Origin of the sequence: Rhodohalobacter sp. 8-1, from assembly GCF_038150125.1 — a bacterium.
Classification (GTDB): Bacteria; Bacteroidota; Rhodothermia; order Balneolales; family Balneolaceae; genus SW132.
In genome coordinates this window covers 1-114,611 of the sequence record NZ_JBBVMF010000017.1, presented here as the reverse complement: position 1 = coordinate 114,611, position 114,611 = coordinate 1, and the positions used below count along the sequence as shown (strand labels likewise).

Below are 114,611 nucleotides of genomic sequence, written 5' to 3'. Positions count from 1 at the left end.
TAATGTAGCAACTACAACCCTCACTCACAACATCTATTTACACGTTTGCGGAAGTTGAGTTAGATATTTCTTGGCCAGACTCTAATTTTGTCTTGAAAGCCCATAAGTCCTTAATCAAAATAGGATCGTCAATATCTTTCACCCATTGAACAAGGTCTTCTTTTAAAGCTTTAGTATTCATAAAAAAGGTTTCAAATTTATCTATACCATTGAATACGCAAATAAAAGTCAAATATCATAACTCAAGATAATCACGTATAATTTTTAGAAATAATGGCCTGTTGGCATGTGAAATATCCCTTTCTTCTCTCAGTACTTAAAACTAACTTCTGCACAGGTTGTCTACCATACATAACTCAAAGATTATACAATGCCAGAAAACGGAACAATTTCGCATACCATCAAAGACCGCATTTCAACAATTGAGTTCTATCACCCGAAAGGAAATTCACTGCCCGGTTCGCTATTGAAAGAGCTGACCGCAAAAATTAAAGAAGCGTCTGACACTGAAAAATCAAACGCCATTGTCATAAAAAGTGGTGGTGACGGAGCATTTTGTGCCGGTGCATCCTTTGACGAACTGCTTGAAATATCGAGCCTTGAAGAAGGCAAAGAGTTTTTTATGGGGTTTGCCAACGTTCTCAACGCAATGCGTGAATCAAAAAAATTCATTTTGGCGCGGATTCACGGAAAAGTGGTGGGTGGCGGTGTGGGTATTGCAGCTTGTGCAGACTACGCTATGGCTCACAGTTCAGCATCAATAAAACTGAGTGAGCTTGCCGTTGGTATCGGACCGTTCGTTGTGGGGCCTGCCGTTGGCCGTAAGATCGGGGTGGGCGCGTTCACATCGCTTTCTCTTGATGCCCGTTCATGGTACGAGGCTTCATGGGCACTCCAGAATAACCTTTTCAGCAGAGTATTTAATTCCATAGCAGAGATGGACAAAGCCATCGATAAGCTTGCGTCCGAAATTGCATCAAGCAATCCTGAAGCGATGAAAGAACTGCGCGAAATTCAGTGGAATGGAACCGGACACTGGGGCCCTACTCTTGCTCAGCGGGCGGAAATCAGCGGCAGGCTTGTACTGTCTGATTTCACACGCAACTTTATCGAAGAGTTTAAAAAGAAATAAATACTCATTGAGATGGTGCCCGTCGTTAATTTTTCCGGGCGCCGCAACTTTCACGAATAACAAGCTGAGGATCTAAATTAATCTTATGTCGGCCTGAATCTTTATCCTCGATTTCATCGATTAACAGTTTTGCCGCCATTTTTCCTTTCTTTAAGATTGGCTGATGAATGGTTGTCAGCGGCGGATAGGTAAATTCGGCAAAACTCAGGTCATCAAAGCCTATAACGGCATAATCTTCAGGCACTTTTTTACCATGCTCCCGGGCTGCCAGCAGGGCTCCCATCGCAATTGTGTCACTTGCACAGAAAACGGCTGTGATGTCGATTTCCGATTCAATCCACTTTTTCATGGTTTGGTAGCCGGCCCTGAATTGATAATCTACGATCTCTACCCGGTCATCAGAAAGCTCAATGCCCGCTTCCAGGTGGGCTTCACGAAGTCCTTTCAGCCTGTCTTTCGATTCCTTCATGTCGAGGCTGGCCAGCATCACACCAATTTTCTCGTGGCCAAGCCCAAGGAGATGTTCTGCAGCAAGCCTGCCCCCCTTTACATTGTCCACATCAACTGAACTAACTTGTTTCTTTCGTGGAACGTGTCCTACAAGAACAATGGGAACATTCTTATCAAAAAGCTCGCGCCCAACCATATTCGTGACCTCCTGGGTGAGTAAAATATATCCATCCAGGCGTCTGTCGTTCAGGATAAAATTGTTGAGCTCTTCTTTGTTTCTGGGCGGCACGTAAGACAGAGACACAAAGTATCCGCGCTTCTTGCTCTCTTCAAAAATTCCGCGGTGCAATTGCATCCAGAATGCACTGCCAAGTGCTTCATCTTCACTTTGAGTTACAAGTACCCCAATTTCGTGAGTACTGTTGGTTGCCAGGCTGCGGGCCACAGAATTAGGCCTGTAGTTATATTTATTAACGACTTTCATCACCCGTTCACGCGCCACATCACTTACATTCGGATGATCATTTAAAACTCTCGAAACAACTGAGCGTGACACGTGCGCTAGCTTGGCTACTTTATCAATATTCAGTTTTTCCATACCACTAAACCCTTCTTTTTTCATGTACTCAATATCCGGAACGCCGGAACATCAAAAATAATCACCGACACTTAATTTATAGTTTTAGAAATACCAGACCAAAAATACAAGCTTAACAACGGCTGCAGGATCAAAATCGCATTATGCGTATTGCGCATTTGTAGCGGACAGGTCTTGTTCCCACATCATTGCCGCGGCCCCAAGAATTGCAGCGTTCTTTTTTGACATCTCTGAGAGTCGAAGAGAGACTGTACCTTTAAATATGTTAAGCAGATTTTTCTCAAAATGTTTTTTGGTAGGGTCAAGTATCAAGGAGCCCGAATTGGCAAGGCCGCCTGATAAAACAATCAGAGCCGGGTTCAAAAAGGCAACTGCGTCAGCCAGTTTTTCTCCTAGTATCTGACCCGTTTTATCAAAAGCATCCAGCGACAACTGATCTCCTTCAGCCGCCTCCCTGGTAATATCTTTCGCTGTAATTGATGAGTGGTCCAGATCCCTTAACACCGAGTCTGTTTCAGTAGAGTCTATTAAATCCAGTAGCGTTTTGAGTAAGCCGGGAGCAGAAGCGTATGTTTCCAGACAACCATTTCTGCCGCAGCCACAGGCGCGTCCATTAGTTACTGCTATCATGTGACCAAGTTCTCCTGCATGTCCATTCTGTCCGTTTACAAGCTTACCGTTGATCACAATTCCGCTCCCGAGCCCCGTGCCAAGCGTCAGTGATATAAAGTTGTTGACCCCTTTTGCAATTCCGTACTTCATTTCACCGAGGGCAGCCGCATTGGCGTCGTTAGTTACCGCAACAGGGAGGCCGCTGAGCTTGGTCATCATTTTAGCAACCGGGATGTAATCGGGCCAGTTCAGATTTGATGCATTCTCAATTTTGCCGCTCAGGTAATTTCCGGATGGAGCCCCGATTCCAATCCCCTTCATTTTTGAGCTTGCAGCAAACCTATTTTTCAGCCTCTCAATTTCATCATACAACCTGGCAAAAAACACATCGTACGGAACGCTCGAATCTGTTTCGATAAAATTTTCAGCAATAAGTTCTCCCTTTTCTGCAACCAGCCCAAACTTGGTGTAGGTTCCTCCAAGGTCCACTCCGATCATCAGGTTCATGTTTGTTTTGCAATCATTTAATAAAAATCTGGCGTTTGTTTTGTAAATGTTGTTTCAAAACGGTCTAAAATCATCATATAAATCCAAAAACCAAACTAATTGTGATTTTAACGGAAATTTTGGAACCGTTTCCATCGAAAGTTTACATGCTGAAATTCTTATACTTGTGTCTAGCTTAGAGTGCATTATGGCGTTCAAACCATCGATTATTATCACTTATCGGCAAAATAGAGCGTCTTACAAGCAATTGTACTCTTGTGTTCAATTTGGTTTGTTGATGCTTCATGAAATCTGAGACTGATTCATTCATGCAGCCACCATTTTCCAAACGACAGAATCTCAATTTCCGTAATTATTTAAACCTTCAATTATGAGTAATTTAACGAACCGGGTAAAATCAATTGACCGACGATTAACTTATTTCGAAAAAATTCCAACCGTCATTTACGAGGAAAGCTCTGAAGCGTCTATTGCAGTAGCAGACGAAATTGCTGATTTAATCCGCAAAAAAGATTCGGAAAATAAGCCTACTGTTCTTGGCCTGGCTACCGGGTCCACACCTGTTCGCGTGTATGATGAGCTTGTAAGGCTGCACAAAGAAGAGGGATTGTCATTTAAAAACGTCATCACCTTCAACCTTGATGAATATTACCCTATTGAACCGAATTCCCTGCAAAGCTACGTGCGGTTCATGAATGAGCACCTATTTGATCACATCGATATTCCTGATGAAAATGTGCACATCCCGGATGGTACCATCCCCGAAGATCAGGTTCATGACTATTGCGAAATGTATGAACAGAAAATAGCGGATGCGGGCGGGCTGGATATTCAAATTCTTGGAATCGGGCGTACCGGCCATATTGGCTTCAACGAGCCGGGATCACGCCCTGACTCCATTACGCGCCTTATCACTCTTGATAAAATTACCAGGAAAGATGCAGCCAGTGACTTTTTTGGTGAAGAATACGTTCCGCGGCGTGCTATCACAATGGGAGTTGGCACCATCCTCGAAGCCGATAAAATTATCCTGATGGCCTGGGGCGAAGGCAAAGCCCCGATTATTCAGGAGTCGGTTGAAGGGGACATCAACGAAAGCGTACCGGCAACCTACCTGCAAAAACACGATAATACAGTTATTGTACTTGATGAAGCCTCAGCGGAGAAACTTACCCGAATTAATACGCCGTGGCTGCTTACCTCGTGCGAATGGGACGATAAACTGATTAGAAAAGCTGTGGTATGGCTCTGCCAGAAGATGGACAAGCCGGTGCTGAAACTTACCGATGAAAATTATAACGAAAACGGCATGGGCGATCTGATCGCATCCAAAGGTCCGGCCTACAACATCAATATAAAAGTATTTAACGAACTGCAGCATACGATAACCGGGTGGCCGGGCGGCAAACCTAAGGAAGATGACAAGTACCGGCCGGAACGCGCAGAGCCATTTCCCAAGAAAGCTCTTATTTTCAGTCCGCATCCTGATGACGATGTCATTTCTATGGGAGGTACGCTGATCCGACTTGTGGACCATGGACACGACGTACATGTTGCCTATCAAACTTCAGGGAATATTGCTGTGTTTGATGATGATGTGATCCGTTTTGCGGACTTTGTCACCGATTATGCTGAGACATTTAAAATGAAAGACAAAAAAGCTCAGTCTCTTTTTAAAGAGATTACGCATTACCTGAAAACCAAAGAGCCCGGCCAGGTGGATTCACCAGAGATTAAGGAGATTAAAGGACTGATTCGCCGGGGTGAGGCAAAAGCTGCCGGGCGTTATTGCGGCGTGCCTGAAGAGAATCTTCATTTTCTCGATATGCCGTTTTATGAGACCGGCCGGGTGAAAAAGAAACCGTTGTCTGACGAAGACATTCAAATTACGGTCGACCTTCTTCGAAAAATCAAGCCACATCAAATATATGCAGCAGGCGACCTGTCTGACCCTCACGGAACGCACAGGGTTTGCCTGAAAGCAATCTTCTTGGCACTCGACAAGGTGAAGGAAGAAGAATGGGCAAAAGATTGCTACGTATGGCTTTATCGCGGTGCATGGCAGGAATGGGATGTCAACGAAATTGAGATGGCTGTTCCTCTCAGTCCGCTCGAACTTACCCGAAAACGCCGGGCGATCTTCAAGCATCAGTCACAGAAAGACCGTCCACTATTCCCGGGATCTGACACCCGAGAATTCTGGCAGCGCTCTGAAGACCGGAATAAAGCCACGGCTCAGACGTACGATGACCTGGGCCTTGCCGAATATGAAGCGATGGAAGGATTTGTACGGTACCATTTTCGGTAAAGGTTATTGGGTAATTTGGTTATTGGTGTAATAGTTATCGGCTGTATGAGTTTTTTTACAGCTGACACTGATAACCAATACCCAGTAACCAAATGAACGTAATCACTTACTTTGCCTATTGCCGAACTATTCGCTCAGTGCGAGATTACATTCTCATTTAGAAGACTGTTCAGGTACTCTCCTCATTTTTGATGTTTGATGCGGGAACTCCGCTCCACAGTTCCTATATTTAGAACAGAAAAATTATAGCCGTTAAATTTAAAAAAGACACTGAATATTATGTCTAACGCACACTTCAATATACAGGAGCCTGTCAACGAACCTTATCTGCAATACGCACCGGGATCTGCCGAGCGCAAAGCTCTGAAAGAAGTCCTCAAAGAGCAGAAGGCCGAGCAGATTGAGATTCCCGCCATCATCAATGGTAAAGAGGTAAAAACTGACCGTAAAGCCGATGTGGTGATGCCACACAATCACAGCCACAAACTTGGAACTGTTTATTACTGTGGCGAAAAAGAAGTTAAGCAAGCGATTGAGGGCGCACTTGAAGCCCGAAAAGAGTGGGCAGAAATGCCCTGGCAAGATCGCGTGGCCATCTTTTTGAAAGCCGCCGATATTATCACCGGGCCAAAACGTTTTGAAATGAATGCTGCCACAATGCTGGGCCAATCGAAAACCCCTCATCAGTCAGAGATCGAGGCTGTGGGTGAACTCGCCGATTTCTTCCGTTTCAACGCCTGGTATCTCAAGCGTCTCTATGAAGATCAGCCTCACTCCCCTGACGGAATGTGGAACCGCACAGAATACCGTCCGCTTGAAGGATTTGTGTTTGCTGTGACGCCATTCAATTTCACGGCGATTGCTGCAAATCTGCCGTCTGCTCCCGCGATGTGCGGAAATGTATCGCTTTGGAAACCATCACCTGAATCAATCTACTCCAGCTGGTACGTGATGCAGGTTCTGAAAGAAGCCGGTCTGCCTGATGGTGTGATACAGTTTCTGCCTGGCGAAGGCGCCGACGTGGGCGATCCTGCTATCGATAGCAAAGATCTTGCCGGACTTCACTTCACCGGATCGATGGGGACATTCAATCACCTCTGGAAAAAAATCGGTGAAAACGTTGAGAAGTATAAAACCTATCCGCGGATCGTGGGTGAAACGGGTGGTAAGGATTTCATCTTTGCACACAACACAGCCGATGTTGACCGCCTGGTGATTGCCGCCGTTCGCGGAGCATTTGAATACCAGGGTCAGAAGTGTTCAGCCGCTTCACGCATGTATATTCCAAAATCCATCTGGGGCGATTTCAAGGAAAAATTTGTGCCGGAAGTCAACAAGATCAAAGTGGGCGATATAGAAGATTTCTCTAATTTTATGGGTGCCGTCATCAGCCGCAAAGCGTTCGATAAAATCAGCGGCTATATCGACTATGCAAAAGAGTCAGATGACGCTGAAATCATCGCCGGCGGAACCTACGACGACAGTGAAGGATACTTCGTTCAGCCAACGGTGATCGTGACAAGTGATCCCAAGTTTAAATCAATGGAAGAAGAAATCTTCGGTCCGGTCTTAACTATTTACGTCTACAAAGACAAGGATTTCGAGAAGACGCTTGATCTCTGCGACAGCACCTCCCCCTATGCGCTGACCGGGGCAATCTGGGCGCGCGATCGTTATGCCCTGAACCAGATGGCCGATCGTCTGCGGCAGGCTGCCGGAAACTTCTATATCAACGACAAACCCACAGCGGCCGTTGTGAACCAGCAGCCATTTGGCGGAAGCCGTAAATCCGGCACCAACGACAAAGCCGGAAGTGTTGCAAATCTCCTCCGGTGGGTTTCGATGCGATCCATGAAAGAAACATTCGCCGCTCCGCTCGACTGGACCTATCCGTATTTGGGTGAGGAGAAGTGAAAAGTGAGAAGGCAGAAGGCAGAAGGCAGAATTGAAAAGTAATTAGACCTGGCAGAGTTTCCGAGTGCATTTTGCGGAATCCTGCCAGAGTCGGTTACAAGATCCAAGGTGCAGGGTGTAGGGTGTAGGGTGCAGGGTGCAGGGTGCAGGGTGCAGGGTGCAGGGTGTAGGGTGCAGGGTGTAGGGTGCAGGGTGTAGGGTGTAGGGTGTAGGGTGTAGGGTGTAGGGTGTAGAAAATGACACTGTCAGGAGCTTCGCACCCTGACAGGTCATTTTGGGTCTGGCAATCCGCGCCATTATTTATTCAACACATTCAAGCCATCCAATTTATTTTGGATGGCTTTTTTTATTAGCTTTAGATCTGATGTTCCTATAAATCAAATATGAATACCCATCCTACTCCGTACTCACAAAATAGCTTTCATTTTTGAGTACCCGCTCCAATTCTCCGACGACAGACTGAAGGAGCACGCTGTTATTGCGTTCAATCAGTTCATCCGTATGCTTACGATGGCCGATTTTCACAAATCGTTTCTCTGCCCGGGTTTGATTGCGGTATGAGGAGTAGATAAAACCATTTCGAACATCAATCAGATAGACATCTACAGTGCTCGTCACCTCAACGCTATTGCCGGGCACAAAAAACATTGGCAGAATCCCGGCATATGTCACGGCGAGTGCGTTCGCCCCGGTTCTGACTTCGTGAAACGGTTCGATATACAGTATCACATCACTATGGGATTGTGCAGCCAGTGCTCTCAAATCCATTGAACGAATAGTTCGTCTGTATCCATAAAGATTACGTCTTTCGGATGGACTACCTGCCGGTTTCACAAAGTCGATCAGGCCCGGCGTAATGTACGTCGTATTTCGAACGCCGGTCAGAGCATCCAGGTCACCGGCAATATGAGAAACGGTTTGCCCGGCATTATAAATTGATATTTTGATCGGTGGTTTGATTTGTGGCATTGTTTGAAACGCCTCGGCAATGGAGCTGTCCGAGTATTGATATTCAGGATCAGTCTTAACGTCCTGCTCAACCTGACTAACCGGAGCCATATAACTGGTTGAACCGCATTGCACAAAGATGACAGGAAGAATAACTAAAGCAGATAGTTGTAACCATTTTTTCATAATTGATGAGATTTATTAACGGATTATCTCTATCAATTATAAATCCTGTTCAATGTTCCCTGTTCCACCCGCCACGCGCACAGAAACGGGCAAAATTCACATGAATATGCTATTCATGTGAATACCAATTAAGTAACTGTTTTTATATATCTTATATGGTATAATTTCACAGGAAACCATTGGCATTCTCAGCCGTTAGATTATATGCAACTCATAATCAAACGGGTACAACATGAAAAAAATGATGAAATTCTTACTTTCTGCTATTGCATTCTTTCTTCTTCTAAACGGCTGCGGCGACCAGGGGCCTGTTGGGCCTCGCGGACCTGAAGGACCTGCAGGTCCGAGCATTCTCCCTACATCATTTGAGTTTGAGGTAGACCTCAATCAATCCAACGATTTTTCTTTTGTCCGGGAAATTCCATCCGGGATTGAAGTCTTGAATCAAGACGTGATGCTCGTGTATGTGTTTGAGGATTATATTGAAGAGGACAATCTGGACGTCTGGCGCAAACTGCCGCTCACCGAATTCAATGCTAACGGGACGCTGCTCTACGACTTCGATTTTACACGGGTTGATGTAAGAGTATTCCTGGAGGCCAACTACATGCTTGGTCCCGCTGATGAATTTCAGGGCCTGCTTATTCGTGCTGTACATATTCCGGCCGATTTTCTGAATACCGGAAACTTTAAAACACAAGCCCTCGATGCTGAAACGTTTGGGGAACTGCAGCAGATGCTGGGATCAGACATCAGGAAGCTGAATCAAAATTGATAGAAACTCTGAACTGAAATCCTGAGTGAATAAGAATCGAACAGCAGAATTATTTTCGGTATTTTAGTGATGAATTTTCAACAAAATATTACGATCTATGAAAATATCGATTCAGCGGCTTAATGATGCCGTTCACATGGAAGCCAAAAATGAAGACGGTGTCTCCCTGCAGATGGACGGAACCGGTGAAATCGGCGGCATTAACGGTGGCTTTCGTCCCATGCAAATGCTGCTCGCTGCGGCCGGCGGATGTTCAGCCATTGACGTGGTTGGCATCCTCAAAAAACAGAAGCAAAATCCCGACGACCTGCAGATTGAGGTGACCGGCGAACGTGTCACTGTGGAAGGCGAACAATATACCGAGTTCAAAACTATCCACCTTCATTTTATCCTGAAAGGCTCCCACCTGGATGAAAAGAAAGTGGCCCGTGCGATTGACCTGTCGCTGAATAAATATTGTTCCGTTTCCAAAACGCTTGAAAAAACGGCGGAGATTTCGAGTAGTTATGAGATTGTTGAGTAGTCGTGAGTCGTGAGATTCCCCTCTCGAGAGTGGACAGATTTACGAGTGTTTAGCGAGTGGATTAGGGGTGTGTTAACTAAGCGTTGATTGACTTCGATTCTAATTCACGCCTTGCATCCTCTCAAACACACCCCTCGCTCCTGCCAATCGGCTTCGCCTTTGTCAATCGCTTTCCCCTCTCGAGAGGGGAGTTTTCATCACCCCAAGTACATAACAAACATGCCCGATAAAAAAACCCATTTCGAAACAGACGCTATCCGGATTCAAACGCCCACAACCGGCGAACGGGAACACTCAACCCCGCTGTACATGACGTCAAGTTTTACATTTGAGTCAGCCGAGCATGCGCGGGCGATGTTTGCAAAAGAGATTGAGGGGAACGTCTACAGCCGGTATTCAAATCCAAATACAGATGAGTTTATCGCCAAGATGTGCCGCATGGAAGGTGCAGATATGGGCGTAGCCACATCATCCGGCATGGCAGGTGTGTTTGGGTGTTTGGCGGGAATTCTAAACCAGGGAGATCATGTGCTGGCATCACGGTCATTGTTTGGATCATCTCATCAGATTCTGAGTCAGATTCTTCCACGCTGGGGCATCAGCTTCACCTATGCTGATGTTGGGCAAACAGATTCATGGGAGGAACTCATCAAACCGAATACGAAAATGCTCTTCCTTGAAACCCCATCAAACCCGGGGCTGGATCTTATTGACCTGGAATGGGCCGGTAATCTGGCCAAAGCTCACAACCTGATTTTTGTGGTGGACAACTGTTTTGCCACGCCCTATCTGCAGCGGCCGATTGAGTTTGGGGCCGACCTTGTGCAGCATTCGGCCACAAAGTTTATCGACGGTCAGGGGCGCGCTATTGGTGGGGTGATTGTAGGCAGCGAAACATATATGGAGAAGATCCAGTTTTTTACCCGCCACACGGGTCCGGCCCTCTCTCCGTTTAACGCATGGCTTTTCAGCAAAAGTCTGGAGACGCTGCCGGTAAGAATGGATCGACACTGCGACAACGCCGAAACACTGGCCGGTTTTCTGGGCGTTCATAAGAATGTGAATTTTGTGAAATATCCGTTTCATAAAGATCATCCGCAGATTGAGCTGGCAATGAGACAGATGGAGGGTGGCGGCGGCGTGGTCTGCTTTGAGATCAAAGGCGGATATGAAAAAGCGACGTCATTTATCGACAACATCAAGATACTCTCTCGTTCAGCTAATCTTGGCGATACGCGAACCATCGTCACGCATCCGGCTTCTACGACTCATTCAAAGTTGACCGAAGAAGAGCGAGAGTTGGTGGGCATTACGCCGGGTTTGATCCGTATTGCGGTTGGACTTGAAAACAGTGCGGATATTGTTGGGGATGTGAAACAGGCGCTTGAGTAGTAATATCGAGATGTAAAACTTCAATTGTGAGCACTTATTTACTCAGTATATTCAGTGATCGTAATCACCATATATACGTATATTTGGTGAATATATTCACCAAACTTCCGATTACCAGCCATAAAAAAACCCAAACAACAGATTATTGAAATACTAGATCACGGTCACTCTATTAATGGTACCATCCTCAGATACAGTCAAGCTGTTACCGTTGCCGGCCTGATCAACATCACAAGAGTTACTCTGTGCGAATAACGGCCCGCCTGATAAAAACAGAACAATAAAAAACCCGACACTTTATAATGATGCCGGGCTTTACAGAATGCGTTTCTCTTAATTCTGTGTAATTGAAGCTGAGTTACCGTTCCCAATACTACTGATTGTTGCAGTGTGATTATCACCGCTCTGATCAACAAAAGCCGAGTTGTTGTCACCAGTTTGAGTGAGTTCAAGAGAGTTGCCATCACCAATCTGAAAGATTCCCATGTTTGTAAACCCGGCTGTTCCGGCTGTGTTACCATTACCAGTCTGTGCAATCGTCATCTCGCTGCCAACACCTCTTTGGTCTGCATTAATCTGGTTATTATCGCCAGTTTGAGTAAACGATGCATCACTGCTTCCAGCGGATTGTCGTATCCATGAGTAATTATCGGAGCCATTTTGTTTTGAGGTGGCACTATGATAACCGTTTTGTTTTATCAAGGAGTAGTTCCCTGTTCCAGTCTGCTCTTGGTAGCCGTCGCTGGATCCCCACGGACTATCAGCGATGGCTCTGTTACCTTCCCCATCCTGAATCTGTGTGTGATCAGCTCCACCTCTGCCGTATTGCTCGATCGTGGCTTGGTTATCAGAACCATTCTGTGTGACGCTGGCATACTGCCCGTCACTTGCCATGGTTTCGCTGCCTTGTTCGATTGATACATTATTACCAAAACCATCTGAATCGACCATTACTTCGTTGTTATCTCCGATCTGGCCCACATCAACTCTTGAGGAGTACGTGCCAAACTCAAACCGGTAATTTCTCTGATAAATATCCGCGCTGTTTCCCGCCCCCTCCTGGGATACATCAGCAAGCGTACTTGTGTTATCCTGTGTGAGGTTTACTTCATTTCCTGATCCTACCTGATCGATTTGGGCTTCATGCCACTGACCATACTGCTGGGTTACATCGGCATCATTTCCGCTGCCTTGTTGATCGATATCGATCAGCATTTTATCGTTGCCGAGGGTTTGCAGAGCGACAGCTGTATTGCTGCTACCGGCCTGATTGATAATGATTTCAGAATCATCTACCTCCTGTGTTGCCGTTGCCTCATTGCTTTGTGCGAATGCAGATACTACTGAAAAAAGCAGTGCGATTGATAGTGTTGTTAATTTCTTCATAACTGTAAATTTTCTAAATGAATTTGGATTTCATTAGTAAACCGGCACCTTTATTTGTGCCGGCCTCTTCTTGAATTAGTTAGTTACTTTGCGTGATTACAGCACTGTTGCCATTACCCGTAGCTGTAACAGTAGCTGTTTGAGCTGATCCCATTTGAGAAATGTCGTAGAAGTTTTCGTCACCCATGAGGGTAACAGTAGCCGTGTGATCCATTCCATCCTGGTAAATGTAGCTTGAGCCAGTGCCACCAAACTCGTTGTTTTTGTCGCCCGTTACACTAACTGTTGCAGAGTTTCCAACACCATACTGCTGTGCATTTACGCGGTTGATGCTTCCGATCAGATCAACATCGATTGAGTTCCCAGTTCCATCTTGTAGTATTCTGGCAATATTACTGATACCACCATCCTGAAGTATAGACATGGAGTTATTATCACCAAACTGATCTACATAAGCCTGGTTAAACTCTGACAGCTGCGTAATATCCATGGTGTTACCTGAACCTTCCTGGGTAGCAAGTTTGCTGGCTGCAGGTGTATTCCATTGATCAGTGAATCCCTGTACGCTGTTCTTGTTGGTTTGGAAAATAGTAGCGCTGCTTGATCCAATCTGGCTCAGGCTCACAAATGAACTTGAAGCGTCGATTTGATCAATATCAGCCGTTGCTCCATCTTCCTGTGTAAGTGATGTATAATTCAGATCGCCAACCTGATCAATAGTAGCAGTGTTGTCATCTCCTATTTGTGAGAGAGTTGCTTCGTTGCTTTGCGCGAAAGCTGAAAAAGCAGTGAATAGAAGTGTTGTAATAATTAATAGTACTTTTTTCATCGTCTTGTCCTGTATGATTTTATTTTATATTTAATACAGGAGAGAAAAGCGCTTTACTGCCAACGGTTATTTGTTAGCTCAGCATCATTGTGGTGGTCACCTCACGTCTGGGCGTGATTCCGCAGCGTTGCATTTGCGATTCCCGTCTCCGGTTGGATTGAAAAACTGTGTACATGTTTGTTCTGTTTTCAATCTGGAGCCAAGTAAATGAATCCCCGGATAAGGAAAAAATTAGTAAAGATTTATAGAATTAGGACCGCTGCCTTCTAATATTCCATAAGTCATTGATTTAAAACAATATATGCGATTAATTTTTTCTTAAAGTATGACTTGGACAGCACTTCATTATAAATATTTAAGGGATTTGTAATGACTCAAACTTGAAATTCAATCCTGTGCTGTACCTATAATCTTTTGTTTGAGATAATTTTTAAAGAAATCAAAATCTGGTCTACTGCTATTTTCAATCAGGGAAAATCTTTGGGCAAGCTGGCAAATGGGTTCGGCACTCAGAAGTCACATTTTCTCACCTCGAAGGTGCGGGACTGTCGCTCCGCTCTATCTTTTCACTTCTGCCTTCTCACTTTTGAACAAACAAACGCCTTTATCATAAAAGCGCTTTTCTGTATCATAAAATAGATTCGAAATCTGTTGATCAACTAATCAAACGGAAGAACTTGTGGCTGAACATCAAAAATCATCTGACAGAAAACGATCCTGGGCGGAACCCTATAAAATTAAAATGGTGGAGCCGGTTCGGATTACCACCCGGGAAGAAAGGGAGACAGCTCTTAGTGAGGCCGGGTATAATACCTTTTTACTAAAATCGAATGACGTTTATATCGATCTGCTCACCGACAGCGGTACATCAGCCATGAGCGACCGTCAGTGGGCCGGCATGATGATGGGCGATGAAGCATACGCAGGCAGCCGGAATTTCTATCATCTCGAAGATGCGGTTCGCAAGTATTACGGCTATAAACATCTCGTGCCAACACACCAGGGCCGTGCTGCCGAACATATGATCTCGCAAATTCTCATCTCACAGGGCGACATCATCCCGGGCAATATGTATTTCACAACTACAAAGCTTCACCAGGAACTTGCTGGCGGCACGTTTGTGGATATCATTATTGATGAAGCCCACGATCCGGCAGACCTCCACTCTTTCAAGGGCAATGTGGACCTGGATAAACTGGAAGATCTGATCACAGAACATGGTCCAGATAAGATTCCGTATGTCTCCATCGCCACGACGGTGAATATGGCGGGCGGTCAGCCGATATCGCTGAAAAATCTAAAAGAACTGAGAAAATTGTGCGACCACCATAACATCATGATTGTGCATGATATGACCCGGGTAGCCGAGAACGCCTACATGATTCAAAAAAATGAAAAAGAGTATTCAGATTGGTCTGTGAGTGATATTGTCGTCGAGATTTGTAACCAAACCGATGCCGCCACCATGAGCGCAAAGAAAGATGCGCTGGTTAATATCGGCGGATTCCTTGCGGTGAATGATGACGAGATTTTTGACAAGGCCCGAAACATGGTGGTGGTCTACGAAGGCCTGCACACGTATGGCGGAATGGCCGGGCGCGATATGGAAGCCCTGGCGATTGGCATCACCGAATCAGTGGATTATGACCACATCAGGGCGAGGGTGGGCCAGGTTCAGTATCTCGGGGAAAAGCTTATTGATGCAGGCATCCCGGTTGTTAAACCCATCGGAACGCATGGCGTTTTTCTGGATGCCAAAGCCTTTCTACCCCATTTGAACCAAGATCAGCTTCCTGCACAATCCCTTGCTGGAGCCATCTACCTCGATTCCGGCGTCCGGGCAATGGAGCGCGGTGTGGTATCAGCCGGACGAAATCCCGAGACAGGCGAACACAACTACCCTAAACTGGAGCTGGTTCGCCTGACCATCCCTCGGCGTGTCTACACGCAGGCGCATATGGATGTGGTTGCTGAATCCATTGAAGCGGTTTATGCGAACCGTGAACAGATCACAGGACTGAAATTTGTCTATGAACCGGAGTACCTGCGTTTTTTCCAATCGCGGTTTGAGCGGTTGTGAGTTTTTTACTGTTAGCATATCATACAGGATGAGATTTTTAACAGTACACTTAACCCATTCGATTTTAGACTTTTCTTTACATAAGTAAGGCAATTGCAAATCATAGAATAATGTAATACTTTATGTATTACATTTAATAAATCATTAAAACCATGAAATCTGTTCGACTGCCAAAAGAACTCGAAGAGCAGCTGGAGGCTCTCTCATCAAAAACGGATAAGTCTCACTCGGTCATAATCAGAGAGGCATTGGTAGAGTATATCGCGAAAGAAAAAAGCCACAGCAAGCCATTCGAAACCGGGAAAGAGTTATTTGGAAAACATGGCAGCGGTGATAGAGACCGTTCTATAACTTATAAATCCAAAATAAAAAAGAAAGTCCGTGATAAGCAGTCTGATTGATGCCGGCCCCATTATTGCACTATTCGATAACAGCGATCAATACCATGGAAAAGTATTTGATTTCATGAGAACCTTCGAAGGCAAACTCATTTCAACATGGCCGGTACTCACAGAGGTTTGTTACATGCTGGATTTCAACAAGGAAACACAACTCGATTTTCTTGACTGGGTGATAATGGGTGGCATTGACGTCCACAATATCGAGCAGTGGCAGCTCAGCAGCCTTCGGGATACACTGAAAACCTACGCAGATTTACCGGCTGATTTCGCAGATGCGACGCTTCTGGAAACTGCCGAATCTAAAGGCCTATCATCCATTATCACACTCGATAAAGACTTTTCGATTTACAAATTGAAGAACGGACACTACCTAACGAATTTGATTGGATAAAAGACTGAATTAGAAATCCATGCCGTTCACGATCCAATTCGGACACACCCCTCGCAGTCGCGTGCAAGAGATGAGCCCTCTCAGAGAGGGGATTTTCATTTCTCTAATTCATCACCAAATCTTTTACTCCCCCTTTGATCTCAAAATGATCCTATAGATAAAAAGGACCTATACAAACCACGGAGCAAAACCAGAATGATGGAGATCAGATGGGTCACTCCAACTCTATCACCATTGTCTCATACCCATCAATAGCCAGCGTTTCGCCGAGATCAACAGTTTCACCGCTGATCACGTCAACCCCACTTTGGGAGTCCTGAATCATTTCAGAAAACCGGGATAGATACAGCACATCCGATTCTTCATTTGCGTTGAGAATCACCATCACTCGTTTCTCATCGTTATGCCGAAAATAAACATACACATTGTTTTGAGGGATGAAGTGGGTTAGTTCCCCGCTATGAATCACCTCGTTTTCCTGGCGCCAGTTGGCAAGCGTTGATACAAACTCATAAGCGTCAGTCACAGGAAATCCGGTTTCTTCTGCGAGCTCTTCTCTGCCCTCCTCTGTGAATGCGTCAATGGGATCTTCCTCCCACCCGCCCGGGAAATCTTTGCGTTTCAGTCCATCCGGACCACCGCCGGTCATCAGGATTTCATCTCCGTAGTAAAGTTGCGGAATGCCGCGGGTGGTCATTATAAATGTTTGCGCAATTCTGAATTTCCCGTAGCTCTCCCCCATCACCGTAAATATACGATCAAGATCGTGATTACCCGGAAAGATGACGTTCAGATTTGCATCAGGAAATAGAAAATCCTGGCTCAATGTAAAGTACAGCCGTGAAATCCCGGTATCCCAGCCTGGTTGCTCGTTCAGCCCTGCTGTAATTGACCCGTACAGTGGAAAATCGGTTACGCTGGGCAGGTAGCTTTCATACCCGTCCGGACTCGGAAACCCTGTCTGCCAGTAGGCTGTGGAGGGTGTATTGGGCATCCATGCCTCACCTACCATGTTGAAATCAGGAAACTCTTCAAGTACTCGCTTCGACCAGTCGGCCATGTACTCTTTGTAAGGATAAGGGTGTGTATCCATCCGAATGCCATCAATCCCGGAATATTCAATCCACCAAAGTGTGTTTTGGATGAGGTAATTCGCCACCAGTTCATTCCGTTGATCCAAATCCGGCATATCGACTACAAACCATCCCTGAACCGTGGCATCAGCATCGTGCTCTGAAGCATATGGATCCATCACAGTTGATGTTCTGTAATTTGTAGTTCCCACCTCATCCAGATCATGCACCCAGTCATCAGTCGGCTGATCTTTCACAAACCAATGCTCAATACCCACGTGATTATGAATCATATCCATGATGACCTTCATACCCCGGTCGTGAGCAGCATCTATCAGCTCCAGGTATTTCTCGTTTGATCCAAACCTCCGATCGACGCGATACATATCAGTAGCCGCATAACCATGATAGGCGCCATATTCCGGCGGCATATCGTTCTCGATGATCGGCGTAAACCAGACAGCCGTCATACCAAGATTGTCCAGATAGTCGAGATTATCGATCACCCCTTGAATATCGCCGCCGTGACGGGCACCGGGATCATCACGATTGACGCCTTCGAGCATGCCCTCAATCTCGTCATTAGCGGGATTACCATTGGCAAACCGGTCAGGCATCAGCAGGTAGATCAGGTCGGAGGAATCAAAGCCCTGGTTCCGATTTGAATCATTGTGTCGTTCCCTGATTTCATAATCAATCGTTTGTGAATGGTTACCTCGCCGAAAAGTTATCTCAACGGTTCCCGGCTGCGTATCATCTTCGATGCGCAGTGTTACAAACTGGTAGTTGGGATTCTCCACCAGCGTGGTTTTTTCGATCGTCACACCAGGGTAATCCACCGAAGCCCTGGCCGACTGGATCTCATTGCCATAAACTAAAAGCTGGACTTCGGGCTCCTGGAATCCAACCCACCAGTTTCCGGGTTCAATGCGATCGATTTGGATGGGCTGCGACAGAAGTGACCCCGGGATCAGAATGAATAGAATAATAATAGTTGTAAGTGCGGAAAGGCTTTTTTTCACAGTCATAATATTGTATTTAGAATTGGGTCAGATGGAAGAACAATAACGGATTTCTGAATTTCAATACTCGAAGAAACTAATCAAAATGTAAGCGCTTACTTTTTAAAATAAAAACATTCTCTCTTTATAGCTGCCAAAAAACGATAATTGCAGAAAGTATTGTGAGTTTTACTATAGACCAACACTTCCGTTCCTCATCTTGAGACTGAAGCTCATCAACACCATGCCGAGAATCAGCTTCACCTCAGGAATGAATTACTCCTTCCACAACGTTGGCTTTACACTTTGTAAATCCATAACTTTGACACGTGATAAAAATCGATCTACATATCTCTTCCCACAATCATTGCCATCGGGGCATTCATGAGCATCTTGTGCACTAAATCCACACCAATTGCACTTTGCTGTTTCACTCAGTTTTTCACCTGCACCCCGCTACCTTACAACCTAAATTTTTTTACTCTCTGATTTTTCTATGAGAACACTTGATTCATCTACTTCACTGCGTATTGCCATCCAAAAAAGCGGTCGCTTGACCGATAAAACAATTTCTCTGCTTGAAGGCATTGGGCTTAAGTTCGACGACTACAAACGCAGCCTGCTCGTTAAATGCCGAAATTTTGACGTGGAGCTATTGTTGATCCGCGACGACGACATTCCCGAATATGTTCAGGATGGTGTTTGCGATCTCGGATTTGTAGGAGCCAACACTGTTGCTGAAGACCAGGCGAATGTGACCATTCTGCGAGGACTTGATTATGGTGTTTGCCGTCTCGCCCTGGCGGCACCTAAAAACGGCTCCATCAAAACAACAGAAGATTTTACCGGAAAGAAAATTGCCACAAGCTACCCTGTTCTCACTCGTAACTATTTTGAAACAAAAGGTATTAAGAACGTATCTATTGTAACGCTGTCAGGATCAGTGGAAATTGCACCGCGCCTGCAAATAGCTGACGCAATCTCTGACCTGGTATCAACCGGGGGAACGCTAAAAGCTAACGGCTTGGTGGAACTCGACAAGATTTTTGATTCCGAAACCCAGCTTGTTCAAACCAATAAGCCTCTCTCAGAAGGTAAACAGGCTCTGATTGACAAAATGCTTCAGCGAATTGAAGGACATAAAACAGCTGCTGAAAGTCGTTATATCATGATGAATGCGCCGGAAACAGCAGTCCCAAAAATTAAAGATATGTTGCCATCCATGAAAAGCCCAACGGTAATGCCACTGGCCGATAATGGAATGGTTGCCGTTCATACCGTGATTCCAATCGACACTTTTTGGGAAGTCATGGAAAAACTAAAAGCAGCCGGTGCCACCGACATTGTGATGCTGCCCATTGAATCGATGATCGTCTGATAGATATGAGATATGAGATATGAGAATTCAAGGACCTTGCAGAGTGCCTGTCTTTTCAGGCTCCCTGGAGCATTTGCTACGTAATTTAATTCGAAACTTGAGATATGAGTCTTGAGTCGTGAGATATGAGATTCTCACGACTCAAGACTCAGGACTCACGACTATATTACCCCATGAAAACATACAATTATAAAGATCTTACACCGAAGAAAATAAGCGTCCTGACGAGGCGGCCAAAAATGGATTTTGCGTCCGTATTCGGAACCGTCCAGCCGATTCTGGATGATGTGGAATCGAACGGCGATGCGGCCATTCAAAAATACACTCAGAAATTCGACGGTGTGACCCCCGATTCAGTCACGGTTGATCCGAATGCTCTGTCAGTAAACCTCAATCCTGTTGTTCAAAAGGCCATCGATACGGCGATGGAAAATATCTACCGATTCCATCGAGAGCAGTTTTCGATGGAGCTCGAAGTAGAAACTATGAGCGGTGTAGTGTGCAGCCGGGTGGCAAAGCCGATTGAGCGCGTGGGCCTTTATATTCCGGGCGGTACGGCACCCCTGCCTTCCACTACAATGATGCTGGGCGTTCCGGCAATGGTTGCAGGGTGTAAAACAATCGTCATCGCCACACCTCCGGACGTGAACGGCGATGTGCCTGAATCGATTCTCTATATTGCTCAGAAAATTGGTGCACAAACAATTGTAAAAGCCGGCGGTGCCCAGGCAATTGCGGGCATGGCATACGGAACGGAATCCATCCCAAAAGTAGATAAGATATTTGGTCCGGGTAACCAGTATGTAACGGCCGCAAAAATGATCCTGCAAAACAGTGAGGCGATGGTATCCATCGATATGCCGGCTGGCCCGTCAGAAGTCCTCATCATCGCTGATGAAACAGCTGACCCGGACTTTGTTGCCGCCGATCTTTTATCGCAAGCTGAACACGGGTCTGACAGCCAGGTGGTCCTGGTGGTGACTGAAAACGCGGATCTGGACGCCATCAACAAGGCAACCACAGAACAGCTCGACGAACTTCCCCGAAAATCGTACGCTGCAGGTGCTCTTAAAAACAGCTTTACAGTAGTGGTGGAATCCACGGAACAGGCGATGGATTTTTCAAATCGCTATGCACCGGAGCATCTAATTATTAATACAAAAGATGCAGAACAACTGTCTGATTCGGTGGATAATGCCGGCTCGGTTTTTATCGGACAGTGGACGCCCGAAAGCATGGGCGATTATGCCTCAGGCACCAATCACACGCTTCCGACGTACGGCTACGCACGGATGTATAGTGGCGTATCGCTTCACAGTTTCCAGAAATTTATAACCATGCAAACGATTAACGAGATCGGTTTGAGATCACTTGGCCCCACGGTTGAAACACTCGCAAATGTTGAAGGCTTGCATGCCCATAAGAATGCTGTGAGCCTGAGGCTGGCGAAGTTGAGGCGTGAGAAGTGAAATGAGATGATTGATGACAGATGATGGATAATAGAATCCCCTCTTGAGAGGGGAAAAGTGAAGCGGAAAAGGCGTAGCCGGATGACGCAATCGAGGGGTGTGTTTCACGACCTGATCAATGCATAGATCCAACACACCCCTGACGATTTCGCTGAACGCTGCATCGCCTGTCCCCTCCCAAGAGGGGATAAAAAAACCTAACACGATAACTACCAATCGTTAGAAAATACAGTATCCCAATGCCTACAACCAATATCCACTCCCTGGTCCGCGAAAATATCCGTAATCTAACCCCCTACCGCAGCGCGCGGGATGACTTTGACTCAGGTATTCTGCTTGATGCCAATGAAAATAGTTTTGGGTCCACGGTCAGGAATCAGCTGGATCTGCATCGATATCCTGATCCGACGCAGGATGAGCTTCGTGAGGTCATAGCCGGCTACCGCGGCGTGGATGTGGACAACCTGTTTCTCGGAGTAGGAAGTGATGAGCCGATTGACCTGCTGATGAGGATTTTTTGTGAGCCGGGTCAGGATTCGATTATCATCACCCCACCTACCTATGGTATGTACAAAGTGTCGGCAAATATTAATAATGTAGGTGTGAAAGAGGTACTTCTGAGCGAAAGATTTCAGCTGCAGCCTGATAAAATCAAAGAAGCAGCGGATGATACAACGAAGCTCCTGTTTCTCTGTTCACCGAACAACCCAACGGCTAACGATATGAAGCGGACCGACCTGCTGAAACTCTGCACGAGCTTTCCGGGGATTGTGGTTGTGGATGAAGCGTATATTGATTTTAGCAAGCAGGAATCGATGGCAGAAATGGTTCAGCAGTACCCCAACCTTGTGGTGTTGCAAACCTTCTCAAAAGCGTTTGGACTGGCCGGTATTCGCCTGGGTGTAGCAATCGCTAACCCGGAAATTATCAGCTTTATGATGCGGGTTAAAGCCCCATACAACATCAATAAGCTTACGGCCGATACGGCCCTAAAAGCCTTTGATAACCGGGAGCTGCTGAAGTTCAACATCAAAAAAATCCGTGAAGAACGGCAATACGTGGCCGAACAGCTTGAACACAGCGATGCCGTTGAAAAAGTGTATCCATCGAATGCGAACTTTCTGCTCTTTAAAATAAAGCGTGCGAAAGAGGTGTACGAAAACCTTGCAAAGCTTGGCGTTATTGTTCGTTATCGTGGAAACGAACCGCACTGCGAAAACTGTCTGCGGGTTACCATTGGCATGCCGGATGAGAATGTGAAATTTTTGCGGGCTTTGAAAGATGTGGTGGGGTGAAAAAGTGAGAAGGCAAAAGTGAAAAGCTGGAGCGGAGCGACAGTTCCGACCCTTCGGGATGAACGATTTATTCTCTTAAGCGGAGATCATTTTATATCAAAACTAAAAAGTTTATGAAAATTTACATCCACCCTACAGCACTCAACACAGGCAATGAAAACCTGTTGCCGGAGGGTTCCCTTTTTGGTATGAAATACCTCCAGGAAGCAGAGTATGATCTGAGTTTTGAAAAAGATTTGCTCACGGATCAGCAGCGTTCATTGATTGAGAATGAATCGATCAACAACAGTTCGTTTGATCAATCTGAGGCTGATGGCATCATAAAAAAAGATGAGTCTTATGTGTTTGAATCGTCCGGTGAAATCATTGAAACATCTGACAGCTGGACAAACCTGACACGCTCCATCCTGTTTCCCAGCCGGAAAGCGACGCTGAAGCGCGATACAAAGGAGACCAAAATATCGGTTTCCATCAACCTGGACGGCACAGGTGAAAGCAGCATCAGTACGGGCCTCAACTTTTTTGATCACATGCTGGATCAGATCGCACGTCATGGCCTGATCGACCTTAAGATCACTTGTAAAGGCGATCTGGAAGTAGATGAACATCACACTATCGAAGATACCGCGATTGCACTGGGTCAGGCGATACGTCAGGCAATTTCTGAAAACAAAGCCGGTATACAGCGCTATGGGTTTGTTTTACCGATGGATGAGGCACAGGCAACGGTGGCTATCGACCTTTCTGACCGACCATACCTGAAGTGGAATGTGGATCTGAATCGCGAATACGTAGGCGATTTTCCAACCGAGATGCTGGAGCACTTTTATTATACGCTGGCCATGAACGTAAAGGCAACCCTCCATGTTACAGCAACCGGAAAAAATGAGCATCATATCATCGAATCGATTTTTAAAGGCTTTGCAAAGGCTTTACGATTTGCAATTAGCCGTAATGAACGGATTCGGGGTATTTTACCAACCACTAAAGGAACCATCTGAGTAGTAGTGAAAAGGCAAAAGTGAGATGCGAAAACCCTATGCTGGAATGAATGCCTACACTTTTTTTTCGCTTTTGGGGACGATACTCATTTAGTTTTTAGAATAATTAATGAGTTAAAGTCTAAATTTTGAAAATAGCTTTTCACTTTTAGCTTTTTACTTCTCACTCTAATACTTACATATTCACTTACACAGGCAGTAATTAATGATAGGCATCATCAAATATCAGGCAGGAAATTTAGCGTCCGTTGCAAATGCATTAGAGCGGCTTGGGGCGGAGTACTTTATTTCCGACAACGAAGACGAGCTTGAAAAAGCCGATGGAATTATTTTTCCCGGTGTAGGCCATGCAGGCGCGGCCATGGATGATCTTCGGTCGCGCGATCTGGATATCTGGCTCAAGAACACGGATAAACCTGTTCTGGGGATCTGTCTGGGAATGCAGCTTCTCTATGAGTCTTCTGAAGAGGGTGACAGCAATATGCTGGGCCTGATTCCGGGCCGGCTAAAAAAGTTTGATTCTTCCCAGGCAAAAGTACCTCACATGGGCTGGAATCAATTTAGAGTTGAAAAGAAACATCCGCTAATTTCAGGGATCGACAACCAGAAATTTTTATATTACGTCCACGGTTATTACGCTCCGGCTAACGATTTCACCCTTGCCTCGTGTAACTATATCAACGATTTTGCAGCAGTTGTGGCGAAGGATAACTTTATGGGCGTACAGTTTCATCCGGAAAAATCGGGCCAGGTAGGATCACTGCTGCTTCAGAATTTTATTGAGATCGTGAAAAAAAATAAGAGCTAAAAGAAATAGTCCCATCTTTTTTTAGCACTTATTATCCCATACCGGTTACAAGAATATTCTTTTGTTAGCTGAAGGTTTTCAAATAATCACTGCATTCCCTCTCTTCAATATCATATATTTGTGTCATCGTAAATGATTTAAAATGACACACTCTAATTTTATGAGAATTATCCCCGCCATCGACCTTCTCGACGGACAGGCCGTTCGCCTGCAAAAAGGTGACTACGCCAAGAAAACCATTTACAACCACAACCCGTTCGAAGAGGCACGGAAGTTTAAAACCGCCAGGTTCGATCATATTCACGTGGTGGACCTGAATGGGGCGAAGAGCGGATCGTTTGAGAATCTGCCCATCATCAAAACAATCATTTCAGAGCTTGGCCTCTCCGTGCAAACCGGTGGCGGTGTGCGCTCACGAAAAGACATCGACCTTTTGCTTAATGCAGGCCTGTCGGGTGTGATCTGCTCTTCCATGGCCGTTAAAAAAACGGACGAGTGGATGAAAGCGATCGAAGATTATCCGGAGCAGATGATTCTCGGTCTCGATCTAAAAGATGGGAAAATGGCCTATGGCGGCTGGCTCAAAACAAGTGATGAACCCATCGAAGAATTCATCAACCCAATGATTGATGCAGGCCTGAAAACCGTCCTTAGTACGGACATCGCCCGCGATGGAATGCTGAGCGGCCCCAATGTGGAGATGTATGCCGATCTTCAAAAAAGATTTCCTCAGCTCAATTGGATTGCATCGGGCGGGGTGTCCAACCTACAGGACCTTGTGGAATTGCAGAATCACAACCTATACGGGGTGGTTGTCGGAAAAGCCTATTACGAAGGGAATATCAGGCTTGATGAGATGCGGGAGTTGAATCGGTCTGGGATGTAGTGATATTACTCCTCTCCGCGGAGGGAACAGATGAATCCGCGTGTAATGGATTCTTCAGGGGTGGGTCCCGTTCCAATATGCTATTCCCAGTCTCGGAACCCACCTCTGCCCCCTCGCTGGACGCTCTATCGCTGTCTCCTCCCTAGTAGAGTTTCACGATTTCCGAACTGTCTTCTACCCTCTATGCGCCGTGTCTTTCGGCGTGGGGAGGGGAGACCAAGAGGGGTGGTCTGGAGTTGGGATTGGAATGGAGTAGGTAAGCCAATCCCAACGTGCATTTCACACTCAAAAGCACTTTATTAACTCTGATAGAAAACTCATAAAAAAGTCAGACCTTGCGTCGATCCAGACTCCTTTTCATTGCCGTCATGCTGCTCACGGCCCTCGCCATTACCTGGCCGGGGCACGCACTGTTTTCTTCTGCCAAACCACTCATATTCGGCTTTCCGCTCTCATTTGCGTGGATTATTTTCTGGGTCATTATTGGATTTGCCGCCATGCTTGGGCTTTACCTTTCCGATTCCCATGATGATGACTTAAACGGGGAACCCAGCTGATGGAAACCGGCACCATTATCCTCATTGTCGTTGGCCTGTACCTCTTAATTTCATTGCTCACCGGTATCATTCCGTCTCTTCGTATTACCAAAAGCGTGGGCGGTTATGTGGCCGGCGATCGGAGCATGAACCTGTTTGTGCTCTACTTCGTGCTCGGTGCCTCCATTTTTTCCTCGTTCGCTTTTCTGGGCGGCCCTGGATGGGCCTACTCTCGCGGCGCAGCTGCATTTTACATTATCGCATATGGCGTGATAGGAATCGTCCCGCTCTACTTCTTTGGTCCGCGTGCATGGCGGCTCGGCAAAAAATATGGCTACGTCACACAGGCGGAACTCCTCGCCGATCGATTTGACAGCACATTCCTCTCCGTAATGCTCGCTATTCTCAGCGTTGTGGTCTTCATCCCCTATTTGACGCTCCAGATGGTGGGCGCCGGATACGTGCTGAATGTCATCAGTGAAGGACTCATCCCGTTCTGGGCCGGAGCCGGCGTCACATATCTCATCGTCCTTATCTATGTTTATTTCAGCGGCGTGATGGGAGTCGGCTGGTCGAATGCCTTCCAGGGGCTGTTTATGATGGTGATGGCCTGGGTTTTAGGAATTTACCTGCCAAATACGCTGTATGGGGGTATCGGGCCAATGTTTGAGGCCATTATGGAATCAGGCCGAACGGTCATGCTCGAAGCGCCCGGACTGGCCGCCGATGGCTCGCCCTGGAGCTGGTGGGAATATGGATCTGCAGTGCTCATCTCAGCTGTTGGTTTTTCCGTGTGGCCCCATTTTTTTATGCGGAGCTATGCTGCGAAAAATGTCAAAACAATGCGCCTGAGTGTAGTTCTCTATCCCACCTTTCTTCTTTTCCTTGTGCCTATTTTGCTGATTGGATTTTCCGCCGTCGTAGCCTTTCCGGGCGTGCAACCGGCCGACAGTATTCTGCCAACAATTTTAATGTCTCTTGATCTGCCTGCCGTCGTCATTGGTCTGTTTTGTGCCGGAGCACTAGCCGCTTCCATGTCGTCCGGCGATGCCATTCTACACTCCGCAGCTTCAATTGCAATACGAGATGGGGTAAGTCAGCTTACATCCCTCACTGATAAAACTGAACGTCTTCTTATTCAATTATCGGTGCTTGTGATTGGCTTGATTGCTTACCTGTTTGCCGTGGTTATCGATGTTTCAATCGTAGCATTACTACTGGGCTCCTATGGCGGCGTAGCACAAATCTTTCCTGTTATTTACGCCATGTTTTACTGGCGCCGGGCCACGAAAGCCGGAGCACTTGCGGGTCTGTTTGGCGGCATCGCAGTCAGCGTCCTCTTTTTGGTGATGCCCGAGTTGAAACCTCTGCCTATTCACGAAGGTGTTTACGGGCTGGCTGTGAATCTGATCCTGCTAATTGGTGTCAGTCTCGCCACAACTCCTGACGATCCTAAACGGGTAGAAAAGTTTACGTCTTCCGGCTGATTGTCAACCGCCATCCAACTTATAACTTATGCGTGTTTAAGCCCCGGTATAATCACTTCCATCTGTTTCTTAAAATTATCTCACTTTTGCCGATAACATAGTCACACAACGCGTTCTTTTCAGAAAGCTATTTTCTGAAGTACAGCTTAAAAACAGCGCACTGATCATTCTTTCACCAAATAATTACCCGGCTATGACCCAATATCCTTATTCATCTTTCCTGTTAAGTATTTTTCTTATCATACTTTTATTGTTTGCTGGATGCAGCGTTAATAATGATGGGTTCGATGATACCGGATATTCTATTGAAAATAATGAATCCCAGCTGCAGGTACGGCTCACCGAGACAGATCAAGAAATTACGATTCAATCTACGTCAGAACAGGCGGCAAAAAGAGTTGGCCCTCCCTCCTTCACACTTAACCTCATAGCCGAAATTGATGCGCCGGTTGTGAACGGAGTGATCACCCAGGCAACCATGGTTGATATTTTTGGAAACAGTGCCCGGGCTGCCGTCAGCTATAACGTGCAGGGTTCGGATTATATCGGGGCTATTGATGCCATTCAGGTCACCAGCAGCCCAAGAAATGCTATTCGCGTCCGATCCGGAATTCAGTTTACCAATGCAAAATCCAATGCTCTGTATATGGATGGAAACCAACTTTGGATAGCCCAGGCAACAAATGATCCATCGATTACACTCGATGGCACCAACTCAGTTGCCCGTAAATTTGGGGTGTCCGGTTTTAGCATTAACGACAACCCCGTTCATGTGAGTGTTCAAGGCTTTGCTGCCAATAGTATTCATAAGTCAGATGGAAGTATTTATATTACAAGCGGAAGCAACGCCGGACTTACCATTTTAAACCAAGATCTTACCGAGCAGATCGATTTTGTCCCTATTCCACATGCCCGCTGGGTTGATACAGACGATAGCCGGATTGTGGTGCTTTCAGGGAATCCCAATACCGGCAGCGGAACTCTGCATGTACTCGATAAAAGCGACCGGTCGGTACTTCATGAATATCCCTTCAGCGGAGCAGATACGCCCGAAGCCAAGAATACGGTCGAGATAAAAGGAGACTTGGCTGTCGTAGCAGCCGGTCAATCAGGTACCCATCTCATCGATTTGAACAATGGAGAGCTATTGGCAACAATTCCTGTTCCCGATGCAGATGCGCTGGAACTCAACCCAAATGCAGTAGAATCCAATGCTGCGTCGGCCGATGAGGAAATTATCTTTATTTCTAATGGTGAAGCCGGCGTTTATGTAGCCGAAGCAAGCAGAGATCTTAACCTATATTCCACCGGTGATCAATTGAGTGTTGAACTGCTTGGATATCTAAAATTTGATGATTTTCAATCTGCCAATCATGTTGCATACCGGAATAAAACACTTTTTGTTGCTGCAGGACTCGGAGGCGTAAAGGCCGTGAAACTTAGCGGAAAATAGATGTTATAAGGTGGATGGGTAATCGGCTTCATTAACTTCAACCTAAGCCACTTAGCCATGAACTGTCTAAAAAAAGCTGCAGGACCAAACGCCCCGGCTATCCAACATCGGTTAGCCATACGGGTATATTATAAAAATACTCATTTTATGAGCACCGCTTTTTCCGATTTCTCTTCTGCTGCAGTGTAAACAATGCTCCTCCCATCCCCCGTACTTTTACTTTCTACTATTTAAAGTCTTTTCAGGCTAGTAGAAATCAATCCCACCTCAAAAACTCAGTTAACCTACACGCACACATTATCATAGTCATGACAGGTGGGAATAGAATAATATTCGATCTTGATTTGACGCACCCTACAGGTTTCATGTAATTGCATCAAACCTGATATGGAAAACAAGCTTCTAATGCTTATCTTTTTTGAGCAAAATGTATTAAAAACCAGCATTATTTTGTTCAGTTTGAGCAATCAAGGTTACGAACAGTATGGCCTAAGGAGCAAGACTACCATGACAAAAAAGACATACTTATTGGGATACGATATTGGAAGCTCATCTATCAAAGCTTCACTCATCGATTCTGATTCAGGTAAAACAATAGGTTCCGCGACATCACCTAATGAAGAGTTAAAAATACAGTCAAATAAACCTGGCTGGGCTGAACAGGATCCCGATGTCTGGTGGGAACATATCGTAAAAGCCAGCCATCAACTTATTGAGCAAAACGATATTGATGGTGAGCAAATATCTGCTATCGGCATTACGTATCAGATGCACGGTCTTGTTGCGGTTGATCAAAACGGACGGCCGTTACGCCCATCGATCATTTGGTGCGACAGCCGTGCTGCCGATATTGGAAACCGGGCTTTTAATGATCTTGGTCGCGAGACATCCCTTGAAACATATCTGAATTCTCCCGGAAATTTTACTGCATCCAAGCTTAAATGGGTTCAGGAAAATGAGCCAGAGCTGTATAAGCAGATACACAAAATTATGCTTCCCGGAGACTATATCGGGATGAAGCTGACCGGCGAAATTTGCACGACAGAATCCGGCCTCTCAGAAGGGATCTTTTGGAACTACAAAACAAATTCAGTTGCCGATGAACTTCTCGACTACTACCAGATATCAAAAGATCTTCTGCCTGATGCTAAATCTTGCTTTGAAGAACACGGCCGGCTAACAGAATCAGCCGCAAAAACTCTCGGTCTTGCAAAAGGCACGCGGGTGACCTACCGAGCCGGTGATCAGCCCAATAACGCATTTTCACTCAACGTGCTAAATCCCGGCGAAGTTGCAGCTACGGCGGGAACATCCGGAGTTGTGTACGGAGTCTCAGACAAGCCTGTTTACGACCCTCAATCCCGCGTAAATACATTCATTCATGTTAATCATAACCAGAATCATCCCAGGTATGGAGTGCTGCTCTGCATTAACGGAACAGGAATTCTGAACAGCTGGCTGCGGCAAAACCTGGCCATTGACCAATCGCTCTCTTACGAAGAGATGAATACCCGTGCTCAGAAAATACCGGTTGGTGCTGATGGAGTAACCGTGCTGCCATTTGGAAATGGTGCAGAACGAATCCTTGAAAATGCAGATGTGGGTGCCAGTATTTACGGACTCAACTTTAATCGCCACACCAACAGCCATCTTCTCCGCGCTGCCCAGGAGGGTATTGTGTTCTCACTGAACTATGGTTTTCAGATCATGAAAGAGATGGGTATGCAAACGGATACAGTTAAAGCAGGTCATGCCAACATGTTTTTGAGCCCGCTCTTTCGTGATGCATTTGTTCAAACAACGGGGGCAGAACTCGAACTTTACGATACGGACGGGGCTGCTGGTGCCGCCAGAGGAGCGGGACTTGGTGCAGGAATTTATAATTCCGCTAATGAAGCTTTCGGCGGCCTGAACAAAATTGATGTTATTGAACCAGATGCAAAGAAACAGTCGGCATACGGTGATGCGTACGAACGCTGGCTCGAAAAACTAAAATCAGTCATTTAACCTAAAAACCTAACATAATGAGTAATACTTACTTCCCGAAAATCGACAAAATTGAATACGAAGGGCCAGACTCCGATAATCTGATGGCTTTTAGTTACTACGATGAAAATCGTAAGATAGCTGGTAAAACCATGAAGGAACATCTGCGTTTTGCCGTAGCCTACTGGCATACATTTTTCAATGAGAACGGTGATCCATTTGGCCCCGGAACAATTGAATATCCATGGCATAAATCCTCCGACCCAATGGAAAACGCCAAACACAGGGTAGATGCCGCGTTTGAATTTATCACCAAACTTGGAGTTCCATATTACTGCTTTCACGACCGTGATATTGCGCCGGAGGGATCCTCGGTTTCCGAATCTGAAAAAAACCTGCATGAAATTGTAAAGCTACTGAAAGCACAGCAGGAAGAAACAGGGGTCAAACTTCTATGGGGAACTGCTAATGTGTTTTCTCACCCGCGTTATATGAATGGCGCATCAACCAATCCGGATTTTGATGTAGTGTGCCAGGCCGGTGCACAGGTAAAAGCCGCACTGGATGCCACCGTAGAATTGGGTGGCGCGAATTATGTATTCTGGGGCGGACGCGAAGGGTACATGCATCTGTTTAATACACGAATGCGGCGCGAATTAGACCATATGGGAACATTCCTGCGGGCTGCTCGTGATTATGGCCGGAAAATTGGGTTTGAAGGGAATTTTCTTATCGAGCCTAAGCCAATGGAACCCACCAAGCAGCAGTATGATTTTGATTCTGCTACAGTGATTGGTTTTCTCCGAGAGCAGGATCTGCTTGATGATTTCAAACTCAATGTTGAAGCCAATCACGCCACATTGGCCAGCCACTCGTTTGCCCACGATCTTACCGTAGCTGCAGAAAACGGACTTCTTGGCAGTATCGACGCCAACCGTGGTGATAATCAAAATGGGTGGGATACCGACTACTTCCCAACCGATCTCTACGACGCCGCTGAAGCGATGATTGTGGTTCTGGAAAATGGTGGGATCGCCCCCGGCGGACTAAACTTTGATGCTAAAATCCGACGGAACTCTACAGACCTTGAAGACTTATTTCATGCACATATCGGCGGAATAGACACCTTCGCACGTGGCCTGATTATGGCAGACAGTATCATCAACGATCCACTCTACAAAGAGCTTCGTGATGATAGGTATGCGTCTTTTGACTCTGGAAAAGGTAAGGAGTACGAAAATGGCTCAGTTACACTGGAAAACCTCCGCGACCTTGCTGAAGAAAAAGGTGAGCCAGCGAAAAGAAGTGGAAAACAGGAGCTTCTCGAAAACCTGTTTAACCGTCATATCCGGTAACATTTCTGAGTCAGGATAACGAGTATAAAAAACCTCCGTGAGTTTACCTGCGGAGGTTTTTTATTTCCTAAAGAGTGGAAAATACTATTCTATATGGCTTGCTATTATTCATTTTCCAGTTCTGACTGCAATTTATCCCAGTCGCTGAGAAATCTTTCAAGGCCACTGTCCGTCAGCGGAAGTCAGGAGGAGCTGATCGATAACACTTAACGGCATTGTAGCTACGTCGGCCCCCAGCTTAGCAGATTCGAGCAGGTGCATAGGGTGCCGGATACTTGCTGCCAAAATTTCCGTTTCTAATCCGTAGTTATCGAATATCAGGCGGATATCTGCTATCAGGTCAAGACCCGGCGTGGAAATATCGTCAAGACGGCCCAGAAATGGTGATATATAAGTAGCACCTGCCTTAGCAGCAATCATGCAGAGAAGCAAAGTGTACAGTTTATTTTGATTCCTTCTGACGAGAGTGTTTTGATCGCTTTGATGCCCTCTTTGATCAGCGGCACTTTCACGACAACATTATCCGCAATTTTTGCGAATTTCCTCCCCTCTTCCACTATTTCATCATATTCGGTGGAGATAACTTCAGCAGAAACATCGCCCGAAACAATATTGCAGATTTTAGCAATATGCCCCTCAAAATCCTTTACTCCCACTTTCATGCACAGACTTGGGTTGGTGGTAACCCCGTCGAGTACACCAAGGTCATTCGCTTCTTCAATTTCGTTTAAGTCGGCTGTATCAATAAAAAACTTCATAGTTTATCTCCTCAGTTTGTGGTTTTCGTTATTTGAATAGTTTAACCCGGATTATTCACCAAGAAATTTTGTCGGGAGCAAGGCGTAGGGAGAAAAGCGGCGGAAGAGTACCTGACGTACTCAGAGTACGATTTTTTCTATACAACGAAGCTCCCGACAAAATTTCGCCGCAATACATGTAGCCCAAATTTGGACTACTATCCATTTTATATATGTGTAATATTTTTAGTGCATTACATTGGATTACACTTATCATCGTGAATAATCCGGGTTAATTCATAATCGTTTTTAAAGTGGATGACTATCTAAAAGAATAAAGTTGCCAAACTTATTGAATTCGGACTTGACCAAAGTACCGCAACCACCCCCAGCCCCTGCTTGCAAAGGAGGGGAAAAGATTATCCTTAATTCAGTACTGAACTCTGGTTTATTGTTTTAAAATTATCCGAGCTACTCTTCACAAAACTATTGTAAAACGATAGATGTAACCGATTTCGATGGCAGGGTCACTCTCAAAATATCACCATCCAGGCTGTAATTGCTGAAATCAGTAATGATTACGTTTTCCGGATCACTGAATGCATTTACCGAGTTAACCCTGCTGCCTGTCAGAGTCCTGGCTTCTATAATTTCACTGATCTGCCCGCCTCGAAATTCAAGCTCAATCTCTTCAGACTGATCCGGGTTTTTGTTAGTAAGCGTAATATTGATGGCTCCGTTTTCGGAGGCTGAAACTGTCATACTCACCACGGGAATCGATTCGCCTCCAAATTCATACGCGTTCATATTCTGTACGTGCGTATATAGCAAATTTGTATCGTGGTGGATACGGTACAGGTCAAACACATGATAGGTTGGCGTTTTGATCATCTGATCACCCTCGGTCAAAATCATTGCCTGCAGTACGTTTACCATTTGGGCTATGTTGGCCATCCGTACCCTATCACTGTGTTTATTCAAAATATCCAGAGTAATAGAGGCAATAAGCGCATCGCGAAGAGAATTTTGCTGCTCCAGAAACCCCGGGTTGGTTCCGGGAAGTGGATCGGTCCAGATACCCCATTCATCCACCACCAGATCTACATTTTTTTCGGGATCAAATTTATCCATTCGGTTTGAATGGCCCTGAATATATTCATCCATAAAAGCTGCCCGTTGAATACCGGCGAAATAAAGCTCCTCGTCAAAATCAACAGAAGAGCCTTTGGCTGACCAATTTCCGGTGGGTATTGTGTAGTAATGTAACGAAATACCCTCCATCATACCCGCCGCTTCCTGCATCATATGTTCGGTCCAGCCATATTGGTCATCGGACCAGCCGCTTGCCACACGATACAATTCATGACCGCTGTATTCTTTCGTAAAAGTGGCATATCGGCGATACAGGTCTGCATAATATTCCACCGTCATGTTTCCGCCACAGCCCCAGCTTTCATTTCCCACGCCGATATATTTTACTCCCCAGGGCTCATCCCGCCCATTTTCACGCCGTAAGTTGGCGAGTGTACTTTCTCCATCATAGTTCAAATATTCCAGCCATTGAGCCATCTCCCTTGGCGTTCCGCTTCCTAAATTCATTGCAATAACCGGTTCAGCATCAATCAGCTCCATAAATCGCAGAAACTCGTGGGTGCCAAAGCTGTTGTCTTCTTCTACCATTCCCCAATGGGTATTGATCCGCACCGGGCGCTCGTCTTTCGGACCAATGCCATCTCGCCAATGGTATTCATCAGCAAAACAGCCGCCGGGCCAGCGTACATTGGGTACGTCGAGATCTCTTAGTGCTTCCAGCACGTCATTTCGGTATCCTTCAGTATTGGGAATATCAGAATCTTCCCCAACCCAAATGCCGCCGTAAATACCGCGGCCAAGATGTTCGGCAAATTGTCCGTAAATGTGCTTGCTGATTTCACTTACCGGCTGGTCGGCATGTATGATAACTCGATTTTGCTGAGCTACAGACTGTGCATTAATCAGAAAAATGGTAGTAACTAATGCGATAATGAATTTATATGACTCTTTGATCTTCTTCATTTAAACACCCCTATTTCATTTAGATTGTTGTGCGGTAGACACCCAATATTGATAGAATGAAGTTTAGACGATAGCTGAATCCTGCCATCCCAAAAACACACCCTTAAAGAACCATAAACTGAATTATTATCCCTCCTTATAGATCAGTTAAAAGATTGTATCTATTCCCACCAACTTTGTTCAATTGATGAGCAAAAAGAGCAAATGACCTTCACTAAATTATAGCGAATTTAAAAGTATTTTCCACATTTTTGACATCATAGAAGGGGTTTTATATCTGTATTTTTCATTATGATATTCTTTTTTAGATGACTCTTTTCATGCTTCGCTTCCACTTTTTGCTATCTGACAAGACCGACACCGGGAGGCTATCAGTTTTGCCAGCTTGATTCATGTGCAACCAAGTTAATCTACTACTTAATCACCGTCATCTTCCGGGTTTGTACCTCACCCCCTGCTTGTCCTGCACCGCCAGAGCTACGGAATACACGGAGGCGATAAATGTAAATGCCGCTCGAAAGGTTTGATGCGTCAAAACTCACCCGGTGCTCACCCGCTGCCATTCGGCTGTCTACAAGCGTTGCCACTTTACGACCAAGCATATCAAATACGTTAAGTCGCACATCGGTTGCTTCCGGCAACTGAAATCGGATCTCTGTACCGGGATTGAAAGGGTTCGGGTAATTTTGACTCAGCCGGATACTATTGGGCAGTGTCCTATCCGAAGTTTCTTCATTCGAAGTGGTAACTTCAGTAGAAAAAGTCAGGCTCTGAATTCTGAAAAGCTCACTGACGCCTTCAGCTCCGTCAAACCGCAGATACACGTCATGACTTCCTGTTACTTCTCTGGATGTAGCGGCGTTAAAGGTATCAAAGCTGGTATTGCCACCACTATCTTCAATTTGAACATCGGCAATTTTCTCGCCTGTCTCGATATCCCCAAGCCAGACCTCCGCAGTTCCGTTGTGTCCATTACTGGCCGCTGTGATAGTGACCTGCCGTGCAGCTTTCTGGTAATCCACTCCAGAAGAAGGCATTGATGTACCGAACTGCAGGCCGGCATACATCGCCCAGTCGCCATTGCTGATGGAACCAAGGTAAGAGCCTGAGTCTGACGGCCTAACCCCTGAAAAGTTCGCAGGATTTCTTGCCATTATATCAGTATATGCATCCCGATAGATATAGGAATCAAAAAAAGCCGCTTTCCCTTCAACAAATATTCCCTGCTGATTACCGGTAAAATTATTGAAATCGTTTTGATGACGCCCTATTTCAATAGCATTGATTGCATCACCAATCTGGATCCAGTTCGACCCATCGTCGCCGTAATAGCCGGACACGAAGTGATCATTTCGTATGAGCTTCAGCCACACAACAGAGCCCAGTGTGTTTTCTACTTCATAAACGATGTCATCAAAACTGATCCCAAGAACATCATCGCCGGTATTATCCGCAGAGCTATACACTTTCACAAAAAGGTTTTCCGGCCCATTTACAATCCATAACCCTGCCTGGTCTGCGTCGGAATCCGCTTCAAAATCAACACGGGTGATTGCCGAGTATTGATGCTCCCCGTCGTTTTGAATGAGTGTGGTATAGTCATTGTACGGTTCAAGATAGACCCAGCCGGCGCGTTCTGATAATGAGATTCTGTTGTCAGGCGTGTAGCCCAATACCGACCATTGCGGATTCAGCGTGGCTGCATTAAACATATCGGATTTTGGAACCATCCACGAAATATCGTCTGAATTCGGTAAATCCGGAGCCTCGGTTTCACCAGTTGGAGGATACTGCATAATGGGCCATCCATCTTCATACTTTACTTCAATCAGCAACCCCTGTCGTCCCTGTGCCTGCCAGTTGTTGCTATTGTGATAGCTGTGGCCAATCACCCAGCTTGTACCATCTTCAAGTGTAATGGCCGGTGAGATATGGTTTGGCCTGTCAAAAGTTCCGCGGGATCCCTGGAACATTGATCCGTTCATTACCTCCCAGTCAGCTTCATTATCGGTGAGAATATTGCTGCGCATCACATATTGCTGTCCCACTAAATGTTCCGCAAAACTATAGTAGTACGTTCCGTCGTGTTTCCACATTACCGGACCTTCTGCCCATCCATAAGGATTATTTTCTGAATTCGGATTCAGCCAGGTTATATCCAGGAAGTTACCTGTCGGCTGCCCGTCCTCTCCCAGTTCAACAATGTGATTATTTTCGTGACCTGCCTTTGTAAGCAGATACCACCTGCCGGTGTCTTCATCAATAAAAATAGAATTATCGACTCCGAAAGGCGGCAGGTTTCCAAACCTTTGAAGCTGAACTGGATCACTCCAGGCAGCAGTGGGAGAACTTGCCGTTACAAAATACATTGCTCCTCCTCCCCTCCCAAAAAAGTGCCAGTACTTGCCATTGTGATAAACAGTATGACCGCCCCAGGCCCCGCCGCCCGGCTGATCACCGTATTGTCCCCATGACGCATCAACCGGCTGGGCGATCACCTCCCAGTGCACAAGATCAGTGGACCGGTAGATTTTTGGAGTAGGATTAAATGAAGACCCGGAGCTATAAAAATACTCACCAATTTGGGTCAGAGTCGGATCGGGATGATCACCCGGAATTACCGGGTTCACAAACGTTTTCGAGGAGGGCGATTGTGCATACACCTGAAAACATAAAAACAGGGCCAAATTCAAAAATAGAAGTATGTTTTTTTTCATGTTATCAAAAATTAAACAAGGAATAAATACCCGGTTTGGAGATTGCTACTATTCTTGTAGAGCGCTTTCCAATTTCTGCAAATTTTGTTGTTATTTATAAACGTAATCTATACACTTAAATAAGGAAAAATAATTTCTTGTGCAATCTTAAGAACAAATTATTGCTCTTATTTGCCTGTTCTTTTTTAGTGGATTAAAAGCTTAAAAGACGTAATAGCCATTCGTTTTAATACACTGATTTTTATATTCAGGCCATCAGATCTTGGAGTTGAAAGGTGACTAACACAGAAGATATTGGGCAAATTTTGCTCAAGTATTATAACAGTTCTTTAAAAGATTATTCTAAGACCGTTTTGGTTACAGCTTCATTCAACATAATTCGCGTGTTTTTTTAAGCTCTCTGAGAGTTTAAAATACTGAAGGCCTAAAATGATTTGATGTAACACCCTTACAATTAAATCCGACTCTCATGAAATTATTATCTGTTCTTATTACACTCTGCATAATCAGCAGTGCCTGCTCTTCTCCTCAAAACACACGGTCGGGCTCAGTCGCACAATTCGACTGGTTTACTTATGAAGGAAACGACCCGATATATAAGGATCTTACCATTAGTGAAGATGAATATATCAATCCTGTAAATGCAGGGTTCTACCCAGATCCAAGCATTGTTCGTGTTGAGGACGACTACTACATGGTTCACTCTTCATTCAGTTATTACCCCGGAATTCCAATTTTTCACAGCACAGACCTGGTGAACTGGCGTCAAATCGGTCATGTCCTCAACCGTCCGTCCCAGCTTCCTGTAAACGGACTTGGCCTGTCGAGGGGCATATTTGCTCCAACAATCGAATATCACGACGGTACATTTTATGTACTGAGCACTTTGGTTGATGCAGGCGGAAATTTTATGGTCACCACAGATGACCCGACCGGTGAGTGGTCTGATCTTAAATGGCTGGATAATGTGGGTGGTATCGATCCGTCCATCTTTTTTGATGACGACGGAACAGCTTACGTACTGAATAATGATGCTCCTGAAGGCGGATCGACCTATGAGGGCCATCGTGCTATCTGGATTCGGGAGTATGATGTAGAAAAAAATCGAAGTATCGGTGAAGCGGTAATGATCATTAATGGCGGTGTTGACATCACCCAGCAGCCAATCTGGATTGAAGGGCCACACATCATGAAAGTAGATGGCGAATATGTGCTGCATGCCGCCGAGGGCGGAACCGGCCCCAATCATTCACAGGTTGTACTGAAAGGAGACAACCCGATTGGGCCCTTCACGCCTTATGAAAATAACCCTATCCTTACACAGCGCCATCTTTCTCCCGTCAGGGATTTTGCGGTTGAATATGTAGGACACGCCGATATGGTTGAAACTCAAAATGGTGAATGGTGGACTGTTTTTCTTGGTGTACGCCCCTACGACGGCACCCATTTTAATACAGGGCGAGAAACATTTTTACTGCCCGTAACCTGGAAAGAGGGCTGGCCGGTGATTCTTGAAGGAGATGAAGCCGTGCCTGTAAAACACGAACGACCTGACCTTCCCAAAACTGCCCCCCAAAACCCTCCGCAACATGGTAACTTTTCATATACTGATAATTTTGATGCCCTCCAGCTTGCTGATTATTGGACAATGATACGGTCACCGAAAGATAAATGGTGGAACTTAACAGACGATGGGTTTCTGAGTATTGAAGCGAGGCCCGAAAAAATCAGCTCCCTTGAAAATCCATCTTTTGTGGGACGTCGTCAGCAGCACGCCTACGCTACAGCTTCCACAAAAATGCTTTTCAATCCTGAAAATACAGGAGATACGGCCGGTCTTGTCGCAATCCAGGGAGACCACTATTACTACATCCTGGGGGTGACCCTGAATGATCGCGGACAAAAAGAAATCTTTCTCGAAAAGTCAGAAGGTGATGACAAACAAGTGATAGCCTCAGACATACTGGAGGAGACAACAACCAACGAAATTTACCTAAAAATTAATGCCCGTGGGCCTGACTACGACTTTTCATACGCTGTGAATGAAAATGACTGGCAGGTATTGCAGGAAGATGCCGACGGCACCATTCTTAGTACAGTTAAAGCCGGCGGTTTTGTGGGAACTGTGATTGGGGTGTATGCGTATTCACCAGACGAAAGTGAATAGAGCGTTATTAAAAATCACCCGTAGCTTTGCCATTCAACCTCCTCATTTGGAGAACTGGAATCTTACATTCGATACTAGATTACCTGCAGGGTTGCATCTATAGCTTTTCAGGATAGATGAATTGATTGAACCTCACACATCACAAACACTCATTGAAAATGAAACAATTTCTTTTATTGATATCTTTGATCGGGTTAATCTGGCTGCCGGTTCACGGACAGCGCCCTATAGAACAAGCTCCTGACGGATTTGATATGGAAAAAACGAGTATTAAACGCGGAAATATCAACACCGTGGAGTACCCATCAGAAACCGTTGGAACCAACCGAAAAGCCGTTATTTATACACCGCCCGGATACCCCGAAGACGCTACTTACCCGGTTCTCTATCTACTGCATGGGATAGGCGGAACGGAAACGGAATGTCTGGATAACGCCGATCCTCAAATCATCCTGGATAATCTTTATGCAGAGGGAAAGCTTGAACCAATGATTGTGGTGATGCCCAACGGCCGTGCGATGGAAGATGACCGCGCCACCGGTAATATTTTTGCACCAGACAAAGTAGAAGCGTTTGCAAATTTTGAACAAGAGCTTCTCAACGATTTAATCCCGTTTATCGAACAAACCTACCCTGTTTACACCGATCGGGAACACCGCGCTCTTGCCGGATTGTCGATGGGCGGCGGACAATCGCTCAATTTCGGGCTCGGAAACCTCGACATGTTTGCATGGGTTGGCGGTTTCTCATCTGCACCCAATACCAAACAACCCGAAGAATTGCTGCCCGACCCTGAAGAAGGTAAAGAAAAATTAAACCTCCTTTGGATCTCTTGCGGGCTTGGTGACAACCTGTTAAGCATCAGCAAACGTACGCACGAATACCTGGAAGAGCACAATGTACCGCACATCTATTATGAGGAACCTGGCGGACATGATTTCGACGTTTGGAAGAATGATCTGTACCTATTTTCGCAGCGGCTTTTTAATTAAATCTTATTACCAACAATAAATGGTCTATACAAGACTTTCGGGCTCTGACAGGCCGTGACCAAACTCATCATCATTCCGTGATTAAGTAGAGCACCTATCACTTGGCGTAATTCAAACCTTATTATCACGCTGAGAAGTAGTTCTATGACTAATTCAATTCTTAATGAACTACCTCGGGGCAGAGCCCGCGAGGTATCAAATTAGAACACCATAACTTTTTGGTCAATATGGAGTTTATTTTGGAGTGTCCCCCTTTGAAGGGGGCAATGGGGGATGATTCATTGTGGATCAGAACCAAGTTATTTGATAGTTCAAAACTCAGAAAGTCATCCCCCGACTCACTCCGTTCGCTTCCCCCTTCAAAGGGGGGCTTTTGTCTTTTCCGACCCAGAGGGTCGGGGAATTAAACCACTTTTGATTAAAAAAGTAATGCCGGTCAAAGCCAACCTGTTTCTTCTTGTCAGGCAGGCTTTTTTACGTTAGAGAGCTCATAATCAACGGTCAATCTCTACCTGGAAAGGAGAAGCAGGCAGACCCTCCACGTTATATAAATTTGCATCGTCAGGGTTATCGGCCCAGGCATATCGGACTTTCGATGGGCAATCGATTTCCGGATGCCAAACAATGACCTGGTTTCCTTCTATTGTGGCCCTGGCCCATCGAAACTCTCCTTCAGGCCCGGCGATCGAAAACCCATGAAGCTGCTCTCCCTTACGTTCCAAACCGCTCCCTTTTGACGTAAACGAGAGAACGACTTTCCCCTCTCTTACGTCAGCTTCATCAAACACAGGCCCAGAATGTATGACATCGTCTTCATCATAGGCCACTTTCATTGCTGATCTTGCTAGGCGCTCACCCACATCTTTCTTGTTTAGCGGATGGATGTCGTTCCACTCCCCAATGTCAATAGTAACTGCCATTCCTGTATTGGGCACCTCAAGCGTCTGCCGCTGAGCTTCCCGGAGTTCTGCCCAGTTACTCTCAGAGGGCTGATCTTTTGGTCCCATGAAGTTTGTGAGCTGAACATACAAAAATGGCAGCTCCTGTTGATCCCAGCTGTTTCTCCAGTCTTTAATCAGGGCAGGAAATAACTTACTGTACTCTTCGGGGCTATCCGTATTCGATTCTCCCTGGTACCAGATCACACCTTTAACATCGTAGTTCAGTGCGGGTGATATCATGGCATTAAACAGACCGCCTGGTTTCCAGCGCACAAATGTCTGGCCGGCAAGAGGCGGCATTTCAGCACCTAATTTATAGTTCCAGGTGCCCTTCAAATCCAGCGTATCATTTTCTATGATGAGCTCATAGGGTTTATCGGGGATAAAGCCCCCCCTGCCGCTTGAATTAATGACCCGAACCACTATATCATTAACTCCCTTCATCAACACACCGGCCGGCACATCATACCATCGCGGCGGATACTGATAGCTGGTAGTCCCTACAAATGTGCCGTTTACAAAAACCGAATCGGCATCGACGATCCTGCCCAGTTCAAGTGTGGCCGGTTTTCCCGCATGCTCTTCATTTATGTCAATCTCCTTTTGAAACCAAACGACGCCGTTAACCGGCCCCAAAGGTTCACTCACCCAGTATCCCGGCACATTCATTTCATCCCAGCCCCTGTAATCAGTGGCAGGATCATACCAGGGAGATTCCGGATTGGAATATCCCGCATCTGCTTTTTGCAGCTGACCATACCAGGAACTGCTTCGTTTTTGATCAGCCTCCTCAATTTCTTTAATGAGCGTGCCATCTTTGAACATCTGAAGCTCATTGTAGTGTGATGGAAATTCTTTTAGGGCCTCCTCACTCATCCAGGATTCTGCCGGCGAGCCTCCAAGAGCCGAAAGGATAATCCCGACCGGAACATCGTATCGCTCACGGATTGATTTAGCAAAAAACCAGGCTGTTGCCGAAAAATTTACTATCGTTTCAGGAGTAATCTGCTGCCAGGAACCTGAACCAAAATCCTCATGGCTTGTGTTAAAATCATACGTTTTTGGCGCATCAAAGTACCGTATGCCGGGATCATCAGCCTGCTGCATCTCGTCTTCATATAGCGGTCGAACCCGGTACATGGGCAGTTCCATGTTCGATTGACCCGATGCTACCCATACATCCCCAACAAGAATATTTTCCAGCCTGATTGTTTCATTTTCATCGCTTGAAATATGCATTGTAAACGGTCCTCCCGCGTCCTGCCTGTTCATTTCAACTGACCAGTTTCCATTGTCATCAGCAGTTTGATTATACGTATCGCCTCTGAACTCGATTGATATATCATCGCCGGGAGACGCCCATCCCCAAATGGTGATGTCAGAATCCCGTTGCAGAACCATTCCATCGCTCACAAGCTGCGGAAGCCGTAATTGCCCTGAAGCGGATGTTACAGCTATAAGTATATAAAGGAGAAGAAGAACTGTTTTTTTAATCATAGGAAACCTCACTATCATAAATTTTCTTCGAACTAACGGACATTAATTAATTGTTTTCAAACGGACAAGCAATGCGTATCTCCAACTCACCAATTAAAAAGCGTACCGTCTTCCTTTCGATTAACCGGCAAATAGGCCCGTTCGTAGGGATACTTTTTCGCTTTTTCCTCATCAATATCAACACCAAGCCCGGGTTCATCTCCGGGATACATAAATCCGCTATCAAAAGAGTAAGCTGTTGAAAAGACGTCACTTACTATTTCTTGATGCGGCATCCGTTCCTGGATTCCAAAATTATTAACCGACAAATCAAAATGAAGCGCAGCCGCCATAGTCACCGGGGAGAGATCTGTCGCACCGTGAAACCCGGTTTTTACATGATATATCTCTGCAAAAGAGGCTATTTTCTTCATATGGCTGATGCCGCCACCGCGAACAATTGATGTTCTGATGTAGTCAATCAACATCTCGGAGATTAGTAGCTGTGCATCCCAAATGGAATTGAATACTTCGCCGACCGCAAGTGGAGTGGTTGTATGCTGTCTGATTATTCGAAAACTCTCCTGGAGTTCAGCCGGGGTACAATCCTCTATCCAAAACAGGTGAAACGGCTCAAGTTCTTTCCCCACACGACCGGCTTCTATTGGCGTAAGCCGGTGGTGACAATCATGAAGAAAATGCGGATCATCACCGTATGTATCCCGTAACTGTTCAAACAGTTTTGGAATATGATTCAGATACTTTTCGGTTGACCATGTATCTTCCGGCGGCAATCCTTTTTTGGCGGGCTCATAACTCTCTTTGTTTTTAGAAACACCATACACTGATTCCACTCCCGGAATGCCACACTGTGCCCGAACAGCCCGATAGCCTTTATCAAGATAACGGCCAACTTCATCCACTGTCTCTTCAATATCACTGCCGTTTGCATGAGCATAGACCATTACGCCCTGCCGGGATTTTCCGCCCAGCAAGTTATAAACAGGGGTGTCGAGTACTTTTCCTTTAATATCCCAAAGCGCCATATCCACAGCAGCGATGGCCGACATCGTAACCGGCCCGCGCCGCCAATAGGCACCTTTGTAGAGATACTGCCAGATATCTTCGATATTGGCCGGATCCCGCCCGATCAGGCATGGAATCACATGATCTTCAAGATATGATACAACAGATTTTTCCCTGCCGTTAAGTGTGGCATCTCCCAATCCGTAGACACCCTCATCCGTGTAGATTTTAAGCGTGACGAAATTTCTGCCGGGACATGTAACTATTACGTTGGCTTTCTCAATTTTCATCGTTACTCCGCAGAATGTTGCTCGGCGACTTCGATGACGGCATCATACGCAGGTTTAGGCTCCCATTGCCTGTTGAAGAGTAACGGATAGTTAGTCCGTCCCCGAACCGGGAAATTATTTTTCCATGAATCGCCGTCGGTTATCCCCCAAAATGTAACTCTTGTGATATCATCACTATGCTCTAAATAGAGTTCGAACAGTTCTGCATATCGGTCAGAGAGTTGTTGATGAACAGAGTCGGGCAACTCTTCAGTATAGGGATTCAGCTCTTCGCGAAGTTCTTCAGACTCTGATATATTAGCTCCCCTGTAGCCACTTGCAGATGGCAAAACATCAACCTCTAACTCTGTAACCATCACATCTATACCGAGGGCAGCAAAATCTGTAATCGTCTGCTCAACGTCACTCATTGATGGCCAGTCGAGGCTGAAGTGTCCCTGCGTACCAATACCTGTAATAGGCGCATTGTTTTCTTGCAGATACTCTACCAGCCGTACTGCTCCATCACGCTTTGAAGGGACTTCAAGAGAGTAATCGTTGTAGAAAAGCTCAGCTTCAGGATCAGCTTCGCGGGCATATTCAAAGGCTTTCACCAGGTAATCCTGTCCAATAATTTCGTACCAGCGCGATTCACGATAGGTCCCGTCATCATTCAGCGCTTCATTCACTACATCCCACCCATCTATCCGGCCGGCATATCTGCCAACTACAGTATCAATATGATCTTTCATGCGTTCCAGCAGAGCTTCCCTGGAAAGATCGTTTCCCTGTTCGTCTTCAAAAACCCAGCCGGGTACCTGGCTGTGCCACACCAGGGTGTGGCCCACGATATGCATGTCGTTCTCTTCACCAAACTCCACGAACCTGTCGGCTGCCTCAAAATCATACACACCCGGTTCAGGATGGATGTTCTCCCACTTCATCACATTTTCAGGAGAAATGGCATTGAAGTGAGTTTTTGTGAGCTGTACCCCTTCCTCATCTTGCCCAAAAATCTGGCTTCTATTCAATGCTGTTCCAATAAAGAATGCATCTTCGTATGCATTCTTAAGGGTTGGGACCGCCGGGTTACTCTCCATCTCACTTTCAGCACATGAAATCATTACAGTTGCCAAAAGTAGTGCGGTGATTATTCGTTTCATAAGGTAATATTTACATTAGCATTTCAGTTTGCGGAATACCAACTTTATCCTGCCAGTTTCATTTGATCAGGCATTTTCATCGGCTTCATTTCGCGCTTCAAGTTCCTCTTCAATCTGCACCATAAATGCATCTTTTAACGGATAGAATAGCATAATGCCTCCTCCAATAAACCCGAAGATTGCGGGGTAAACACTCATCAGTAATCGAATGCCAAGCATAGCTTCACCTGTTTGCTCAGCGAGTGGGACAAATCCGTGAACGTCCAGCATCCACCCGGTAATTGCTCCTCCAAATGTTAAACCGAGTTTTAGAGCGAAAAGTGACGCTGCCATAATCAAACCGGTGGCACGTCGGCCAAATTTCCATTCCCCATAATCGGCCGCATCGGTATAAATAGCCCACTGAAGCACCGAAACAGATCCAAAAAAGAAGGAGACCAGTACATTCAGCGTATACATCAGCAGAACGTTATCGGGCTGTAGAAAGAAAAAGAAACAAGAAAAAGCCGCACTTGATAGCAAAAAGCCGGAATAAACAAACTTCTTGTCCATCAGCTTTGTGAAAAATTTAGTCAGGACCGCCCCTATAAGCGTTGCAATAGTACCGGCAGTAATGAACGAAGACGCGAATATAGCATAGGTAAGATCAATTGTCCAGCCCAGTAGCTCCAGTTGCTGATCACCGACAAAATAGCGGAAGTAATAGGTTGTTGACGAGCCGCGCATTACAATGTAGGTTAGCTGAAACAGTGTGGCCGCTCCAACAAGTACCCAGGGCTTGTTTTGAAACAGGTCTTTCAGATCGTCACTAACTTTATTGCGCTTTTCTTTCGTTGGGCTGACCCGCTCTTTTGTGAGATAAAATGTAGCAAAAAGCAGCGCTACAGCCAGTGCGCCATACGCCACCATTGTCATCTGCCATCCCAGGGCTTCATTTTCACCGCCAAAGTATTGAACCAGGCCAAGTGTTGCGGCTCCTACAATAATCTGGCCACCAAACGCAGCCACAAATCTGAAAGATGATACTTCCGTCCGCTCCATCGAGTTTGGTGTGATGACCCCCATCAAAGCAGCATACGGCACATTAATGGCCGTGTATAGCATCATCAGAAGCATGTAAGTGGCGTAGGCGTAAATCAGCTTACCGGATACTGTAAAATCAGGAACAGTAAACGTTAAGACCCCGGCAATAGCCAGCGGAATTGCAAAGCTGAGAATATACGGCCGGAATTTACCCCATCGCGTTTGAGTGCGGTCAGCTATCATACCCATCATGGGGTCTGTGATAGCGTCCCAAATCCGGGTCACAAGCATCATAGTTCCCATGGCAGCCGCCGGGATTCCCATTACATCGGTGTAAAATATCGGCAAAAAAAGCACAAACGTCTGAAAGTAGAGGTTAGATGCCATATCGCCGAGGCTAAACCCTACCTTCTCTTTAAATGTCAACCTCGGTCGTTCCAGCTTCACACCGTCGGAATCCGATGTTGCAGTACCCGTTGTTTGCTCACTCATCTTATGTATTTACCCCGTCAATTATGTGTTTGATGCGCCTGAAAAGTCCTGCCTCACGCAGGACGCCCCGGTGTTTGAAAATGTTAGTTTACAGTAAGCATGGTGCTTTTCAGATCATTACTATCCGAAGAATTTCCAATCATTATATCAAATTCCCCCGGCTCAACTGTATAGTCCATATGAATGTCGTAAAATGCGAGGGAAGATGGTGTGATCTCAAGAGTCACGGTTTTGGTTTCTCCCGGTTTGAGCCAGATTTTCTTGAACCCTTTCAGCTCTTTCACCGGACGCGTTACACTGCTTACCTTGTCCCTGATGTAAAGCTGCACGACTTCAGTACCTTCCCGGCTGCCGGTGTTAGTTACATCCACAGACACTTCCGTTGATTCATCAGGATTGATAACACTTTTATTCAGCTTGATGTCACCTATAGAAAAAGTGGTATAGCTCAGACCGAAACCAAACGGGAAAAGCGGAGAGGCGTCATCAAACAGATAACCCCTGCGTGCTGACGGCTTGTGATTATAAAATGCGGGAATATGCCCCACGCTGCGAGGGAAAGAGATCGGGAGTTTGCCACCCGGGTTCAGATCACCAAACAAAATGTCAGCTACCGTATTACCCGTTTCCTGGCCTATATACCAGCATTCCAGTATTGCATCTGCATGTTGATTGAGATCATTTATGGCCAGCGGTTTTCCGTTGAATAGAAATGCAACAACGGGCTTGCCGGTTTCCACCATCGCCTGTACCAATTCATTCTGCTGACCAACCATTTCCAGGTTCGTGCGATCACCCATATGATTCAGTGCCCACGATTCTCGTGATGTTTGATCGTTGCCACCGATTGCCAATACAATTACATCGGCATCTTTTGCAGTTTCCTTGGCCTCTTCGATCAGTTTCCTGTTTTCCTCAGGATCGGCGAGAACAACCTCATCCTCTTCCCATGAACCGCCAATTGTAATTTTACACCCTTCGCTGTATACCACTTCAAACTGGCCGTTTACTTTCTCTTTAATACCATCCAGAAATGTTGATTCATGCACAGGCCGGCCACTGTATCCACCCAAAAGGCTTCGGTTTACATTCGGGCCGATGACCGCCATTTTTTTGATCTTATTTTTATCAAGCGGTAAAATATCATTGTTATTTTTCAGCAGTGTAACGCTTTCACTTGCTGCCTGCTTTGCGACGTCCCGGTGTTCTTCGGCGCCGGAAATCTTTTCAGCCTCTTCAGGATCCACAAATGGGTCATCAAACAGGCCAAGTTTAAACTTCCAGTACAGCATCGGCCGAACCATCTCGTCTAGCCGTGATTCCTTAAGCGCACCTTCACTCACAAGTTCAACAATATTTTTATAGGCGTTCGGTTCAGGAAGCTCTATATTCACACCCGCTTCGATTGCTAACTTCGCGGCTTCCTTTCCATCTTTTGCTATATGATGGCCGTGTGTGTCCGGGCGGTCTGAGAGCTCCCAAATTGCGTAGTAATCAGAGACAACAAATCCCTCAAATCCCCATTCGTCTCTCAGCAGGTCCTGAAGGAGCCACTTGTTCGCATGAGATGGCACGCCATCAATTTCGTTATAGGATGCCATCACACTAATCACCCCGGCTTCATCGATGGCATTTTTAAACGGGGGCAAAAAGACCTCTCTAAGTTCCCTCATCGATACGTTAACCGGTGCGCAGTTCATGCCGGCTTCCGGATCACCGTGGGCTGCAAAGTGCTTCAGGGTAGCCAAAACTCTTTTTTTGTCTGAAAAACTTGCGTCACCCTGGAAGCCTTTAACAGCCGCAACACCCATTCGGCCCACCAGGTAAGGATCTTCACCAAATGTTTCTTCAACCCGTCCCCATCGTGGATCACGGGCAATATCAACAACCGGAGTCAGTGCCTGGTGACCGCCGCGAACACGCGCTTCAAGTGCCGAAATCCCGTACATCGACTCAATTAAATCCGGGTTAAATGTCCCTGCCATTGCAATAGGCTGAGGAAAACTGGTGGCGTTTGTTGCTGCCAGCCCATGCAAACACTCCTCATGAAAAATTACCGGAATGCCGAGCCGGGAGTGTTCCATGAAAAACTTTTGGATCTCATTTGTCAGCGTCGCTATCTCCCTTGCAGATTTACCATTCACCACTTCATTCGGACGTCCAACCTGCCCCAACCCATGGCCTTCACTATAAGAGTCTTTTGCTTTTTCAAGATCAAACTCCCCGTTAGCGTTAAGAAGGGTATCAGCTTTCTCATTCCATACACCTACCATTTGAGCAGCTTTCTCTTCTACAGTCATCAGTGAGAGTAAGTGGTCGAGCCGCTTCTGGATACTCAATGATGAATCTTTATAAATTGCTGTATCGGTGGTTGTTACGTTTGATTCTGAATTCATTAAATTTGAGCTACCAGTTAAATTTTATTTTCAATTTCATGCCTGCTGTTCCTTGTACAGGCTGACCCATTATTAATTGTACCAGGGATCAGGAACGTATTTCGTGTGTTCAAGGGCTTTATAATAGTCAAGGGTATGATCTGGTGCCTCATAACCATTTGGAATCGGCAGGTTATTTACGCTCTGAAAATAGAGAATACATGCGTTTCGCCAGTGAATGGCATCTCTTTCCTGAATTTCGAGCAGAGATTTTACTTCTTCAAAGCGCTGCGACCCAATTAAACCCTCCGTTCTATTCCATAAATTCTGCATTTCCCGCACTTGTTCCACTCCACTATAATATTTGTGTACCAGTTCATTCCAAAGGGGGCGTCCGGTATTCATTTCGTAATCCCAGCTAACATGATGAAACCACAAAAGGTAGTCGTCACTAATCCGATTCAGATCTCTGAATCTGCTGGCAACGGGCTCTTGATACTGGTCTACAGCATTTGATCCGGTGGCGGTGCGATCAAAGCCAACACCATTTTCGTCTGCTTTATGGTAGTATACGGCAGTCCAGTCAGGCCGAGGCAGATCTGCAGTCCACGGCGCCGGCCCGTAATGATGACCCTGGGCATACAAGTGAGTCAAACCAATCGGCATACGATAGTTAACTCCCGCATCACGCGACATCATCATCATCTCTTTGACAGGCTCTATAAATTCTTCATCCGTCGAGTATGTCATTTGAATCCACTCTTCGGCAATCTCTTCTGCCGTAAGTGTATGGTCCCAGGCCAGGCGCCCGAATGAATACCAGCTTGATTGTACAAATGGATGCCCTGTCCAGTTTCGATCGCTGCCCGGATTGATGACACCCGCCATACCGGTGTGTTCGTAGCCAAACAGGGATCCATCTACAACGCGTGCTACAGTAGAGCCCTCCCCTTTAGCGTACGTGTCGGATGTGAGGGCTTCTGTGAAAAGTGGCCCCATATATGCCAGGTGCAGATCAAAACCAAAATATTCCTGCGTCACCTGTAGCTCAATCATCGTGTTAGTCTCTTCCATCGCTCCAAATAGCGGAGAGAATGGCTCACGCGGCTGAAAGTCAATTGGGCCATTTTTTACCTGTAAGATCACATTATCAGCAAATTGGCCATCCAGCGGAACAAATTCATCATAGGCTTCTCGAAAACGGTCCGTTTGTGCCGGATCATAAACGAAAGCGCGCCAGAAAACAATGCCATCATGTGGAGCAAGAGCATCTGCAAGCATATTAGCACCTTCGGCATGAGTACGGCCATAACCATGCGGGCCGGGCTGACCCTCAGAGTCTGCCTTTACCAGAAAGCCACCGAAATCAGGAATTTTCTCATATATCTCATCAACCTTAGATTCCCACCAATCTGCGACATCGGGATTTAGCGGATCTGCAGTTTCAAGACCGCCAATATCGACGGGTGAATTAAAGCTGACCGACAAAAATGTTTGAATTCCGTAGGGCCGAAACACGTCGGCCAATGCAGCAACTTTCGTTAAAAACTGATCTGTTAGAATCTTCGGATCAGCATTCACATTATTGATCGCGGTGGCGTTAATACCGACGGAGGCGTTTATCCTGGCGTAATCGACATATCGTGGGTCTTCGTAATGAGGCAGTGACCCCCAGTCCCACAGTGAAAGCCCTGCATACCCTCTTTCTACCAGACGGTCAAGATTATCCCAGTGGTTCACAACCCGAAACTCCACTTTTGGGGAGCTTTTAAGCGACAAACCTTCCAGATCCTGCAATGTCTGCAACTGTCTCAAAAACGCAAACACACCATAGAGCACGCCGATCTCTTCATTTGATGCAATGATCATCAAGTGATTACCATCGACAACACGATGCTCAATGAAGTAGCCCTCCGGACCCAACTGATTGAGCTCGTCATCAAGAGATAAGCCAGCAATCAAATCAGATGTACCGGGTGTACCGACAACAATTGTCCCGTTTTGCATCTGGTTAGTCGTTGCAATATCCTCACCCAAAAGACCTGATAGTCCCGGTGTAAGCTCCTCTCCGGCAGCTTCGAGTGTGGGTGAACTCAGAGGAATGGATACATAATTGATCATCTCCCTGTACTCTGACAACTTATCCGGATTTTCAATCAAGTCATAAGAGAGCCACATACGATACCCATCCTGGGCAAACGCTTGCGTTGAAAGCAAACAAATAAAAGCTGCACCAAATAATAATTTTCGAACTAATCGCCTTTTCATAAGCCTTTGATTGATCAATTTTTGAATTTGTTGTAGCCTCACAATGCCTGCAAGGTACTACCGGCCACTTCAGCACGCTAATTCCCTGAGGCTCGGCAAATTATTCCGATTCACTCAACTTATCAAAAGCGCTTTTTTCTGATGCAGAACTGATAAACGCATCTATTTGATTAAGATATTTAATCAGGGCAAATAATAAAAAATAAATGAGCAAATTTACGTTTAAATTGTCCATAATTTGTTCAAGTAAAGAATACAGGCACTTTTAATATAGTTGAAAACCACTGAAATTATTGAATTTGGATAGGGTCTGTAGGAGAGCAATATATTAACAAGTTAGAATGCACTACCACGGGGGCAGAGCCCACGAGGTATCAACTTATAATCCATAACTTTCTGTTCAATATGGAGTTTATTCTGCAGTGTCCCTCCGCCGGTGGATGGTAATGGGGGGTAATCTCTTGTGCATCATAACCAACAAATAGACAATTCTGAACTCTGAAAGTCACCCCATGCTCTCCCGACGGTCGGGGTCGCTTCCCACTTCTTCCGAAGGGATCCCTTGCAGGGAATTGGGACTTTTATCTTTTCCAACCCAGAGGTCCGGGGAATTAAACCTTCGAAGATTAAACAGTTACAGTCTTTTTCTTCCTGGACTGAATTGAAGATTCTCTTACTTCAAGAGATACCGGCACCAGGCTTACTATACCCTGGTGTTTATCGGGTTTGCCAAGTCTTGAGATTAGATTTTCAAGTGTATGCTCGGCCAGCACTTTATAGTCCGTGTTTACAGACGAGATTTTTGGATAGTGGTATTCGCAAAATGGAAGGTTATCAAAACCTGCAAGGGCGATATCATTAGGAAATTTATACCCGGCTTTTCTGGCTGTTTCAATAAAACCGAGAGCCATAGAGTCGTTGGCCGCAAAAACAGCGTCGGGCTTTTCATCTTGCTTTTGAAAGTCTTCGAACGCACGGATTCCGGATTCAAGAGTATAGTCTCCCTGAAATTCCCACACACTTTCCGCATCAGCCGTTTGCTTGATGTAATCCATAAACGCGTTTGTCCTAAAGCGAGCTTCCGGCATTTTATAAGGCCCTTCAATTATACCCAGTCTTCGATACCCCTGGGAGTAAAAGTGCTTCGTTACAAGTGTTGCCCCCTGGTAAGCATCAAACGTAACTGTATCCAAAACAGAATTGTCAATATTTGAGCATGAAATTATAGGAAAATCTTTTGGTTTGGTTTGAATAATGTGACGATATTCATGCTCTTTTAACTCCGGTATAAATAAAACAGCAGCTGAATACCCTAAATCGCGGATTTCCCCGATTAAACTGTCAATCTCGTCAATAGCTGGCTGAACGCTAAACAAACTCACATTCATCTTTTTATTCCGAGATGCTTCCAGAAATCCAAAAAAGAATGCAGAATAGAACTCACCTGTTCTGAAATTAGTAATAACAGCAACTGATATCGGTTGATTATTTTTACTTGAGTGTCTGTTTTCCGGGAGTGGATACCCGAGTTTACGTGCACTTGCAATAATTTTTTTCCTGTTAGGCTGTGAAATACGTCCTTTTCCCCTGATAGCTCTGGATATAGTAGAAACTGAAAAGCCTGTATCTTCAGAAATGTGTTGTAGTGTAATTTTCATAGCGTGATGAGAGGGTTGCCAAAGTAATTTCAGTTAAAAATAGTGATTAATATAATTAAAACTTTGCTCATTTTGCTCATTTTTCCTTTAATCCAAAAATATAGCTCTCTTGAATGAGTTTAAATGAGCAAATACCGAGAAGCCGGGGCAATTTGCAGCCTGAATATCTTGACCAAACGGTCATGAATTTGAGATTTGTAATCCCGGCTTTCCTTCCTGCAAATTTCTCATCTGAAACTCTGCAGGATTTGGACACTGATCTGCTTAAGTTCTTAACGTCAATTAAACTCTCAGTGACTGAAAAAAAGATTTCGATTGCAGCCTGTTTTTTGCACCTTTATTTACCTGAGTTCGATGCTTAAATTTATCGGATATCAACAAAAACAGTCCAAAATGGGCGTTAGTTAAGTTAATTCGTCATCACTTATGTCATGCCACGACTCGGCGTGGCATCTCCTGCCTTTGTTAAGGACAGTAGATCACGCATCAACTGAAGGGATCCCCGCGGGAAAGTGCGAGATGACGCCCATTTTGGACTGTTTTTGCCATTTTTTAAATCGAACTCAGGTTTATTTACAAATCCGAACTCCGTAGCCTTTTGTACTTTTAATATGAAAACCAACCATTTTATTTCTACACTTCTCATCTTCATGGTCATTGCCTCGCAATGCGCTTCGCCGTCAGAATCAGAAACACAGCAGCCAGCAACCACTGGCTTCATCACAGGCGCTGCGGCACACTGGGTCAGTGCCAACCGTATGATATGGGATGCACCTGAAGATGCCGCTTCATACAGGCTCTATTTCAGCGACACAGCCGGGCTTATTGTCACCGAAACCAGCATCAATGGCGAAGAGTTTTATGAACTGACGCCCGATGCCGACTTATCAGGTAATCTCGCAAATAAATTTCGGCATATATCAGACCGACCTGTCTTTTCGCTCGATCAAAGCAAATCCGATATTGACTATGCGCTAGAAGGCCAGCTGCTTGCTGTGGCACTCGATGAAAACGGCGAACCTATGGAGGCGACAAAAGTTCAGGTACATGGTGTCCTGGATAATCTTTACGCCTACGACGGCCATTTAGGACCGGTTTATGATGGTAACGCCATCAATCTGTATCTCTGGGCGCCAACAGCACAAACGGTTTCTCTGAATCTGTATGACAGCGAAAAAGAGCTGGTTCAGGTGGCTGCACCTATCGATTCTGATCCGGCCAATGGCGTGTGGACGTTTGAAGGCACATCCGATTGGGACCAAATGTTCTACACGTTCGACATCACGGTATACCATCATGAATCGGGACATATCGAGAATTTCGAGGTTACCGATCCCTATTCAGTCAGTCTCTCGACCGGCAGCCGGCAAAGCCAGCTTGTAAACCTGAACGATCCGGATTTGAAACCTGCGGGATGGGACAATCTCATCAAGCCGCTGCCAAACCATTCTGATATTACTCTTTATGAAGCGCACATGCGGGATTTCAGCATAAACGATCAAACCGTTCCGGAAGAGCACCGGGGAACATACATGGCGTTTACTCATAATGGTACTGACGGAGCAAATCTATCTGATGGCATGCGACACCTGCAGCAACTGTCCGACGCCGGGCTCACACATCTCCACCTGTTGCCACTGAATGATATTGCATCCATTCATGAAGAGCGTACAGAGAGAGTTGATATAAATGATCCGTTTGAAAGAATTTGTGACGTGGCCGGGGTTGACGGTCTTGACGAAGCTTGTGCAGAATATGGCTTGACGCCTATTGAAAAAGTATTTGAACAACTGGCATCTGATGACCCCATCACAAAAGAAATACAGCGCATCTACGCCGAGCAGGGCGATGATGGCGGCCACGGATTTGCATCACATGATGGCTTTAACTGGGGCTACGACCCGTTTCATTTTAACACACCGGAAGGAAGCTACTCTACAAATCCGGAAGGCACTGCCCGAATCCTGGAACTTCGGCGAATGGTTCAGGCGCTTGACGAGATCGGATTGAATATTGTAGTTGATGTTGTGTATAACCACACCCATGCAACAGGCACATCCCGGTTTTCCGTGCTCGACAAGGTTGTACCTGGCTACTATCAGCGTCTGAATCCGGATACGGGAATTGTGGAAACATCAACCTGCTGCGCTAACACAGCTGCAGAGTTTACTATGATGGAGAAGCTCATCATTGATTCAGTCAAACTTTGGGCCGAACAGTATAAAATTGACTCTTTTCGGTTTGACCTGATGGGGCATCATCCAAAATCGACCATGATAAATGTACAGGAGGCGCTGGCTGACCTCACCCCGGAGGAGAACGGCATTCATGGAGACAAAATCTATCTCTATGGAGAAGGGTGGAATTTTGGCGAGGTGGCCGACGACAGGATTTTTACACAGGCCACCCAGTTTAATATGGGCGGAACGGGAATTGGAAATTTTAACGACAGAAGCCGGGATGCCATTCGGGGCGGGTTTTATTCCTGGAGCGGACGTGAACAGGGATTTGCCAATGGGCGATTTCTGTATCCGAATGAAGCTGAAATAGCAACTCGTGATGAGCAGCATCAGTCTCTTCTCGATCAGGCAGATCGCATTAGGGTTGGCATGACGGGAAACCTTGCTACATATACATACGTCAACAAAAACGGTGACCTTGTAACCGGCCGGAATGACTTGATCGGCTATGCGCTAAACCCGGAGGAATCTGTCAATTATATCGACAAACACGATAACGAAACCCTGTGGGACAACACCCAAACCAAGCTGCCAATCGGCATGTCAATGGATGATCGGGTTCGCGTCCACCTGCTGAGCCAGGCCTTTATTAATTATGGGCTCGGCGTGCCTTTTCACCAGCTTGGAACAGATATTCTACGGTCGAAGTCAATGGATCGCAACAGCTACGATTCCGGCGACTGGTACAACAGAGTCGATTTTACACTCGAAACAGATAACTGGGCTATCGGCCTGCCGCCCCGCTGGGATAATGAAGAAAACTGGGATGCACAAGCCGAGTTTATGACTAACACAAATATCGACATTCAAAAAGAGCATATGGAGTTTGCCAATCGAGTATTTCGGGATCAGCTCAGCATCCGTTATAGTTCACCTCTTCTTCGGCTGGGTGATGCAGATGAAATTCATGAGCGCGTTGGCTACCACAATACGGGACCGGACCAGGTGCCCGGCCTGATTGCCATGACCATTTCTGATGGAAGCTGCACGTCGTCTGATACAGATCCAAATTACGACGGGCTTCTCGTGGTCTTCAATGCTGATCAGGAACCGATAGAAATCGATCTCGGAATCAGTGGGCTGGAACTCCATCCGATTCTCAGTGACGGAACAGATACTGTTATACAATCGACGGTTATTCAGGACGGTGCAGTTAAGGTGCCGCCAATTACATCGGTGGTATTCGTAAAACCGCAATCTGGTAATCAGGGCGATTTTCCCTGTAACCCTGCTATCGAATAGCAATTTTAATTCTCGAAATCACCTGCCAACGTCATCGCGGACTCCGATCCGCGATCTCCCATTGTTGCCGTGACTTGCAATGCACACCACTCTGAATCAGAACGGTTCTTGGTCTCGTTTGGTTTTAATAATTGAATCAAATTCTAAACCAAAAAGGAGAAAGATATGGGAGCTAAAAAAATTCTGATGATTGCAGGAGATTACGGAGAAGATCTGGAAACAATGGTGCCGTTCCAGGCGTTGCAGATGGTGGGCCACGAGGTGCACGCTGTATGCCCGGATAAAAAGGAAGGTGATACCTGCCCGACCGCTGTCCATGATTTTGTGGGCGATCAGACCTATAAAGAATTAACCGGTCATAATTTTACCCTGAATTACGACTTCGATCAGGTAAATGTGGAGGATTATGACGCACTTGTTATTCCCGGTGGACGAGCACCAGAATACTTGCGGCTAAATGATGATGTACTCAAAATGGTCCGCCATTTTGTGGATGAAGACAAACCGATTGCGGCGATTTGCCACGGACTCCAGATAATGGCGGCTGCCGGCGGCATTGAGGGCAGAAGACTAACCGCTTATCCTGCATGTGGCCCGGAAATGAAACTTGCCGGAGCTGATTACCAGGAAGTGCCGCCAACAGAAGCCGTTGTGGATGGCAATCTTGTGACAACCCCCGCATGGCCCGGACATCAAAAATGGCTCGCTGAATTCCTTAAGGTGCTGGGAACAGAAATTTCCCACGGTAAAGAGCTTGCCCATCAGGATTGACAGAGTCGAAAAGAAATGGTATTTCTCATAGAAGCAGTAAGCTACTTGCTTCTAAGGAATGTGGATAAACTCTCACATTCTGAACTTTTTTTAGAAATACCATTTCTCAAAAACGAATTTAAACTTCGAACTCAGATCCGCAATGTCTCAGTGAGACATTGCGGATCTTTTTATCAAACAGCCTCCTCAAGCACATTTTTCACCCTCCGGGCTACAATATTTACCTGTTCCGGTTTCATCATTGAAACTGTAATGCTGAGCGAATCACCTCTTGATGAAACCAAAATGGGCGGGGTTCCTTTACTTAGGGCATCTGCCGCTTCATCCGGGGTAATTTTAACCTGTGTTTGGTCCCAGCTCAATCGTAAATCGGGAAAATGATTTGCCGGGCCGTCATTTACATGAATTTCACTATGAACAGTAGGAACTGTTTTTGCATTTTCCGCAATTTGTTCATTCCAGTCCAGCCATTGATTCCACTCGGCGTCATGATCTTTTTCCAGGTAGAGTTCCAGCGCAACCAGCATTCCAAACATTTCCTCTTTATTCACCTTTAATCCGCGTCCCAATGTATTTGAATGTGGCGAATGATTAAGCTTAGCTGCCTCAATCAGGTCTTTCCGGCCATACAACAGTCCGGCACTTTGTGGTCCGCGAATTGCCTTTCCACCTGAAAAGGTAATCAGATCAAATCCCATTTCGGTGTAGAGAAACAAATTCGAGGCGGGCGGCACATCTGCAGCCGCATCTATAAAACTGGGAATACCATGGCGTTTACAAATGGCTACAAATTCTTCATGGCCAATATTATGCTCAAATCCGCCGAACTGGGCCGCCGCATTAAAGAACAATCCCATTACAGTGCGGTCATTTATCGCCTGCACCATTTCACGGGCATTTTCCACTTCCACCATTTTAATACCTGTATTCCGAACCGCATGGTCATAACCATAACGGTGATTTTTCTGTATGATCACTTCCCTGCGGGGACCCGGGATATCCGGCAGATTGCGAATCAGCTCTTCATCAGTACCGGTAATGGCTGCTGCCGTACCAAGTGTTAAGGCTCCGGCTGCCCCGGAAGTTACCATAGCTGCTTCGCAATTCAACAGTTCTGCAATACGCGAGCCGACTTTATCCTGGACTTCATTCAGATTGGCATATCGGGTTGATGTAGCACTGATCGTCTCAACTACTTCGGGCTGCATCAGTGAACCTGACAGATAGGTAAGCGTACCCCGGCCGTTTATAATCGGTTCAATTCCCAGTTCTTCAAACAGATCCCTCTTTTCCAAATTACGACTTAACTGCCCCGTACTTGCACAACCGCCGGCTCCCAGAATACCAAGACCGCCAAGCAAGGGTACACCGGCAAGGATTCTGATCATTTTCCGTCTGCTTAACTTCATTATATTTTTTTTGTTTTATATTGAATGTTATCATGTAATTGACTCTTAGAGGGCATTGAAAAATCCATTTTTCCAATCTCTATATTTTCGAGAATTTAAAATCCCTCACTTCAGGCTGAATTATTTTCCTGAGAGTTATATTCTATGGCCATGCATATCAGGATTAATCGTCCAGTGCTGCTATGCAGTCAATTTCAACCAAAGAGCTTCCCGGAATTCCGCCATAACAGGCTACTGTAGTACGAACCGGAGGGTTTTCACCGAATCGTCCGCGATAGGCATCATTCATTTTGGAATAGTCAGCCATATCTGCCAGGTAAACATTAACCTTCAATACTTTCTCCATCGAAGAACCAGCCTTTTCAAGCTCTTCCTGCAGCTGATCAAGAACCTCTGTTGTATGCAGTGTAATATCCCCCTCTTCGTGATAGCCTTTTCCGGCAATGTAAACCAACCCTCCATGGGTCACAGATCCCGAAAAAAGAGGGGTTGATCCCTGTTCATTCTCCGGTATCCTTGTTATGGATTTGTCATTAGCTGAGGCTGCCTGTGTAAACCCAAACATCCCGGCCCCGCTTGCAAAGATTGTTGCAAACATCGATTTGATCATTGAACGGCGTGACGTTTTTCCTTTTATATCCATAGTGATTGCAATTCAGTTAAATTTTAGTTTATAAGTTATTTAAAATTATATTTTACAGTTATTTATGATCAAAATATCGATTATTTACTCCATCCATTCTTCTGTGGCTATACCATTCCGGTCATAGACAATTCTGCCGGCCCTCAGAGTTAGTTCTGTTTCAAGCCTTTGGTCTCCCCGTATCATCAATTCGCTGGAATCCTGAAATCCAAAATCGCCCTCATGCAGATTAATACGGCAACATCTGCTTCTGCCCCTACACTTAAATGACCCAAATCTTCACGCAGAATTACCTGAGCGGGCGTCCAGGTTGAAGCTTTAATGACTTCCTGTAAATTCATTCCCAGGTTCAGGAATATTGAAACTACATTCAGCATATTTTTCATACCGCCATTCATACTGCCCGTATGTAAATCCGTACTGATCGTATGCGGCCAAAAATTCTGATTGGTTGCAGGAACTGCAATATCAAAAAAGAAACTACCGCCGCCAAAACCCACATCAAAAATAATCCCTTTTTCTCTGGCTTCTGAAATTCCCGGCCGAAGAATACCATTTTCATCAATTACAGACTGACGACCCACCTCACCGGTAATGCTACCAAAATACGTATGTGTATAGATATCTCCCGACCTCAGAACATTTTGAAACAAATAATTTAACTCTAAAACGGGTTCGGCCTCACCAAAATCAACCATAACCGGTAAATCAGTCAGTTCTGCCGCTTCCACTGCCCTGAAATAAGGTTCCCATTCATGGCCAATATAATGAGCGATTTTAATGCCTGCAATTTCAGGGTTCTGATTAGCAACCATCGCTGTCATTTTCGGATTCATATCATCGAGGTTTTGTTCAAATGGCACAACCTCTCTCATTCCACTGCCAACTATATTAATAAATGCAAGAATCCGGGTTTGGGACCGTTCGATAACCTGTTCCTTAAATAGATCAAAATTCTTCCATCCGGACCCGCCCACATCAACGGCCGTGGTTACTCCCGCACGGAATGTAAAACCATCCGGTGGCAGAGCTGTAAAACTGTTGCTTAAATATTGGTTAGGTTTGGTTCCGTGAAAATGGTGTGCATGAATATCGATGAGTCCCGGTGTAATATAGTAGCCGGCAATATTTTTGGCTCTCTCTGCACTTATTTGGCTGCCAACACTGGCAATCCTGCCATCCATAATAGCAATATCCATCACCCCATCAACTTCATTTTTGGGATCTATTACATGTCCCCCTTTAAGCAACAGGTCATACGATTCATCCTGACCTTGCAAAGCAGCTGGGATCAACAATAAAAGTGTGATACACGCTGAAAATATACCTTGATGTATCCTTTTGATTTTAAAGAAAAAACTATATTGGTGTGTAGCTTGAGAACAGGTCATAAAATAATTTAAAATGACAGGTTATTCATGATACTTTTATTTAAAATCATCCTCATGGAATTTAATAGGAGTGGGGAATATTCAAAATGAAATTTAATTTTCACAAAGTGTATGATACTATTACGTGTGGTTTTCAAAGGTTTTAATTTTTATATATCCTGCCCGTTCATAAAATGAAATCCTGAATTATAAGTGTGTTTATTTTTAAATTTTCGCGGACCAGGAATCATTAATCTCTTTTAAAACCCCAAAATATTTTCTCAATGTGATCCGGAGCATACCGGTAAATTGTCTTTATATTTATAATCGTATTATTTTGAGTTTTCTGACTTAAAATAACAGTCCAACTCAAAACAGGTATTTATTCTATTCATAATCATTTGAAGAAAAATATCATCCTGGTAAGACGGTAGAGTCACAGGTATTTAGAAAAGAATTTTCCATTCCTGAACGGTACTTAGTTTAAATCTGAATTTATAATGAACCGAATCGTATCTATTAAAGCCATCATTTATATTATTGTATTTATTCCATTTTCAGTGATTCTGGGTTGTCAAAGTGAAACTCCTACCCTGTTTGAACTGGTTCCTTCTGAACAGACTGGTATTGATTTTGAAAACAGCCTGCCGGAAGGACCCGGAAGTAATATTCTTGAAACTGAATTTTTTTATAACGGAGGAGGAGTAGCTGTTGGTGATATCAACAACGACGGACTTCCCGATCTCTATTTTACTGCAAACCGCGGAGAAAATGCACTATATCTTAACCGGGGTGATTATCAGTTTGAAAATATTACAGAGTCTGCCGGTGTTACTGATGCCGACGGCTGGTCTGCCGGAACAACGATGGCTGATATCAATGGGGATGGAAACCTGGATATTTATGTCTGCAAGGCCGGAAAAGTTGAAGAGGAGGACCGCAGAAATAAACTTTTTATCAACAATGGCGACCTCACCTTTACCGAGAGTGCAGCTGAGTATGGATTAGATGATACGGGTTACTGTACCCAGGCCAATTTTTTTGATTATGACCGTGATGGGGATTTAGACCTCTTTATTGTGAATTACTCCGTTAAACCGCTCTCCGGTTTTGACCTGACAGCTATTCGTGAACAGGTTGATACCGAAGCCGGTGATAAACTCTACAGAAATGACAACGGGAGTTTTACGGATGTCTCGGCTGAAGCAGGAATTGAACAAAATCCTATTGGATTCGGGTTAAGTGCTACTGTATCTGATGTTAACAAAGATGGCTGGCCGGATATTTTTGTCACCAACGATTTTATCGAGAAAGACTATCTCTATATGAATCAGGGTGACGGGACTTTCAGCGAACAAATACAGTCCAGAACTCAGCTCACCTCCTATTTCTCAATGGGTTCCGATATTGCAGATATTAATAATGACGGATGGGCTGATATATTTGTACTGGATATGCTTCCCTATGACTTTACCAGGCGAAGGGTCTTTAAAACTCCCGACTACAGTATGTATGATCAGATAACGCCCCTTTACCACCGTCAGAATATGAGAAATACACTCCAGTTGAATAACGGCAACGGTACTTTTACCGAAATCGGCCGGATGGCCGGGATTGCTGCCACCGACTGGAGCTGGGCGTCACTTCTGGCTGACTTTGATAATGACGGTTTCAAAGACCTTTTTGTAACCAATGGGTTTCCCCGTTTTTATACAAATCTGGACTATCTGAACGATATTCTGTGGGAACAATATCCCGGAGAATCGTTACCGGATGACCCTGATATTTTATATGAATTGGTTGAACAAATGGAAAGAGTGGAGCTCCATAACTTTGCCTTTCAAAATTCCGGGGACCTGAACTTTAAAGATGTATCCGGTGAGTGGGGAGTAGATCAAAATGCCGTATCCGGCGGGGCAGCATACGCGGATCTCAACAATAACGGGAGCCTTGATCTGATTGTGAACAACATCAATGAAAAGCCCTTTATATTTAAAAATAATTCACGGACACTAAATAATAACAACTATCTGAAAATTCGCCTGCAGGGATCCGGGCAAAATTCGTACGGGGTTGGTTCAAAAGTTACCGTTACGGGTAATAATGGTGAAAGATACTACCAGGAAGCGTTCCCTGTCCGGGGATTTCAATCATCCGTTGATCCGGTATTGCTGTTTGGCCTTAACGACCTGGAACAGGCAGAAATTGAAGTTATCTGGCCAGATCAATCAATCCTGACGCTTCAGGATATTACCGTCAATCAAACCATCACAATTAATCAGGAGGAAGCAATAAACAGCCAGCCTCAGGAGACTGATGAAGAGCAATATCAAATGTTTTTGCCTCTCAATGAGGTGGCACTTGGCCTGGATTATACTCACCAGGGAAGTTTTGCCCTCGACAGAATAAACACCATTCTTATGCCTCATACCATGTCGAATCTTGGCCCGGCAATGGTAAGTGAAGATGTAAATAATGATGGCCTCGCAGATCTGTTTATCGGCGGCGGCCCGGGGCAGCCGGCAAAACTGTTTCTGCAGCAAACTGACGGGCGTTTCTCTGAAGTACAGGTTCCGGCTTTTGAGGAGCATCGCGAGTATGAAGATATGGATGCACTTTTTTTTGATGCTAATGGTAATGGCCACCCCGACCTGTATGTGGTAAGCGGAGAATATTCCAATCCCACGGATGGATCTGTTTACCAGGACCGATTGTATCTGAATAATGGATTCGGATCATTTGAATATGCCCGAAATGCCCTGCCGCCGATTGCCAGCAGTGGAAGTACGGTGATTGCCCATGATTATGACGGAGATGGGGATTCAGATCTTTTTGTGGGTGGCAGGGTTCATACCAATCAATACCCTACACCTCCCAGAAGTTACCTGCTCAGAAATGATAACGGGCGATTTACAGATATTACTGAACAGGCTTCACCGGAACTGCTGAATCCGGGAATTGTAAATAGTGCCGCCTGGATTGATATTGATAACAATGATCAGGCAGAGCTGATAATTACGGGAGAATGGATGCCGGTCCGTATCTTTAAAAAAGCGGAAGATCACACATTTACTGAAATTACCTCAGAATCGGGGCTAGAACAAAGTTCAGGTTGGTGGAATGTCCTGAAGGCAGCCGATTTAAACGGAGATGGCTATATCGATTTAATAGCCGGCAACCGCGGCCTGAATTCACTATTAAACACCTCCCCTGAAGAGCCTGTCAGGCTCTATGCAGACGATTTCAACGGGGATGGATTTACGGATCCAATCATTACTCATGTTACAGACGGCAGCCGCTACCCGCTTCCCGGAAGAGACCGGCTGCTCCGGCAGTTACCGGATCTGGAAGATCAATTTCCTGATTATGAATCCTATTCAAATGCGACCATCAGTGATATACTGACGAACCGGCAAATCAATAATGCCTACCAGGTTTCCGCACAAACTTTCGAATCCACTGTATTTAAGAATAACGGAGACGGAACCTTTGAACAGATTCCCCTCCCGCGGACTGCTCAGATTGCCCCTGTCTATGATATGATTGTAGCCGACTTCGACCAGGACAGTATTCCAGATATATTGGCAGCAGGTAATAACTATGGAGTTATTCCTGAAAACGGGCCTGTGGCCGGTGAAGGCGTATTACTAAAAGGCGATGGTAATTTTGGATTTACTCCGCTCGGATCAAAAGATACCGGCTTCTCGGGTGTGGGAGAAGTCCGTGAAATGATGGTACTTCCCAGCCGGGTCGGCCCGCTCATTTTACTGGCAAGAAACAATGATACAATCATCCCTTATCTCTATCAGAGAGAGGATTAAGGGACAACTGTTTCATTGATGGGATGCACTTTTACGGTCTGATGGGCGTCCCGTCGTATTTTCGGACCTGTGTCCAGGTATTCAGCTGCACATCCTGAATAGGATATTTTGCAGCTTCTTCTTCGTTTATATCCACACCGTGTCCGGGTGCCTCATTTACCATGGCATACCCATTTTCAATTCTCGGTGAACCCGGGAATATTTCCTGAAGCCTCTCATTCATAATACCCGCCGTCATTTCCAGGATACCAAAATTCCAGGTAGCCAGAGACATATGGGTATTACAGGCGTGCCCTACCGGCGAACAATCTCCGGGGCCATGCCACGCCGTTTTCACATTAAACCATTCTCCCAGGCGTGCCACTTTCATTGCAGGAGTAATTCCACCGATTTGCGACACATGAATCCTGATAAAATCAAACCATCGTTTGCTCATGGGCCCGATCCATTCGTGAGGGTTATTATAAAGCTCGCCCATACTGATGGGTACCGTTGTATGCTGTCTCATCATTGGAAAATAGTCGTTATTCTCCGGAGAAAGTGGATCTTCAATAAAAAACGGCCTGTATTCTTCAAGTGCTTTACACATATTGATGGCATCCATCGGCTGAATACGCTCATGTATATCATGAAGAAGTTCTACGTTTTCACCACAGGCTACCCTCACGGCTTCAAACATTTCAGGTATAGCTTTCACATAAGCTCTCTGGTCCATAAACTGATCTCTTTCATGGCCAAAGCCGGCATCTTTAAAGTCCGGATTCTGATCCGATGGACCCGTATAGCCGCCCAGCTGAATCCGAATATGCCGGTATCCGTCCTCCATGGCACCCTGAACATTTTCAACAACTTCTTCAGGGCTGTTCCCGCTCATATGTGCATAAGTATCGGCTGCAAACCGGCACTTGCCACCCAATAGTTCATAAAGTGGCATGTTGGCACGCTTTGCTTTGATGTCCCAAAGGGCCTGGTCGAGTCCGCTTAATGCATTATTCAACACCGGACCATTGCGCCAGTATGAACTCTGGTAACACATTTGCCACATATCTTCAATGTTATTAACACTTTTCCCTACACAAAAGTCATGAAGGTAATCATCAACGGCCGAAACGACCGCATGAGCTCTTTGCCGGAATGTAGCACACCCTAAACCATAGAGGCCTGGTTCACTCGTTTCAACTTTTACGACGACCAGCTCGATACTGCCCGGCTGAACCGGAATTGCTTTTACACTGGTTATTTTCAGATCCGGTAACCCGTTTGTGGATTTCCTGAATTTATCGACCCATGGATCATTCCCTAATGAAAAATTGCCCATTGCGCTAGCAGAAAATCCGGTTAATCCCAGACCTATATTTTTTATTGCACTTCTTCTGTTCATAATTTATCCATCATTATTGGTTTATGTAGTAGTGAATGGGATCATTGAATAGTGCATAACAACCCCTCTGAGTATAAAAGCTTTCAGCCGTATAATATGGTAGTTAAATCGCCCCAAACCCGGATATTTCACCAATCCTGAGCATTCGGGACTCAACAAGGCTTTACTACGCCAAGGTTTCGAATAGCAGGCTTAGGTAAAATGGCAGTGCAGACATCCATCAGCTGACGGACTTTGGAACAAGCTATTTTAGCTTCTGCCAAAGGCGTACCCATGGTGAACGATGCTGAGGGACAAATTTCACTTCGTGGGAATCGCTTCGCTCGGAGCGCCGGAAAACACTCTGTTATTCGTTTTAACCCTTAAATATTGATACAACTCAATGTACTGCATTTGGTTAGACAACTTTCTTCAAAATTAGTTTGAAAAATTCATGCTATGGCAATTCAGTATTATAATATCAGATCGGTAAATTGTATTAGTACGATGAAAGTTTTTAGCATCAGGATTATAACAGAGATAAATCTGCTGCTAATTTCCGGGCAAACTCTTTACTTTTATCAGTTGAAGAAAATCATCATTTTTGGGAATCAATATTCCTGTGGTTCCGGTCCTTCCCAGTTTTATTGCGGCCAGCCCCTTTACATCCCCACCAGCATAGAATCCGCTTTCTGTGGCGGAGACAGGCATCAGGTATCCGTCACTTTCCTCTTTTAAATACAAGCCTATACCCGCATCATTTCTGGGCGTTCGTGAGTGAGTTGCATAAAAATTACCGGCGATTAAAAAATCCCGGATTCCATCGCCATCAAAATCATCTGAGATAATCCCTTTAACCGCTGAAATTTGTGCCATATTTGGCAGAGGAATTCGATCCAATCCTTCATCACCGTTATTTACCAGATATGAAGATTCAAAAGTTCTTGCCTGATAGTGCAACGATTCATTTAAAAGTTGTTCTCCGAATAGATCAGAGAGTGTAGACAAGCCAAATTCATGAAAAGTGGGGGCTCTCTCTTCGAGGAACGGTATCTCTCGTTCCATTGCCTCTTTTCCGGCACGCGGATAGAGGGTTCCGTCGTTATAGTATCCAAGCACTATTTCATTATCTCCATCCTCATCAAAATCATGACTGAATATCTGAAAGGGTTCCTCTTCAGACGTTTTGTACCGGTAGTTTAAACCCAGGTTTCCGGCAACATAATCCATCCTGTCATCTTCGTTTAGTCCGGCTTCAGCAATACTGAACCACCAGCCACTGCTCTCAGAAAGCCCGGCTTCCTCAGTTGCATTTCTGAATACCCCTTCTCTGTTTTCCATGATCAGAATGGGCATCCACTCCCCAACAATGATAAGGTCCAGAAACCCGTCATTATTGTAATCTGTCCAAATTGCATCCGTAACCATACCTGCTTCTGATAAGCCCGACGCTATATCAGCTGTTACATCGCTGAACTGACCCTGATCATTTCTTAAAATATAACTCCTTGGTGCTTCGGGATAATTGCCCGGAACTACGCGGCCCCCAACAAAAAGATCTGTCTGCCCGTCGCCATTATAATCACCCGGTATAACCACAGAACCGCTCGTCAGCATTTCCGGCAGAGCACCTGCAGCCTTTTCAAAGCCTCCCTTTCCGTCATTCAGATAAAGCCGGTCTTGAAGTTCATTCGAATCAGGTTCAAATTCATATCCCCCGCTCACAACATACAGATCAGGGCTTCCATCCCCGTTTGCATCAAAAAAGGCAGCTCCCATGTCTTCACTTTGGCTGTCTGCCTCCCAGGGCTGCGAATCCGAAGCATGGAATGTTTCGTTTTCATCCTGAAGATACAGCGTACCGCTTTCCCCATGTGCTCCGCCTATATAAAAATCCTCCAGCCCGTCTCCATTCACATCACCGGTAGCTATACCCGGGCCTAATTTCGACAATCTGTGCGGCAGCAACGGCTGACGTTCAAAGTCCACATACTCATTTTCCCTGTGCCGGTGATTCAAACCTGCTTTTTCAGTAATATCTTCAAAAAGCGTGGTTCTATTTTCGAAAGGCTCATTTGGTCCTTCAGTGGCATCACTGTAATTCAGTATCAATATTTGATTTACTGATATATTCTCCAGTGTTTGCACTTTTCCATCCGGCCACCTGATCTTCAGTTCATCTGCTTCCTCACTATCTCCCAGCCCAAAATGAAGTATATCTTCAACTGATGACTGAAATCCCCTGGACATATAGTGCTCAATCATCTGCTGCCCGTTATCGGTTTGAATGGTCACCCGGCTTCCAAGTCCGCTCCTGTTCGTTTCGGGCCCGTTCAGTTTAATTCTAAGATAATTTCCTTCCGTACCGTTATTTAAATACACAAAGGGTTTTCCATTTACGTTATTAATCACCAGGTCCAGAGCCCCGTCACCATTCAGGTCGGCATAAGCTGCCCCCGTTGAAAACCCGCTTTGGTTCATGCCCCACTCTTCAATTTTTTTTGAGAACGTCAGGTCTCCGTTATTTCGGAAAATATAATTTTCAATGGGCGTTGAAGGGATACTATCAAGCAATTCTCCCATAAAATCGAGTATACTCAGGCTTTCATCACTTCTGATTCTGTCAAGGATTTCATCTTCAAATACATTGTAATCCTTATCCGCCACCTCTTTATAATATCCGTTGGCAATAAAAATATCTTTAAACCCGTCGTTGTCGAAGTCGGTCATGAGAGCTGCCCAGCTCCAGTCGGTATTTGAAACACCCGCAAGCTGACCAACGTCGCTGAATGTTTCGTTGCCGTTATTCATCTGAAGCGTATTGATCATGTACTGATAGTGAAACCCATCTTCGACCATATACCCAAACGTGGTGGGATCCATCCCTGTCATATTCGTTTTCTGGCGATAATTGTCTTCAGCAATCATATCTGTCACCAGCAGGTCCAGCCATCCGTCGTTATTAAAATCAGCAATGTCATTTCCCATGGAAAATTGCACGGTATGCGGCATGGCATCCTTTAGTTTTTCAGTAAAGGTTCCATCCCCGTTATTGATATAGAGATAGTCTCTTTCAAGAAAATCATTACCCACATAAATATCCGGCCAGCCGTCGTTGTTGACGTCTCCAACGGCAACACCCAGGCCATAGCCAACCGGGTTACTGATAATACCGGCCTCTTCACTGACCTCCACAAATACATCCCCGGTATTTTTATACAATTTATCACCTGCATAGGGATGCCGCTGCACAACTACCTCAGCCGGGTCAAATCCTTCCATGGGTCGAATATTGTGATTGAGAAGATACATATCCAGCAATCCATTCCCATTGTAATCAAAAAAAACAGCCTGTGTGGCATATCCCTGATCGTCCAGTCCGTATTCAGCTGCTCTTTCCGTAAAGGTCATATCACCATTGTTGATATAGAGTTCATTGGCCCGTAATTCGGGTGAAAGAGGGCCCGAACGGCCTATGTATATATCCAGATAGCCGTCATTATTAATATCAACCATAGTCACACCGGTATCCCATCCCTGGTTACCCAGCAACCCAGCGTCTGCGGCAATCTCCTCATAAGTCATATCACCATTCATTTTGTATAGCCGGTTCTCCACAAAATTACCGGTAAAGAAGATTTCGGGAGTCCCGTCATTATCAAGATCACCGACAGCCACCCCCCCACCGTTATGTAAATATTCGTAGGTTAGAATATTCAGATGTTGGGTTTCCGGAATATCATTACTGAAATGAATATTTGTACGTTCCGGTTCTAAAAACGTGAATAGCTGTCCGTCATTTCTGACCGATTGAGCCTGCACTGTAGTAACAAGTAATGTGAATAGGGTAACAGACCAGAAAAATTGCTGCATAGACTTATTAATTATTCTTTTTTTTGTCTTCCTGTTCCTTTATTAAATCCATCATACCCATCGAAGCGGCATCTTCTCTTGTATAGGTCGTATCACCAGAACTCTCGATATAACTAATCTCTCTTTTCTTTCCACCTTTGGTCGTAATAAGTATCACGCCATGTTTCCCTTTCTCACCATATAGCTCAATCGCTTTTTCACCTGACAGAATTTCAACCGACTCTTTTTCAAGGGATGCTATATCTGTTGCCGATTGGTACTCCGAATCTCCCCATTTACCGGCACTCGCTTTTCTTGTAAAATCAACGGGTACATCATCTACTACATAAAGCGGCTCTTTTCTGCCATGGAGTGATTCACTTTCCCCACCGGAACCTGTAAATAACAATCCTGAATCAGGGTTTTCTGACAGGTTACTCAGATTTAATAAATTTGTGAGGCGTACATCATCTGCTGAAACGTAGCTATTCAGATCAACAAAATCGCCGCTTAATTTAGTTTTTGAACTGTCTGCAGCAGGCATTCCGGGAATCTTATCCCCGGTTACCGTCTCTGTCTCATTTTCTTGCCCTGCAACAGATGGCTTTTCTGCTGTGCAGGAGTAAAACAGAACCGGAAAAATAAGGGTAATTATGTATCTGTTAGTAATGCTCATATCCCAAATGTAATGATTTGTCTGCTGCTTAAAACTTAAAGGACTTTTTCAAATGGCCCTGATAATCAGAAAACTGATTCCATGCCTATTCATAAAATATAGACATCTCTCTGAATTTAACATTTTCGAGGCACTTTTGGTGTGTAATTATCTGAAATATTAAGGTTCAATAAACATTGATTTTTCTTATAATAACTACTTAAAATTACATTGACAATATCACCATCTTTCGTGGCTGTTTAAAACATGAATACAACCAGAAAAGAATTCATTTATAAATCTATTTTAGCAGCTGCCGGGATTACAGGCTTACCTCCGATTAAAAACCCTGAAAAAACGGATTCCAACGGGACTTATTCTGCAAGGCGTCCAGTAAATACTGAATTCAATATCTCAATATTCTCTAAACATCTGCAATGGCTGGACTATCCTGAAATGGCAGAAACTGCGGCGGAGCTCGGTTTTGATGGTGTGGACCTGACGGTCAGGCCCGGGGGACATGTACTGCCTGAACGGGTCACTCAGGATTTGCCAAGAGCTGTTAAAGCAGTCAGGGATGCCGGCCTCGAAATTCCGATGATTAGTACTGCCGTTACCGCTGCAAATGAAGAACATACGGATGCGACTCTAAAAACCGCTGGAAAACTGGGCATTCAAAATTACCGGCTGGGCTGGATTCCCTACAATAAAAAAATCAGCATTCCTGAAAATCTTGAGATGTTCAAAGAAAGATTAAATCGACTGGCTTCATTGAATAAACAATATGATATCAAGGCTGACTATCAGAATCACTCAGGTACAAGTTTTGGTGCTTCGGCCTGGGATCTGTGGTATGTACTGAAAGACATAGATAATAAATGGATTGGATGTCAATATGATATCAGGCATGCTACTGTTGAAGGGGCCAATTCCTGGCCGCTTGACCTCGAATTAATCTCTCCCTATATCGGAACGATGGATATCAAAGATTTTCACTGGGTTAAAAAGGAAGATGGGTGGCAAATCAAAAATGTTCCTCTTGGAGAGGGAATGGTAGATTTTAACCTCTTTTTTGAAATGTTAAAACAATTTTCCATCAATGCACCTCTTTCCATTCACTATGAATATCCGCTGGGCGGAGCAGAACATGGAGCAACTTCACTGAGCACCGGAAGAGAAAAGATTCTTAACGGAATTCAAAAAGACCTGAAAACTTTAAGAGGCTGGATTCATGAATTCAATTAATCTGCGTATAACGATTGTCTAAAGCATATTTCTTTACCTGAACTTTTTTAAAAAATAACACCCAATTATATCTCCGGCATCAATCATCATTAAAGTAATACTAGACTAATCTGTCAACAACTAATATTAAAAACCTTATGAGCTCAATTAAACAATCGACAATCACTTTTCTATTTTTGATAATAATATCGGGAGGATGTTCAACGAAAGATGTTCGTCAGCCGAATCCACAAATGGATGGTGATTTCTGGAAAACCCAGGCTATTGATGACATTATCACACCATGGACCCAAAACGGACTTAACACAGAAACAAATACGTTTCCAACTTATATGGACCGGGAGTGGGAACCTTTCAGAAGTACCAATCAAAATCCCGGCATGGTTTCCCGGCATATATTCAGCTATTCAACCGCATATCTGCTCACAGGTGAGGATAAATATCTCGACTTAGCCACCCAAATTATCGAATACATGATAGAGTATGGATGGGATCCGGAATACGGTCTTTGGTACAATGAAATAGATGAAGAGGGTAACCCGGTTGATCTCGATAAGGGGATGTTCATGCAGCTTTATGCCGTAACCGGTTTAGCTATGTATTATGTGGTAACTCTGGACGAAACAGTGCTTGAATACATTCAGGAATCAATTGAACTTTTAAACACCCACGCACTTGATGAACAGCATGGCGGTTACATTAATGCACTCAATCGCGACCTGACAGTTAAGGATCCTTCCAAAAGGGCTACCCCTCAGCTTGCTCCTCTATCGGGTTACCTGGCTTACCTTTATCCAGTCACAAAAAATGATCAGTATCTCAACGAAATGACTGACGGAGTTGACCTGATTTTAGATAAAATGATTTCTCCGGAAGAACAATGGCTCATGGGAAGTTTTGATGAACAGTGGCAGGTTAATATGGAACAAAGTGATAAAATTAATGTGGGCCACAACCTGGAAATTGTCTGGACTCTCTTAAGGCTTCACCTTCTGACCGGTAATGAATCTTATAAAGAAAAAGCACTGGAGCTTTATCCACGACTTTATGAGGTTACCTTTAATGAACAAACAGGGGCCTGGCACCATAATTTTTCAATGGCAAACATTGACGAAAAAGCTGAATCCACTCCCTGGTGGGTGCAGGCTTATGGCAACATGCTTGAACTCTATTTGTATCGCATTACTGAAGATCAACTCCATCTCGACCGGTTTCAGCAGGGTGCAGATTTCTGGAATAATTATTTTATCGATAAAGAGTTTGGAGCCGCCTATTTAAGCGTTGGAATTAACGGGGAGATAGAAAATGGGAACAAAGCGGTTCGTTCAAAAACATCTTACCATTCCATGGAGCATGGATTGCTAAACTATCTCTATTTAAACTTATGGGTGCAGAATAAACCTGTAACCCTCTATTTTAAAATTAATTCTTCAAAAGGTGGAAAAAGGTTATATCCCAATCTCGTTGAAGATTCTGAAGTTAAAATAAGATCAGTTTCGATTAACGGCAGTGAATGGGATCAGTTTAATCCGGAAGATGGGTTTATTACCTTGCCTGAACTAAGAAACGGTTCAGTTCAGGTTCAATTAATCAGGTAGGTGATTGTTAATCAATTAATTATAAAAAAGTTGCCTGAATGAATATCAGTCAACTTTTTTATAGATATGGAATGAGCTCCTAAACTGAATTTTAAAAGCTGTTATTCATTCCAGACTTTTCCATCCTCGCTGATATACCAGGTTGTTTCTCCGTCAAATCCCGGTGTGGATACCTCAAACATTGTTTCGGTAATCATAATTTTTGGATCAAAATTGTAATCATCAACCGTTATCTCTACAATGTTCAATAATTCAGGCGAGTCAGTAAATTCACCATGTTCTCTGTAATAGTCATGTATTCTGTAATAGACCTGTCGTAATGCCCATTTCAACTCTTCATTCCGGTTCCAGATAAAATCATCCTTACCCTGGCCTGCAATTTTTTCAGAAAACTGCATAATTCCCCACATCTCAGGAATATGTATGTTATTCACTCCCTGAGGCGACCATACATAAAAATCAGGGTCAAATGGCCGATCCGTATCCGGATTTATTCTCAATTTATAGCTACCATCTGCTACATCGAGCCGCCTTTGTGCACGGGAGAAATTAACTTTCCACTGTACTCCGCTTTCAATCGTACGTTTTCCAGAATTTATCTCTGAAATAGCAGCTAAAGGAAGAGCAATCTCTGTAGTCCATTTTCTGTCTTCAGATTCCGGATTATTAATATCACCATCGAGGTAAACGGCACTCTGATAATCCAGCAGGTTCCACTGACTGATCCCTCTTCCACCATCCCGGTAAGGCTTTGTGAGCAACAGATCCCAGATAGTACTCAATGCATTAATCTGAAACTCGGCGTAGTTATGGGTATCCCCGTCGGGATCTATAAAAACTTCAAGAGCATTATCCAGGTATAAGCGAGAATTACGCTCAGTCATTGTACCGTATATATCACTCTCTTCCATTTCACCGGCAACATAGAGATAATTATCATCATAGAGCAATTTCACCTTAGTCCGGTATTCCGGGCTGATGGATAAATCACCTGCCAAATTTATAAAATCATCGGTCCACTCAGATGAATTCCAGATCTCCTCATCAGTGATGCCATCAACTGTAATCGGATCATCTGTTTTGTATACAATATATGTTTTTGGCTCATAGGTTCTCATCAGATCTACTGCCGTATCATTATTTTCCGTATTGGAGCAGCTATAAAAATTTGTTGAGATAATAAGCAAAGCTCCAAATACCAGCCTTTTACTGTATGGAATTATTGATTTCGTAAAAGAAAACTTAGTATTGACCAAAATATACTTTCTTATTCATTATATAATTTAAAATTACCTTAAAATTATACATTATTCTACGTTTATTAACTGAACCTGGTTTATTAAAATATGTATCTAAAAAAGAATAGAGACAGATCTTTAGATCTTGTCTCTATTTTCTTACTTAATCAAACTTTAATTCAGCAATTATTGCTGGCCATCATTGGTATTCGCATCAATCCATATTCGGGTCATTAACTCGTCAGGACCCTGACTTGTAAGGACAGCCTGATAATTTTCACTGTTGAGAGACTGCTCATCCTGAGCATAAAGACCTCTTCGGGGTATGTTACCATTCGTAACACCCTGATTGTTGCCCGGATCAAGCAGAGGATAACCTGTTCTTCTCCATTCAATATAACTTTGCATTTCCTGATCAAACAACGCCAGCCATTTTTGAGTCATAATTTGCTCCAATTGCTCCTCAGTTGTTCCTGACAATACCCCTTCACTGGCAATATATGTGTCAATATCAGCTTGTGGAACTTCATAAGGAAATCTGCTTAACTCAGCCTGAATAGCACTCTGAAGAAAACCCTGGGCTTCTGCAGGTGTTGCTCCCCACCCTTCCAGGGCTGCTTCGGCCTTCAAAAATTCCACTTCGTGGTACATAAATACTTTCATTGGACGTGCAAGATCTTCATTCACAAAGATGCTGCTACTTGGATATGAATAATCTCCAACTACGATTTGATCATATTCTGCAGGTGTCATACCATGAGGCAAGCCGCGATACTCCAATGGAGGATTTTCTTTGGAATTTGCAGTTGGCTCGGCAATTAGAGTCAGACGCGGATCATTTTTATCCTGCAGTGTATTTATCAATGTTTCACCAAGCATTGATTTACCTGCAAGAGTGCGGAAGATAGCCAAAATCGGGTGAACCTGGAAATCGGATGCTCCCCCCGCTGACGTAGGTACAACAGCAGAATCATCATTACTGGACAAAAGAGGACTATTCATCGCGTCCGTAACAGCAGCCTCTGCTGCAGATGGATTTGAATATTTCATCCGCATTCCGATTCTCAGTTTCAGAGAATTTCCAAACTTCATCCATTGGTCGGTATCACCTCCGTAGAAGAAATCAGCAGAACCATAAGTGAAGTCATTTGAATTTAATTTACCAATATAAAGATCCAAAGTATCCAGTAAAGCCGGATACAGTTCCTCTTGTGGATCATAAACAGGTGTTGTATTACCTGATAATCCTGTGACCGCTTCTGAATATGGAACATCTCCCACCAAAGCCGTTAACCGTTCGGCTATATAAACATTCAGAATTTTTGATATAGCCAGTTTAGATCTGATTTCAGGGTTATCCTTGTTTCGATCTTCCACACTATTTAGCAGAAGTGTTTCAATTTGTGAAAGCTCTTTCAGCAATTCATAATGCCAGTTCCAGTCACTATTGAACCAATCCTGCATAGGAATATAATTAGCACTTGCCTGATTCTGATCCGGTACCCCCCAATGCTGCACCCATGCTCCGTACTGCATTGTATTGGTTTTCCAGTAATTATTTTCACTGTCATAGATCATTCCTCTCTGCACATAACTTAGCTGTAACCCCGGATCTATTGATGTTACAGAAGAAGGAGGAGTATTTAGCTCCTCGAAATCCTCTGTACAGGAAACCATAATGAGCATGGCAGATAATACCATCAACAAAACCTTATCTATATTTTTCATCATTCTTTCTGTTTTAATATTTAAAAATTTCATTATGAGTTCCCCTTAAAGGCCTACGTTTAGATTAAATCCAACTGTTCTGGCCATGGGAAAAGAAAGAGCTTCCAGACCCAATGAACTGCTGTTTGCGTTAAATGTAGCAGCTTCTGGAGAGTACCCATCTGTGTGTCGCTCGAAGTAGAACAGGTTACGGCCTACAATAGAAAACCTAAGTGACCTAACCAAAGGAAGACGATTAACCAGAGTGGGAAAAGAATAACCAAGAGTTATCTCACGTAGAGCAACATAGCTTGCATCATCGATAAACTCTTCAGAAACAACACTTTCGTTAGAGGGAAGCACTCGTCCCCAATAATCCTGTGCATCCACTTGAGTGTTATTTGGCTGTCCAGTTGACGTCCAGCCACCATTACCATCAGATGTAGCTGAAACTCCTTCTGCTACGAAGGTACCATCACGTCCTTCCAGTGTTCGTTTTGTGGTTCCGTGAAAAGCTTCAACAACGTTAGACTGAGAAAAGATGACACCACCTTGTGAAATATCAATCAATGAATTAAAAGTGAATCCCTTGAAGTTTAGCCTATTGGTAATACCGCCAATCCAGTCAGGAGTAGAATTCCCGATTCTGAACTGCCCGCTTTCCCTGATCGGTAAACCGGATGGATCAATCATGCGATTTCCATTTTCATCTCTGAGCCATCTTGCACTTGGAGTATACATCTCTCCATATGGTGCTCCCGGATCAGCAAATATCAAGGCGTTTCTATCCCGGCCTAATAAAAATCTATCCACTCCTTCAACCAGTTCAACAACCTCATTCTTATTAGAACCAAAGTTAAAGGTTACATCCCATTGGAGACTAGAGGTCTGAATAGCAGTACCAGAAATTAACAGTTCAATACCACGGTTTGTAATCTCACCCGCATTAATGGTACGATTTGTAAAACCTGATGATGACGGAACTGAAATACTTAGAATCTGATTTTCTGTTGTAGCATCATAGTAGGTTAAATCCGTTCGCAGTCTTCCATTAAAAAATCGAAGATCTGTTCCAATTTCGACGGATGTAGTCAGCTCATTTTCCAAATCCTGTAAAGGAATCGTATTGGTAAAACTTGACAGTGGTTGCCCAGCCTGTGTTTGGTTAGACAATGAATAGGTTCCGGAAAGCTGATATGGATCGCCCGAACTACCGGCCTGTGCCCATGAGGCTCGCAGAGAACCATAAGAAAGTACATTATTTGACAGTTCAAAAGCATCCGACCAAATAAAATTTGAACTTATCGATGGATAGAAGAAAGATGCTTTATCTGCTGGCAACGTAGAAGACCAGTCATTTCTGGCTGTCCAGTCAATATACCAGTAATCCCGGAAACTAAATTGTCCAAAGGCAAAAATTGAGTGAATCTCGAATTCAGACAAATTAAAGTTCGTTCTTTGATCTTCCGTATTGCTGATTGTAAACAGATCAGGAACTGAAAAACGGCGACCATTGTGCCCAACAAGCCTAAACCGATTGCTTAGATAGTTGCCACCAACGTTTGCTCCGGCAGTGATATCTTCAGTTAAATCTCTTTCTGCTGAAGCAATAACTTCAAGGTTAATTTCCCGAAAACGCCCTACTGTCTCTCCCATCCTGCCCGGTACATCTACTCTGGTACCTATTGCTGTATCGTTGTAATTTTGATCAGTATATGTATCAACACTTGCTTTTGTCGATAGGGAAGCCCAATCCGCTAGTTCGTATTGCAAGGAGACATGTCCCATTATACGTTCCCTGCTATCTTCAAAATTTGTGTTGTTAACACTCCAGTTAGGCTGCTCGGTAAATGTTGCATTTGACCAATGACGTGAATACCCCTCAATTAACTGACCGGAAGAATAACCGTGAAAACCGTTTGGATTGTTAATATCCTCCTGAGTCAGCTCATAATCATCTAAACTTGAAAGGCTTGTATTTCTTGGCATATACCGGAATGCATACATTACGTTTCGCTGCTGATCAGAAAGAGCCGGCCTCTGTTGTACATCCTGAACAACGTAGTTTGCACTTACCTGTGCACTTAACCGTTCATGAAGTTGGTGAGCTCCTTTGAAAGAGATATTGGTTCTATTAAGATTATGATTCGGAAGTAATCCGTTGTTACTAACATTTGCCATTGACAATCGAAAATTGGTAGTCTCATTTCCACCGGTAATTCCAAGGGAATTTTCAATCGTTGTCTGAGTGTCAAAGAAATCACTTACATTATTAGACTGTGGACTGTATGTTCCCAGTCGGCCATCCCAGGTATATACCTCTTCGCCATTCATTTTTGGGCCCCAGCTTGTTGGACTCTCAATACCATCATTAATGGTAGTCATTTGCGGAATATAACCGCTGGGTGATCCTGCCGCTTCCCAATCGGCTCTGCTAATAATATTGCCATTACCATCATTATAAAAACGATGCTTTCCATTCGAACCCAATCCATACTCATTTTGAAAATCGGGTAAAATCCATGGTTCACCTGTAGTAACAGTAGTAGAATAATTAATTCCAATACCTTCTCTGTTTTCTCCGGATTTAGTAGTAATGAGTATAACTCCATTTGCACCTCGTTGTCCGTAAAGTGCAGATGCGTTAGGTCCTTTAAGCACTGATATATCAGCTATATCATTGGGATTGAAATTTTGGATACCGTCACCTCGGTCGTATCCACCCCATCTACCGGCAGATCCTCTGTTTGTATTATCTATAGGGACACCATCTACTACATACAGAGGCTGATTATTTCCACCCAGCGATGAGTGACCCCGAATAATCACTCTGGAAGATCCGCCGGGCCCACTAGAAGAACTGCTTACCTGTACTCCAGAAACACGGCCGGACAAAGATTTTGAAACATTAATGTCAGATATTTCTGCAAGGTCTTCACCTGATACTCTGCCAACTGCAGTACCTAGCGACCTTTGCTCCCTTTGCAGACCAAATGCGGTAACTACCGCCTCATCCATTGCAATCACTTCCTCCTGTAGTTCAGTATTTATTTCAGTGCGACCGTTAATCTGAACCTCCTGTGACAAATACCCCACAAAAGAAAAAACCAAGGTCTCAGTTCCTTCGGGAACCGTTAACGTGTACTCTCCATTAATACCTGAATTAGTACCCATATTAGTTCCCGGCACAATGATTGTAACACCCGGTAGAGGATCGCCGGTATCGGCATCCGTTACCCTTCCTTCAATCGTTATTTGAAAATCATTATCCAATATAACTTCTTCTTTCCTGTCAATTAATAAATATCCATCCTTAGATATTTTATAGATGAGATCCGTTCCGTTCAAAATAGTCTCCAAAGCATCACTAACGGAAATAGCAGGCTCCTGAAGGGTAATACTTTTTTTGTCTATGATATCACCACGGAATGTAAGTTTAAAACCTGTTTTGTCTGCAATTTTTCTAAAGGCTTCTTCCAGGGATGCATCCTGAAGGTCCAAACTAATTTCATTATTAATTTCTGTTTCATAGAACTTCTCCTGTAAGTCTTTGCTCGTCATGCGATAAGCTACCTCTCCCTGCATTGCCTGAACATTCTCAGAGGAAAACACAAAAAGTGCTCCCAGAAATATTATCAAACCCAATCTAAAAGTTTTTTGTAGCCATTTATATATATCCATATCGTATGCCCTTTATATTAATGTTAACTGATTAAAAGATTTTTGAATCTGTAAGACGCTTAAAGATGTACAAAACAGAATATAATTCATTCAATAGCAACGGAAGCGCTTCCAAGTATTATTGAAAAACAATACAAAAAAGTTAACTCAAAGATTAATATTCTTTTTATTGTTTATTGAATGATGATTTTCGATCCATCACGGTCATACTCGAAATCCATTGATGCTGCAATGACGGCAATAACCTCATCTAGCTCTGCATATATAAAAATGCCGGTATAGGATATATCCATTAGTTCTTCATCAACGACTGTAAACTCCACATTAAAACGTCTTTCTAAATCACGGATCACTTTGCTGAATGGCGCATTTTCAAAATGTAACCCACCATGGGTCCATATGAGCCTATTTTTTACATTTACTTCTTTCGCCGGACCAGGAGCTTTTCCATTTTTTATATTTGTATACAATCCATCGGTTAAAATCACACGTGCCGGCTCCTTCAGATCGCTGTTTAGTGAACCTACACTTACTTTTCCTTCCCTTACTACTACTTCAACAGATCCGTCATCACGCCATGCCTGCACATTAAACTCCGTCCCTAAAACCTGCACTTCTGCATCATGAGCATAAACAATAAACGGATGATCTGAATCATGAGCTACTTCAAAATACGCTTCACCCTTGAGGTAAACTTCGCGTTTTGCTCCGCTAAATTCCTGGGGAAACCGGATAGAACTTGCTGAATTTAATACCACTTTTGTACCGTCAGAAAATGTAATACGGGCTTTTTCACCTTTTTCAGTTTCAAAATTCTGCATTACATAAAATTCCGAAATCTGCCCGGCCTCACCATTGTTCGTAAGCGTATACTGCACAAATACACCGGCAAAAACGGAGACCAAAACAACTGCTGCAAGCCTTAGTATATAAAGAGGCATTTTGGAAGGCTTGCGTGTTACAAAGTCAGCTTTTTTCGGAGCATTATGTCTTGTCAATTCTTTTCTTTTGTGAAATTCATTCCAGGCAGTCTGTACGTCCACGTCAAAATCTTCAGATGGGGTCAGCTTCCAAATCTCTTTAATCTCTTGAACAAGCTTTCTGTTCTCAGAATCTAGATCCATCCATTTATCCAGAATACGCTTCTCGTCCCTGTCGGCCGCTCCGGTCACGAATCGCTGTATTAATACCCAGTATTTTTGATTTAAATCCAATCTGCCGTTTTTTTATTATTATTACTTAGTGTAAGAACAATTGAATGTTAGAACACCCTGTAATTTTTTTGAAAAAAGTTATTTTAGCCCCGGAATCCGGCTGTATCTACTTAACCACTGAAGTTATGCAGTACTTAAGCTGTTAAGTAGACATATTTATGTGATGATGTGGATAACTTGCTCATACAGTCCAGTGCATGCCGGATAGGCTCTACCCATATTTGACTTTTTAAGGCAAAGTGGTTCATCCTGTTTTTAAGTTTGAGCTTTTCGAGTTTCACATAGCTGATGATCGCTGCTACGCAATGCGCTTGTTGGGTTGCCGGTGTATGGGATGGAGAGCCTCCCAGACTGCTGCATTGTTTGATGGACTTATGGTATTCCTCGGTTTTCCATCGTTTTTGATAGATCCCGATTATTTCGGATGCACTCAACGTCAAGTCACTGGCCACCAGATGCCGAACTATCTGCGATCCATCTTCGATTATTGAAGACTTGTTTGAGCAATAGCACAGGATCGTCAAACCCGCACAGCCAAACTCTCAAGGGCTGGTCCTGGCCGGTCAGCGTCTTGATTGATGTCCAGTATCCAGCCTGTTTATCGGCTTAGCTGAGAGCGGCAAAACGATTACTTTTGACCATCATGACAAATTTACGGTATAAACTCTGGGTAATAATTTCCATGTTCTGCTTGCTGGAAAACCAACTATCGGCCGTCACGTGCTCAAACTAGGTATTCTGCCAGCAGTGGCGCAGCATCCAGCGGAATAACTCATTCTTGGTCATCTGACTGCGGCGATGCAGCTGTCCGTTGTCATCAGGGACCTGATGGGGCTTGCGAACAAATTCTATCTCTATGGGAACCGCCAACTCGTCGGTGGTAAGCACCGCCGAGAGAAAATTAATCCCTTTAATCGTTTCTCCTTCGGTATGATCGTAGTGCCAGCAGATCAGATCGTTCTCACGGCTATGGGGTTTTTCCTGGATCGTTATCATCAATTCCTACAACCACACAATCGCCGGAGTCGACCATTTCCTCAACCAATGGCTTCGAGTTGGTCCAAAGGTGTTTGGAATCAACGGTTCCACTTGCCAATAACCGGGTAAAACGGTCATGACTAATTTAACTATGTAACACGTTGGATAGGCCGGTGCAAGTAGCTTAAGTAGGGCTTCCTCAAAAAGTCACACCTGATCGGGCGGCGAAGGCAGAGAGATTCAGCACAAAAAGGGTGGCAGCGATCCAGGTCTCGGATGTACTCTAAAGTTTGGCTTTGATTTGATTGAGTGAAAGCGCCTGTTTGGCATTGCCGATGCGCCCCTCTATGTGGTTTCGTTCGGCGTATTCATCACGTTGCTTTCTTTTCTCGTAAGCGCTGAGTTTGGGTTTTGGTCCTTTGGGCGAGGCCGTCATGCGAATGCCGCGCTCGCTACACCATTTTCGGTTGTCGTTGGTGTGATAAATCTTGTCACACTAAATCAGCTCCGGGTAGTGACCGGTCAAAAGCCGATACGTTTCCGCCTGACCCTGAAGGTCAGAGGCCTCATTTTAGGCATCCCAGCTGAGTGTCTGGTGGGTCAGGTAACCGCCAAACAGTGACAGACCAAGTTTGGCTCCGAACTCCACACGTTTGCCGGTTTCGCCACGCACGATCGGGCGTACGTGGGGCTGAGAAATGCTCACAATGCGATCGTCGCACCGGCGGCTGTCCGCATCATACATCCCCCGCTGCTGGGCGTACAGCGTGTGGATGACCCACAGCTGACGCTGATATTTGTGGGCCAGCGGAAACGCCCTGCGATCCAGCATGCCCAGCATCTGGTCGATATGCCTCAAGTTGCGCTTCACGCAATTGAGCAGGTACCGCAGGGTCTTACGCAGGCTGGCCCTGGAGGCTTTTTTCTTTTTCGATTGGCTCAAATACCGTTTGTGGGCCACCTTTCGGTAGGTGCGGGGTTTGACCGGCAGCCGGTAGCCCATCAGCTCCCAAAGCTCATCGATAATGCGCTCGGTCTTCTCCCTCGCCTCATTGACAAGCGACAGATCGGTAGGGTAGCGAATGTACTGATCGGCTACGGTGGCATCGACTTTGACTTTTCCCGATGGAGTGTCGGCTGCGCCAGGGGCTCCCGCAATGTCCTCCGACAGGGTAATCAGCGTACGGGAGAACTCATCAAAGGTATCCTCACCGAGCCGCTTTCGCAACTCAACGAACAGGGTGGGCGAAAACAGCTGGGTGGGCCGATAGGTCTCCAGGCCCAGGAAAACCTGCATGTAGAGATTCTCCGAGATGCTTAGCAGCGTCTCCTCGTCGGTGAGCCGCAACTTGTGTTTGATGATAAAGGCGCCGATGACCCAGCGGGGATTTACTGCTTTAGCGCCCATGTTAGGCGAAAAGCGTTTGGCGTAGACCTCGACCATCCGGTCCCACGGCAGCAGCGCTCCCAGCTGAATCCAGCGGTTGGCAGGATGTAATTCGAGTTGGCAGAGATTAGAAAAATCCTCAAATTGGGTTTGGTACTGAGATGTATAATTTATCATATGCAAGGTTATTTGCCTAAAAGGTACAATAATGACACCTAACACACTGTAATTACGTAATTTAGATTGGGTCTGAGGAAGCCCTAACTAGGCGATCATGTGAAATTCATCGTGGATAATATTGGCCTTGGGCAGGGTCGTCTCCACCGCTTTAATTTGGCTTTCCACATGTCAATGCTCACCGCCTGAACCTGATCCATGCCAATCTTCTCATCCATCCCTACACGAACTCTTCTGTATCACTTTGTTTACGACCCAACCCCACATTGCAAACGCGTCTGGTCCTCTGGCAGCTGATAATAGTAATATATTGATGGCCGGCCCGAAAGCACTTCTCATCAATGAGTAAAGCCATCCACACAAATATCTTCGGCTGTTCTACGCTGCAGGGCTCTGTTTGCAATCACATCATATTTGCTGCCAAGAACTCAGTCGTCTTTGTTGGGCTTTTTGTTCAGTTGGACCAGTTGAATAGCCATCGCCTCAAACCAGAACGTAAACCGTTGATTGATATCCGTCCAGGGAGCTTGCACCGTTTTTACGTTTCCATCGGCACATTTTACCCATGGCAGGTTGCAAACAATTCCAAATTTGTTATTACATCATATTTAAATGGAACCAACGGCATTGCTCGTGATGGACATGAATGGGCAACAGCTCCCCCACTATCCGGACAAGTTGACTTGGAATCGGTAAACTTTACTTGTACATCAATCTTATTGGCCGCATCGTCCACCTCCACGTTGGTAACCTTCCAATCGGAGCTAAAGTTTAACACATGTTCAAATAAGTCGGGTATCTGGCTCATTATCTTTAGATTGAAAAAATACGCATATTAATTTACCCACACACATTTCTGTAGATCCATATTTTTTTATCCGCGGGGTTCATTTATCATCACCTGACTCGATACGGGCGTTGTTAAACTCTCGTATTCCATCTCCTATTCCTCTAGCTAATTTAGGTATGCGTTTTGCACCAAATAGTAATAGTATCACAAATATTATAATCGCCCATTCAATGCCGCCTAACATTCCCATAATATCTCCATTTCTAATTTTTCACTATCAAATTGATTATATACTTTTTTGAAATTATTAATATAACAACAAATGTATCGATGCGCACGAACTATCGAATGACGGCATTACGTACCCAGCACCTCAGGCACTTCCGGCTCAGTAGACTGTTTCTCGGCCTGCTCTTCTTTTAACGCTCTGCGACGCCACCAGTTGGCAAGTGTTGAACCGGAAATATTCATCCACGGGCCAAACACGGCTGGTGCCAGTCCAACGGTAGCAATTTTACCCATCTCAGCGGCCAGCCCGGAAGCCATCCCGCCATTCTGCATTCCCACTTCAAGGGCAATCGTCCGGCAGGATTTTTCGTCCATTTTAAACAGCCGGCCTCCCCAGTAGCCAAAAAGATATCCAAGGGCATTATGAATGATGGCTGCCATCACCAAAAACAATCCGATGGAAACCAGTGAATCCCGACCGGCTGCTGTAATTATAGTAATAATCACTGCAATGCCCACCATCGACACAAAGGGCATAATGTCATCAAGCCATTTAGCCTTTCCATGCAGAAAATGGTTGAACAACAGGCCAAGGACAATGGGTGCAATAATCATGTTCAGAATACTAATCATCATGGCTACTGCATCAATCGGGACAAACTGGCCTGCCAAAAGTTCCATCAAAAGCGGGGTCATAATCGGTGATACCATGGTTGCAACGGCCGTCAAGGAAATGGACAGTGCAAGGTCTGCTTCAGCAATAAATGCCATCACATTTGAGGCTACGCCTCCCGGACTTGAACCAATTAACACCACCCCAGCGGCAATCTCTGCCGAAAATCCAAACGAAAGGGCCAAGCTGATACCCACCAGCGGCATAATTGTAAACTGGCAAAGCATCCCAATTAATACGCCCCTGGGTTTTTTCATTACACCGGCGAAATCCTTGACACTTAATTGAGTTCCCATCCCAAACATGATGAGCTGAATCAAAGGAACTATTAATACTGCTGTATTAAATCCGCCTACATTTGTGATCAGGTCGGGATAAAACATGGCAAGTGAAACTGATGCAAAGATCCAAATTGAAAAGGCAAAAGATTTAAAAAGTGTTTGAGTGCCCCTGACTCCTAATGCCAGGGCCACGAACATCAGGATCACAAGCGGGCCGATAACCTTGCCGCCATAGCCCATGATCAGGAGTACCATCACCAACAGAAAACTTAGTAAACTTAAATATAATAATGATTTATAAAGTGAATTCATCTATAACTCTTCGATTTTAAAATATATTAACAGTTCTACTTTATATACAAATAATAACTAAACGCAGGTTGCAGCTTTATTTTATTGATATAGAGTCATCAATACATTCTTTGTTTTTACCAGGTACGCATTTGCAGAAATTCCTGCATTTTATCGATCGGCACAGGTAACTGCTCCATCCGATTTTCACGGACCCAGTTTAAAAAATCCTCCTCAATTTCCGGTGTCCATTTTGTATCGATCTGACCGGCTGAATAGACCCCTTCTCTCATTCTCATCTGTCCAAATTCATCCCGTAATTGTACGATTTCAGCGGTTAATACAATCTCCTCAACCAGATGCGGGGGAATAAAAACGATGCCCTGTGTTTTTGCCAGTGCAATATCTCCCGGCATTACGGTTACATTTCCTATCCGCACGGGTACATTGATCCCCGTCAACATCACCTCTTCTAAAAATGACGGATGCCAGTCCCGTAAAAAAGCATTAAACCCATCAATTTTTTCAAGGTCCTCATCATCGCGGGAAGAACCATTAAAAATGACACCATTTTGTGATTTGGAAAAGATGGATGTTCCAAGATTTCCGCCAATCAGTGTTCCCTGTGCAATTTTACCGAATGAATCGGCCAGGTATATATCGCCCTCCTGAAGCATATCGATGGGCCATGAATTCATAGGCCCCACATGGCCCGCTTCATGCCCATCCTCCGTCAGTCTTTCGCTTATATCTGTGCGATCGGGCATGAATTGTGCTGTTAATACTCTTCCCACCATCGTTTGATCCTTATGCAGTTTTTCCCAGCCACCTTCATACTGGTTTGGATAACCCAGCTCATTCAGATACTGCCATGCATCTTCAAGTTTTATACCTTTAACCCTGTCCAAAAGTTCATCAGATACTTTTGGCCGTCCGTCCGGCATTCGTTCACCATCCCATTCATAGGTGTAGTAAAGGATATCATCCTTCGAAGCAACAACCTGGTCGTCCATTACAACCTGTCCCCATGCTGATGTGGTCAATAAAAAAGAGAATAAGAGAATGTATTTGATTCTGTGTTTTAGCATAACAATCTGTTTTTTTGATTTAATTTTTTAAATACAAATAATTTCTGACAGAGAATAACAAAATTCTACTCACTGATAAAATATTGAGTTACACAAACAGCCATGGGCACAGTAACTTGCTCTCCGGAGTACGTTAGCTGACCGGTTTCCTGATCCCTATTGAAAACTACTACATTATCATCATCCCTGTTGGCAACCAGCACATACTCACCCAGCTGATCAATCATAAAATTTCGTGGATGGCTGCCTCTTGTTGGTTCATGACCCGCCGGCGTCAATGCTCCTGTTTCTGCATCCACACGGTAGATCACCAGGCTGTCGTGTCCACGGTTGGACGCGTATAAAAAACCACCATCCGGCGACAGGTGGATATCCGCTGCTGAATTATTCCCGTCATACCCTTCCGGAAGCATTGTGATCCGCTGGATCTCTTCTAACGCCCCGTTGTTTTGGTTCACACTGAATACTGCTACCGTTGAGCTTAACTCTTCTGCCGAATAGGCAAACTCACCACCCGGATGGATTGTAAAGTGCCGGGGCCCGGAACCCGGGGTACTTTCAACATAGGGGACTTCGGCCGGCGACAGCTCCCCGGTTGTCCGGTCCACCTCATAAATCACAATTTGGTCGGTCCCTAAATCCGACACGTAGATAAACCTGCCGTCAGCCGAAGGAATAATGGAGTGCACATGCGGAGCGTTCTGGCGGCGTTCATTCACGCTGCTTCCTTCATGCTGCACAACATCCACCGCTTCACTTACCCCTCCATTTTCAGAAATCGTGAACACGCTCAGATTTCCTTCGCTGTAATTCGAGACATAGGCAAACTCCCCAAGCGGATCCACGCTTACATGGGCAGTACCGCGGCCTTCAACTGATTGTTCATTAATCAATTGGAGCATGCCGGTTTGGGAATCAACCTGATAGGCCGAAATTGTACCATGTTCAATATTCTCTGAAAAAGCGTCACCGCTTACTGAATACAGGTACTTCCCGCCTGGATGAATGGCCTGAAAGTTGGGGCCTGGCCGGTCACTGACCGTTTGAATTTGAGTCATCCCCCCGCTTTCACGATCAAACTCAAAAACATAGAGCCCTTCACTTCCCCTGTCATCAAATGTTCCAACATAGACGAATTCTTTTGCCGGATCTTCTTCTGAACAGCCGGAAAGGACACCCACTAGCAAACAGAATGAGAGGATGACTACTATCTTAATGGTCTGAATTGTCATAATAAATGTATTTTTAAAAGTGAGTTTATCCTTCCTTGTTTACAGCTATTTTATAGATCCCGTCCTGTGCGGATATATAGAGTGTTTTACCATCCGGGCCGCCAAAGCTTACATTATTTGAAGGCGTGGGAACCTCTATATTGCCAAGATGCTCTCCTGAACTGTTAAAAACCTGAACGCCCAGCCCCTGGGTAGTCGCTACAAACAGATTACCCTCACTGTCTACTGCCATTCCATCGGCTCCGCTGGTCTCACTGTCTTCGGCCAGTTCTACAGCTGCAAAATCCCTTCCATTACTTACGGTTCCATCTTCTGCCACATCATAGGCCAGGATTTGAGTTCCTGGTGTATTGGCTACATACAATGTCCCCCCATCCGGTGAGAGGCCTAAACCGTTGGGAAATTCAACATCATCGATCACTCTTGTTAGTTCTCCTTCCGCTGATACATAATATACAGACGGGACCGGTTGCATGGTTTGCTTGCCTGCTATAAACTGGGAGTCACTAAAATACAACCCCCCTTTTTGGTCAACAACCAGGTCATTCGGCCCGTCGATTCTGGCGCCGTCATATTCATCCGCTATAACATTCAGAACCTGCCCGTTCTGATCGAGTTCAACCACACGATGGCCCAGCATTTCGCAGGCATAGATGGTACCATCTCCGCTCGCCTTCAGGGTTGTTGTTACATTATTTCCACTCTTAAGGGTATCGATTGAGCCGTCCGGATTCATGCGAAAGGTCCGGCTTAACTCACCGGGCGAATCAAAATTGTTGTTGGTAAAATATAGATCCCCGTTCATATATAAGGGTGAACCAGCAGTATCAAATTCGTACCCCTCGGTCACTTTCACAAGGGATGCACCTTCAGAAACAATGTTGCTGAGATTCGATGTGTCTGCACCATCACGATTACAGGCAGAGATTGTGACCAGAATAATCACAAGAGTATAAAGACTGATTTTGCTGTTCATATATTTTGCCATTTTAAGATCCAATAAATATTCTCATTCAAATTACCTGCCATTAATTGTCAGGCAGGGTAAAAGCCACATAATAATCACCTCTTTCTGACCCTCTACCGCCACCGGCTGCTATAACCAGATATTGTTTCCCATTCACCATATAAGTGGCCGGTGTTGCATAGCCACCGGTGGGCAGTGAAGTTTCCCAGAGTATTTCTCCGGTCTCTTCATCAAAAGCACGAATTTTTTCATCAACTGTTGCAGCAATAAATACAAGGCCGCCGCCGGTTGCAATCGGCCCTCCAATATTCTTGCTGCCGGTATCAAGTATCCCCTTTTTTGTAAGTTCAGAATATTCACCCAAAGGTACTTTCCATTTTATCTCACCCGTATTCATATCAACAGCATTAAGTGTCCCCCATGGCGGTTTAATGGCCGGGTAACCGTTGGGATCCCTGAACTCCCGGTAGGCAGTGACATTGATAAATCGTCCATTTTGATTTTCATCACCAGAAACATTGTCAGAATTCTGATTTTCTGACTCATTATCTGCAGATTTTTCTTCAAACAGATAAGCTATAATAGCATTCTTCTCTTCTTCTGTAATATTTGGAAAAGCAGGCATTCTGCCTCCGCCATTTTCTATGATATTCAACACATCAGATTTGGAACTTTTCTCTCCAATATCTAATAAAGGTGGATTAATAGGATGCTGACCTTCCCTGGAAACCCCATGGCACATTGCACAGTTCTGGCGATAGAACGACTCACCCCTGTCATAAAGAGAACCAGAAGATGGAGTTTCATCAGCTACTCTTGTAACCGTGGAAACTTCAACCAGTTCACTTGCATTGATAAAAAGTACACCTGTATTTGGATTGTGGGCTGCCCCGCCCCAGTTAGCTGCCCCCCAGCTGGACGGAAACATAATTGTCCCCTTGGGATCCGGAGGTGTAAATAATCCTTCATAGCGATAACTCCTATAGCGGGCCAGTACAGTGTCTCTTAATTCGGGTGAGACATCAGTGACAAGATCCTCACTAAAATGTTGCCGGATAATCGGTTCAGGTTTAACAGGAAAAGGCTGGGTTGGCCAGGGCTTTTCACTTTCTATATTGGAATCGGGTACCGGCCGTTCTTCAATTGGAAATAAGGGTTCACCGGTTTCTCTGTTGAAAATAAATATAAATCCGTGCTTTGTAACCTGTGCTACCGCATCTATACTTTCACCTTCTATTTCAACGGTCATCAGATTGGGGGGAGCTGGTAGGTCATAATCCCACAGATCATGATGTATTGTTTGATAATGCCATACATATTCACCTGTAGCGGCTTCAAGTGCTAATAGAGAATTCCCATACAGATTTTCACCGGGACGATTTCCCCCGTAAAAATCATAGGTTGGCGAACCCAAGGGGATATACACAATTCCTCTGTCCTCGTCTAAAGCCATTCCTGTCCAGTTATTGGCACCGCCCTGGGTTCTTAACTGCTCTTCACTCATGTTTTCCCAGGTTTCCACCCCCGGTTCACCGGGCTGCGGAATTGTGTGGAAGATCCATCTGATTTCACCTGATCTCACATCATAAGCCCGTATATGACCCGGAGCCGCATCATAGCCTTCTCCAGTAGCAGACCCCATAATTAGTAAATCATCATATACTATCCCAGGTGACGGTGATTTAACAGAGATGGTTTCCGGATCTACTCCCAGTCCCTCATTCAGGTCTACTTTACCTTCCGTGCCAAATTCAGAAACCAGATTGCCCGTTTCAGCATCCACTGCATAGATCCAGGTACCGGCAGAAAAAATTATTCTTTTATCTTCACCATCCTCCCAGTAGACTACACCACGCATGTATCCGCTACCGGTGCCACCTTCAAAAGGATCATACATCCATTTTTCTTCTCCGTTTTCTGCATCGATTGCGAATACTTTAAGATATGGAGAAGCACCATACATGATACCGTCAATAACAATCGGATTCGTTTCAATTGTTGACCGTGCATTTTCTGGAAGGTCACCTGTTCTGTAAGTCCAGGCAACTTCAAGCTGATTTACATTCTCTTTATTAATCTGGGCCAGTGCAGAGTAGCTGCTGCTCGTTGCATCACCTTTGTATGTATCCCAATGGATAAATTGTTCCTCATTTCCAGCCCCACAGCCTGCAAGAAACAGTAACAATATCGACAAAGAGCTATATTTCTGAAAAGAATGTTTAAATTTTTGCACAGTGAATTTCATACTCATCATTCTCCTTCCAACCCTTCCAGAACTCTCATCAATGCACGAAGTGTGTGATAATTTCCTTTCCAAATGTGGCTTTTCCGCGAAGTCACACTTTCCGGCTGCTTATCAATACCTGAATTGTACCATCCTCCTTTTTCATGATCGATAAGATATTCGTTAATGTACTCCCATTGCTGTACAAATTTTTCAAAATAATTATGCGGGTCATCGGGGTACTTGTTAGCCATAATTAACAGGGTATTCAATCCTTCAGATTGTGCCCACCAATTTTTGGTGTCCCTCACAATTGTTATTTCATCCTCTCCGGGGAAATAATAAGCTAAATCATAAAATCCGCCTGTTTCAGAATCCCAGCCTGTTTCGAGAGTATGATCAGTCAGCAATTTGGCAATTTCATTTGTTTCCGGATCATCTTCCATGCCTAAAGCATGTGCAGCTTCCAGTAATAAAAATGAAGTTTCAATATCATGACCGGGAGTTACGTGATCACGACCGATATTTTCCCTGATAGCTGTTTCACTGGAATCCTGGTACGAAAGATGAGTCCAGTCTTCCGCAAAATAAAGTTTCAAGTATCCTTTATCCGCTACCATTGTATCCCTTACAATGTGGAACATTTCGGTGAGCCTTTCCCTCACTAAATCATCAGGCCAGACAGTATATAATTCTGTTAGTGCTTCCAGAATGTGAATCCCACTGTTATAATCTTTCGGATATCCATCTTTTTGGGGTGTACCATCCCTTTCCAGAGGCTGAAAATATCCGCCATACTCTTTGTCATGTGAGTGAGTTTCCAGCCAGTTAAATGACTGCTTTGCCAGATCCAGGGCCCCCTGATTCTCAGATGTTCCGTAATAGGCCGCTAACCCATAAATTGCAAATGCATTACCATAAAGGGTTTTTCGGAAATCGTCACCAAACTGTGAGTTTTCGATGGGTTCTCCCTCACGGGTAACGATCTGAAAAAAACCGCCATATTCATCATCCCACATATGATCCCTTAAAAATTCAAACCCATGTTTCGCGTACTCTGTGTAATTCTGATTATCCGGATATAAGGGAATTACTTTTGAAAGTGTCCAGAGGTGACGCGCCTGAGTAACGATCATTTTTTCCTGTGAACCGGTCATTTCCCAGTCATGAGAAAAGTTACTAATATAGCCACCATGTTCAGGATCAATCACTCTTGGATACCATGCATCCAAATTGGTGCTCATTTCATTTTCAACTTCCTCTGCAATTTCTGCCCTGACTTCCTGTTCACCATTCTCTGAACTGCACCCCGATACATTAATCAGCATTAAACCGATCAACAGGACACCCGACATATAACAGAAAGAGTTTTTATTTAAATTATCACGCATCATCTTCCTTGTTATTATATTAAGATTATTTACTTTTTTTAATACAATTATAACTGATCCTTACATCAACTCCACAGACGATCCCAGGACCGAACCTCATCCCATTCCGGAGTGGGTGCGAAAAATTCAGCGCCTTCTTTCAAGTGTTCTTTAACAACCTCCTCATTCAGCTCAACCCCGATTCCCGGTTCTTCAGGCACGGTTATATAGCCATCTTCAACAATCGGTTTTTTAGTATCTGTTACAAGGTCTTCCCACCATGGATCATCTACCGAATGATGCTCAAGCCACAGAAAGTTTTGTGTTGCAGCAGCACTGTGTACACTGCCCATAAACGATACCGGCGATGCTGCATGATGCAACATCATAGCCACTCCATGTTGCTCGGCATAATCTCCGATTCGTTTTGTTTCCAGAATTCCGCCGGCAGAGTTTGGATCCGGATGTACGATATCTACAGCCCGATTGTCGATCAGCGGTTTGAAACTCTCCAGCCCGTAGATGTCTTCGCCGGTTACAGTAGGTGTTGAACTTGCATCCGTTATTTTGCGCCATTGGTCAGTATAATACCAGGGAACACTGTCTTCCGAATAGGCTAACGCATAGGGTTCGGCTGCACGATTGATTTTAATCGCTTCATTCACTCCAAGGTGACCCCAGTGATCAACCCCAAGCGGTATTTCATATCCGATTTGTGAACGTGTTGCTTCAAGAAATTTCATCAATTCTTCAATTCCTTTTTCGGTAATCTGAACCCGTGTAAACGGATGATCGGTTCTTCCATAACTGCCATATTCACGGTTCCAGCCTCTCAAACCGCCGGGTTGATTTTTCCAGAATTCTGCATTTACAAGTGTGCCGGGGATATCAGCAATCAGATTGATCTTAATATCCATTTTCAAAACCGTATATCCTTGATCAACCCGACCCTGCATACGTCTTGCAAATGCAGCCGGATCTGGTTCCGTAGGTGTGTCGGAATACACGCGAACTTTATCTCTGTATTTACCACCCAGCATTTGATAGACCGGAACTCCGTATGCTTTTCCCGCCAGATCCCAAAGTGCCATTTCTACTCCGGAAACACCACCTCCCTGCCGGCCATGATGCCCAAACTGTTTAATAATCCTGAAAAGTTTTTCAACATTGCAGGGATTTTCACCCAGAATCCGGCTTTTCAGCATCAGGGCATAACGGGGATCTCCGCCATCACGAACGTCACCATGCCCAAGTAATCCCTGATTTGTATAAATGCGGATGATAGGAGAAGCACCCTGAACATCTGCAATTCGCATATCAGTAATTTTCAGATCCGATGGGCTTGAATTGCGCCGTATACCCTGACTGGCATAGGCAATTTGATCACTCAGTGGAGCTAAAGACATTCCAGCAAGACTGAGCCCCCCTATACTGGCTTTTTTAATAAAATTCCGGCGACTGTTATTATTTTTATTACCCATTATACTGTTAATTTATTTGATTAACTGATTTTTTTAAAAATGATCCAGATAGTAGGTATTACGTGTCTATGCAATTATTCTAATCACTCATAGTCGGTTAAATATAACTACAATTCAAATTGCTGCTAGCTCCATAACCGATCCCAGGAACGAACTTCATTCCATTCAGGAGTAGGTTCAAAAAAGCCGGTTCCGTGATTCACACCCTGTCTGGGTTCATCACGGTCCATATGTTCGCGTATCGCTTCTTCATTCAGATCAACACCAATACCCGGTTTTTCAGGCACGTTAATATAACCATTCTGAACTATGGGTTTTTCAATGCCTGTTACAAGATCGTCGTACCATTCAAGATCCACAAAATGATGCTCCAGCCATGTAAAGTTCTGTGTTGCTGCCGCTGCATGTACAACAGCCATAAGTGATACCGGGGAAGAAGCATGATGCAGCATCATGGAAATTCCCTTTGTTTCGGCATAATCCCCAATTTTCTTTGTTTCCATCAGTCCGCCTGCGCCCACCGGATCAGGATGTATCATATCAACTGCCCGATTATCCAGCAAATCTTTAAATCCCTCAAGAAGGAATATATCTTCGCCTGTTTGGGTAGGTGTTGTGGTTGAATCCGTAATTCTTCTCCACTGATCCGTTAACTGCCATGGGATCAGGTCCTCCAGGAATGACAGTGAATATTTTTCCGCAGCCCGGGCAATTTTAATGGCTTCGTTATACCCAAAGTGGCCAAGATGGTCAACTCCTACCGGAATTTCGTAACCTACAGCTTCCCGCATCACCTCCAGATATTCCATCATCATATCGATCCCTTTCTCGGTAACCTGTACCTTGGTAAACGGATGTTTAGTATTTGAATAACTGCCTGGAATACGATTCCAGCCACTCATTCCACCGGGCTGATTCTCCCAGAATTCTGCATTCACCACGGTTCCCGGTGTATCTTTGACTAAACCAATTCCGGCATCCATTTTCAGGGATGTATATCCGGCATCAACCCGGGCTTTCAGGCGCTTGGCGAATTCATCTGGATCCCTTGAACTGGTTGTATCACAGTAGATACGAATCTGGTCCCGGTATTTTCCACCCAGCAGCTGATAGACTGGTACACCGTATGCTTTGCCCGCCAAATCCCACAGAGCCATTTCCACACCGGAAACACCGCCACCCTGCCGGCCATGATGTCCAAACTGCTTAATAATCCTGAATAGTTTTTCAACATTACAGGGGTTTTCTCCCAGAATCCGGCTCTTCAGCATTAATGCGTAACGATAATCCCCGATATCCCGAACATCACCATGACCCATGAGTCCTTGGTTTGTATAAATACGAATGATTGGAGTTCGGAGTACTGATGTAACCCGCATATCCGTAATTCTTAAATCTGAAGGACTTGAATCCATTTTAACGGTTTGAGAAGCATAGGCAACCTGGTCACCTATGGGAGCTAAGCTCATGCCGGCTAAACTCAAACCACCCAGGCTGGCTTTTTTTAAAAAGCTACGCCGGCCATTATTATTTATACTCATATAATCTTTTTTTGGTTATCTAAAGTATACTGAGTTATGTAATTAATTTTCATTGGTCTGAGCCTTCACTAACACTAAATCTAACCATTAAACCTAGTGCAATTCCGTAAACTTAAAATGCTAACCATAATTTGAATAAGCAAAAGTGAGCAGGTATCCAATAAAATATTTGTATTGAATTCTTTTTAAAAATGGAATGTAACTCAGTTGCTAATACAAAGAACCATTCCATTTATTTCATTAATTATTGATTGATCTGGATTCAGCTATTTATTACATAAATGAATGTTTCAAGTCACTCATGATAATCAAGTAATTAACTCCACAACCGGTCCCATGAACGAACTTCGTTCCATTCAGGTGTTGGCTCGAAGAAACCTGCTCCTTCAATCAGGCTGTCTCTGACTACATCCATATTCAAATCAACCCCTAGTCCCGGTTTTTCAGGGACAGTTGCGTAACCTTCGTCAAATATCATAGATGGATCTCCATCATACATATCATACCATCTTTGCAGGCCTACAGAGTGGTGCTCAAGTGTATTAAAGTTTTGAGTGGCTGCTGCAATATGTACTGAAGTCAGAAATCCTATTGGAGATCCAGCGAAGTGAAGATTCATTGCAATACCCGCATTTTGAGCATAATCACCAATTTTTTTCGTACCCAATATTCCTGTGGAACCGGGATCAGGATGTATAATATTTACTGCACGCTTATCAATCAGCGGCTTGCATCCTTCCCATGTCCCGATGTCTTCACCCGTTTGTGTAGGTGTGGTTGTAGAATCGGTAATTTCTTTCCAGAGATCCGTCCATTTCCAGGCCACCATATCTTCTGCATAAGCTATTGTATAGGGTTCCAGCATTCTGGCAATTTTAATGGCTTCATTCACACCAAAATGCCCAAAGTGATCAATCCCCAGTGGAATTTCATAACCTATGGTGTCACGCATCACCCGTACATACTCTTCCATAAGTTCAAGCCCCTTCTGTGTGATTTGTATCCGTGTAAAGGGATGATCAATCTGGCCATATTCACCATGTGTACTTGAATACTGACTCTGTAATCTGTGGTCTCCTTTTGGAGCGTGGGCTTTAGAGTTTACCAAGGTACCCGGTGTACGCGAAAGCAATTCGATGCCAATATCCATTTTAAGTGCTGTATAACCCGCATCTACTCTTGTTTCCTTCATATTTCTTGCAAACTCGTGCGGATCCCTGGCACCTGCTGTATCAGCATAGAGCTGAATTTTATCTCTGTACTTACCACCCAAAAGTTGGTAAACAGGAACATTATAAGCTTTACCTGCAATATCCCAAAGTGCCATTTCAACTGCTGCCACTCCACCACCCTGTCGGCCTTCGCCTCTGAACTGTTCAATAATCCTTAATATTTTTTCCACATTACAAGGATTTTGCCCCAAAATCCGGCTCTTCAGCATCAATGCATACTCCTTTGCACCCCCATCACGGACTTCTCCGTAACCGGAAATACCCTGGTTAGTATCTATTCGAATTAGCGGTACACGAAAGGGTATTCCATCCACCTCAGCTACTCTCATATCTGTAATTTCAAGATCAGAGGGTGCTGAATTGCGATTCACTTTAGATGTCAAATGTTCGAGCTGCTCTTCAAACGGGGCCATAGCAATTGAGCCTAATCCTAATCCACCTAATCCAGCCGTTTTTATAAAATCACGTCGGTCTAAACCACCATTTTTGTTTTTACTTTTCTTCATTCTGTTTTACTGTTTGTATGTTTGCTGGAATTATAACCTGCAAATTGTTCGCAAGTTATTCCAATTGTTAATTTATTATGATCAAAAAACCCCTATTCATATTTAATGAGTTTATTTGATAAGGAAATGTGAACAGTTAGAACACAAACCCTTTATTTTACATTTAACTCCAAAGTCGGTCCCAAGAGCGTACTTCATCCCATTCAGGAGTTGGTGCAAAAAACTCAGCTCCTTCTCTTAAATGTTCTTTTACAACTTCTTCATTAAGCTCCACACCTATACCGGGCTCTTCGGGTACTGTTATGTATCCGTTTTCTACGATTGGTTTTTTAGTATCGGTAACCAGATCTTCCCACCATTCTCTATCTACAGAATGGTGTTCCAGCCATAAAAAGTTTTGAGTGGCAGCCGCAATGTGTACACTGCCCAGAAATGATACCGGGGATGCAGCATGATGCAGCATCATGGAAATTCCCTGCTGCTCGGCATAATCACCAATTCGTTTGGTTTCCAGAATACCGCCGGATGAGTTCGGATCCGGATGTACAATATCCACAGCCCGTTTGTCTATTAATTCTTTAAAACCGCCCTCCAGTCCAAAAGTGTCCTCACCGGTGACTGTTGGAGTTGTTGAAGAATCGGTTATTTCCCGCCACTGATCAAAATTCATCCAGGGGATACTATCTTCTGAATAGGCCAGAACATAAGGTTCAGCTGCTCTGTTTAATTTAATCGCTTCATTCACTCCAAAATGACCCCAGTGATCCACTCCAAGGGGTATTTCATACCCAATTTGGGAACGGGTAGCATCAATGTACCTCATCAATTCGTCAATTCCTTTTTCGGTAATCTGAACTCTTGTAAAGGGATGTTCTGTATTGGAATAACTACCTGGTATGCTGTTCCAGCCGCTTAATCCTCCCGGCTGATTCTTCCAAAATTCCGCATTTACTAAAGTCCCGGGAATATCCTGAATCAACTGAACTCCTACATCCATCTTTAAAACTGTGTAACCCTGGTCAACCCGTCCCTGCATTCGCTGGGCAAACTCTTTGGGGTCCTGAACACTGGGCGTATCGGCATATACCCGCACTTCATCGCGGTATTTACCACCAAGCATTTGATAAACCGGTACTCCGTAAGCTTTACCAGCCAGATCCCAGAGTGCCATCTCCACTCCCGAAACACCACCACCCTGGCGGCCGTGATACCCAAACTGCCGGATGATCCTGAATATTTTCTCTACATTAGTTGGATTTTCACCCAGAATCCGGCTTTTCAGCATCAGGGCATAACGGGGATCTCCGCCATCACGAACGTCACCATGCCCAAGTAATCCCTGATTTGTATAAATGCGGATGATAGGAGAAGCACCCTGAACATCTGCAATTCGCATATCAGTAATTTTCAGATCCGATGGGCTTGAATTGCGCCGTACACCCTGACTGGCATAGGCAATTTGATCACTCAGTGGAGCTAAAGACATTCCAGCAAGACTTAATCCGCCGATACCGATTTTCTTAATAAAATTTCGTCTGCTATTTTTAAATTTATTGTCCATTAGATTTGCATAATTTAGATTTGAGATTATTAAGATCGGGAGCCTGTAAATGCTTGAACACGACTTGCTGCCGTTAACGAGAAATAAAAAGCGCTTCCATAATATTTAGTTCTATTTTATAAAAACTCATATAAAATTATTTGTAACTGCCGCTCAAATGATTTTGGTGATCAATCTTCAATCCATTTCTGCCAGTTTCTGGAACGAGTTTCAATGACTCTGTTCAGAGTCGATTCTCCTACACCTAGTTCTTCATGCAAGCGTGTGCGGTTTGATCCTACCCAGTCGTAAAAATCTTCATTCATCGCATCCGTCCAGTCCGTTCCATATGTTTGATTCAGCGTGTACACCCCTTCATCAATTCGCTGTTTTCTAAAAGTATCCACCATTCTGCCAACTTCTGAGCTTAACAACACTCTTTCGGCCAGATGCGGCGGAATAAACAGGACTCCTGTTTCTGTTGCCAGAACCACATCACCGGGTAACACGATTGCCCTGCCTATTCTGGTAGGTGCATTAATACTCATTAATGTCATATTCTGTATAAAAGAGGGGTCCCAGCCTTTCACCCATGTGTTAAAGCCTTCAATATCCTTAATTCCACCCATATCCCGTGCACCACCATATAGTATGGGTCCGTTTCCTGATGCAGAGTATATACCCTGGGCAAGGTTATCTCCAATCAAAGTACCGTCAACGATTTTCCCAAAGCCGTCAGCTACATATACATCTCCCTGTTCAAGCATATAGATTGGGTACTGGTTCATGCCACCACCGAGGTCTGCTTCCCTTCCTATTTCATGCATGCGTTGATCCAGTCCGGGGCTTTTAGGCATATAGGTTGCTGTAAGCGCTCTTCCAACCATTACTTCTTCGGGGTACAATACATCCCAGTTGCCTTCAAATTTATCATGATAGTCATCACCCCTGATGGTTCCCCAGGCTTCCTCAAGCCCTACGAATTTCATTCGTTCCAGTACCTGATCGGATACAAGCGGACGGCCATATTCATCCCGATCACCTTCCCATTCAAGAGTGTAAAAAATTACTTGCTCTTCAGGAACCAATTGAGATTGTGCATTACCGGTTTCAAAAAATAAGAAACCAAGTAAAATGGTTGCTAAGAGTGAGAAAAATAGACTTTTAGATATGTTCATCGTGAATTTTGATTTAGGTTATAAGACTACACTTTACTTATTAATAAATATGTTTTTAAAAATGTTTATTATGCCATTTAAGCGTAAATAAGCACCAGTTCTAATCATTAAAAGAGGGTTTATAGTTTTTTTTGTGGTTAATCTCCAAACTTATTCCCATCTATTTCCAAAGTATTTTCTGTATTCATAACAACTGAAAATAAGTATACCCTGTAAATTATTTAGTCGTTACAACAACCACACCCCACACAAACTTTAAAACCATCTAACCGTTACTTTAATGTATGAGTGGCTAAAACTATCCAGTTCAAATTTTTGTGAACTACCCTGCGGCAAAGACCGTAGGGCGTCTCACTCACAAATCAAAGAGCCTCAGTTGCTCCACCACTTCTTGCCTTCCTTGGTTTTTGATATACTCCTCAATCACTTTTTTGTCTCCCCTGCCACTCACCGTCGCTATATAATACCCGTCGGACCAAAACTCCCCGCCCCACAACCACCGCTTGACGCTCGGAACTCGTCGGAACACCTGCCGCACGGTGATACTCTTCATCAATCTCACTACTTGCCCGCCTGAATACTTTGGCAAAAATCTACACAACACATGCACATGATTCTTATCAAAACCCACTGTGTGCACCTCAATTTCATAGCGCTCCTTGAATCCTTCCATCACCTCCAAAATCACCTGCTCAATCTCTTCAGTAAATAAATTTCTTCGATATTTTACCGTCATCTGAAGATGATAATAGCATTCCGAAACGTTATGATGCCATCTCCATATGTCCCCTGTTGTATCAACCACATCCCAAACCTATCCCTTTTTTGCGCTCCGCGCAACGACATTTCATCCCTGTGGCAAGACCACAGGGAGTTCATGCCGAAACCATTAAATTCACTATACCGCTAAAAGAGCTATGATCAAATAGGGCAGTAAATGGGACAACTGGTCCCGCAAGATTTTCAAAGTTCGGGTCATTTGTGATTCAACTGTTTTTACAGAAACCTCCATCACTTCTGCAATTTCCGGGTATGTCAAACCATCATATCTATGAAGTTTATAAGTCATTTTACTGCGTGCAGGTAGCTCCTCTATCGCCTTTGTTATTGCATTACGTATTCGCTCTTCCCTGTATTCATCATGGAATTCAATAACCGGATTTTCTTTCCTGGACATCCATTCGGTATCATATTTTTCTTTTATTTCTTGGTGTCTAATCTGATTAAGGGCCAGATTTCTGGCAGATTTATACAAATATGCACGAATTGATTTTTCTGTATCCATATCCCAGTCATCTTTTTTTTCCCATAAAATGGTAAAAAGCTCCTGAATCAACTCCTCTGCAATGGCTTTAGAGTTCACATAACGCCATATAAATCGGGTTAATGGCAGATAATATTTTTTAAATAAGATTTCGAATGCCTTTTTATCACCATATTGGATATTTTCTACCCAAAAATCATCATCCTGGTTATTACTGCTGCTGTTGATTATTGTCATGTTCTTTTAAAGCATTGAGCAAGAAACTCACTATCTGTAGTTTTTCTTTTAAAATGGAAAAGAAAGGAATCTTATCAAAAAAATTTCTCCTGACAACAAACAGATCTGCTATCGAAACTGTAACAACGATTTATAGGTTAATTGATACAGTAATAATTCAAGGTATAATCAATATTTACAAGATGCATCAAAAATTTACTCCACCGGGTAAATGGCTTCAATAAATAGCTCATTTACTAACTATTTAGGGGCTTTGCAGAACCTCCTATTATTTCGGTTTTGATAGTACATTTTTAGTTTTCAGCCCGATCACGTAATTGTGCACTTATAAAGAATTATCCACATATAAACGACATCAACTCAACTTTTTAGGCTAAAGGGGCAGCAACTCCAGTCAAGTCTATCGCTCTTCAAAACATCTGCAACAGATTGATGAGTGGATCGATTGGGAGCCATTCTATGAGATGGGCCGACCCATTGACAAAATACATCCTAAAGGTAGACAGCATGCAAACCGGTTCGTTGGATGATTCGCGGGTTGCTTCTTCAATACCAGAATCAGCTGAGTGGCCCATAACTGGAAGACCATCTAATCGACCGGCTGGTCTTTCGGCATTTCGCAGAATTGCCGGCGGATCAGACCTACCCGACTTTATCCCAAAACTCCGGAACGGTTTCACGAGGCGCTGGCAGGTGAGGATTTTATCGAGGAATTTACTGAGGAGATCACCGAGCAACTGGACGCCAAAGGCCACACTTGTCTTGATTCATTCAGTCAACTGATTCGAAAAATTGCCTTTACCCCAGCCTAGCCTAACGACAGTACGGTGCTTGAAGACCTGTGTTGAGGATCAGCTCATCCTATTTGTCGATCAAGCCTACGACCGCGACAGCCTCAAACAGATGGCCCGGCACGACGGCATCCTGAACAAAGGGAAACGGGGTGATTCGCTGAGTTCTACTCAGAAAAAACGAAACAAGCGTCACCAGCAGGTAGACCATCCGTTTGCAACGATCAAAGATCGTTACGGCCTGCGATGGGCCCAGACCAAAACGCAGGTAAGAAACAAAGCCCGCTTTGTGATGGCTTACATCTGCTGGAACATTGAAAGTGGTATTACCTGGTCAAAGAAATAGCAGAATGTTACCCTGCCAAAGGCCACATGAAGAGTGGGTTATGTCAACGAGCGGCCAAATGGCCTCAAATCGGTTGTTGAGTTGCTTTAAACCAGCCATAATTAGCCAAAAACGACACTATTTGAAAGAACGTGACTTTAAAAATAAGAATTTCGAAATTTCGAGGGTTATTAAAAGCCCGTTGTTTATTCAATCAATACTTATTTTTTTAAAATACTAAGTCTGAATGTTTTGATCATACGCATTAGATTTAAAAATTTTTGTCCATATCGCAAGACTCAGGAATTTAAATAATCAGGAGAATAGCTCTTAACAAACTCCTATTCTCCCGTTATTAGATTTTAATTAACTCCACAACCTGTGGTTAGACCTGATTTCATTCCATTCTTCAGTTGGAGCGAATAATTCGGTTCCCGGTACCAGGTATTCCTCCAGAACTTCATCCACAAGCTCCACACCAAGCCCAGGCGTGTCGGGCACAGTAACATACCCATTTTCAACCAAGGGTTTGTCTATACCTGATACCAGGTTTTCCCAGTCTTCATTATCCACTGAATGATGCTCCAGGCAGTAGAAATTCTCCGTCGCTGCAGCACTGTGCACACACCCCATAAAGGAAACCGGCCCAGCCGCATGGTGATGCATCATCTGGATGCCATGCTCAGTGGCATAATCGCCAATCCGCTTGGTCTCAAAACACCCCCCGGATGTATTCGGATCAGGATGCACCATGTTCACCACACGCCTATCGATAAGCTCTTTGAACCCGCCTTCCAGGCCGAAAATATCCTCTCCTGTGACCGTAACTGTAGTGCTGGATTCGGTAATCCGTTTCCAGTCATCCATATAGAACCACGGGATACTGTCCTCCGAATAGGCCAGCCGGTAGGGCTCCGCGGCCCTGTTCAGCCGGATACACTCTTCCACACCGATATGACCCCAGTGGTCTACACCGATGGGAATTTCCCAGCCCACTGCCTCACGGGCTGCCGCGATATACTCCATCAGCCGGTCTACCCCTTTATCGGTCACCTGAGTATTGGTAAACGGATGCTCAATCATACGATATTGACGGTGATCATACTGCCAGGGGTTAAAATCGGCCCATGGCGGATTCACTACGGTTCCGGGTATTCCTTCAAGTAATCCGATTCCCACATCCATTTTTAAGGAGGTATATCCTTGGTCGGCCCTTGCTTTTAATCTCTGTGCAAATGCATCTGGGTCTTGTTCTGTAGGTGTATCCGCATATACTCGTACCTTATCCCGGTATTTGCCGCCCAGCAGCATGTGAACCGGTACCCCGTAGGCCTTTCCGGCCAGGTCGCAAAGGGCCATTTCCACCCCGGACACGCCACCGCCCTGCCGTCCATGATGGGCAAATTGCCTGATTTTATTGAATATTCGGTCGATATGGGTTGGATTTTCCCCCAGCAGAAGATGCTTGAGCATCAGCGCGTACTCCCTGGCTGCACCATCGCGTACATCCCCGTGGCCTACAATTCCCTGGTTGGTATAAATCCGGATCACCGGGGTCCGGAACATCACGCCGGTAACCTCAGCAATTCGTAAATCCGTAATCCGTAGTTCGGAAGGGTTTGAATTCTTATTGATTTTACTGGTTAAATGATCCAGCTGATCCCCAAACGGGGCCATGGCCATAGCTCCCAGGCTGAGCCCGCCTAAACTGGCTTTTTTTATAAAATCCCGTCGCCCGTTTGGTGTTTTGTCGTTGTTGAATTCATTCTTTTTCTTCATATGCTTTGAGTATAAAGTAGAATTAAGGGTTTATTATTCGATTTTCTGTTCCGCCGATTTAACTCCAGAGCCTGTGATTGGAACGGACTTCGTTCCATTCCTCCGTTGGAGCGAACATCTCTTTACCCGGTATTAAATGTTGCCGTACCACCTCTTCAATCAATTCCAAGACAAGCCCAGGCTTTTCCTCTACGATTACAGGTCCATTTTCAACAATCGGCTGATCCATCCCGGTCACAAGGTCCTCCGGGTGGGTATATCTACTGCATAATGCTCCAGGTAGTAAAAGTTCTCCGTGACTGCCACGCTGTGCACACACCTCATAATAGAGACCGACCCTTTTAATAGTGCCGCCCCATGTGTTTTTATTTATATCAACCATTGTTTTTTTTAAAAAATCTGATAATTGAAAAACGAAGATTTTTAGCTGATTACATGTAAAAGGACACGTAATCAGTTATTCAAGTCATCCATCTAATTATCATATAGCTGGCCATTATTGGGGTTTTGATCCAGCCAGATTTCGGCATTATATCCGTCATCACCCTGCCGGTCTCCAGCTTCCTGCCAGTTCTCATTGTTTAACGACTGTTCTGATTCATGATAGAATGCCTTACGGGGAATGTTACCATTTGTATAATTATCTGTCCTTGTTCCGGGATCAAGAAGCGGATAACCGGTTCTTCTCCATTCGAAATAAGGTTCGTCTCCCCTGCTGAAGAGGGCAACGTATCTATCCTCACTAATCTGTTCAAGCGCAGTTTCGAAGTCAGCTGAAAGCGGCAATTGTGAAGCTACATACGCGTTAATATCAGCCTCCGTGATTTCAACTCCATTAAAACCGGTATTGTTATACGGTTCCATGGTCATCGCGGCTCTTATTCCCTCTTCATAATAAAGCTGAGCCTCAGTCAGTGTTCCCCCCCATCCGCGAAGAGCAGCTTCGGCTTGTAAGAATAATACCTCGGGATAAGTTAAAACATGTGCCGGCACAGCTAAATCTTCATTTGCCCAGATATCAAGGGCAGCATAGGATATCTCGAAAAGATCCATTTCATTATACTGAGCGTCTGTCATGTTCGGCGGAATACCCAGGTATTCTAGGTCATTTGGATCACCTGATACTTCAAACACATCTTTTGAAGCTTCGGTAGGTTCTGCGATAAATTCCAGCCTTGGATCATCATTAGCTTTCAGCATTTCAACAAGATGCATTCCAATCCGTGATTTATCTCCGGGCTCCCGCAATTCAGTAAGAATCGGGTGTGCATTTGCATCCGGTCCGCCGCCTGCAGTAGTCGCAATCATAGCTGATTCTTCATTACTTGAGATTAAAGGATCACCCATTGCTTCCGTAACAGCTGCTTCAGCTGCGGCCTCATTCGCATAGCTCATTCGCATAGCGATTTTCAGTTTCAGAGAATTCGCAAACCGTCGCCACATATCTATATCTCCCTGATAGATGATGTCAGCGTCCTGGAATGTTGCATCACCACTTGTGAGTTGTGCCATATATGTATCAATAGTATCAATCAATGCCGGGTAGATATTGGATTGTAAATCATAAACCGGGTTGGTTATTCCCTCAAGGCCTTTATTGGCTTCAGAAAATGGAATATCTCCCAATCCGGCAGCCAGTGTTTCATACGTCATAGCTTCATACAGCTTTATCATCGCCAGTTTGGATCTGGCCGCCGGTGATGATGCATCACCTTCGGCATTTTCAAGCACTAATGCTTTAGCACGGTTCAAATTTTTCAGGACTGTTACGTACTTCACTTCCCAAAAGGCATTATCATTCCGGCGATGTTGCTGATAGTAGTTGGGCAAACCGTCTCCGGCATCATTATCCGCCCAGTGCTGAGCCCATCCCCCAAATAGCCTGGCATCCGCATATTCCCAGTTATAGTTAATATTATCATCTCTTAATACTTCTGTGAATATAAAGTCCGGGTCAATTGATGTCACTGAAGTAGGGGGGGTGTTCAGTGATGAAAAATGATCCGTGCAGGCCGATATCGAAACAATCAGTACAAGTGATACTATAACTGCTTTAATGTTTAAATTTTCCATTGTTAATCCATCCATTTTATTTAAAAATTTATTCATGGGTTCAGGAGTTTTTCTAAAATCCTATGTTCACATTAAAAACTACTGACCTCAGGCTTGGCCACGAATTATCTTCCATGCCGAGAGAGCTGGCATTCACATTGCGGTTGTGTGATTCAGGAGCAAATCCATCGGTGTTGCGTACAAAGTAGAATAGATTTTTTCCAATCACTGCTACTCTTAACCGGTTCATTCCAATACTTTGAGTTAATGAGGTTGGAATTTCGTATCCAAGGCGCAATTCCCGCATTTTAACGTAGGTTCCATCATTCAGAAACTCCTCCGTTACAGCACTGCCTTCTTCAGGTGCTACGCGATTCCAGTAATCTTCTGCCCTTACCTGAACCGTGTTTGCTTGTCCGGTTGATGTCCAGCCGCCGTTTCCGTCCGGCGTTGCTGAAACCCCTTCTGCTACATAGCTACCATCACGGCCTTCTGTTGTAGCTTTCGTTGTTCCATAAATGGCCTCATACATATTGGAAATGGAGAAAATATCTCCACCCTTCTGTATATCAACCAAAGCGGAAAGGGAGAAGTTTTTATAGTTGAATGTATTGGAGATTCCTCCTGTCCAGTCCGGCATTGCATTACCAATCAGAAATTCACCCGATTCACGGATAGGCAAACCACTCTGATCAATTAACCTGTTTCCATTATCGTCTCTTAAATAACGGGCGGTTGTTGTGTAAATAGCTCCATAAGGCTGGCCGGGATCAGCATACACCGCAACATTCCTGGCACTACCTAACTGAAACCGATCTATACCTTCAATAAGCTCAACAACCTCGTTGTTATTTTTACCATAGTTAAAGGCAATATTCCACTGGAATTCGCTGCCTACGATAGGTGAAGCTTCAATCATTAATTCAAAACCGTCATTCTTAATCTCACCCGCATTCACAGACTGGCTGTAATAACCTGTAGCCGACGAAACCGGAATATTCAGAATTTGGTTTTCTGTACTTGACCAGTACCATCCGGCATCCAAACGAACTCTTCCTTCCAGGAACCGAAGGTCAGCTCCAATTTCAGTGGAAGTAGTCAGCTCGTTTTGAAGATCAGTAAACGGGACACTGTTCTGAAATGTAGCTCCGGGTTGTCCTAAATGCGGATTCGATGTTAAACTGTAATTTCCGCTGAGCTGATATGGATCTCCAGTGTTTCCGGCCTGTGCCCAGGAACCCCGGACAGATCCGAAAGTGAGGAAATCAGGCATGTCAAACGCATCGGAAAACACAAAATTAAGCCCGAATGACGGATAGAGTACTGAGTTATTATCAGTCGGTAAGGTAGATGCCCAGTCATTTCTTGCCGACCAGTCGAAATAGAGAATATCCTGCCAGTTAAACTGCCCAAATACAAAGATTGACTGGATTTCTGTTTCTGAAAGTGAATAGCCGGGATTCTGAATTTGTGCATTACTGATTACATATAATCCTCCAACCGCTAATTGCTGGCCGCTGAAGTTGGTATTATTAAAATAATCCCGCTTATAATTTCCGCCTAAATTGGCAGTAACCGATAGATCGTCCGTAATACTCTGATTAGCAGACAATAAAACCTCCATATTGTCCTCTCTGAACCGGTGAACCTGTTCACTCAGTGTACCAGTGCCCTGCCCCGGTGTTCGGGTACCGATTGCAGCATGATTATGTCTTCGGTCTGTATAGAAATCAGTACTTGCCCTGGCCTGTACCCCTAACCAGTCGGTAAATTGATAATTCAATGATACATGACCGATTACCCTTTCCCTGGTATCTTCATTGATAATATTATTGATGATCCAGTGAGGCTGCTCAGTATGCGTTGCATTACTCCAGTGTTTTGGAAACCCTTCCTGGTTAATGGATGCAGCATAACCTACCATTTCTTCATCAGGGCCAATTATATAATCATCCAGCGTACTGCCAATCGTACTGCGCGGCATTCCCCTGAATTGATAAAATACATTTTCCTGATCATCAGAAAGTGCCGCCCGATTGTAGGCTTCCTGTCTTACATAGTTTACTTTACCTTCGGCAGAAAATCTTTCACTGATCTGATGCGCCGCCCTCAGATTAACGCCCCTTCTTGTCAGTTCATTTGTAGGTAATACTCCCTGGTTTTGCATATCTGACAATGAGAGTCGAAAGGTAGTTGTTTCATTACCACCGCTAAATGAAAGCGTATTATCAACTGTGACCTGATCACTGAAAAAGTTCTTTGCATTATCGGGTTGCGGGCTAAACGTAACGGACTGTCCATCCCAGTTAAATACCTGGCTTCCGTCCATTGCCGGCCCCCAGCTTTTTGGATGCTGTGGCCCATCAGCCGCTGTCGTTAGCTGAGGCGTCCAATTAGGCTGGCCGGCTGCTTCCCAATCTGTCCGGGAGCGGACATCTCCATTCCCGTCTCTGAAAAACCGATGCTGACCGTTTGAACCCAGGCCATACTCATTTTGCCAGTCTGGCCATACAGAAGGAGATCCAACCGATACGGAACTGTTTAATTCCACTCCAATACCTTCACGGGATTGTCCGCTTTTAGTTGTAATCAACACAACACCATTTGCGCCTCGCTGTCCGTAAAGAGAGGCTGCACTTGGGCCTTTCAGTACCGAAATATCTGCTATATCATTTGGATTGATGTTTTGAATTCCATCTCCCCTATCGTAACCGCCCCATCGACCGGCAGAACCTCTGTTTGAATTGTCAATAGGCACACCATCTACTACATATAACGGCTGGTTATTTCCCCCAAGTGAACTGAATCCACGTATAATAACCCTGGATGAACCACCCGTGCCACTCCCCGCACTTTGTACCTGAACACCTGCTACCCTACCCGAGAGTGAATTGGCAACACTTAAATCTTGTCCCTGCGCAATATCTTCGGCACTTACCTGTCCGATTGAGGACGTAATAGAACGCTGTTCTCTTTCAAGGCCAAACGCGGTAACTACCGCCTCATCCATTGCAATAACTTCTTCCTGAAGTTCAATATTTATTTCGGAGCGACCGTTGATCTGAACCTCTTGCGACAAATACCCTACATATGAAAAAACCAAGGCCTCTGTTTCATCGGGAACCGTTAATGAGTAATCACCATTCAAGTCTGTAGTGGTCCCTATATTTGTTCCTGGCGCTACGATAGTGACACCCGTAAGCGCTTCTCCGGTATTTGCATCAGTAACTCTACCTTCTACCGTTTGCTGAAATACATCAATCTTAGGCAAAACTTCTTTTTCCCGTATCACAATCACATCTTTACTCGGAGGCAAAACAGGCTCAAGATTTGTTCCTTCCAACAATTTATAAATAACTTCATGAGGTGGAACCTTTGTCATGCTGAGGCTAATTCGCTTATCCGGGATAATTTCAGGGTTATACGAAAAACCGACGTTGACTTTATTTGATAAAAGTTCCAGAGCTTCCTGGATTGTAAAATTTGAGAATTTAATTGATAAAAGACTGACCTCAGACTCTACATGATCGAAATCCATTTGTGCGTAAAGATTCTCATTTTCTAATAGAGGCCTGTTCTGGCTATTAGCCAGATCAAATACAACAAAAGAAAAAAACAAACCTAAGAGAGCAATTAAGCCCAATTCCTGAAAGCGCTTCCACTGATATGTAAATATTTGAGTAGGCATGAGTAGTGAGGTTTTCGTGTTAATATTATATGGTGTAAAACGATTTTTAGACTCCATGAAATAAAGTTGACTTTAGTATTTATTGTCTCTCTTTAAACCAGGTCACTCGTTCTTCATTTTTTTTAAACTCGATTCCTAATGAAAGTGCGATAACCGATAGAGTTTTTTTCAACGACTCATTCGAGAAGTTAGCTGTCAGACGGAGATTACGTATCTCCTGATTTTCAAAACTACAATTAAGATTATACAGCCGGTATAACTGTGTACAAACCTGCTGAAGCGTTAGCTCATTAAAATGAAACCGGCCGCTTTTCCAGGCGAGATAATTATTTATGGGCACCTTATCTACTACTATAGAATTTTCTTTAACATCCAGGTATCCAAATTGACCTTTCGACAGAATTACCGACGACTTTTCCGGTTTATCACCCTTTAATGAAGAGAAAGATACCCTTCCTTCGACTACTGCAATCTGAACATTCTCCTTACCGGAGTCAGATCTGACATTAAAAGAAGTTCCTAATACCTCAATTGAAGAATTGCCGGTATTAATTATAAATGGTTTATCGGAGCTGTGGGCCACATCGAAATAAGCTTCACCCTCGAGCCTTATCTCACGCTTTTCTTTATTGAAATCTACTGAAAGTATGATTTCAGAGTTTTTATTCAATCGAACGATGGTTCCGTCATTCAGGGTAATTTCCCGATGCTGCTCCTCATTAGTCTGGAAAATAACCGGTTCCTGTACTGTAATTTGTTCAACCTTATACCCTTCATAACTAATTGTAAACAAGGCAGCCGTAAGAATAACAAGAACAGCTGCTGCTGCTTTCACTACATAACTCAACCAGTCAATTCTTCTTAAAGTATATCTTTTTCTCTTTTTTTTGATTTCTTCCTGAATAGAGATATAAAGCTTATCTGAGTCGAGTTCGGGAATCGCATTGCGAAGATCTTTCCTATCCATCAACTCCCTGCCTGCTTCGATCCACTCCTGCAGAACCTGTTTACCTTCAGAGGTTTCAAACCACTCCAATACAACTTCACTTTCTGCAGGCGTCGTTTGATTGTTGAAAAATTTTTCAGCTAATTTTCGTGACATTCCAATACTTATAGTTCTTTTAAAATGTGTTGCTACTATTACGACACAAAAAATTGCCTAAAGTATTAGAAGAAAATTTAATTTTATTAAAATCAACCGTTAAATGTATTTAATGGGCTTTTAAGTATTCTTTTTTATTTAAGGAAAGTCAGAAACTAAGTAATTTCTTATTCTTCAAATAGGAGAGATCAGTGTTTAAGCAGATGAGCAGCCAGCTATAAATGACGAGAAATGAACTTCCTCGGGGCAGAGCACGCGACGTATCAATTTATCAGCCTATGAGGAGTATATTTTGGAGTGTCCCTCCGCCAACCTAATCCAATCCTTTCTCTATAAATTGACTCGTCGAGTGAAGGATTTCAGATTATATTTGATCAGGAAAATAATTTAAGATAAGCGAGCAAAAGCAGCAGTAAACCGGCGTGATTTTTAAGGTAGGTACGTATAAATTTAGAGCTGTTATAATAGTGGGTTTTAACAGTTCGTACATGAATTTGTAAATGTTCTGCAACTTCAGAATTTGTAAGTCCTTTTAGTGTTCGCAGTTCGAAGACTTCCCTCTTTCGGCCAGATAGCTCTTTCACACCTTTCCTGAAAACTGTCTCATATTCACTATACTGCAGGTTTTCTTCGGTCGGATTTTTGGCTGGAAGATTTTCTTCTTTAACTGCTGATATTGATATCACCTCACTTTTCCTGTCTCTGAGCATATTTAGTACATGGTTTCGTACCATAGTAAACAGGTAGCTATTTACAGAATGTACATGTTCCAGCTCCTGCCTTTTTTCCCAAACTTTCACAAAAATATCCTGAACGGCATCTTCGGCCAGATTGGAATCCTTCAGATACTTTTTTGCAATAAAAAACATCTGAACGTGATAACGGTCGTACATTTCTCTAAACGCTTTTTCACAACCATCACGGATTTTTTGTATTAAAATAGTATCGCTCAGATCATGCATTATTGTTTATTCAAGGATTATTTTTGATCTACATAAGAAACATCCTTATTTAATTAATAGATGATTAATGTAAATAGCAAGAGCAAAAAATTTCTTTATATATCTCTATATCAATGACTTCCAAGTATCCTTTTTGATAGTTAGATTATATCAATTTCATCTTCACCTCATGCCTCACCGGAAAATTACAGGAGTTCGCGATAAAGCACATTTCGTTTGCACGTTGATGTAGTTTCTCAGCTTTATCCAGGTTGACCGTATGTGTAATTGTAACCTGCGGATGAAGCACCACTTCGGCAAACTTACCGCTGCCGTTATCCATCTCCTCCATCACTCCGGATGCCTGATCTTTGTATGACATCACATGGATTTCTTCATCTGCACAAAGATGCAGATACCACAGCATGTGGCAAGCCGTTAGAGATGCCAGAAACAGCTCTTCCGGATTCCATTTCGACACATCACCCCTAAAGGCCGGATCTGCACTTCCCTCAAGTGTTGGCTTTCCGTTTATCATCACAGAATACGAACGGTCGTAAGATCTGTAGCCTGCTGTGCCGTTGCCGCGGTTTCCTGTCCATTTAAGATCCGTCTTGTATTGGTGTGATTTCATCTCTTCTATTTGTTTTTTTAGATTCAGAATCATTTATAGACCTCACAGCTTCCCATCCAATCATAGCTGATTTTCGATCGGGTCCCCAGCGGTAATTACTAAATTCTCCGGTTGATTTGATGACCCGGTGGCATGGAATTAAATAAGCAACCGGGTTTTGTGCCACGGCAGAGCCTACCGCCCGTGATGCCTTTGGATTTCCCTACTCTTTCGCAATATCTGAATAGCTGCACAGCTTCCCTTCCGGAATTTTCATCAGTGCTTCCCACACCTTTATTTGAAAAGGGGTGCCTTTCAGATGCAGTTTCACATTTGGGGTGTTCGCCAAATTTTTCTCAAACAAATGTAACGCATCTGTATGCTCTGATGCTGCTTGATTTTGAATTGCAGCGTTCGGAAACTCATCGCGCAAAATACTCCCCGGCTCCCGCTTATCACTCAGAAAAGAAATCTTGCAAATGCCCCGGCTGGTTGAGGCAACCATCACATCACCAAACGGGCTTTCATGTACTGAATAACTGATCGTTAACGACCGTCCACCGTTTTTATATTCGCCGGGCGTCATTCCTTCAATTGTGACAAACAGATCGTGCAGCCGGCCGGTGCCGGAAAGACCCGCGTTTAAGGCAGCATCAAACAGAGTTGCCTGGTTATTTAAAGCGTGTTTCGCTGTTTGAAGGGTTAAATACCGGACAAATTTTTTGGGACTCACGCCCGCCCAATTAGTAAAAATTCGCTGAAAGTGTGATGCGCTCAGGTCAACGACAGATGCGGCATCTTCAAGTGATGGCTGACGGGAGTGATTGTCGGTTAGGTACCGGATCGCCTTTTCAATCCGATAGTAGTTGTAATTCATGAGGATTTTATCTGAGTTTGCTTTACAGGACCAACCTTTGAATTGTAACCATTCCGCCATTTCTTTAAAACCCGATTCTTGCGTTCTATATGCAATTCCATTAATGACTACCATTCACACGCGGTTGGATGCCAGTCATATGTATTTAAAACCACTCATCGAAAGGCGCTTTTAATCTTGTAACCGCTGTACGAATCATTGCGTAACCGAGGT

Annotated in this window: 79 protein-coding genes and 3 pseudogenes; 29 read left to right on the top strand and 53 right to left on the bottom strand. The window is 44.4% G+C overall.

Annotated elements, in window-relative coordinates; translation table 11 throughout:
- Positions 1 to 37: 37 nt before the first annotated feature.
- Complete coding sequence (locus tag AABW11_RS15475) at positions 38 to 181, bottom strand: hypothetical protein (protein WP_340106035.1); 144 nt, start codon at positions 179 to 181, stop codon at positions 38 to 40.
- 189 nt (positions 182 to 370) lie between these two features.
- On the opposite strand from AABW11_RS15475, the gene AABW11_RS15470 reads away from it, so the two are divergent.
- Complete coding sequence (locus tag AABW11_RS15470; protein ID WP_340106034.1) at positions 371 to 1,132, top strand: enoyl-CoA hydratase/isomerase family protein; 762 nt, start codon at positions 371 to 373, stop codon at positions 1,130 to 1,132.
- Positions 1,133 to 1,157: 25 nt separating this feature from the next.
- Here the strand turns inward: AABW11_RS15470 and AABW11_RS15465 are convergent, their stop codons facing one another.
- Entirely contained in the window at positions 1,158 to 2,180 is a 1,023-nt protein-coding gene (locus AABW11_RS15465) for a LacI family DNA-binding transcriptional regulator (protein ID WP_340106033.1), read from the bottom strand.
- A 141-nt stretch (positions 2,181 to 2,321) separates the two neighbouring features.
- Positions 2,322 to 3,299: an ROK family protein gene (locus tag AABW11_RS15460; protein ID WP_340106032.1), complete on the bottom strand. Its 978-nt coding sequence runs from the start codon at positions 3,297 to 3,299 to the stop codon at positions 2,322 to 2,324.
- Between the two features lie 370 nt (positions 3,300 to 3,669).
- On the opposite strand from AABW11_RS15460, the gene nagB reads away from it, so the two are divergent.
- Both nagB and pruA read left to right on the top strand, forming a co-directional pair.
- Positions 3,670 to 5,607, top strand: a complete 1,938-nt coding sequence (nagB, locus tag AABW11_RS15455) for a glucosamine-6-phosphate deaminase (protein WP_340106031.1) — start codon at positions 3,670 to 3,672, stop codon at positions 5,605 to 5,607.
- A gap of 279 nt (positions 5,608 to 5,886) precedes the next feature.
- Positions 5,887 to 7,521 (top strand): L-glutamate gamma-semialdehyde dehydrogenase, encoded by a 1,635-nt coding sequence (gene pruA, locus AABW11_RS15450; RefSeq protein WP_340106030.1) that lies wholly within the window; start codon positions 5,887 to 5,889, stop codon positions 7,519 to 7,521.
- Between the two features lie 396 nt (positions 7,522 to 7,917).
- On the opposite strand, the gene AABW11_RS15445 is transcribed toward pruA, so the two are convergent.
- Positions 7,918 to 8,580, bottom strand: coding sequence for a hypothetical protein (locus AABW11_RS15445; RefSeq protein ID WP_340106029.1), 663 nt, complete (start codon positions 8,578 to 8,580; stop codon positions 7,918 to 7,920).
- Positions 8,581 to 8,896: 316 nt separating this feature from the next.
- Between AABW11_RS15445 and AABW11_RS15440 the strand changes: the two genes are divergently transcribed.
- From AABW11_RS15440 to AABW11_RS15430, 3 genes are all read left to right on the top strand, one after another.
- A complete protein-coding gene (locus AABW11_RS15440; protein WP_340106028.1) occupies positions 8,897 to 9,430 on the top strand; it encodes a hypothetical protein in 534 nt (177 codons plus the stop codon).
- A 97-nt stretch (positions 9,431 to 9,527) separates the two neighbouring features.
- Positions 9,528 to 9,953, top strand: a complete 426-nt coding sequence (locus tag AABW11_RS15435) for an OsmC family protein (RefSeq protein WP_340106027.1) — start codon at positions 9,528 to 9,530, stop codon at positions 9,951 to 9,953.
- A gap of 219 nt (positions 9,954 to 10,172) precedes the next feature.
- Positions 10,173 to 11,345, top strand: a complete 1,173-nt coding sequence (locus tag AABW11_RS15430; protein ID WP_340106026.1) for a trans-sulfuration enzyme family protein — start codon at positions 10,173 to 10,175, stop codon at positions 11,343 to 11,345.
- A gap of 333 nt (positions 11,346 to 11,678) precedes the next feature.
- Here AABW11_RS15430 and AABW11_RS15425 read toward each other — a convergent pair whose 3' ends face one another.
- Positions 11,679 to 12,731, bottom strand: a complete 1,053-nt coding sequence (locus AABW11_RS15425) for a hypothetical protein (protein ID WP_340106025.1) — start codon at positions 12,729 to 12,731, stop codon at positions 11,679 to 11,681.
- A gap of 79 nt (positions 12,732 to 12,810) precedes the next feature.
- Positions 12,811 to 13,560, bottom strand: coding sequence for a hypothetical protein (locus tag AABW11_RS15420; RefSeq protein ID WP_340106024.1), 750 nt, complete (start codon positions 13,558 to 13,560; stop codon positions 12,811 to 12,813).
- Positions 13,561 to 14,239: 679 nt separating this feature from the next.
- On the opposite strand from AABW11_RS15420, the gene AABW11_RS15415 reads away from it, so the two are divergent.
- From AABW11_RS15415 to AABW11_RS15405, 3 genes are all read left to right on the top strand, one after another.
- The gene (locus tag AABW11_RS15415; RefSeq protein ID WP_340106023.1) at positions 14,240 to 15,640 is read left to right on the top strand and encodes a tyrosine phenol-lyase; all 1,401 of its coding nucleotides are present in this window, start codon (positions 14,240 to 14,242) and stop codon (positions 15,638 to 15,640) included.
- Positions 15,641 to 15,792: 152 nt separating this feature from the next.
- Positions 15,793 to 16,041 carry a ribbon-helix-helix protein, CopG family gene (locus AABW11_RS15410; protein WP_340106022.1) on the top strand — a complete coding sequence of 83 codons (249 nt, stop codon included), beginning with the start codon at positions 15,793 to 15,795 and terminating at the stop codon, positions 16,039 to 16,041.
- On the top strand, positions 16,022 to 16,432 hold the full coding sequence (locus AABW11_RS15405; protein ID WP_340106021.1) for a type II toxin-antitoxin system VapC family toxin: 411 nt from the start codon (positions 16,022 to 16,024) through the stop codon (positions 16,430 to 16,432). Before AABW11_RS15410 ends, AABW11_RS15405 begins: the two co-directional genes overlap by 20 nt.
- 214 nt (positions 16,433 to 16,646) lie before the next feature.
- Here the strand turns inward: AABW11_RS15405 and AABW11_RS15400 are convergent, their stop codons facing one another.
- A complete protein-coding gene (locus AABW11_RS15400; RefSeq protein WP_340106020.1) occupies positions 16,647 to 18,533 on the bottom strand; it encodes a glycoside hydrolase family 13 protein in 1,887 nt (628 codons plus the stop codon).
- A 469-nt stretch (positions 18,534 to 19,002) separates the two neighbouring features.
- Between AABW11_RS15400 and hisG the strand changes: the two genes are divergently transcribed.
- From hisG to xylA, 11 genes are all read left to right on the top strand, one after another.
- On the top strand, positions 19,003 to 19,884 hold the full coding sequence (hisG, locus tag AABW11_RS15395; RefSeq protein WP_340106019.1) for an ATP phosphoribosyltransferase: 882 nt from the start codon (positions 19,003 to 19,005) through the stop codon (positions 19,882 to 19,884).
- 173 nt (positions 19,885 to 20,057) lie between these two features.
- On the top strand, positions 20,058 to 21,353 hold the full coding sequence (hisD, locus tag AABW11_RS15390) for a histidinol dehydrogenase (RefSeq protein WP_340106018.1): 1,296 nt from the start codon (positions 20,058 to 20,060) through the stop codon (positions 21,351 to 21,353).
- A 239-nt stretch (positions 21,354 to 21,592) separates the two neighbouring features.
- A complete protein-coding gene (gene hisC / locus AABW11_RS15385) occupies positions 21,593 to 22,648 on the top strand; it encodes a histidinol-phosphate transaminase (RefSeq protein ID WP_340106017.1) in 1,056 nt (351 codons plus the stop codon).
- Positions 22,649 to 22,761: 113 nt separating this feature from the next.
- Complete coding sequence (gene hisB, locus AABW11_RS15380) at positions 22,762 to 23,649, top strand: imidazoleglycerol-phosphate dehydratase HisB (RefSeq protein ID WP_340106016.1); 888 nt, start codon at positions 22,762 to 22,764, stop codon at positions 23,647 to 23,649.
- Between the two features lie 205 nt (positions 23,650 to 23,854).
- On the top strand, positions 23,855 to 24,457 hold the full coding sequence (hisH, locus tag AABW11_RS15375; protein ID WP_340106015.1) for an imidazole glycerol phosphate synthase subunit HisH: 603 nt from the start codon (positions 23,855 to 23,857) through the stop codon (positions 24,455 to 24,457).
- Positions 24,458 to 24,617: 160 nt separating this feature from the next.
- Entirely contained in the window at positions 24,618 to 25,343 is a 726-nt protein-coding gene (hisA, locus tag AABW11_RS15370) for a 1-(5-phosphoribosyl)-5-[(5-phosphoribosylamino)methylideneamino]imidazole-4-carboxamide isomerase (RefSeq protein ID WP_340106014.1), read from the top strand.
- 335 nt (positions 25,344 to 25,678) lie between these two features.
- A complete protein-coding gene (locus AABW11_RS15365) occupies positions 25,679 to 25,900 on the top strand; it encodes a hypothetical protein (RefSeq protein ID WP_340106013.1) in 222 nt (73 codons plus the stop codon).
- The gene (locus tag AABW11_RS15360) at positions 25,900 to 27,366 is read left to right on the top strand and encodes a sodium:solute symporter family protein (protein ID WP_340106012.1); all 1,467 of its coding nucleotides are present in this window, start codon (positions 25,900 to 25,902) and stop codon (positions 27,364 to 27,366) included. Before AABW11_RS15365 ends, AABW11_RS15360 begins: the two co-directional genes overlap by 1 nt.
- Before the next feature lie 193 nt (positions 27,367 to 27,559).
- Positions 27,560 to 28,819, top strand: a complete 1,260-nt coding sequence (locus tag AABW11_RS15355) for a YncE family protein (RefSeq protein WP_340106011.1) — start codon at positions 27,560 to 27,562, stop codon at positions 28,817 to 28,819.
- A gap of 507 nt (positions 28,820 to 29,326) precedes the next feature.
- Positions 29,327 to 30,826, top strand: coding sequence for a xylulokinase (locus AABW11_RS15350; RefSeq protein WP_340106010.1), 1,500 nt, complete (start codon positions 29,327 to 29,329; stop codon positions 30,824 to 30,826).
- Positions 30,827 to 30,843: 17 nt separating this feature from the next.
- On the top strand, positions 30,844 to 32,160 hold the full coding sequence (gene xylA / locus AABW11_RS15345) for a xylose isomerase (protein WP_340106009.1): 1,317 nt from the start codon (positions 30,844 to 30,846) through the stop codon (positions 32,158 to 32,160).
- 104 nt (positions 32,161 to 32,264) lie between these two features.
- Here the strand turns inward: xylA and fsa are convergent.
- The 3 genes and pseudogenes from fsa to AABW11_RS15330 form a co-directional block, all read right to left on the bottom strand.
- Positions 32,265 to 32,918: pseudogene (fsa, locus tag AABW11_RS15340) on the bottom strand (fructose-6-phosphate aldolase).
- A 465-nt stretch (positions 32,919 to 33,383) separates the two neighbouring features.
- Complete coding sequence (locus AABW11_RS15335) at positions 33,384 to 34,952, bottom strand: alpha-N-arabinofuranosidase (RefSeq protein WP_340106008.1); 1,569 nt, start codon at positions 34,950 to 34,952, stop codon at positions 33,384 to 33,386.
- Positions 34,953 to 35,365: 413 nt separating this feature from the next.
- Positions 35,366 to 37,669, bottom strand: coding sequence for a family 43 glycosylhydrolase (locus AABW11_RS15330; protein WP_340106007.1), 2,304 nt, complete (start codon positions 37,667 to 37,669; stop codon positions 35,366 to 35,368).
- A gap of 469 nt (positions 37,670 to 38,138) precedes the next feature.
- Between AABW11_RS15330 and AABW11_RS15325 the strand changes: the two genes are divergently transcribed.
- Positions 38,139 to 39,836, top strand: a complete 1,698-nt coding sequence (locus AABW11_RS15325; RefSeq protein WP_340106006.1) for a glycoside hydrolase family 43 protein — start codon at positions 38,139 to 38,141, stop codon at positions 39,834 to 39,836.
- A 158-nt stretch (positions 39,837 to 39,994) separates the two neighbouring features.
- Positions 39,995 to 40,822 (top strand): annotated as a pseudogene (locus AABW11_RS15320) (alpha/beta hydrolase); the annotation flags it as partial.
- Between the two features lie 500 nt (positions 40,823 to 41,322).
- Here the strand turns inward: AABW11_RS15320 and AABW11_RS15315 are convergent.
- The 7 genes from AABW11_RS15315 to AABW11_RS15285 all read right to left on the bottom strand — a co-directional run bounded on the left by AABW11_RS15315 (position 41,323) and on the right by AABW11_RS15285 (position 53,519).
- Positions 41,323 to 43,266 carry a sialate O-acetylesterase gene (locus AABW11_RS15315; protein WP_340106004.1) on the bottom strand — a complete coding sequence of 648 codons (1,944 nt, stop codon included), beginning with the start codon at positions 43,264 to 43,266 and terminating at the stop codon, positions 41,323 to 41,325.
- 86 nt (positions 43,267 to 43,352) lie between these two features.
- Positions 43,353 to 44,561 (bottom strand): D-mannonate dehydratase ManD, encoded by a 1,209-nt coding sequence (manD, locus tag AABW11_RS15310; RefSeq protein WP_340106003.1) that lies wholly within the window; start codon positions 44,559 to 44,561, stop codon positions 43,353 to 43,355.
- Positions 44,562 to 44,563: 2 nt separating this feature from the next.
- Positions 44,564 to 45,703 carry an endo-1,4-beta-xylanase gene (locus tag AABW11_RS15305; protein WP_340106002.1) on the bottom strand — a complete coding sequence of 380 codons (1,140 nt, stop codon included), beginning with the start codon at positions 45,701 to 45,703 and terminating at the stop codon, positions 44,564 to 44,566.
- Positions 45,704 to 45,769: 66 nt separating this feature from the next.
- A complete protein-coding gene (locus tag AABW11_RS15300; RefSeq protein ID WP_340106001.1) occupies positions 45,770 to 47,218 on the bottom strand; it encodes an MFS transporter in 1,449 nt (482 codons plus the stop codon).
- An 83-nt stretch (positions 47,219 to 47,301) separates the two neighbouring features.
- Complete coding sequence (locus AABW11_RS15295; protein WP_340106000.1) at positions 47,302 to 49,614, bottom strand: glycoside hydrolase family 3 N-terminal domain-containing protein; 2,313 nt, start codon at positions 49,612 to 49,614, stop codon at positions 47,302 to 47,304.
- A gap of 72 nt (positions 49,615 to 49,686) precedes the next feature.
- On the bottom strand, positions 49,687 to 51,861 hold the full coding sequence (locus tag AABW11_RS15290) for an alpha-glucuronidase family glycosyl hydrolase (protein WP_340105999.1): 2,175 nt from the start codon (positions 51,859 to 51,861) through the stop codon (positions 49,687 to 49,689).
- A gap of 626 nt (positions 51,862 to 52,487) precedes the next feature.
- A complete protein-coding gene (locus AABW11_RS15285) occupies positions 52,488 to 53,519 on the bottom strand; it encodes a LacI family DNA-binding transcriptional regulator (RefSeq protein WP_340105998.1) in 1,032 nt (343 codons plus the stop codon).
- Between the two features lie 611 nt (positions 53,520 to 54,130).
- On the opposite strand from AABW11_RS15285, the gene pulA reads away from it, so the two are divergent.
- Complete coding sequence (gene pulA / locus AABW11_RS15280) at positions 54,131 to 57,001, top strand: pullulanase-type alpha-1,6-glucosidase (RefSeq protein ID WP_340105997.1); 2,871 nt, start codon at positions 54,131 to 54,133, stop codon at positions 56,999 to 57,001.
- A gap of 165 nt (positions 57,002 to 57,166) precedes the next feature.
- Positions 57,167 to 57,772, top strand: coding sequence for a DJ-1/PfpI family protein (locus tag AABW11_RS15275; RefSeq protein WP_340105996.1), 606 nt, complete (start codon positions 57,167 to 57,169; stop codon positions 57,770 to 57,772).
- Positions 57,773 to 57,945: 173 nt separating this feature from the next.
- On the opposite strand, the gene AABW11_RS15270 is transcribed toward AABW11_RS15275, so the two are convergent.
- The 3 genes from AABW11_RS15270 to AABW11_RS15260 form a co-directional block, all read right to left on the bottom strand.
- Positions 57,946 to 59,181, bottom strand: a complete 1,236-nt coding sequence (locus AABW11_RS15270; RefSeq protein ID WP_340105995.1) for an aminotransferase class V-fold PLP-dependent enzyme — start codon at positions 59,179 to 59,181, stop codon at positions 57,946 to 57,948.
- Positions 59,182 to 59,344: 163 nt separating this feature from the next.
- Complete coding sequence (locus tag AABW11_RS15265; protein WP_340105994.1) at positions 59,345 to 59,824, bottom strand: RidA family protein; 480 nt, start codon at positions 59,822 to 59,824, stop codon at positions 59,345 to 59,347.
- Positions 59,825 to 60,009: 185 nt separating this feature from the next.
- Entirely contained in the window at positions 60,010 to 61,119 is a 1,110-nt protein-coding gene (locus AABW11_RS15260; RefSeq protein WP_340105993.1) for an amidohydrolase/deacetylase family metallohydrolase, read from the bottom strand.
- 575 nt (positions 61,120 to 61,694) lie between these two features.
- Between AABW11_RS15260 and AABW11_RS15255 the strand changes: the two genes are divergently transcribed.
- Positions 61,695 to 65,015 (top strand): VCBS repeat-containing protein, encoded by a 3,321-nt coding sequence (locus tag AABW11_RS15255; protein WP_340105992.1) that lies wholly within the window; start codon positions 61,695 to 61,697, stop codon positions 65,013 to 65,015.
- Between the two features lie 31 nt (positions 65,016 to 65,046).
- Here AABW11_RS15255 and AABW11_RS15250 read toward each other — a convergent pair whose 3' ends face one another.
- The 3 genes from AABW11_RS15250 to AABW11_RS15240 form a co-directional block, all read right to left on the bottom strand.
- Positions 65,047 to 66,396: an enolase C-terminal domain-like protein gene (locus AABW11_RS15250; RefSeq protein WP_340105991.1), complete on the bottom strand. Its 1,350-nt coding sequence runs from the start codon at positions 66,394 to 66,396 to the stop codon at positions 65,047 to 65,049.
- A 531-nt stretch (positions 66,397 to 66,927) separates the two neighbouring features.
- Positions 66,928 to 70,248: a VCBS repeat-containing protein gene (locus tag AABW11_RS15245; protein WP_340105990.1), complete on the bottom strand. Its 3,321-nt coding sequence runs from the start codon at positions 70,246 to 70,248 to the stop codon at positions 66,928 to 66,930.
- A 7-nt stretch (positions 70,249 to 70,255) separates the two neighbouring features.
- Complete coding sequence (locus AABW11_RS15240) at positions 70,256 to 70,903, bottom strand: hypothetical protein (protein WP_340105989.1); 648 nt, start codon at positions 70,901 to 70,903, stop codon at positions 70,256 to 70,258.
- Between the two features lie 246 nt (positions 70,904 to 71,149).
- On the opposite strand from AABW11_RS15240, the gene AABW11_RS15235 reads away from it, so the two are divergent.
- A complete protein-coding gene (locus AABW11_RS15235) occupies positions 71,150 to 72,127 on the top strand; it encodes a sugar phosphate isomerase/epimerase family protein (protein WP_340105988.1) in 978 nt (325 codons plus the stop codon).
- A gap of 137 nt (positions 72,128 to 72,264) precedes the next feature.
- Complete coding sequence (locus AABW11_RS15230; protein ID WP_340105987.1) at positions 72,265 to 73,725, top strand: AGE family epimerase/isomerase; 1,461 nt, start codon at positions 72,265 to 72,267, stop codon at positions 73,723 to 73,725.
- Positions 73,726 to 73,826: 101 nt separating this feature from the next.
- Here the strand turns inward: AABW11_RS15230 and AABW11_RS15225 are convergent, their stop codons facing one another.
- From AABW11_RS15225 to AABW11_RS15200, 7 genes are all read right to left on the bottom strand, one after another.
- Positions 73,827 to 74,912: a carbohydrate-binding family 9-like protein gene (locus AABW11_RS15225; RefSeq protein ID WP_340105986.1), complete on the bottom strand. Its 1,086-nt coding sequence runs from the start codon at positions 74,910 to 74,912 to the stop codon at positions 73,827 to 73,829.
- A 237-nt stretch (positions 74,913 to 75,149) separates the two neighbouring features.
- On the bottom strand, positions 75,150 to 76,694 hold the full coding sequence (locus AABW11_RS15220) for a SusD/RagB family nutrient-binding outer membrane lipoprotein (RefSeq protein ID WP_340105985.1): 1,545 nt from the start codon (positions 76,692 to 76,694) through the stop codon (positions 75,150 to 75,152).
- A gap of 42 nt (positions 76,695 to 76,736) precedes the next feature.
- Positions 76,737 to 80,309 (bottom strand): SusC/RagA family TonB-linked outer membrane protein, encoded by a 3,573-nt coding sequence (locus AABW11_RS15215; protein ID WP_340105984.1) that lies wholly within the window; start codon positions 80,307 to 80,309, stop codon positions 76,737 to 76,739.
- Between the two features lie 215 nt (positions 80,310 to 80,524).
- A complete protein-coding gene (locus AABW11_RS15210) occupies positions 80,525 to 81,565 on the bottom strand; it encodes a FecR family protein (RefSeq protein WP_340105983.1) in 1,041 nt (346 codons plus the stop codon).
- A gap of 729 nt (positions 81,566 to 82,294) precedes the next feature.
- Positions 82,295 to 82,561, bottom strand: coding sequence for a hypothetical protein (locus tag AABW11_RS15205; protein ID WP_340105982.1), 267 nt, complete (start codon positions 82,559 to 82,561; stop codon positions 82,295 to 82,297).
- Between the two features lie 265 nt (positions 82,562 to 82,826).
- A complete protein-coding gene (locus tag AABW11_RS20175; RefSeq protein ID WP_445263784.1) occupies positions 82,827 to 83,030 on the bottom strand; it encodes a transposase in 204 nt (67 codons plus the stop codon).
- Positions 83,031 to 83,114: 84 nt separating this feature from the next.
- On the bottom strand, positions 83,115 to 84,107 hold the full coding sequence (locus AABW11_RS15200; protein WP_340105981.1) for a transposase: 993 nt from the start codon (positions 84,105 to 84,107) through the stop codon (positions 83,115 to 83,117).
- A gap of 341 nt (positions 84,108 to 84,448) precedes the next feature.
- Here AABW11_RS15200 and AABW11_RS15195 point away from each other — a divergent pair, with 341 nt between their 5' ends.
- A complete protein-coding gene (locus AABW11_RS15195) occupies positions 84,449 to 84,946 on the top strand; it encodes a hypothetical protein (protein WP_340105980.1) in 498 nt (165 codons plus the stop codon).
- Between the two features lie 48 nt (positions 84,947 to 84,994).
- Here AABW11_RS15195 and AABW11_RS15190 read toward each other — a convergent pair whose 3' ends face one another.
- The 15 genes from AABW11_RS15190 to AABW11_RS15120 form a co-directional block, all read right to left on the bottom strand.
- Positions 84,995 to 85,141: a twin-arginine translocase TatA/TatE family subunit gene (locus AABW11_RS15190; RefSeq protein ID WP_340106036.1), complete on the bottom strand. Its 147-nt coding sequence runs from the start codon at positions 85,139 to 85,141 to the stop codon at positions 84,995 to 84,997.
- Positions 85,142 to 85,254: 113 nt separating this feature from the next.
- Positions 85,255 to 86,391, bottom strand: coding sequence for a bile acid:sodium symporter family protein (locus AABW11_RS15185; protein ID WP_340105979.1), 1,137 nt, complete (start codon positions 86,389 to 86,391; stop codon positions 85,255 to 85,257).
- A 116-nt stretch (positions 86,392 to 86,507) separates the two neighbouring features.
- Positions 86,508 to 87,458 carry an RraA family protein gene (locus AABW11_RS15180; RefSeq protein ID WP_340105978.1) on the bottom strand — a complete coding sequence of 317 codons (951 nt, stop codon included), beginning with the start codon at positions 87,456 to 87,458 and terminating at the stop codon, positions 86,508 to 86,510.
- 65 nt (positions 87,459 to 87,523) lie between these two features.
- Positions 87,524 to 88,690 carry a lactonase family protein gene (locus AABW11_RS15175; RefSeq protein ID WP_340105977.1) on the bottom strand — a complete coding sequence of 389 codons (1,167 nt, stop codon included), beginning with the start codon at positions 88,688 to 88,690 and terminating at the stop codon, positions 87,524 to 87,526.
- Between the two features lie 25 nt (positions 88,691 to 88,715).
- Positions 88,716 to 89,666 (bottom strand): SMP-30/gluconolactonase/LRE family protein, encoded by a 951-nt coding sequence (locus tag AABW11_RS15170; RefSeq protein ID WP_340105976.1) that lies wholly within the window; start codon positions 89,664 to 89,666, stop codon positions 88,716 to 88,718.
- Positions 89,667 to 89,718: 52 nt separating this feature from the next.
- Positions 89,719 to 91,851 carry a pyrroloquinoline quinone-dependent dehydrogenase gene (locus tag AABW11_RS15165; protein ID WP_340105975.1) on the bottom strand — a complete coding sequence of 711 codons (2,133 nt, stop codon included), beginning with the start codon at positions 91,849 to 91,851 and terminating at the stop codon, positions 89,719 to 89,721.
- 56 nt (positions 91,852 to 91,907) lie between these two features.
- Positions 91,908 to 93,236 (bottom strand): AGE family epimerase/isomerase, encoded by a 1,329-nt coding sequence (locus AABW11_RS15160; RefSeq protein ID WP_340105974.1) that lies wholly within the window; start codon positions 93,234 to 93,236, stop codon positions 91,908 to 91,910.
- Positions 93,237 to 93,337: 101 nt separating this feature from the next.
- On the bottom strand, positions 93,338 to 94,732 hold the full coding sequence (locus tag AABW11_RS15155; protein ID WP_340105973.1) for a mandelate racemase/muconate lactonizing enzyme family protein: 1,395 nt from the start codon (positions 94,730 to 94,732) through the stop codon (positions 93,338 to 93,340).
- 125 nt (positions 94,733 to 94,857) lie between these two features.
- On the bottom strand, positions 94,858 to 96,273 hold the full coding sequence (locus AABW11_RS15150; RefSeq protein ID WP_340105972.1) for a mandelate racemase/muconate lactonizing enzyme family protein: 1,416 nt from the start codon (positions 96,271 to 96,273) through the stop codon (positions 94,858 to 94,860).
- A 316-nt stretch (positions 96,274 to 96,589) separates the two neighbouring features.
- Positions 96,590 to 98,011: a mandelate racemase/muconate lactonizing enzyme family protein gene (locus AABW11_RS15145; protein ID WP_340105971.1), complete on the bottom strand. Its 1,422-nt coding sequence runs from the start codon at positions 98,009 to 98,011 to the stop codon at positions 96,590 to 96,592.
- A 163-nt stretch (positions 98,012 to 98,174) separates the two neighbouring features.
- Positions 98,175 to 99,572 carry a mandelate racemase/muconate lactonizing enzyme family protein gene (locus tag AABW11_RS15140; RefSeq protein WP_340105970.1) on the bottom strand — a complete coding sequence of 466 codons (1,398 nt, stop codon included), beginning with the start codon at positions 99,570 to 99,572 and terminating at the stop codon, positions 98,175 to 98,177.
- Positions 99,573 to 99,742: 170 nt separating this feature from the next.
- Positions 99,743 to 100,729: an RraA family protein gene (locus AABW11_RS15135; RefSeq protein WP_340105969.1), complete on the bottom strand. Its 987-nt coding sequence runs from the start codon at positions 100,727 to 100,729 to the stop codon at positions 99,743 to 99,745.
- A gap of 355 nt (positions 100,730 to 101,084) precedes the next feature.
- Positions 101,085 to 101,534, bottom strand: a complete 450-nt coding sequence (gene tnpA / locus AABW11_RS15130) for an IS200/IS605 family transposase (RefSeq protein ID WP_340105968.1) — start codon at positions 101,532 to 101,534, stop codon at positions 101,085 to 101,087.
- A gap of 93 nt (positions 101,535 to 101,627) precedes the next feature.
- The gene (locus AABW11_RS15125; RefSeq protein ID WP_340105967.1) at positions 101,628 to 102,230 is read right to left on the bottom strand and encodes an RNA polymerase sigma-70 factor; all 603 of its coding nucleotides are present in this window, start codon (positions 102,228 to 102,230) and stop codon (positions 101,628 to 101,630) included.
- 410 nt (positions 102,231 to 102,640) lie between these two features.
- A complete protein-coding gene (locus AABW11_RS15120) occupies positions 102,641 to 102,985 on the bottom strand; it encodes a hypothetical protein (protein ID WP_340105966.1) in 345 nt (114 codons plus the stop codon).
- A 76-nt stretch (positions 102,986 to 103,061) separates the two neighbouring features.
- Here AABW11_RS15120 and AABW11_RS15115 point away from each other — a divergent pair, with 76 nt between their 5' ends.
- Positions 103,062 to 103,367 carry a transposase gene (locus AABW11_RS15115; protein ID WP_340105965.1) on the top strand — a complete coding sequence of 102 codons (306 nt, stop codon included), beginning with the start codon at positions 103,062 to 103,064 and terminating at the stop codon, positions 103,365 to 103,367.
- Positions 103,368 to 103,712: 345 nt separating this feature from the next.
- Here AABW11_RS15115 and AABW11_RS15110 read toward each other — a convergent pair whose 3' ends face one another.
- The 8 genes and pseudogenes from AABW11_RS15110 to AABW11_RS15075 all read right to left on the bottom strand — a co-directional run bounded on the left by AABW11_RS15110 (position 103,713) and on the right by AABW11_RS15075 (position 114,398).
- On the bottom strand, positions 103,713 to 105,125 hold the full coding sequence (locus AABW11_RS15110) for a mandelate racemase/muconate lactonizing enzyme family protein (RefSeq protein WP_340105964.1): 1,413 nt from the start codon (positions 105,123 to 105,125) through the stop codon (positions 103,713 to 103,715).
- A 58-nt stretch (positions 105,126 to 105,183) separates the two neighbouring features.
- Entirely contained in the window at positions 105,184 to 105,507 is a 324-nt protein-coding gene (locus AABW11_RS15105; RefSeq protein ID WP_340105963.1) for a hypothetical protein, read from the bottom strand.
- A gap of 92 nt (positions 105,508 to 105,599) precedes the next feature.
- A complete protein-coding gene (locus tag AABW11_RS15100; RefSeq protein WP_340105962.1) occupies positions 105,600 to 107,234 on the bottom strand; it encodes a SusD/RagB family nutrient-binding outer membrane lipoprotein in 1,635 nt (544 codons plus the stop codon).
- 16 nt (positions 107,235 to 107,250) lie between these two features.
- Positions 107,251 to 110,865: a SusC/RagA family TonB-linked outer membrane protein gene (locus tag AABW11_RS15095; protein ID WP_340105961.1), complete on the bottom strand. Its 3,615-nt coding sequence runs from the start codon at positions 110,863 to 110,865 to the stop codon at positions 107,251 to 107,253.
- Between the two features lie 79 nt (positions 110,866 to 110,944).
- Positions 110,945 to 111,967, bottom strand: a complete 1,023-nt coding sequence (locus AABW11_RS15090; RefSeq protein WP_340105960.1) for a FecR family protein — start codon at positions 111,965 to 111,967, stop codon at positions 110,945 to 110,947.
- A gap of 374 nt (positions 111,968 to 112,341) precedes the next feature.
- Complete coding sequence (locus AABW11_RS15085; RefSeq protein ID WP_340105959.1) at positions 112,342 to 112,929, bottom strand: RNA polymerase sigma factor; 588 nt, start codon at positions 112,927 to 112,929, stop codon at positions 112,342 to 112,344.
- Positions 112,930 to 113,074: 145 nt separating this feature from the next.
- Positions 113,075 to 113,542: an OsmC family protein gene (locus AABW11_RS15080; protein WP_340105958.1), complete on the bottom strand. Its 468-nt coding sequence runs from the start codon at positions 113,540 to 113,542 to the stop codon at positions 113,075 to 113,077.
- Positions 113,511 to 114,398, bottom strand: a pseudogene (locus AABW11_RS15075) (bifunctional helix-turn-helix domain-containing protein/methylated-DNA--[protein]-cysteine S-methyltransferase). Before AABW11_RS15075 ends, AABW11_RS15080 begins: the two are co-directional and overlap by 32 nt.
- Positions 114,399 to 114,611: the final 213 nt, after the last annotated feature.

What these genes read in the sequence shown, in the direction of transcription:
- nagB (WP_340106031.1), top strand. Translation starts at nt 3,670, where the DNA reads ATGAGTAATTTAACGAACCGGGTAAAATCAATTGACCGACGATTAACT.
- AABW11_RS15470 (WP_340106034.1), top strand. Translation starts at nt 371, where the DNA reads ATGCCAGAAAACGGAACAATTTCGCATACCATCAAAGACCGCATTTCA.
- hisB (WP_340106016.1), top strand. Translation starts at nt 22,762, where the DNA reads ATGAAAATTTACATCCACCCTACAGCACTCAACACAGGCAATGAAAAC.
- AABW11_RS15440 (WP_340106028.1), top strand. Translation starts at nt 8,897, where the DNA reads ATGATGAAATTCTTACTTTCTGCTATTGCATTCTTTCTTCTTCTAAAC.
- AABW11_RS15285 (WP_340105998.1), bottom strand. Translation starts at nt 53,519, where the DNA reads ATGAAAATTACACTACAACACATTTCTGAAGATACAGGCTTTTCAGTT.
- pruA (WP_340106030.1), top strand. Translation starts at nt 5,887, where the DNA reads ATGTCTAACGCACACTTCAATATACAGGAGCCTGTCAACGAACCTTAT.
- AABW11_RS15195 (WP_340105980.1), top strand. Translation starts at nt 84,449, where the DNA reads ATGAGTAAAGCCATCCACACAAATATCTTCGGCTGTTCTACGCTGCAG.
- AABW11_RS15420 (WP_340106024.1), bottom strand. Translation starts at nt 13,560, where the DNA reads ATGAAAAAAGTACTATTAATTATTACAACACTTCTATTCACTGCTTTT.
- AABW11_RS15265 (WP_340105994.1), bottom strand. Translation starts at nt 59,824, where the DNA reads ATGGATATAAAAGGAAAAACGTCACGCCGTTCAATGATCAAATCGATG.
- hisD (WP_340106018.1), top strand. Translation starts at nt 20,058, where the DNA reads ATGAAAACATACAATTATAAAGATCTTACACCGAAGAAAATAAGCGTC.
- AABW11_RS15140 (WP_340105970.1), bottom strand. Translation starts at nt 99,572, where the DNA reads ATGGACAATAAATTTAAAAATAGCAGACGAAATTTTATTAAGAAAATC.
- AABW11_RS15190 (WP_340106036.1), bottom strand. Translation starts at nt 85,141, where the DNA reads ATGTTAGGCGGCATTGAATGGGCGATTATAATATTTGTGATACTATTA.
- AABW11_RS15410 (WP_340106022.1), top strand. Translation starts at nt 15,793, where the DNA reads ATGAAATCTGTTCGACTGCCAAAAGAACTCGAAGAGCAGCTGGAGGCT.
- AABW11_RS15295 (WP_340106000.1), bottom strand. Translation starts at nt 49,614, where the DNA reads ATGAATTCAGAATCAAACGTAACAACCACCGATACAGCAATTTATAAA.
- hisG (WP_340106019.1), top strand. Translation starts at nt 19,003, where the DNA reads ATGAGAACACTTGATTCATCTACTTCACTGCGTATTGCCATCCAAAAA.
- AABW11_RS15445 (WP_340106029.1), bottom strand. Translation starts at nt 8,580, where the DNA reads ATGGCTCCGGTTAGTCAGGTTGAGCAGGACGTTAAGACTGATCCTGAA.
- hisA (WP_340106014.1), top strand. Translation starts at nt 24,618, where the DNA reads ATGAGAATTATCCCCGCCATCGACCTTCTCGACGGACAGGCCGTTCGC.
- AABW11_RS15330 (WP_340106007.1), bottom strand. Translation starts at nt 37,669, where the DNA reads ATGAAAAAAAACATACTTCTATTTTTGAATTTGGCCCTGTTTTTATGT.
- AABW11_RS15230 (WP_340105987.1), top strand. Translation starts at nt 72,265, where the DNA reads ATGAGCTCAATTAAACAATCGACAATCACTTTTCTATTTTTGATAATA.
- AABW11_RS15090 (WP_340105960.1), bottom strand. Translation starts at nt 111,967, where the DNA reads ATGTCACGAAAATTAGCTGAAAAATTTTTCAACAATCAAACGACGCCT.
- AABW11_RS15250 (WP_340105991.1), bottom strand. Translation starts at nt 66,396, where the DNA reads ATGAACAGAAGAAGTGCAATAAAAAATATAGGTCTGGGATTAACCGGA.
- AABW11_RS15080 (WP_340105958.1), bottom strand. Translation starts at nt 113,542, where the DNA reads ATGAAATCACACCAATACAAGACGGATCTTAAATGGACAGGAAACCGC.
- AABW11_RS15125 (WP_340105967.1), bottom strand. Translation starts at nt 102,230, where the DNA reads ATGACAATAATCAACAGCAGCAGTAATAACCAGGATGATGATTTTTGG.
- AABW11_RS15400 (WP_340106020.1), bottom strand. Translation starts at nt 18,533, where the DNA reads ATGACTGTGAAAAAAAGCCTTTCCGCACTTACAACTATTATTATTCTA.
- AABW11_RS15300 (WP_340106001.1), bottom strand. Translation starts at nt 47,218, where the DNA reads ATGAGTGAGCAAACAACGGGTACTGCAACATCGGATTCCGACGGTGTG.
- AABW11_RS15315 (WP_340106004.1), bottom strand. Translation starts at nt 43,266, where the DNA reads ATGATTAAAAAAACAGTTCTTCTTCTCCTTTATATACTTATAGCTGTA.
- AABW11_RS15270 (WP_340105995.1), bottom strand. Translation starts at nt 59,181, where the DNA reads ATGAAGTTAAGCAGACGGAAAATGATCAGAATCCTTGCCGGTGTACCC.
- AABW11_RS15170 (WP_340105976.1), bottom strand. Translation starts at nt 89,666, where the DNA reads ATGAACAGCAAAATCAGTCTTTATACTCTTGTGATTATTCTGGTCACA.
- AABW11_RS15305 (WP_340106002.1), bottom strand. Translation starts at nt 45,703, where the DNA reads ATGAAACGAATAATCACCGCACTACTTTTGGCAACTGTAATGATTTCA.
- AABW11_RS15425 (WP_340106025.1), bottom strand. Translation starts at nt 12,731, where the DNA reads ATGAAGAAATTAACAACACTATCAATCGCACTGCTTTTTTCAGTAGTA.
- AABW11_RS15185 (WP_340105979.1), bottom strand. Translation starts at nt 86,391, where the DNA reads ATGAATTCACTTTATAAATCATTATTATATTTAAGTTTACTAAGTTTT.
- AABW11_RS15290 (WP_340105999.1), bottom strand. Translation starts at nt 51,861, where the DNA reads ATGAAAAGGCGATTAGTTCGAAAATTATTATTTGGTGCAGCTTTTATT.
- AABW11_RS15475 (WP_340106035.1), bottom strand. Translation starts at nt 181, where the DNA reads ATGAATACTAAAGCTTTAAAAGAAGACCTTGTTCAATGGGTGAAAGAT.
- AABW11_RS15200 (WP_340105981.1), bottom strand. Translation starts at nt 84,107, where the DNA reads ATGATAAATTATACATCTCAGTACCAAACCCAATTTGAGGATTTTTCT.
- AABW11_RS15135 (WP_340105969.1), bottom strand. Translation starts at nt 100,729, where the DNA reads ATGAACATATCTAAAAGTCTATTTTTCTCACTCTTAGCAACCATTTTA.
- AABW11_RS15160 (WP_340105974.1), bottom strand. Translation starts at nt 93,236, where the DNA reads ATGTCGGGTGTCCTGTTGATCGGTTTAATGCTGATTAATGTATCGGGG.
- AABW11_RS15235 (WP_340105988.1), top strand. Translation starts at nt 71,150, where the DNA reads ATGAATACAACCAGAAAAGAATTCATTTATAAATCTATTTTAGCAGCT.
- AABW11_RS15255 (WP_340105992.1), top strand. Translation starts at nt 61,695, where the DNA reads ATGAACCGAATCGTATCTATTAAAGCCATCATTTATATTATTGTATTT.
- AABW11_RS15360 (WP_340106012.1), top strand. Translation starts at nt 25,900, where the DNA reads ATGGAAACCGGCACCATTATCCTCATTGTCGTTGGCCTGTACCTCTTA.
- AABW11_RS15175 (WP_340105977.1), bottom strand. Translation starts at nt 88,690, where the DNA reads ATGACAATTCAGACCATTAAGATAGTAGTCATCCTCTCATTCTGTTTG.
- AABW11_RS15150 (WP_340105972.1), bottom strand. Translation starts at nt 96,273, where the DNA reads ATGAGTATAAATAATAATGGCCGGCGTAGCTTTTTAAAAAAAGCCAGC.
- AABW11_RS15355 (WP_340106011.1), top strand. Translation starts at nt 27,560, where the DNA reads ATGACCCAATATCCTTATTCATCTTTCCTGTTAAGTATTTTTCTTATC.
- AABW11_RS15105 (WP_340105963.1), bottom strand. Translation starts at nt 105,507, where the DNA reads ATGGTTGATATAAATAAAAACACATGGGGCGGCACTATTAAAAGGGTC.
- AABW11_RS15095 (WP_340105961.1), bottom strand. Translation starts at nt 110,865, where the DNA reads ATGCCTACTCAAATATTTACATATCAGTGGAAGCGCTTTCAGGAATTG.
- AABW11_RS15325 (WP_340106006.1), top strand. Translation starts at nt 38,139, where the DNA reads ATGAAATTATTATCTGTTCTTATTACACTCTGCATAATCAGCAGTGCC.
- AABW11_RS15430 (WP_340106026.1), top strand. Translation starts at nt 10,173, where the DNA reads ATGCCCGATAAAAAAACCCATTTCGAAACAGACGCTATCCGGATTCAA.
- manD (WP_340106003.1), bottom strand. Translation starts at nt 44,561, where the DNA reads ATGAAAATTGAGAAAGCCAACGTAATAGTTACATGTCCCGGCAGAAAT.
- AABW11_RS15100 (WP_340105962.1), bottom strand. Translation starts at nt 107,234, where the DNA reads ATGAATAAATTTTTAAATAAAATGGATGGATTAACAATGGAAAATTTA.
- hisH (WP_340106015.1), top strand. Translation starts at nt 23,855, where the DNA reads ATGATAGGCATCATCAAATATCAGGCAGGAAATTTAGCGTCCGTTGCA.
- AABW11_RS15220 (WP_340105985.1), bottom strand. Translation starts at nt 76,694, where the DNA reads ATGATGAAAAATATAGATAAGGTTTTGTTGATGGTATTATCTGCCATG.
- AABW11_RS15275 (WP_340105996.1), top strand. Translation starts at nt 57,167, where the DNA reads ATGGGAGCTAAAAAAATTCTGATGATTGCAGGAGATTACGGAGAAGAT.
- AABW11_RS15460 (WP_340106032.1), bottom strand. Translation starts at nt 3,299, where the DNA reads ATGAACCTGATGATCGGAGTGGACCTTGGAGGAACCTACACCAAGTTT.
- xylA (WP_340106009.1), top strand. Translation starts at nt 30,844, where the DNA reads ATGAGTAATACTTACTTCCCGAAAATCGACAAAATTGAATACGAAGGG.
- hisC (WP_340106017.1), top strand. Translation starts at nt 21,593, where the DNA reads ATGCCTACAACCAATATCCACTCCCTGGTCCGCGAAAATATCCGTAAT.
- AABW11_RS15205 (WP_340105982.1), bottom strand. Translation starts at nt 82,561, where the DNA reads ATGATAACGATCCAGGAAAAACCCCATAGCCGTGAGAACGATCTGATC.
- AABW11_RS15110 (WP_340105964.1), bottom strand. Translation starts at nt 105,125, where the DNA reads ATGAAGAAAAAGAATGAATTCAACAACGACAAAACACCAAACGGGCGA.
- AABW11_RS15085 (WP_340105959.1), bottom strand. Translation starts at nt 112,929, where the DNA reads ATGCATGATCTGAGCGATACTATTTTAATACAAAAAATCCGTGATGGT.
- AABW11_RS15335 (WP_340106008.1), bottom strand. Translation starts at nt 34,952, where the DNA reads ATGAAGAAGATCAAAGAGTCATATAAATTCATTATCGCATTAGTTACT.
- AABW11_RS15155 (WP_340105973.1), bottom strand. Translation starts at nt 94,732, where the DNA reads ATGGGTAATAAAAATAATAACAGTCGCCGGAATTTTATTAAAAAAGCC.
- AABW11_RS15240 (WP_340105989.1), bottom strand. Translation starts at nt 70,903, where the DNA reads ATGAGCATTACTAACAGATACATAATTACCCTTATTTTTCCGGTTCTG.
- AABW11_RS15180 (WP_340105978.1), bottom strand. Translation starts at nt 87,458, where the DNA reads ATGCTAAAACACAGAATCAAATACATTCTCTTATTCTCTTTTTTATTG.
- AABW11_RS15145 (WP_340105971.1), bottom strand. Translation starts at nt 98,011, where the DNA reads ATGAAGAAAAGTAAAAACAAAAATGGTGGTTTAGACCGACGTGATTTT.
- pulA (WP_340105997.1), top strand. Translation starts at nt 54,131, where the DNA reads ATGAAAACCAACCATTTTATTTCTACACTTCTCATCTTCATGGTCATT.
- AABW11_RS15245 (WP_340105990.1), bottom strand. Translation starts at nt 70,248, where the DNA reads ATGCAGCAATTTTTCTGGTCTGTTACCCTATTCACATTACTTGTTACT.
- AABW11_RS15350 (WP_340106010.1), top strand. Translation starts at nt 29,327, where the DNA reads ATGACAAAAAAGACATACTTATTGGGATACGATATTGGAAGCTCATCT.
- AABW11_RS15435 (WP_340106027.1), top strand. Translation starts at nt 9,528, where the DNA reads ATGAAAATATCGATTCAGCGGCTTAATGATGCCGTTCACATGGAAGCC.
- AABW11_RS15465 (WP_340106033.1), bottom strand. Translation starts at nt 2,180, where the DNA reads ATGGAAAAACTGAATATTGATAAAGTAGCCAAGCTAGCGCACGTGTCA.